At 40.2% G+C, this 115,343-nt stretch carries 119 protein-coding genes, 2 pseudogenes, 1 riboswitch and 1 other annotated feature (1 of these 123 running past the window's edge); of the genes and pseudogenes, 82 read left to right on the plus strand and 39 right to left on the minus strand.

Features of this window, described 5'->3' with window-relative positions; translation table 11 throughout:
- A pseudogene (locus tag IGI42_RS16525) lies at positions 1 to 204 on the plus strand (hypothetical protein); the annotation flags it as partial.
- Positions 205 to 351: 147 nt separating this feature from the next.
- Here the strand turns inward: IGI42_RS16525 and IGI42_RS16530 are convergent.
- From IGI42_RS16530 to IGI42_RS16540, 3 genes are all read right to left on the minus strand, one after another.
- Complete coding sequence (locus IGI42_RS16530) at positions 352 to 546, minus strand: nuclear transport factor 2 family protein (protein ID WP_438717071.1); 195 nt, start codon at positions 544 to 546, stop codon at positions 352 to 354.
- A gap of 82 nt (positions 547 to 628) precedes the next feature.
- Positions 629 to 1,429 carry a bifunctional hydroxymethylpyrimidine kinase/phosphomethylpyrimidine kinase gene (thiD, locus tag IGI42_RS16535; RefSeq protein WP_438717072.1) on the minus strand — a complete coding sequence of 267 codons (801 nt, stop codon included), beginning with the start codon at positions 1,427 to 1,429 and terminating at the stop codon, positions 629 to 631.
- A 66-nt stretch (positions 1,430 to 1,495) separates the two neighbouring features.
- Positions 1,496 to 1,593: riboswitch (TPP riboswitch) on the minus strand.
- Positions 1,594 to 1,668: 75 nt separating this feature from the next.
- The gene (locus tag IGI42_RS16540; protein ID WP_438717073.1) at positions 1,669 to 2,265 is read right to left on the minus strand and encodes an ATP-dependent Clp protease proteolytic subunit; all 597 of its coding nucleotides are present in this window, start codon (positions 2,263 to 2,265) and stop codon (positions 1,669 to 1,671) included.
- 165 nt (positions 2,266 to 2,430) lie between these two features.
- On the opposite strand from IGI42_RS16540, the gene IGI42_RS16545 reads away from it, so the two are divergent.
- The 4 genes from IGI42_RS16545 to IGI42_RS16560 all read left to right on the plus strand — a co-directional run bounded on the left by IGI42_RS16545 (position 2,431) and on the right by IGI42_RS16560 (position 5,719).
- Positions 2,431 to 2,901, plus strand: coding sequence for a TspO/MBR family protein (locus tag IGI42_RS16545; RefSeq protein ID WP_438718316.1), 471 nt, complete (start codon positions 2,431 to 2,433; stop codon positions 2,899 to 2,901).
- A gap of 71 nt (positions 2,902 to 2,972) precedes the next feature.
- On the plus strand, positions 2,973 to 3,887 hold the full coding sequence (locus tag IGI42_RS16550) for a helix-turn-helix transcriptional regulator (RefSeq protein ID WP_438717074.1): 915 nt from the start codon (positions 2,973 to 2,975) through the stop codon (positions 3,885 to 3,887).
- A 1-nt stretch (position 3,888) separates the two neighbouring features.
- Positions 3,889 to 4,500, plus strand: a complete 612-nt coding sequence (locus IGI42_RS16555; protein ID WP_438717075.1) for a uracil-DNA glycosylase — start codon at positions 3,889 to 3,891, stop codon at positions 4,498 to 4,500.
- A 409-nt stretch (positions 4,501 to 4,909) separates the two neighbouring features.
- The gene (locus IGI42_RS16560; RefSeq protein ID WP_438717076.1) at positions 4,910 to 5,719 is read left to right on the plus strand and encodes a sortase domain-containing protein; all 810 of its coding nucleotides are present in this window, start codon (positions 4,910 to 4,912) and stop codon (positions 5,717 to 5,719) included.
- Between the two features lie 39 nt (positions 5,720 to 5,758).
- Here the strand turns inward: IGI42_RS16560 and IGI42_RS16565 are convergent, their stop codons facing one another.
- Both IGI42_RS16565 and IGI42_RS16570 read right to left on the minus strand, forming a co-directional pair.
- Positions 5,759 to 7,324: a helix-turn-helix domain-containing protein gene (locus IGI42_RS16565; protein WP_438717077.1), complete on the minus strand. Its 1,566-nt coding sequence runs from the start codon at positions 7,322 to 7,324 to the stop codon at positions 5,759 to 5,761.
- Positions 7,325 to 7,824: 500 nt separating this feature from the next.
- Complete coding sequence (locus tag IGI42_RS16570; RefSeq protein ID WP_438717078.1) at positions 7,825 to 9,162, minus strand: AAA family ATPase; 1,338 nt, start codon at positions 9,160 to 9,162, stop codon at positions 7,825 to 7,827.
- A 217-nt stretch (positions 9,163 to 9,379) separates the two neighbouring features.
- On the opposite strand from IGI42_RS16570, the gene IGI42_RS16575 reads away from it, so the two are divergent.
- From IGI42_RS16575 to IGI42_RS16650, 16 genes are all read left to right on the plus strand, one after another.
- On the plus strand, positions 9,380 to 11,584 hold the full coding sequence (locus IGI42_RS16575) for an alpha-galactosidase (protein ID WP_438717079.1): 2,205 nt from the start codon (positions 9,380 to 9,382) through the stop codon (positions 11,582 to 11,584).
- 16 nt (positions 11,585 to 11,600) lie between these two features.
- Positions 11,601 to 12,806 (plus strand): MFS transporter, encoded by a 1,206-nt coding sequence (locus tag IGI42_RS16580; RefSeq protein WP_438717080.1) that lies wholly within the window; start codon positions 11,601 to 11,603, stop codon positions 12,804 to 12,806.
- Positions 12,807 to 12,939: 133 nt separating this feature from the next.
- Positions 12,940 to 13,965 carry a LacI family DNA-binding transcriptional regulator gene (locus IGI42_RS16585; protein ID WP_438717081.1) on the plus strand — a complete coding sequence of 342 codons (1,026 nt, stop codon included), beginning with the start codon at positions 12,940 to 12,942 and terminating at the stop codon, positions 13,963 to 13,965.
- Positions 13,966 to 14,082: 117 nt separating this feature from the next.
- Complete coding sequence (locus IGI42_RS16590) at positions 14,083 to 14,769, plus strand: hydrolase (protein WP_438717082.1); 687 nt, start codon at positions 14,083 to 14,085, stop codon at positions 14,767 to 14,769.
- Positions 14,770 to 15,598: 829 nt separating this feature from the next.
- Positions 15,599 to 17,095 carry a ribosomal protection-like ABC-F family protein gene (gene abc-f, locus IGI42_RS16595; RefSeq protein ID WP_438717083.1) on the plus strand — a complete coding sequence of 499 codons (1,497 nt, stop codon included), beginning with the start codon at positions 15,599 to 15,601 and terminating at the stop codon, positions 17,093 to 17,095.
- 318 nt (positions 17,096 to 17,413) lie between these two features.
- On the plus strand, positions 17,414 to 17,716 hold the full coding sequence (locus tag IGI42_RS16600) for an urease subunit gamma (protein WP_438717084.1): 303 nt from the start codon (positions 17,414 to 17,416) through the stop codon (positions 17,714 to 17,716).
- A gap of 54 nt (positions 17,717 to 17,770) precedes the next feature.
- Positions 17,771 to 18,091: an urease subunit beta gene (locus tag IGI42_RS16605; protein WP_438717085.1), complete on the plus strand. Its 321-nt coding sequence runs from the start codon at positions 17,771 to 17,773 to the stop codon at positions 18,089 to 18,091.
- Positions 18,092 to 19,801, plus strand: a complete 1,710-nt coding sequence (ureC, locus tag IGI42_RS16610; RefSeq protein ID WP_438717086.1) for an urease subunit alpha — start codon at positions 18,092 to 18,094, stop codon at positions 19,799 to 19,801.
- Between the two features lie 29 nt (positions 19,802 to 19,830).
- Entirely contained in the window at positions 19,831 to 20,280 is a 450-nt protein-coding gene (locus IGI42_RS16615; protein WP_438717087.1) for an urease accessory protein UreE, read from the plus strand.
- Positions 20,270 to 20,953: an urease accessory protein UreF gene (locus IGI42_RS16620; RefSeq protein ID WP_438717088.1), complete on the plus strand. Its 684-nt coding sequence runs from the start codon at positions 20,270 to 20,272 to the stop codon at positions 20,951 to 20,953. Before IGI42_RS16615 ends, IGI42_RS16620 begins: the two co-directional genes overlap by 11 nt.
- Before the next feature lie 20 nt (positions 20,954 to 20,973).
- Positions 20,974 to 21,579 (plus strand): urease accessory protein UreG, encoded by a 606-nt coding sequence (gene ureG / locus IGI42_RS16625; RefSeq protein ID WP_438717089.1) that lies wholly within the window; start codon positions 20,974 to 20,976, stop codon positions 21,577 to 21,579.
- Between the two features lie 2 nt (positions 21,580 to 21,581).
- Positions 21,582 to 22,406, plus strand: a complete 825-nt coding sequence (locus IGI42_RS16630; protein ID WP_438717090.1) for an urease accessory protein UreD — start codon at positions 21,582 to 21,584, stop codon at positions 22,404 to 22,406.
- A 13-nt stretch (positions 22,407 to 22,419) separates the two neighbouring features.
- On the plus strand, positions 22,420 to 23,334 hold the full coding sequence (locus IGI42_RS16635; RefSeq protein WP_438717091.1) for an urea transporter: 915 nt from the start codon (positions 22,420 to 22,422) through the stop codon (positions 23,332 to 23,334).
- 6 nt (positions 23,335 to 23,340) lie between these two features.
- On the plus strand, positions 23,341 to 24,423 hold the full coding sequence (locus IGI42_RS16640) for a FecCD family ABC transporter permease (protein ID WP_438717092.1): 1,083 nt from the start codon (positions 23,341 to 23,343) through the stop codon (positions 24,421 to 24,423).
- A 10-nt stretch (positions 24,424 to 24,433) separates the two neighbouring features.
- Entirely contained in the window at positions 24,434 to 25,222 is a 789-nt protein-coding gene (locus IGI42_RS16645; protein ID WP_438717093.1) for an ABC transporter ATP-binding protein, read from the plus strand.
- A gap of 16 nt (positions 25,223 to 25,238) precedes the next feature.
- Positions 25,239 to 26,171 (plus strand): ABC transporter substrate-binding protein, encoded by a 933-nt coding sequence (locus IGI42_RS16650; RefSeq protein ID WP_438717094.1) that lies wholly within the window; start codon positions 25,239 to 25,241, stop codon positions 26,169 to 26,171.
- Positions 26,172 to 26,247: 76 nt separating this feature from the next.
- Here the strand turns inward: IGI42_RS16650 and IGI42_RS16655 are convergent, their stop codons facing one another.
- Positions 26,248 to 27,114, minus strand: coding sequence for a MurR/RpiR family transcriptional regulator (locus IGI42_RS16655; RefSeq protein WP_438717095.1), 867 nt, complete (start codon positions 27,112 to 27,114; stop codon positions 26,248 to 26,250).
- A gap of 165 nt (positions 27,115 to 27,279) precedes the next feature.
- Between IGI42_RS16655 and IGI42_RS16660 the strand changes: the two genes are divergently transcribed.
- Complete coding sequence (locus IGI42_RS16660) at positions 27,280 to 28,305, plus strand: Gfo/Idh/MocA family oxidoreductase (RefSeq protein WP_438717096.1); 1,026 nt, start codon at positions 27,280 to 27,282, stop codon at positions 28,303 to 28,305.
- Positions 28,306 to 28,316: 11 nt separating this feature from the next.
- Positions 28,317 to 29,273: a Gfo/Idh/MocA family protein gene (locus tag IGI42_RS16665; RefSeq protein ID WP_438717097.1), complete on the plus strand. Its 957-nt coding sequence runs from the start codon at positions 28,317 to 28,319 to the stop codon at positions 29,271 to 29,273.
- Between the two features lie 160 nt (positions 29,274 to 29,433).
- On the opposite strand, the gene IGI42_RS16670 is transcribed toward IGI42_RS16665, so the two are convergent.
- From IGI42_RS16670 to IGI42_RS16700, 7 genes are all read right to left on the minus strand, one after another.
- Positions 29,434 to 30,732, minus strand: coding sequence for a hypothetical protein (locus tag IGI42_RS16670; protein ID WP_438717098.1), 1,299 nt, complete (start codon positions 30,730 to 30,732; stop codon positions 29,434 to 29,436).
- A 155-nt stretch (positions 30,733 to 30,887) separates the two neighbouring features.
- Positions 30,888 to 31,046: a hypothetical protein gene (locus IGI42_RS16675; RefSeq protein WP_438717099.1), complete on the minus strand. Its 159-nt coding sequence runs from the start codon at positions 31,044 to 31,046 to the stop codon at positions 30,888 to 30,890.
- Positions 31,043 to 31,627 carry a DUF1700 domain-containing protein gene (locus IGI42_RS16680; RefSeq protein WP_438717100.1) on the minus strand — a complete coding sequence of 195 codons (585 nt, stop codon included), beginning with the start codon at positions 31,625 to 31,627 and terminating at the stop codon, positions 31,043 to 31,045. Before IGI42_RS16680 ends, IGI42_RS16675 begins: the two co-directional genes overlap by 4 nt.
- On the minus strand, positions 31,614 to 31,937 hold the full coding sequence (locus IGI42_RS16685; protein ID WP_438717101.1) for a PadR family transcriptional regulator: 324 nt from the start codon (positions 31,935 to 31,937) through the stop codon (positions 31,614 to 31,616). Before IGI42_RS16685 ends, IGI42_RS16680 begins: the two co-directional genes overlap by 14 nt.
- Before the next feature lie 356 nt (positions 31,938 to 32,293).
- A complete protein-coding gene (locus IGI42_RS16690) occupies positions 32,294 to 32,782 on the minus strand; it encodes a prolyl-tRNA synthetase associated domain-containing protein (protein WP_438717102.1) in 489 nt (162 codons plus the stop codon).
- A 288-nt stretch (positions 32,783 to 33,070) separates the two neighbouring features.
- Positions 33,071 to 34,390: a glycosyltransferase family 2 protein gene (locus IGI42_RS16695; RefSeq protein ID WP_438717103.1), complete on the minus strand. Its 1,320-nt coding sequence runs from the start codon at positions 34,388 to 34,390 to the stop codon at positions 33,071 to 33,073.
- Positions 34,387 to 34,896 carry a cell division protein gene (locus IGI42_RS16700; protein ID WP_438717104.1) on the minus strand — a complete coding sequence of 170 codons (510 nt, stop codon included), beginning with the start codon at positions 34,894 to 34,896 and terminating at the stop codon, positions 34,387 to 34,389. Before IGI42_RS16700 ends, IGI42_RS16695 begins: the two co-directional genes overlap by 4 nt.
- Before the next feature lie 298 nt (positions 34,897 to 35,194).
- On the opposite strand from IGI42_RS16700, the gene IGI42_RS16705 reads away from it, so the two are divergent.
- Together IGI42_RS16705 and IGI42_RS16710 are read left to right on the plus strand one after the other, a co-directional pair.
- The gene (locus IGI42_RS16705) at positions 35,195 to 35,776 is read left to right on the plus strand and encodes a DUF6434 domain-containing protein (protein WP_438717105.1); all 582 of its coding nucleotides are present in this window, start codon (positions 35,195 to 35,197) and stop codon (positions 35,774 to 35,776) included.
- Between the two features lie 4 nt (positions 35,777 to 35,780).
- The gene (locus tag IGI42_RS16710) at positions 35,781 to 36,491 is read left to right on the plus strand and encodes a DUF5131 family protein (protein WP_438717106.1); all 711 of its coding nucleotides are present in this window, start codon (positions 35,781 to 35,783) and stop codon (positions 36,489 to 36,491) included.
- Between the two features lie 94 nt (positions 36,492 to 36,585).
- Here IGI42_RS16710 and IGI42_RS16715 read toward each other — a convergent pair whose 3' ends face one another.
- From IGI42_RS16715 to IGI42_RS16740, 6 genes are all read right to left on the minus strand, one after another.
- The gene (locus IGI42_RS16715; RefSeq protein ID WP_438717107.1) at positions 36,586 to 37,359 is read right to left on the minus strand and encodes a DeoR/GlpR family DNA-binding transcription regulator; all 774 of its coding nucleotides are present in this window, start codon (positions 37,357 to 37,359) and stop codon (positions 36,586 to 36,588) included.
- Positions 37,360 to 37,444: 85 nt separating this feature from the next.
- The gene (locus IGI42_RS16720; RefSeq protein WP_438717108.1) at positions 37,445 to 38,113 is read right to left on the minus strand and encodes an HAD family hydrolase; all 669 of its coding nucleotides are present in this window, start codon (positions 38,111 to 38,113) and stop codon (positions 37,445 to 37,447) included.
- Positions 38,114 to 38,292: 179 nt separating this feature from the next.
- Positions 38,293 to 38,856 (minus strand): ECF transporter S component, encoded by a 564-nt coding sequence (locus IGI42_RS16725; protein ID WP_438717109.1) that lies wholly within the window; start codon positions 38,854 to 38,856, stop codon positions 38,293 to 38,295.
- Complete coding sequence (gene thiD, locus IGI42_RS16730; RefSeq protein ID WP_438717110.1) at positions 38,846 to 39,670, minus strand: bifunctional hydroxymethylpyrimidine kinase/phosphomethylpyrimidine kinase; 825 nt, start codon at positions 39,668 to 39,670, stop codon at positions 38,846 to 38,848. The genes IGI42_RS16725 and thiD (IGI42_RS16730) overlap by 11 nt, the downstream gene beginning before the upstream one ends.
- A gap of 274 nt (positions 39,671 to 39,944) precedes the next feature.
- Positions 39,945 to 41,543: an aspartate 4-decarboxylase gene (gene aspD, locus IGI42_RS16735; protein WP_438717111.1), complete on the minus strand. Its 1,599-nt coding sequence runs from the start codon at positions 41,541 to 41,543 to the stop codon at positions 39,945 to 39,947.
- 128 nt (positions 41,544 to 41,671) lie between these two features.
- A complete protein-coding gene (locus tag IGI42_RS16740; RefSeq protein WP_438717112.1) occupies positions 41,672 to 42,103 on the minus strand; it encodes a GNAT family N-acetyltransferase in 432 nt (143 codons plus the stop codon).
- A 205-nt stretch (positions 42,104 to 42,308) separates the two neighbouring features.
- Here IGI42_RS16740 and IGI42_RS16745 point away from each other — a divergent pair, with 205 nt between their 5' ends.
- The 4 genes from IGI42_RS16745 to IGI42_RS16760 all read left to right on the plus strand — a co-directional run bounded on the left by IGI42_RS16745 (position 42,309) and on the right by IGI42_RS16760 (position 45,228).
- Entirely contained in the window at positions 42,309 to 42,554 is a 246-nt protein-coding gene (locus IGI42_RS16745; protein ID WP_438717113.1) for a hypothetical protein, read from the plus strand.
- Between the two features lie 456 nt (positions 42,555 to 43,010).
- Positions 43,011 to 43,733, plus strand: coding sequence for an ATP-binding cassette domain-containing protein (locus tag IGI42_RS16750; protein ID WP_438717114.1), 723 nt, complete (start codon positions 43,011 to 43,013; stop codon positions 43,731 to 43,733).
- Entirely contained in the window at positions 43,730 to 44,401 is a 672-nt protein-coding gene (locus IGI42_RS16755) for a methionine ABC transporter permease (protein ID WP_438717115.1), read from the plus strand. Before IGI42_RS16750 ends, IGI42_RS16755 begins: the two co-directional genes overlap by 4 nt.
- Before the next feature lie 8 nt (positions 44,402 to 44,409).
- Positions 44,410 to 45,228: a MetQ/NlpA family ABC transporter substrate-binding protein gene (locus tag IGI42_RS16760; RefSeq protein ID WP_438717116.1), complete on the plus strand. Its 819-nt coding sequence runs from the start codon at positions 44,410 to 44,412 to the stop codon at positions 45,226 to 45,228.
- 121 nt (positions 45,229 to 45,349) lie between these two features.
- On the opposite strand, the gene IGI42_RS16765 is transcribed toward IGI42_RS16760, so the two are convergent.
- The gene (locus IGI42_RS16765) at positions 45,350 to 46,096 is read right to left on the minus strand and encodes a YdcF family protein (protein WP_438717117.1); all 747 of its coding nucleotides are present in this window, start codon (positions 46,094 to 46,096) and stop codon (positions 45,350 to 45,352) included.
- 74 nt (positions 46,097 to 46,170) lie between these two features.
- Between IGI42_RS16765 and IGI42_RS16770 the strand changes: the two genes are divergently transcribed.
- Together IGI42_RS16770 and IGI42_RS16775 are read left to right on the plus strand one after the other, a co-directional pair.
- Positions 46,171 to 46,464: a rhodanese-like domain-containing protein gene (locus IGI42_RS16770; protein ID WP_438717118.1), complete on the plus strand. Its 294-nt coding sequence runs from the start codon at positions 46,171 to 46,173 to the stop codon at positions 46,462 to 46,464.
- A 178-nt stretch (positions 46,465 to 46,642) separates the two neighbouring features.
- Positions 46,643 to 47,056: a YybH family protein gene (locus tag IGI42_RS16775; protein ID WP_438717119.1), complete on the plus strand. Its 414-nt coding sequence runs from the start codon at positions 46,643 to 46,645 to the stop codon at positions 47,054 to 47,056.
- A 43-nt stretch (positions 47,057 to 47,099) separates the two neighbouring features.
- On the opposite strand, the gene IGI42_RS16780 is transcribed toward IGI42_RS16775, so the two are convergent.
- From IGI42_RS16780 to IGI42_RS16795, 4 genes are all read right to left on the minus strand, one after another.
- Entirely contained in the window at positions 47,100 to 47,363 is a 264-nt protein-coding gene (locus tag IGI42_RS16780; RefSeq protein ID WP_438717120.1) for a DUF6442 family protein, read from the minus strand.
- 330 nt (positions 47,364 to 47,693) lie between these two features.
- A complete protein-coding gene (locus IGI42_RS16785) occupies positions 47,694 to 48,245 on the minus strand; it encodes a DUF5067 domain-containing protein (protein ID WP_438717121.1) in 552 nt (183 codons plus the stop codon).
- Positions 48,246 to 49,088: 843 nt separating this feature from the next.
- Entirely contained in the window at positions 49,089 to 49,778 is a 690-nt protein-coding gene (locus IGI42_RS16790; protein WP_438717122.1) for a YoaK family protein, read from the minus strand.
- A gap of 147 nt (positions 49,779 to 49,925) precedes the next feature.
- The gene (locus tag IGI42_RS16795; RefSeq protein ID WP_438717123.1) at positions 49,926 to 51,185 is read right to left on the minus strand and encodes a cytochrome P450; all 1,260 of its coding nucleotides are present in this window, start codon (positions 51,183 to 51,185) and stop codon (positions 49,926 to 49,928) included.
- A gap of 174 nt (positions 51,186 to 51,359) precedes the next feature.
- Here IGI42_RS16795 and pnuC point away from each other — a divergent pair, with 174 nt between their 5' ends.
- From pnuC to mgsA, 3 genes are all read left to right on the plus strand, one after another.
- Positions 51,360 to 52,103, plus strand: a complete 744-nt coding sequence (gene pnuC / locus IGI42_RS16800) for a nicotinamide riboside transporter PnuC (protein WP_438717124.1) — start codon at positions 51,360 to 51,362, stop codon at positions 52,101 to 52,103.
- A gap of 187 nt (positions 52,104 to 52,290) precedes the next feature.
- Positions 52,291 to 52,905 carry a histidine phosphatase family protein gene (locus tag IGI42_RS16805; protein ID WP_438717125.1) on the plus strand — a complete coding sequence of 205 codons (615 nt, stop codon included), beginning with the start codon at positions 52,291 to 52,293 and terminating at the stop codon, positions 52,903 to 52,905.
- Between the two features lie 18 nt (positions 52,906 to 52,923).
- Positions 52,924 to 53,346, plus strand: a complete 423-nt coding sequence (gene mgsA, locus IGI42_RS16810) for a methylglyoxal synthase (RefSeq protein ID WP_438717126.1) — start codon at positions 52,924 to 52,926, stop codon at positions 53,344 to 53,346.
- 96 nt (positions 53,347 to 53,442) lie between these two features.
- Here mgsA and IGI42_RS16815 read toward each other — a convergent pair whose 3' ends face one another.
- Entirely contained in the window at positions 53,443 to 53,934 is a 492-nt protein-coding gene (locus IGI42_RS16815) for a GyrI-like domain-containing protein (RefSeq protein WP_438717127.1), read from the minus strand.
- A 280-nt stretch (positions 53,935 to 54,214) separates the two neighbouring features.
- Complete coding sequence (locus IGI42_RS16820) at positions 54,215 to 55,183, minus strand: GIY-YIG nuclease family protein (protein WP_438717128.1); 969 nt, start codon at positions 55,181 to 55,183, stop codon at positions 54,215 to 54,217.
- 269 nt (positions 55,184 to 55,452) lie between these two features.
- On the opposite strand from IGI42_RS16820, the gene IGI42_RS16825 reads away from it, so the two are divergent.
- Positions 55,453 to 57,051, plus strand: coding sequence for an NlpC/P60 family protein (locus tag IGI42_RS16825; protein WP_438717129.1), 1,599 nt, complete (start codon positions 55,453 to 55,455; stop codon positions 57,049 to 57,051).
- 177 nt (positions 57,052 to 57,228) lie between these two features.
- On the opposite strand, the gene IGI42_RS16830 is transcribed toward IGI42_RS16825, so the two are convergent.
- Positions 57,229 to 58,782 carry a PucR family transcriptional regulator gene (locus IGI42_RS16830; protein WP_438717130.1) on the minus strand — a complete coding sequence of 518 codons (1,554 nt, stop codon included), beginning with the start codon at positions 58,780 to 58,782 and terminating at the stop codon, positions 57,229 to 57,231.
- A 402-nt stretch (positions 58,783 to 59,184) separates the two neighbouring features.
- Between IGI42_RS16830 and IGI42_RS16835 the strand changes: the two genes are divergently transcribed.
- The 18 genes from IGI42_RS16835 to IGI42_RS16920 all read left to right on the plus strand — a co-directional run bounded on the left by IGI42_RS16835 (position 59,185) and on the right by IGI42_RS16920 (position 75,180).
- On the plus strand, positions 59,185 to 61,128 hold the full coding sequence (locus tag IGI42_RS16835; protein ID WP_438717131.1) for an FAD-dependent oxidoreductase: 1,944 nt from the start codon (positions 59,185 to 59,187) through the stop codon (positions 61,126 to 61,128).
- A 48-nt stretch (positions 61,129 to 61,176) separates the two neighbouring features.
- A complete protein-coding gene (locus IGI42_RS16840) occupies positions 61,177 to 62,019 on the plus strand; it encodes an acetoacetate decarboxylase family protein (protein ID WP_438717132.1) in 843 nt (280 codons plus the stop codon).
- A gap of 24 nt (positions 62,020 to 62,043) precedes the next feature.
- Positions 62,044 to 62,895 carry an SDR family NAD(P)-dependent oxidoreductase gene (locus tag IGI42_RS16845; protein ID WP_438717133.1) on the plus strand — a complete coding sequence of 284 codons (852 nt, stop codon included), beginning with the start codon at positions 62,044 to 62,046 and terminating at the stop codon, positions 62,893 to 62,895.
- Positions 62,896 to 62,904: 9 nt separating this feature from the next.
- The gene (locus IGI42_RS16850; protein ID WP_438717134.1) at positions 62,905 to 63,675 is read left to right on the plus strand and encodes an SDR family NAD(P)-dependent oxidoreductase; all 771 of its coding nucleotides are present in this window, start codon (positions 62,905 to 62,907) and stop codon (positions 63,673 to 63,675) included.
- 159 nt (positions 63,676 to 63,834) lie between these two features.
- Positions 63,835 to 64,245, plus strand: a complete 411-nt coding sequence (locus tag IGI42_RS16855) for a VOC family protein (protein WP_438717135.1) — start codon at positions 63,835 to 63,837, stop codon at positions 64,243 to 64,245.
- A 382-nt stretch (positions 64,246 to 64,627) separates the two neighbouring features.
- Positions 64,628 to 65,050, plus strand: coding sequence for a PTS sugar transporter subunit IIA (locus tag IGI42_RS16860; protein WP_438717136.1), 423 nt, complete (start codon positions 64,628 to 64,630; stop codon positions 65,048 to 65,050).
- Between the two features lie 2 nt (positions 65,051 to 65,052).
- Positions 65,053 to 65,529, plus strand: coding sequence for a PTS sugar transporter subunit IIB (locus tag IGI42_RS16865; protein ID WP_438717137.1), 477 nt, complete (start codon positions 65,053 to 65,055; stop codon positions 65,527 to 65,529).
- Positions 65,530 to 65,540: 11 nt separating this feature from the next.
- Positions 65,541 to 66,308, plus strand: coding sequence for a PTS mannose/fructose/sorbose/N-acetylgalactosamine transporter subunit IIC (locus IGI42_RS16870; RefSeq protein WP_438717138.1), 768 nt, complete (start codon positions 65,541 to 65,543; stop codon positions 66,306 to 66,308).
- A gap of 11 nt (positions 66,309 to 66,319) precedes the next feature.
- Positions 66,320 to 67,168 carry a PTS system mannose/fructose/sorbose family transporter subunit IID gene (locus IGI42_RS16875; RefSeq protein WP_438717139.1) on the plus strand — a complete coding sequence of 283 codons (849 nt, stop codon included), beginning with the start codon at positions 66,320 to 66,322 and terminating at the stop codon, positions 67,166 to 67,168.
- An 11-nt stretch (positions 67,169 to 67,179) separates the two neighbouring features.
- Positions 67,180 to 68,214 carry a zinc-dependent alcohol dehydrogenase gene (locus IGI42_RS16880; RefSeq protein WP_438717140.1) on the plus strand — a complete coding sequence of 345 codons (1,035 nt, stop codon included), beginning with the start codon at positions 67,180 to 67,182 and terminating at the stop codon, positions 68,212 to 68,214.
- Positions 68,215 to 68,372: 158 nt separating this feature from the next.
- Positions 68,373 to 69,083 carry a GntR family transcriptional regulator gene (locus IGI42_RS16885; RefSeq protein ID WP_438717141.1) on the plus strand — a complete coding sequence of 237 codons (711 nt, stop codon included), beginning with the start codon at positions 68,373 to 68,375 and terminating at the stop codon, positions 69,081 to 69,083.
- Positions 69,084 to 69,151: 68 nt separating this feature from the next.
- Positions 69,152 to 70,030 (plus strand): class II fructose-bisphosphate aldolase, encoded by an 879-nt coding sequence (locus IGI42_RS16890; RefSeq protein WP_438717142.1) that lies wholly within the window; start codon positions 69,152 to 69,154, stop codon positions 70,028 to 70,030.
- 15 nt (positions 70,031 to 70,045) lie between these two features.
- Complete coding sequence (locus IGI42_RS16895) at positions 70,046 to 70,708, plus strand: ribulose-phosphate 3-epimerase (RefSeq protein ID WP_438717143.1); 663 nt, start codon at positions 70,046 to 70,048, stop codon at positions 70,706 to 70,708.
- A gap of 694 nt (positions 70,709 to 71,402) precedes the next feature.
- A complete protein-coding gene (locus IGI42_RS16900; protein ID WP_438717144.1) occupies positions 71,403 to 72,359 on the plus strand; it encodes a DUF4097 family beta strand repeat-containing protein in 957 nt (318 codons plus the stop codon).
- Between the two features lie 16 nt (positions 72,360 to 72,375).
- On the plus strand, positions 72,376 to 73,071 hold the full coding sequence (locus IGI42_RS16905; RefSeq protein ID WP_438717145.1) for a TetR/AcrR family transcriptional regulator: 696 nt from the start codon (positions 72,376 to 72,378) through the stop codon (positions 73,069 to 73,071).
- A gap of 120 nt (positions 73,072 to 73,191) precedes the next feature.
- The gene (locus tag IGI42_RS16910; protein ID WP_438717146.1) at positions 73,192 to 73,827 is read left to right on the plus strand and encodes a putative ABC transporter permease; all 636 of its coding nucleotides are present in this window, start codon (positions 73,192 to 73,194) and stop codon (positions 73,825 to 73,827) included.
- Positions 73,824 to 74,468 (plus strand): PAQR family membrane homeostasis protein TrhA, encoded by a 645-nt coding sequence (trhA, locus tag IGI42_RS16915; RefSeq protein WP_438717147.1) that lies wholly within the window; start codon positions 73,824 to 73,826, stop codon positions 74,466 to 74,468. Before IGI42_RS16910 ends, trhA begins: the two co-directional genes overlap by 4 nt.
- A 232-nt stretch (positions 74,469 to 74,700) precedes the next feature.
- Positions 74,701 to 75,180 carry a hypothetical protein gene (locus IGI42_RS16920; RefSeq protein ID WP_438717148.1) on the plus strand — a complete coding sequence of 160 codons (480 nt, stop codon included), beginning with the start codon at positions 74,701 to 74,703 and terminating at the stop codon, positions 75,178 to 75,180.
- 63 nt (positions 75,181 to 75,243) lie between these two features.
- Here the strand turns inward: IGI42_RS16920 and IGI42_RS16925 are convergent, their stop codons facing one another.
- Positions 75,244 to 76,350: a hypothetical protein gene (locus IGI42_RS16925; RefSeq protein WP_438717149.1), complete on the minus strand. Its 1,107-nt coding sequence runs from the start codon at positions 76,348 to 76,350 to the stop codon at positions 75,244 to 75,246.
- 649 nt (positions 76,351 to 76,999) lie between these two features.
- Between IGI42_RS16925 and IGI42_RS16930 the strand changes: the two are divergent.
- The 11 genes and pseudogenes from IGI42_RS16930 to IGI42_RS16980 form a co-directional block, all read left to right on the plus strand.
- Positions 77,000 to 77,236, plus strand: a pseudogene (locus tag IGI42_RS16930) (PTS transporter subunit EIIC); the annotation flags it as partial.
- A 162-nt stretch (positions 77,237 to 77,398) separates the two neighbouring features.
- Entirely contained in the window at positions 77,399 to 78,118 is a 720-nt protein-coding gene (locus tag IGI42_RS16935; protein ID WP_438717150.1) for a dihydrofolate reductase family protein, read from the plus strand.
- 123 nt (positions 78,119 to 78,241) lie between these two features.
- Positions 78,242 to 79,087, plus strand: coding sequence for an SDR family oxidoreductase (locus tag IGI42_RS16940; protein WP_438717151.1), 846 nt, complete (start codon positions 78,242 to 78,244; stop codon positions 79,085 to 79,087).
- A gap of 144 nt (positions 79,088 to 79,231) precedes the next feature.
- Entirely contained in the window at positions 79,232 to 79,534 is a 303-nt protein-coding gene (locus IGI42_RS16945; protein WP_438717152.1) for a hypothetical protein, read from the plus strand.
- A gap of 229 nt (positions 79,535 to 79,763) precedes the next feature.
- Positions 79,764 to 80,657, plus strand: a complete 894-nt coding sequence (locus IGI42_RS16950; protein ID WP_438717153.1) for a LysR family transcriptional regulator — start codon at positions 79,764 to 79,766, stop codon at positions 80,655 to 80,657.
- 17 nt (positions 80,658 to 80,674) lie between these two features.
- Entirely contained in the window at positions 80,675 to 80,827 is a 153-nt protein-coding gene (locus IGI42_RS16955) for a hypothetical protein (protein ID WP_438717154.1), read from the plus strand.
- A 205-nt stretch (positions 80,828 to 81,032) separates the two neighbouring features.
- Positions 81,033 to 81,761: a carboxymuconolactone decarboxylase family protein gene (locus IGI42_RS16960; protein ID WP_438718317.1), complete on the plus strand. Its 729-nt coding sequence runs from the start codon at positions 81,033 to 81,035 to the stop codon at positions 81,759 to 81,761.
- Positions 81,762 to 81,776: 15 nt separating this feature from the next.
- Entirely contained in the window at positions 81,777 to 82,160 is a 384-nt protein-coding gene (locus IGI42_RS16965; protein ID WP_438717155.1) for a MerR family transcriptional regulator, read from the plus strand.
- A gap of 255 nt (positions 82,161 to 82,415) precedes the next feature.
- Complete coding sequence (locus IGI42_RS16970) at positions 82,416 to 82,577, plus strand: cyclophilin-like fold protein (protein WP_438718318.1); 162 nt, start codon at positions 82,416 to 82,418, stop codon at positions 82,575 to 82,577.
- A gap of 388 nt (positions 82,578 to 82,965) precedes the next feature.
- Positions 82,966 to 83,391: a transcriptional regulator Spx gene (gene spx, locus IGI42_RS16975; RefSeq protein WP_438717156.1), complete on the plus strand. Its 426-nt coding sequence runs from the start codon at positions 82,966 to 82,968 to the stop codon at positions 83,389 to 83,391.
- 200 nt (positions 83,392 to 83,591) lie between these two features.
- Positions 83,592 to 85,412, plus strand: coding sequence for a glycerophosphodiester phosphodiesterase family protein (locus IGI42_RS16980; protein ID WP_438717157.1), 1,821 nt, complete (start codon positions 83,592 to 83,594; stop codon positions 85,410 to 85,412).
- A 143-nt stretch (positions 85,413 to 85,555) separates the two neighbouring features.
- On the opposite strand, the gene IGI42_RS16985 is transcribed toward IGI42_RS16980, so the two are convergent.
- Positions 85,556 to 86,476 carry a sugar-binding transcriptional regulator gene (locus IGI42_RS16985; RefSeq protein ID WP_438717158.1) on the minus strand — a complete coding sequence of 307 codons (921 nt, stop codon included), beginning with the start codon at positions 86,474 to 86,476 and terminating at the stop codon, positions 85,556 to 85,558.
- 162 nt (positions 86,477 to 86,638) lie between these two features.
- Between IGI42_RS16985 and IGI42_RS16990 the strand changes: the two genes are divergently transcribed.
- The 5 genes from IGI42_RS16990 (at position 86,639) to IGI42_RS17010 (ending at position 90,721) form a co-directional block, all read left to right on the plus strand.
- Positions 86,639 to 87,472 carry a class II fructose-bisphosphate aldolase gene (locus tag IGI42_RS16990; RefSeq protein WP_438717159.1) on the plus strand — a complete coding sequence of 278 codons (834 nt, stop codon included), beginning with the start codon at positions 86,639 to 86,641 and terminating at the stop codon, positions 87,470 to 87,472.
- 15 nt (positions 87,473 to 87,487) lie between these two features.
- Complete coding sequence (locus IGI42_RS16995) at positions 87,488 to 88,189, plus strand: triose-phosphate isomerase (protein ID WP_438717160.1); 702 nt, start codon at positions 87,488 to 87,490, stop codon at positions 88,187 to 88,189.
- On the plus strand, positions 88,189 to 88,707 hold the full coding sequence (locus IGI42_RS17000) for a YjbQ family protein (protein ID WP_438717161.1): 519 nt from the start codon (positions 88,189 to 88,191) through the stop codon (positions 88,705 to 88,707). The genes IGI42_RS16995 and IGI42_RS17000 overlap by 1 nt, the downstream gene beginning before the upstream one ends.
- 83 nt (positions 88,708 to 88,790) lie before the next feature.
- Positions 88,791 to 89,231 carry a PTS sugar transporter subunit IIA gene (locus tag IGI42_RS17005; RefSeq protein ID WP_438717162.1) on the plus strand — a complete coding sequence of 147 codons (441 nt, stop codon included), beginning with the start codon at positions 88,791 to 88,793 and terminating at the stop codon, positions 89,229 to 89,231.
- A 239-nt stretch (positions 89,232 to 89,470) separates the two neighbouring features.
- The gene (locus IGI42_RS17010; RefSeq protein ID WP_438717163.1) at positions 89,471 to 90,721 is read left to right on the plus strand and encodes an NAD(P)H-dependent oxidoreductase; all 1,251 of its coding nucleotides are present in this window, start codon (positions 89,471 to 89,473) and stop codon (positions 90,719 to 90,721) included.
- Positions 90,722 to 90,912: 191 nt separating this feature from the next.
- Here the strand turns inward: IGI42_RS17010 and IGI42_RS17015 are convergent, their stop codons facing one another.
- Positions 90,913 to 92,004 carry a GHKL domain-containing protein gene (locus IGI42_RS17015; RefSeq protein ID WP_438717164.1) on the minus strand — a complete coding sequence of 364 codons (1,092 nt, stop codon included), beginning with the start codon at positions 92,002 to 92,004 and terminating at the stop codon, positions 90,913 to 90,915.
- Between the two features lie 410 nt (positions 92,005 to 92,414).
- Here IGI42_RS17015 and IGI42_RS17020 point away from each other — a divergent pair, with 410 nt between their 5' ends.
- From IGI42_RS17020 to IGI42_RS17060, 9 genes are all read left to right on the plus strand, one after another.
- Entirely contained in the window at positions 92,415 to 93,173 is a 759-nt protein-coding gene (locus tag IGI42_RS17020) for an ABC transporter ATP-binding protein (protein WP_438717165.1), read from the plus strand.
- Entirely contained in the window at positions 93,160 to 95,247 is a 2,088-nt protein-coding gene (locus IGI42_RS17025) for an FtsX-like permease family protein (protein WP_438717166.1), read from the plus strand. The genes IGI42_RS17020 and IGI42_RS17025 overlap by 14 nt, the downstream gene beginning before the upstream one ends.
- 191 nt (positions 95,248 to 95,438) lie before the next feature.
- Positions 95,439 to 96,140, plus strand: coding sequence for a Crp/Fnr family transcriptional regulator (locus IGI42_RS17030; protein WP_438717167.1), 702 nt, complete (start codon positions 95,439 to 95,441; stop codon positions 96,138 to 96,140).
- 194 nt (positions 96,141 to 96,334) lie between these two features.
- On the plus strand, positions 96,335 to 96,943 hold the full coding sequence (locus IGI42_RS17035; RefSeq protein WP_438717168.1) for an ECF transporter S component: 609 nt from the start codon (positions 96,335 to 96,337) through the stop codon (positions 96,941 to 96,943).
- Positions 96,936 to 97,673, plus strand: coding sequence for an energy-coupling factor transporter transmembrane component T family protein (locus IGI42_RS17040; protein ID WP_438717169.1), 738 nt, complete (start codon positions 96,936 to 96,938; stop codon positions 97,671 to 97,673). Before IGI42_RS17035 ends, IGI42_RS17040 begins: the two co-directional genes overlap by 8 nt.
- Positions 97,673 to 98,506 (plus strand): energy-coupling factor ABC transporter ATP-binding protein, encoded by an 834-nt coding sequence (locus tag IGI42_RS17045; protein ID WP_438717170.1) that lies wholly within the window; start codon positions 97,673 to 97,675, stop codon positions 98,504 to 98,506. The genes IGI42_RS17040 and IGI42_RS17045 overlap by 1 nt, the downstream gene beginning before the upstream one ends.
- A gap of 2 nt (positions 98,507 to 98,508) precedes the next feature.
- The gene (locus IGI42_RS17050; protein WP_438717171.1) at positions 98,509 to 99,321 is read left to right on the plus strand and encodes an energy-coupling factor ABC transporter ATP-binding protein; all 813 of its coding nucleotides are present in this window, start codon (positions 98,509 to 98,511) and stop codon (positions 99,319 to 99,321) included.
- Complete coding sequence (locus IGI42_RS17055; protein WP_438717172.1) at positions 99,302 to 100,231, plus strand: nucleoside hydrolase; 930 nt, start codon at positions 99,302 to 99,304, stop codon at positions 100,229 to 100,231. The genes IGI42_RS17050 and IGI42_RS17055 overlap by 20 nt, the downstream gene beginning before the upstream one ends.
- Positions 100,232 to 100,954: 723 nt before the next feature.
- Positions 100,955 to 101,215: a hypothetical protein gene (locus IGI42_RS17060; RefSeq protein ID WP_438717173.1), complete on the plus strand. Its 261-nt coding sequence runs from the start codon at positions 100,955 to 100,957 to the stop codon at positions 101,213 to 101,215.
- A gap of 163 nt (positions 101,216 to 101,378) precedes the next feature.
- Here the strand turns inward: IGI42_RS17060 and IGI42_RS17065 are convergent, their stop codons facing one another.
- Positions 101,379 to 102,473: a DUF3810 domain-containing protein gene (locus IGI42_RS17065; protein WP_438717174.1), complete on the minus strand. Its 1,095-nt coding sequence runs from the start codon at positions 102,471 to 102,473 to the stop codon at positions 101,379 to 101,381.
- 438 nt (positions 102,474 to 102,911) lie between these two features.
- On the opposite strand from IGI42_RS17065, the gene IGI42_RS17070 reads away from it, so the two are divergent.
- Complete coding sequence (locus IGI42_RS17070; protein WP_438717175.1) at positions 102,912 to 104,033, plus strand: zinc ribbon domain-containing protein; 1,122 nt, start codon at positions 102,912 to 102,914, stop codon at positions 104,031 to 104,033.
- 459 nt (positions 104,034 to 104,492) lie between these two features.
- Positions 104,493 to 105,497, plus strand: coding sequence for a hypothetical protein (locus IGI42_RS17075; RefSeq protein ID WP_438717176.1), 1,005 nt, complete (start codon positions 104,493 to 104,495; stop codon positions 105,495 to 105,497).
- Positions 105,498 to 106,052: 555 nt separating this feature from the next.
- Here the strand turns inward: IGI42_RS17075 and xerS are convergent.
- Both xerS and metF read right to left on the minus strand, forming a co-directional pair.
- Positions 106,053 to 107,150, minus strand: coding sequence for a tyrosine recombinase XerS (gene xerS, locus IGI42_RS17080; protein ID WP_438717177.1), 1,098 nt, complete (start codon positions 107,148 to 107,150; stop codon positions 106,053 to 106,055).
- A gap of 825 nt (positions 107,151 to 107,975) precedes the next feature.
- Positions 107,976 to 108,854 (minus strand): methylenetetrahydrofolate reductase [NAD(P)H], encoded by an 879-nt coding sequence (gene metF, locus IGI42_RS17085; protein WP_438717178.1) that lies wholly within the window; start codon positions 108,852 to 108,854, stop codon positions 107,976 to 107,978.
- A gap of 223 nt (positions 108,855 to 109,077) precedes the next feature.
- Positions 109,078 to 109,325, plus strand: a binding site (T-box leader).
- A 70-nt stretch (positions 109,326 to 109,395) separates the two neighbouring features.
- Here metF and IGI42_RS17090 point away from each other — a divergent pair.
- Entirely contained in the window at positions 109,396 to 110,334 is a 939-nt protein-coding gene (locus IGI42_RS17090; protein ID WP_438717179.1) for a LysR family transcriptional regulator, read from the plus strand.
- Positions 110,327 to 111,430, plus strand: a complete 1,104-nt coding sequence (locus tag IGI42_RS17095; protein WP_438717180.1) for a PLP-dependent transferase — start codon at positions 110,327 to 110,329, stop codon at positions 111,428 to 111,430. Before IGI42_RS17090 ends, IGI42_RS17095 begins: the two co-directional genes overlap by 8 nt.
- Positions 111,431 to 111,502: 72 nt before the next feature.
- On the opposite strand, the gene IGI42_RS17100 is transcribed toward IGI42_RS17095, so the two are convergent.
- The 6 genes from IGI42_RS17100 to IGI42_RS17125 form a co-directional block, all read right to left on the minus strand.
- A complete protein-coding gene (locus tag IGI42_RS17100) occupies positions 111,503 to 111,745 on the minus strand; it encodes a hypothetical protein (RefSeq protein ID WP_438717181.1) in 243 nt (80 codons plus the stop codon).
- 302 nt (positions 111,746 to 112,047) lie between these two features.
- Positions 112,048 to 112,488: a type II 3-dehydroquinate dehydratase gene (gene aroQ, locus IGI42_RS17105; protein ID WP_438717182.1), complete on the minus strand. Its 441-nt coding sequence runs from the start codon at positions 112,486 to 112,488 to the stop codon at positions 112,048 to 112,050.
- 15 nt (positions 112,489 to 112,503) lie between these two features.
- Positions 112,504 to 112,875 (minus strand): VOC family protein, encoded by a 372-nt coding sequence (locus IGI42_RS17110; RefSeq protein WP_438717183.1) that lies wholly within the window; start codon positions 112,873 to 112,875, stop codon positions 112,504 to 112,506.
- Positions 112,868 to 113,809 (minus strand): ketopantoate reductase family protein, encoded by a 942-nt coding sequence (locus tag IGI42_RS17115; protein ID WP_438717184.1) that lies wholly within the window; start codon positions 113,807 to 113,809, stop codon positions 112,868 to 112,870. The genes IGI42_RS17110 and IGI42_RS17115 overlap by 8 nt, the downstream gene beginning before the upstream one ends.
- Positions 113,806 to 114,249, minus strand: a complete 444-nt coding sequence (locus IGI42_RS17120; RefSeq protein WP_438717185.1) for a MaoC family dehydratase — start codon at positions 114,247 to 114,249, stop codon at positions 113,806 to 113,808. The genes IGI42_RS17115 and IGI42_RS17120 overlap by 4 nt, the downstream gene beginning before the upstream one ends.
- A protein-coding gene (locus IGI42_RS17125) for an acyl CoA:acetate/3-ketoacid CoA transferase (protein ID WP_438717186.1) crosses the window boundary here: on the minus strand, positions 114,249 to 115,343 show its 3' portion. It continues 513 nt past the right edge of the window; 1,095 of the gene's 1,608 nt are visible here — the last part of the coding sequence; the start codon falls outside the window, past its right edge; the stop codon is at positions 114,249 to 114,251. The genes IGI42_RS17120 and IGI42_RS17125 overlap by 1 nt, the downstream gene beginning before the upstream one ends.

A 115,343-nucleotide genomic window follows, 5' to 3' on the forward strand; every position in this document is an offset into this window, starting at 1 on the left:
AGAATCCTGACGCCAAATGGAACACTATTACTGGCTTGTGAAGCGAGTAAGTTGAACATTTATTTGCCCGATTTAATCGAAGAGACCTGTTTCAATCACTTTTTGTCTGAGTCAAATCTGGTCATTGAAACTATTTCTTCTTCAGCTGGTTTCATCCGCTATGAAATTCGCAAATCTACATCATCGTATCCAACTGTTTTTTAGAACCACAAAATACTTGCCAGCGGGAGATTTGTTCACCGGCAACGATAACTTTCCAAGCCGCCGGAAATTCCCAATATCTGTCAGGATTACCAAGATAGGAACCACTAGCTTTACCTAAAATGACAGTAAAATGATCGCCTTTTCCGCTTATTCACTAATCTCAATCTGATAATCTGGAAACCAAGCAAAGTAACCCGGCCAACCAGTGATCATCGCTTCTTTGGTTTCAATTCCACCATAGGTATCAATAAATTGAAAATCTTCGGCCATCAGTTCAATAATTTGGGGAATATTTTGTTGGTTGGTCGCTTCAACAAAGGCCCAAATAACTTCACGGTGCATGTACCGTTCCTCCCACAACTTTTTCTTCTATCATGATACACGCCGAAACAGCACGAAAGTTTCCTCTCGTGCTGTAGGCTGATTATTCTTTTAATCCAGATTGATACAACTCGTAAAAATGATTTGTAGGTCCATGACCATTACCCAATGGCAATGAATGGCGAATGGCAGTCGTCACATAGTCTTTAGCTTTGGCAACCGCTTGATCTATATCGTTTCCTAAAGCTAGCTGTGAGGCGATGGCCGAAGAGAAGGTGCAGCCAGTACCGTGAGTATTTTTGGTATCGATTCGTTCGCTAGTGTATTCAGAAAAATCTTTGCCATCATACAACACATCAGTCGCTTTTCCAACTTTATGCCCACCTTTAACTAAAGTTGCAGCTCCGCATAGTTCGTAAATTTTTACCGCAGCAGCTTTCATATCCTCTAATGACTGAATCACCAGCCCACTAATTTTTTCTGCTTCCGGTACATTTGGGGTAATTAAGCTTGCCAGCGGCAAAACTTCTTCAATCAGGATATCGATCGAAGTGGGATCCATCAAAGCGCAGCCGTTTTTAGCATACATCACCGGATCTAACACGATTTTTTCCGGTTGCCATTTTTTCAAGCTTTCGGCAACGGCCCGCATCGTTTCCACCGTAGAAAGCATCCCAATCTTCACCGCATCGGGTTTAATGTCTTCAAACACGGCGTCGACTTGTTCCTGAATAATTTTCGGTGTCATATCCTGATAAGAAATCACTCGCACAGTATTTTCAGCCACCACTGAAGTAACCACCGACATACCAAAAAGGCCATGAGCCGAAAAGGTTTTCAAATCGGCTTGAATTCCTGCACCGCCACTGCAATCAGAGCCGGCAATCGTTAATGCTTTTTTCATCAAGTAAACTCCTCCTCTTTTATACGAAAAAAGGACATCCTCAAAAGTTTAGAGGACGCCCATCCATTTTATGCTAGACTTGCTTCCCTCCGACGGTGTTAACCAACAGGTTCTAAGGGTCAGGTTTTACCTTCTCAACGCTAAGCGTCCCCCCGCAAAAAATATTCAATTAATCGTCAAAGCGACACAAAGTGCAGCCTATTTAAAGAATATACCAAAAAGACTAGTGGAACAAGTCTTTATTTGCCGATTTCATCAGAAGTGGAAATGATTTTGCCGACAATGCCATAGTCTTTTGCCTCATCTACCGACATCCAGAAGTTACGATCAGTATCTTGTTCGACTTTTTCCACAGTTTGACCAGTTGCTTCAGCAATCAATTGGTTGATGCGTTTTCTCATACGGATAATTTCTTTTGCTTCAATTTGAATTTCCGTAGTTTGACCACTCACACCACCAGCTGGTTGGTGAATCATGTAACGGGTGTTCGGCAGGCTATAACGGTTCTCTTTTTCGGCTGCTAAGAAAATCGTGATCCCCGCACTTGCAACCCAACCGGTTCCGATCATATTTACAGTAGGTTTGATGAATTTGATGACATCATGAATGGTATCACCCGATTCCACATGGCCGCCAGGGCTATTCACGTAAATAGTTATAGGATCGTCATTCAAAGCTGATAACAGTAATAATTGTGAAGTAACATCTTTGGCTAGTTCTTGCGTAATTTCTCCATAAATTAAAACCGTCCGTTGCTCCAACATTTTTTTTCGGTAAATATCAGGAATTTCATTGGTTTTCTTTTCGTTTTCTTCGGTTTCGTCTAAGTAAAACATACAGACACCCGCTTTCTTTGATTTATCTACAATTATAACACAAGTTATAAAAAAGGCTTCTCCAAATCGCTTGAAACCTAGGAAAATCAGCCTTTGAGCGTATTTATCGCCTGATAAAATAAATCGTGGTAGAGTGGATTTATGCAAAGGAGGGAAGAAATTATGATGAACATTTTGAAAGACTTTCGTTTTTGGTTGTGTACAGTCGGTATTACACTATTAGGTATGCTTTCGGGGCTTTCTGCAGGAAATGCCCAAAGCTATTACCAACAATTAGAATTGCCATCATTTGCTCCTCCAGGTTGGTTGTTTGGCCCGGTCTGGACGATTTTATACATCTTGATGGGGATTACTTTTTATCTGATTTGGACACATCCAGTAAGAGAAGAACGCCGTACCATGATTCCGTTGTTCGTAGTGCAATTCATTTTGAACTTTATTTGGTCGCCGCTATTTTTCGGCCTACAAAGCAACTTACTTTCAGTGATTGATATAACCGCTCTTTGGATCTTATTAATCATCCAGCAATTGTACTACCTGCGTCACAAACCTTTAGCCATGTGGCTTATGGGCCCTTACTTTTTATGGGTAACCTTCGCCATGGCGTTAAACTATGGAATCATCATTTTGAATTAAGCGTCTAAAAAGCAAAAACCCTGACAGATTCTGTCAGGGTTTTTTGGTACAATAAATGTAGGTGATCGCTCATGACAACAAATAGAACCATCCAATTACTTTTTTATCTATTAAGACATCGCAAAACCACGGCTGTTCACTTAGCCGATGAGTTTGGAGTGTCTTTGCGAACGATTTATCGTGACCTAGATCAACTAAGTCAAGCGGGAATTCCCATCTATACCACCACTGGACGAAATGGCGGCATTTCTTTAATGGAAGATTTCCTGCTGGACCGTACATTTTTTACTCAACAAGAACAAACAGAATTGATGATGGCGCTAAGCAGTCTGGCAGCGACTGGATTTGCGGAAACTCAGGCTGTTCAGGAAAAGCTGGCTAGTTTGCGCAAAGAAGACTCGGCTGATCCTCTATGGGTGAATTTCACTCGTTGGGGAGCGGATCAAACGCAAGCCAGTACCGCCTTTAAGCAGCTCAAACAAACAATTTTGAATCAACAAGCGTTGAAAATCTACTATATTAATGGTAAGGGAAAAGAAAGCTGGCGCACCATTGAGCCCTTGAAATTGGTTTTTCAGCAAAATCAGTGGTATTTGTTTGGTTATTGTCGAAATAAGTCCGATCTGCGGCTGTTTCGTCTGTCCCGCATTTTAAGTTTCCATGTACTTAACGAAACATTTGAACGGGTTGCTTCTATAGAAGAGTACTTTTCTCAGGTGAATCACAGCTTTGGTGAGAAGGCATCAGTAGAATTGTTGACTGATCAAACCTGCAAACATCGATTAGTTGATATTTTTGGAGCCGAAGTTGTCAAACAAATAGGAGATCAGGTTCAAGTAAGTGTGCAATTACCAATCGATGACTGGCTAGTTTCCTTTTGTCTTTCCCTAGGTTCTGCTTTAAAAGAAATAAAACCAAGAAAATTGCAGGACCAAGTAGCCACAGCTCACCTGCAAGCTTACCAACAAATAAGTAGGAGGAATTAAAATGGATCGACTAAAAAACTTTGTTGAGAAATATTACCGTGAGGAAGCATCCCAGATACTTGGTTATTTTCCTACACAGACTATTGACCCTCGAATGATCAGGGCAGTTATGATCAATGAAGTAGCTGCCAAAAAACCGATAGAAGATTTTTACAGTCTAGAAGAAAAGTCAGAGTATGTGCAGTCAGCAGTCGCAATCTTTCAACAGGCGGAGGTAAAGGTCCAAACGATTGATGACATTTTAAATTTAGGAATTTACATTACTAATGCAATAAAGCTCCCAAAAACTGCTAGTACGATTTCGAATGAACGCATTGAGTATTTTCTCCCGATATTGAAAACCGAATTAGAGTTGTTTCCTAATGTTAAAGTGATCATGCTAATGGGGGATGTGGCACGAAAATCTTTTAATATGATTGCGAAAGCTAATACTAAGAAGAATGCTTTACCCAGCGGTTCAACTTACAAGCTCCGACATAAAGAATGGTATTATCAAGGAATTCGTATTTTACCAGCCTACATCTTGACTGGAAAAAATTTGAAGATTGAAAGATCGAAAAGCATCATGTCTGCTGAAGAAGTTAGAAAGATGCTTGAAATTATTCATTCTTGATAAAAAAGGTTGTGGCCGAAGTACTTTTTTCCGAAAGAACTGCTTCAGTTCTCCCGATTATGTACTTTATTTTGCCGTTAATACTCGTTATTTTGATAAAGCTAATCGTTAAAAATTGATAAAAGCATCCGGAATTAAAACACAAGAGTTAAGTCTTGATTTTCCGGAAAGTTTATAAAAAAACAATATATTGAAAAAAACAGAATTATGATAAATGCTCAATCAATCTTTTCTATTAGCTTATAATTTATGCGAGTAGCTTAATAAAACCCTTCGTAGCAAGGTTAAATAATAAAATAATGATATATTCATTGTTTTTTTAAAACAGCAATTTTCCATAAAAAGACCGGACCCCTTATGATTAAAGTACAAGGAAGGAAACCTTGGAAATTAATAGGAGGGGTTTAAAATGACCATCCCAAAACTAATAACCGTTATTGCAGCTGTGACTTCTTTAACGTTATTCGGAAATCTGATTATGTTACCAAAAGCTTTTACGCAAGAGGCACAAACGAACATCGCGACTACGATTACGGACAATGAAGAATATGAAAATAAAGCAGCACTTTCATCTGAAATCAATGAGACGAGCTCGTCATCTGAAGAAAACCAACAAGCCGAGGAAGTTTCGCCAACGAATGAGGTCACCAATGAAAGTACAAGTGAAAGTACAGACCCTGACAGCACTTCACCTGTAGAAGAAGCAACTATTGCAGAAGCTGCGGTGGTTGAAGAACCGGAACCAGTGATAGAATCAACAATCGTTGAGCCTATAGTAGAGCAGGCGCCAGTAGCTGAACCGGTACCTCAATGGCAGCCAAACATGCTTCAAATAGCTGGATCATACATTCCATACAGCAATGCTGGACAAGGTTCAGGTCAGGCAGTGATCGATGCAAATCACGGTGCTGCAGCAACTTGGGGCGGATCGCCTGTTCAGTCTGGAGCAGATGGAATGAACACACACATTATCGGTCACAATCCTGGTGCCTTCAACGCACTCTTCTCGTTAGGAATAGGATCGGTAATTGAGGTGTCTGATGCATCTGGACAAATTACAGCTTATACGGTTCAAAACATCGTAACAGTCGATGATAGTGCCTATGGATTAGATGGTGCTGACTACTGGGATCAAATTACTGGTACTGGTGGTGGAGAACGGATTACGTTACAAACATGTATCAATGACTTTCAAAACTTAATTGTCTTTGCGGCATAAATGAATGAGCGCCTAACCTTCGTGGTTAGGCGCTCATTTTTAATTTAAAACTTTTAGCGAGGGTATATACGGATAAGAATAGATTTGTTTGGCACGTTTTAGGTAAGAGTAACCAATATCTCGAATAAAATCTAAGGAAGATTTTTGCTGGATTTGAGCAATATAATTTTCTAACGTGTCACAATCAGATGCCGAAATAAAATTATTAACGATTAAGCAATTATCTTTTTGATAGTTTTCGATGGGATTGTTGCTAATGACTAGATCGTAATCCTCCAGTATTTCAAAATCCTCCGGGCTTGAAAATAGTACGGTAGACTCATAGACATCAAGCTTCAATTTTTCGCCATATTGGGCATATAAGAAATCACGCATCATTTCAGCATGCTTTGTTCCAAGATTACTAACAAGAATTATAGAAACCTGTTTTCGCATTTTCTCTAGCTGGATTGGCAAGCGACTCCATTCCTTCATTAAAAGAGCAACAATATCGTACAGACGAACGTTGATCCATAAAGTAGGATTTCTTTTATCAATATCTTCTAAGTATAAAGTGACTAGTGTGGAGAAAACGGGATACATATGATGTACCTCATGGGCAAACTTCCGTTGTTTATCATATAGAATAATTCGTTTAAATGGATAGAAGTTGTATTGGACATACCAAGACATCATTTGCTGGATAATCTTGTTTCGGTCCTCCTCTAATAAAGAAAATTCAACGGCTTTAGTCAGCTTATCTAAAAAATTATTTACCTTTTTATGAATGCGAATAACTTGCTGCTCGTTATCCCAGCTATAAAATTCATGGAAAACAGTTCGAGCAACTTCTTTATACCATTTGTCTGATAAGGAGTGAGGAGTGTCTTCCAACAAACTCTCAACAATCTCTTCACTGTATTCGATCACTTTATCAATCGTATCATCATTCTCGTTATAAACGGTTTCAGGCAAAGTAAAGCCTTGGCTCATGCGAATCAAGGTCACCATTAATAAAAATGAGGCATCTTGAATTTCTCGGTCATCCAAGGAAACATCAAAATCAGTAGATGCTCGCATGATATAGCAAAAAGTTTTCTGTTGATCAATGTCAAATGGCCAGTCATTGACACCATAAGCCTCGGTATAATACTGCTGGTAAAAAAAACGAACCCAGCGTTCATCTGGTGCGGTAATTCGAAACGGTCCGCGTTCTAACGTCAGTCCTCGCTTTTCAAGAAAGTCTTCGACCGCATTCACCATTCTATAAAACGAGGCTTCACTCATAAACAACTCATTAATCCAATAATCTGCATCCTCATTAGGCGTGTGCAGCAACTTTTCAATAAATTGGAATTCATCACATTCCTGAAAAATGGTACTGTAAACATTAGCCATTTTGTTAGAGGCTAAATTATTCAAGCGGACGCCTTGAAATTTTGAATACTCAACGTAGACAAATTCACCCCAAAAGTCATTTATGTAATCAATATCGCTCAGCAACGTTTTGGTAGAACAGTCCAAAAATTTCGTCACGTCTTTAGTCGGATACCAAGTGGAAAAATTGTCCAAAAATTCCAATAGGGTAATCTTTCGATAGATAGCAGTACTTAGCAATGCTTTCATAGGCTTTTCCTTTCTTGAAGAGAAAGTTCTTCATTTACATTTTACCTTTTTTTAATCTTGATTTCATCAAAACGCATCATAAAAAATGAGAAAAACCATAGTTTCTGAATGATTGTTTAGTAAAGTAAGATTTATAAAAAATAGACATAAAATCCAAACTGATCGATGCTTAGTTTCTACTTGTTACATAATTTTATCTACAAAATATATATATGACAAGTTTTTTGGAAAACAGTGTTCTAAAGTTGAAGATTCAACGTTTTTTAAGTTACTTCCTGCTATATTTGTCATAGTATTATATGAATAAGAATTCACATAAAATATAGAGGTCATTTGAATGAATTTGGTGGAATGACTTATTAGGTAGATAATGGATAAGAATATTGAAGACACTCGGATATTTGGATATATAGTGGGACTAAAATAAAAAGAACAAACGAGGGGCTGCTCATATGCGCCTCGTTTGTTCTTTTTAACAAATTAAAATAGCAAAGTCTCCATTAAGTGGATTTCTTTTTTGTTCTTAGCTTTTCTAATGTACATAAAGGTTGATAAAGCTCTGCGTAAATGGGCTCCAAGTCTTCGGTAACGTCCCTCAATACGCTTGCCCTGGGTTCATCAATATCTGGTTCAACACAATAAAATTTGGTGCGCAGTTTTGTTGAAAAGAGATCTAAAGCTTCCACGAAGTAAGGACTGTGGGAGGTAATGAGAATCTTTAGGGAATAGGATTTATTAAGTTCGACTAACAATTCAGCAAGTTTTAGCTGCCACAGTGGATGTAAATGAGTTTCTGGTTCATCAAGAATTAAAATTTCGCTGTTTGCGAGTAGGCCATTTTGGATCAAAATTTGTAAGATGGCAAAAGTTTTCATTCCCGATGACAAGGCACTAAAAGGAATTCCGCTAGGGAAATCTTTACTGAAGTAATAATAGCCAGAGCGTTTGCGAATCACTTCGCCGTCTAATATATCAGCTAAAAGATTTGTGATCCGTTTGTTATGAACGGATCGTGAAGCTTCTCTTTGTTTAATTTGTTCGATCAGTCGTTGGCGATAAGTGGACTCATGATCACGTTTCATTTTTGACGAAGGGGGACCACCATAGACTTGACTACTGCCAGTCATAGGCAAATTATCTAATAAAAAAGGGTCATCCAAATAGATTGCCTTTTTATACTCTTTGTTTAAGTCAATGGTGTAGTTTGCTTTGTCTAGTTGGTTATGTGCAAAGTTTAGTTGAACAAAATCTTTTTCGTCTTCTTTAAAAGTAATACTAGCTGACTCAGTTAATGAAAACTTGGAAATGAAAGAGGCAGGAAATTCTAAGTATAATAGACGTTCAAACAACTCCACAAAAGCCGAGTGATTTGTGGTAGTTTGTTTCTGCAACTGAGCAATATTTTCGATAATTGCGGAAATTGTTCTACGGTTAGGATAGTTTGGGTCTAATGACATCTCTTGTTGAATATTCGCTAAAAGCCTGTTTATATTTTCACCCAAATGTGCGTTCTGAATGAGCGTATTTTTCTGAGAAGATTGATCAGCACGCTTATGCTGGAAAAGTGCAGATTGCAACTCTTTATATAATATTCTTACTTCAGATGCACGTATCCCGTCAACCCACCGTTTTAAATTTTCTAACTCCTCAAGAATTGTCGTATATTTTAAAGCAATTAAGTAATTATTTTGGTAAAGGTTGATGGTAGCATAAATCGCATGCACCAATTTAGCTATGGCACTCTTTCCCGAGTTATTTTGACCAGTTATAACAGTGATGTCATTTATTTCAATGGAAGCTTTCTTCATTTTGGCAATATCGTTAATTTCAAGCAACATAGTCATTCACCCCACATTTATAATCGTTGCTTTAAGTATACACTAAAAAGCAACTTGAGTAGATGTGAAATGTTCACTTGTGAGAAACGAGGGCGTAGTGAAAAAAATAGTTGAAATCTTAAAAAAAGCTTGACTTTTGCGTTTAGTAAACACTATAAAGTAAACAAGTTAAAGAAAACGGTTTAGTGTTTACTAAACGATACAGGAGGAAATTAAAATGAGTGAACAATTAATTACGGTCGAAAAAGAAACGGGTGTCTTCCATTTACACAACAATGAAATCTCTTACATTCTGCAAGTAGAAGATGAGAAGGTTTTGAGTCATATCTATTTTGGGAAAAAAATTAGTCAATATAGCAACCATAAACAATACCTTCGTCGTGATCGAGGTTTTTCTGGAAATGTTCCAGGGCAAGATTTAAGGGAGTACTCGAAAGACACGTTACCGCAAGAATTTTCGAGTCACGGTTCAATGGACTATCGTATTCCTGCCTCAATGATTAAAAGAGAAAATGGTTCGAACCTCCATGACTTCCGTTATGATTCATATGAAGTGGTAGAGGGCAAGCCAGTATTGAAGGGGCTTCCAGCAGCATATATTGAAGATGAGGGAGAAGCTAGTACGTTAGTAGTAACGTTAAAAGACCGTGATCAAGACATCTACCTTGATTTATTTTATACCGTTTATCGTGATCGGGCAGTAATTGCTCGTTCAACTAAAATACGCAACCAAACAGGTGAAACAATCTTGGTAGAAAAAATTGCTTCAATGCAGTTGGATTTAACCAATTCAAATCGCTTTACAGATGTTCTTTCACTTCCAGGAGCACATGTAAGAGAAAGACAAGTAGCGCGAGAAACCTTAACCAATGGAACAAAAGTTTTCGAAAGTCGTCGAGGGGCTTCCAGTCACCACATGAATAGCTTTATCGCTTTAATGGGCGCAGATGCTAATGAATTCACGGGTGAAGTAGTAGGTATGCAATTTGTTTATTCTGGTAACCATCGCTTTGAAATCGAAAAAGATCAGATTGACCAATTGCGTGTTCTCGTTGGGATTAATCCTTACAATTTTTCTTGGGAATTGACTGATGGCGAAGATTTCCAAACACCAGAAGTTTTGATGGTTTACTCAAATCAAGGATTGAATCAAATGAGCGATACCTATCATCGCCTGTTAAGAGAACGAGTAGCACGGGGGGAACATCGCGATCGTGAACGGCCAATATTAGTTAACAACTGGGAAGCAACTTATTTTGATTTTACGAGCAAAAAAATTGAGCGTATTGTCGACGAAGCAGCTGATCTTGGAATTGAAATGTTTGTACTAGATGATGGCTGGTTCGGTGCTCGGACTTCTGATGATTCATCTCTGGGCGATTGGTTTGAATTTGAAGGAAAATTAGCAAATGGGTTAAAAGGAATCGCTGATTATGTTCACAGTAAAGGACTGAAATTCGGCTTGTGGTTTGAGCCTGAGATGATTTCGGTTGATTCTAAATTATATCGGGAACACCCTGATTATTTGATGCAAGAACCAGGACGGACACCGTCTTCTTCACGTGACCAGCATCTATTGGATATGGGCCGCAAAGAAGTACGTGAGAATATTCAGCAACAAATCGAAAGCATTTTAGATGAAGTACCGATTGACTACATTAAATGGGATATGAACCGTAGTATGTCTGACGCTTACTCCATTGCTTTGACACCAGAAAATCAAGGAGAAACAGCGCACCGTTATATGCTAGGTGTTTACGAATTATTAGAAAATCTAACGACTAAATATAGCAATATTTTGTGGGAAGGTTGCTCAGGCGGCGGTGGACGCTTTGATGCAGGCTACTTGTATTACATGCCTCAATCTTGGGCAAGCGACAACACAGATGCAGTGGAACGATTGAAAATTCAATATGGTACAAGTATCGCTTATCCAACTTCTAGTATTACAGCGCATGTATCAGCCGTACCGAATCACCAAACAGGTCGAGTAACATCGTTAAAAACGCGTGGAGACGTAGCGATGTGTGGCGTATTTGGTTACGAACTAGATTTAACTTTATTAAGGGAAGAGGAAAAAGCTGAAATCAAAGAACAAATTACTTTTTATCAGGAAGTTCGCTCTCTCGTACAATTTGGTACCTTTATCCGACTGCAAAGTCCTTTTGAAGGCAACACGGCCGCTTGGATGTTTGTTAATGAAGAAAAATCTGAAGCGATGGTCTTCATTACACGTGTATTAGGCGAAGCACAACCATTGTTCCATGAGGTACGATTAGCTGGATTAACGCCAGATACTATTTACAAAAACATGGAAACCGACGAAACTTATGCTGGAGACGAATTGATGAACTTAGGTGTGTACTTCCCTGATTTCTATGGCGACTTTCAAACGAAACTGATTCATTTGAAGAAACAATAAAAGGAGACGAAATAAAATGAAAAAAAATTCGATACTTACCCCGTTAGCGATTTTATCTATTTCGCTACTGTTGACAAGTGCTACAGCGATTAATGGGGCACTGCCACAAATGCGTCAAAGCCTTGGGATGACTACTACCCAAGGTGAGTTGGTGGCGACGGTTCCTGCCTTGGCGGTTGTCTTGTTTGTGGTTCTGTCTAGCTTTATTGCACAAAAAATCGGCGTGAAAAAGACGATCCAGCTAGGCTTGATTCTAGTTGGTATTGGTGGAGCCGCACCATTAGTGTTAACTAACTATCCGATCATTTTAGTCAGTCGCTTTTTGTTAGGAGCAGGCTTTGGGTTGTTTAATTCACTTGCGGTTTCAGTCATTAATTTGTTGTATCGAGAGGTTCCCAATAAACGTGCGACCTTACTAGGCTACCGAGGTGCTGCTGAAAATATAGGTAGTGCAGCGATGACTTTATTGGCAGGTGCTTTACTAGCGTTCGGCTGGAAATTTTCATTTGGCGTGTATCTGTTGGCTTTTCCGATTTTAGTTTTGTTTACAATCGCAGTGCCAGAAATTAAGCAAGCGCAAGAAGAGAATACGAATCAATCTAATGATACGAAAGCACAGGTTCGTCCTCAAGTTTATTTATTAGCAATCTTCGCTTCTTTTTTAGTGATGACTTTCATGGCAATCGGGGTTCGTTTCCCTGCAATGGTAGTAACGATGCGGGGAGCTGGTTACAATGCCTCTAATTTCTTAGCAGTAATGCCGATTATTGGGATCGTAACTGGGGCAGCTTTTGGCTATGTTAATCGTTTGTTAGGCAGAAAATGCTTGTATCTTGGTTTAGCACTATTAGCGTTTGCGACCCTATTAATTGGTCGTTCAGAAAATAATTTCAGCCTATTATTGATCGGTTACTTTATCAGTGGCATACCTGGCAGCTTGATTTTCCCATTTATTTACAATTCGTTAAACAACTATGCTTCTGCTAGCAAGATGAATTTTGCGACATCAGTTATTTTGATTGGTTGTAACTTAGGGAACTTTATCGCACCGTTTGGCCTCAGCCTATTACAAAAAATTGCTGGTTCGGATAACTTGTTTATCCCGTTTCAGCTGCTGTTTGGTGTCATAGTTATTATGTTAGCGGCAATCGTGGTGAAACAAACCAACTTTTTTCGAAAAAAAACGTTAAAAACTACACAAAGTACGTCAAATAATAACTGACCTTTGACAACTTGCGATGCCTGTATTATTGTTAATGAAAGAGAATGCATTGTAATCTGAAAGAAACATACTAATATACGGCTAGAAAAACAGAGGATGTTTGAAAAATCGACATTAATGAAGAAGGAGAATTATGGTAGGAATTCGTGATGTTGCACGGCGGGCGAATGTTAGTCCAGGCACCGTATCCCGCTTATTGAATAATGATAAAACTTTGTCTGTTTCTGAAGCGACAAGAGAGCGTATTTTGCAAGCCGTGGAAGCGCTTGATTATGACATTCATAAACGCAAATACCAAAAAAAGAAATTACCTTCAATTGGTGTGATTGCTACCATTAGTCGTCAAAGCGAACTGGACGATCCTTACTTTAACCAATTGCGTACGGGGATTGAAGAAGAAGCGCGCAAACTACACCTTGGTTTAAATCGAGTATATAATTTATCTGAGAATGCTCGAGAGTGGAAAGATTTTGATCATTTAGGAGCGGTGATTATTGTTGGTACAGTCAAAGAAAAGTCTGTACAGGCGTTGATGAAGCAGAACAAAAACGTTGTAGTGGTCGATAACCCTGATATCACTGAAGAGGTTGATTTGGTTTATGCAGATTTCGAGCGAATGACACAAAGGATTTTGTCACTGTTTTTTGAGGCAGGACATCGTAGAATTGCCTATATCGGCGGCTATAACATTGATGTCGATGAACAGGGAAATAAAGAGTTTAATGAGAACGAGAAACGACTGCGTACGTACAAACAGTTTATGCAGGAGCATGGATTGGAAGCTGAGCTTTGCTACAAGGTAGGGGAGTGGGAACCGTTGGAAGGCAAACGAATGACTGATGAGTTGCTTGCTGAAAAGGAACCTTTCCCTACAGCTATTTTAGTCGGTAGTGATCCTTTGTCTGTGGGTGTTTATCGAGCACTGCAATCTGCCGGTAAAGAAATTGGTAAAGACGTAGTGATAGCTAGCTTTGATGATATCGAAATATCTGAGTTTCTAACCCCTAATTTAACAACGGTAAAGATCAATGCAGAAGCAATTGGTCGGGCTGCTGTTCGATTAGCTAATGAGCGTATTGAAGGGATTCGTGAGGAGCATATTGTCATGACCTTCCCATCGAAACTGGTGGTACGTGAAAGCTTTATTCCTGAAAATTAATTTAAGGAAAACAGGGGAAGAAACCAACTCCTTCGTTAGTTGCTGTGACCAGTCCAAAATGACTGGTCATTTTTGCCCTTTTGTACCACTATTACAAGTAGAATGGGGGAACCACCTATGGAAAAAGAAGAAATGAAACATGATGTTTTTGTTCCTGAACTATACTCTGAACTAAGACAGAGTATCATCAAAATGCCAAGTGTTATTCAAAAAGCTACTGGCATTCAAATTTACGGCAAGCTGATTAAAACCATCATTTATTCGATGGATGTGGCAGTTATTGCCAATAACGATGCTGATGCGATTTTAGCAGTGTATCCCTGGACACCTAACACCCGCATTTTATCAGCGATTTCTACGGTAGCTCAAGTACCGATCTTAGCTGGAATTGGCGGAGGACTTACTTCTGGAGTACGATCCTCCCGGTTGGGGACATTCGCAGAAGAACATGGTGCTTTTGGCGTAGTTCTAAACGGTCCCTGTGATTTAGACACGATTCGAACTGTGAATGAAAATGTTGATATTCCGATTATTTACACTGTGGTTAATGATAAACGTAACTTGCAGGAACTGATTGACAACGGCGTAGACATCTTTAATGTAGCCGGCGGAAAAGAAACCACGGATCTTGTTCGCTGGATTCGCAAAGACTTTCCAGAATTTCCAATTATGGCCTCCGGCGGGCGAACAGATGAACAAATTTTAGCAACAATTGATGCAGGAGCAAACGCAATTACCTATACCACTTATGGCAAAACAGAAGAATACTTCCAAGAAAAAATGGAAGAGTACCGCAAAATGTAAAATTAATAATTGGTAAAGAGCAGCTGGTTATAAGGTCCAGAGGCTCTTTCTTTCATCTTAAAATAAAAAAGGATTGGTTCGGATATACCCAGACATTATTAACTGTTATCGTTATTGTATAATGTTTTAACGCTTTTTTTGCCAAAAGACTTTTAAAAGACATATATTGTTCTAACAACTATATTTCTGATAAAAAAATTATTTATTGGTATCTATTGAATTATGTAGCAAGTAAGGAAGTAATAAGTATGCTATTTAAAACATCATTTGTTTAGGATTTAGGATAAGGCGAAAGTACGAAAGCAGATGAAGATTATTAAAAGCACCTTTAAAAAACGAAATGAATCGAAGTATTTCGAGTGCCCTTTTTATTTGATGATTTTGCCATCATAAATATTTTGGCCGGTAACCGTTTTCTTGTTATAGTGAAAGTACAGAAAGTGAGGGGAACCACATGCAAACATTCGCCAACTAAGTAGAAGCTGCATTTAGACTGTACCGTGGATTTACCAAGGGAGCAGTGTGCAGATTTTCCAACAATTGGTGAAGTGCTGTGGAAATCCTTAAGAAAGACCCAACGATCATTTTTTTGACCTTAAAGAAAGTATAAGTTTTTCGCAATTTAAATGCTTGTAACAACATTGTTAACGGTGTCCGGCATCACAAACTAACTTTGTCGGCACTAAGCTGAGCAAGTTTGCGAAGCCTTTCTTATTGTGGGGAAATTCTTACTAATAGATGGATCGATCAGCCTAACCGCCAGTTGTTGAAAATAACTGACGGTTTTTTTCGGCTTCTGGGAAGGAGCCACTGCGAGGTGTTATCCATTATGACAAATATTTCGATTAACCATCTATCTTTTGGCTACGATCAGTTAGGAACAAATCTATTTGAGGATGTTCAATTAATTATTGATGATCAGTGGAAGCTAGGACTAGTCGGCCGCAACGGTCGAGGGAAGACAACATTATTAAAGCTGCTACAAAACCAATTGCCTTTTCAAGGAGTCATTCAGCATGAGATGGATTTTGTCTATTTTCCATTTGAAGTCAGTGATCCGACACAATTAACCTATTATGCTATACAGGAGTACGGCGACCAAGAAGCTTGGCAGCTGGAGCGAGAATTGAATTTGATGAGCTGTGATCCTGAAGTTTTGTGGCGCCCTTTCGACACTCTTTCTGGCGGAGAACAAACCAAGGTGTTATTGGCGTGTCTGTTTACTGACGAGGGGCGTTTTCCGCTAATAGATGAACCAACGAATCACTTAGATCTTTTGGGTCGTCAACAGGTTGCTAAGTATTTACGGAAAAAGAAAAAAGGATATATGGTAGTTAGCCATGATCGTGACTTCCTAGATGCGACTGTGGATCATATTCTGGCGATTGAAAAAAGTCAGCTGGTTTTGTACCAAGGAAACTTTTCTACCTATGAAGAGCAGAAGGCACGGCAGGACGCCTTTGAGGAAGCTCAGAATATCAAGTTAAAAAAGGAAATTCAGCGACTGCAGAAGACTGCTCGTGAAAAGGCGGCATGGTCAGCATCACGTGAAACTGACAAACTAAATAAATCTAAGGGGTTTATTGATACAGAATATCGCCGAGTCAGCCCTGGAGCAATTGGTGCTGACGCAGCGAGAATGATGAAACGCTCAAAGGCTATTTTACAGCGGGTGGAAGGCCAAATTAGTGAAAAGGAACAATTGTTGAAAAATGTCGAAACGATCGACGGATTAACTATGTGTTGGGAACAAAGCCACCATTGCCGTGTCCTCCAAGTGGATAATTTGAGCTTATCTTATGGGGAGCGCCGACTCTTTGAGGACGTGACGTTTGAATTGAACAAGGGAGAGTGCTTAACCATTACGGGGAAAAATGGCAGTGGGAAAAGTGCTTTAATTCAATCTTTACTTGGAACGTTCACAGGTGAGAGTAGCGGTACGATTTTTTTGCCTAAAGGACTAAAAATAAGTTGTGTACGCCAACGATATGAAGATAATCAAGGAATGCTAAAAGAGTTTGCTTTACAAGAAGGGTTAAATTATCCAGTTTTCCTCAGTAATTTGCATAAATTAGGGATGGAGCGCAACGTCTTTAATAATCGGATTGAAAACATGAGTATGGGGCAGCGGAAAAAGGTGGAGCTGGCAAAGTCGCTATCACAACCAGCCAATTTATATTTTTGGGATGAACCTTTGAATTATTTAGACGTTTTCAATCAGCAGCAAATCATTCGATTAGTGCAGCAAGTTTGCCCAACCATGCTAGTGATTGAACATGACCAACATTTTGTAAAAGAAATTGGTAGTAAGAAGTTATCCCTGTGATTTACCTTTAATGAGAAATAGCAAAAAAGAAGTCAGTTTAGAGCTGGCTTCTTTTTTTGTTTCTTTAGACAGTCTAACTATCAAATCCAACTCTTCTGTGTGATAAAAAGTTACTCGCAATGTTCGGAAAAAGGGTTTTTCTAACAATTTGTGGAAGGTAATTTTTTGTTGTATTAGAGGAGAAATCCCATTATCGCAACTGATGTCAAGAAATCTAACATTACATCTCTGCGGATACTAGAATTTATGAGAGTTCAATGATAAACTCATTCTAAATTTACAGAATATTTCAAAAAAAGATTTCCAAGGAGGAACCAGATGAATTTAGTAGCACGTGAACAGGAAAAATTGATGATCGTCGTCGCCGCTGATGTTGCCCGGCGCAGAAAAGACCGAGGATTGAAGCTGAATCATCCCGAAGCAGTTGCGCTCATTACCTATGAAGTAATGGAAGGAGCCCGTGACGGTAAAAGTGTCGCTGAATTAATGTCTTATGGTGCCACAATCTTGTCTGTTGACGATGTGATGGAAGGAATTCCTGATATGATTCACGACATCCAGGTGGAAGCCACTTTCCCAGATGGCACTAAGCTAGTAACCGTTCATAATCCAATTCGTTAAAGAATCTTTAGTCGTTTAAAAATCACCCTAATAGGATGAACTAGGAGGAAATTCATGAAACCAGGAGAAATTATCGTAGGTATCGAGCCGATTCAATGCAATGTTGGTCGAGAAACCAAGGAAGTAACTGTGACTAATACAGGAGATCGTCCGGTACAAATCGGTTCCCATTATCATTTTTATGAAGTAAACAGTGCGTTGCGCTTTGATCGGGATGAAGCATATGGCTTTCGTTTGAATATTCCAGCTGGAGTTGCGGTTCGTTTTGAACCTCAAGATGAAAAGACGGTGGAGCTGGTCGCTTTGGCAGGGAAACGTGAAGTCTACGGCTTAAACGAAAAAACCAATGGCCCATTAGACAAGGAGGCAAACTAAATGAGCTTAGAAATCTCTCGCAAACAATATGCAGAACTATACGGACCAACAGTTGGCGACAAAATTCGTTTAGCTGATACTGAATTATTCGTGGAAATCGAAAAAGACTACACTACTTATGGCGATGAAGTTGTCTTCGGCGGCGGGAAAGTTATCCGTGAAGGCATGGGGATGGACCCGCTAGTAACTCGCGATGGCGGAGCGCCAGATTTGGTGATCACCAATGCCACGATTGTCGATTACAGCGGCGTAATTAAGGCTGATATAGCCATTAAGGATGGCAAAATCTTGGCAATCGGCAAAGCTGGAAATCCATTAATTATGGACAATATCGATGTTCCAATTGGTGCAGCGACTGAAATCATTGCCGGAGAAAATAAAATTATTACCGCTGGCGGAATTGATACCCATATTCACTTTATCTCCCCGCAGCAAGTAGATTCGGCTTTGCACAACGGAATTACTACTATGATCGGCGGAGGAACAGGACCTGCTGAAGGAACCAATGCTACGACAGTCACTCCTGGTGCTTGGAATTTAGAGCGGATGCTGCAGGCAGCGGATGGTTTGCCAGTCAACTTAGGTTTCCTAGGAAAAGGGCAATCGGCGATTGAAGCACCCTTGGCTGAACAAATCGAAGCAGGAGCAATTGGTCTGAAAATCCACGAAGATTGGGGTACCACTTTTTCAGCGATTCAGCATTCCTTAGAAGTTGCAGACAAATACGATGTCCAAGTAGCGATCCATACCGATACCTTGAATGAGACCGGCTTTGTGGAACGGACAATTGAAGCCTTTGGTGATCGGGTTATTCATACTTACCATACCGAAGGGGCAGGCGGCGGACACGCACCAGATATTATCAAAATTGCCGGACAACCGAATGTATTGCCTTCTTCTACCAATCCGACGATGCCATATACCGTTAACACGGTGGACGAACATTTGGATATGTTAATGGTCTGTCACCACCTAAATCCGGATATTCCAGAAGATTTAGCCTTCGCTGATTCTCGGATTCGGAAAGAAACCATAGCCGCCGAAGACGTGCTCCATGATATGGGGATTTTCAGTATGATGAGCTCGGATTCTCAAGCGATGGGTCGAGTAGGTGAAGTGGTAACCCGTACTTGGCAAACGGCCGACAAAATGAAGAAACAACGGGGACCGTTGGCAGAAGACGAGAACAACGACAATTTCCGAGTGAAACGCTATATCGCAAAATACACCATCAATCCGGCGATTACCCACGGGATTGCGGACTATGTTGGTTCAGTGGAAGTTGGGAAAATTGCCGATTTAGTCATGTGGGATCCAGCCTTTTTCGGCGTAAAACCTACTAAAATCATTAAAAACGGCATGATTGCGATTGCTCAAATGGGAGATCCTAATGCCTCCATCCCAACACCGCAACCAGTCTTTTATCGGGAAATGTTTGGCAGCATCGGGACAGCTTTAGAAAAAAGCTCATTTACCTTTGTTTCTCAGGCAGCTCAAAACAACAATGTTAAAGCAAAATACCAGCTAAAAAAAGAAACGCTGCCAGTTAAGGGAGTGCGCAAGTTGACCAAAAAAGACATGAAGTTCAATGATGCGACACCAGAAATCACTGTTGATCCGCAAACCTATGAAGTTAAAGTGGATGGTGAAATAGTTACTAGTGAAGCAGCAGAAGTTCTGCCAATGGCCCAAAAATACTTTTTATTCTAGCTCAATTATAAAAAATAGGAGAGATTTCCATGATCGTAAAAGAAATTATCGGCAACATTAACAGCTATCCAGCTGCCGAAAGTAAAACTAAAGATTGGATAGCCTTGGAAAACGAAGCCTTAGCCAAGCGTGTTCATCACTTGAACACGTCTGGCGGCGAGGTCAGCGTCCGCTTAGCTCCCGGCAAACACTTGCATGTAGGAGATATTTTGGCAGAAACTGAAGATTCGCTAGTGGTAGTGGATGTTTTACCAGAAGATGTATTGGTGATTTCGCCAGATTCCATCAATCAAATGGGGGTAATCGCTCATGAACTGGGGAATCGTCATCTGCCGGCGCAATTTATTGACGACACCATGGTGGTGCAATTCGATTATTTAATCGAAAAGTTGCTGGGAGACAAGGGAATCGCCTTTGAACGGCAACAGATCAAAATGCTCCATCCATTTCGTCATATAGGGCATAGCCATGACCACTAACCTGTTTTTATTTCAAATAAACGATTCCAATTTCCCGATTGGGTCCTTCAGTCATTCCTACGGCTTTGAAACCTATTTGCATCAGCAGCGGATTCAAACTGCTGATGCCTTTGAAGAATGGCTGCTGCAATTTCTCAATAACCAGGTTTTGACAACAGATGCGATGGCGATTTGTCGAGTCTTTGAAGCACTTGAGCGGGAAAGCTTAGCAGATGTTTTGGAAGTCAATGCTGAATTGAATGCCTTGCTCTTGCCTAGCGAAATACGCCAGGCAAACCAAAAGATGGGGCAGCAATTTTTGAATATTGGCAAAAGTCTGCTAGATCATCCGTTATTGTTAAATTACCAGGCGCAATTAAAGGAGCAGCAGTTAGCGCCTCATCCGGCCATTGTTTTTGGTTTGCTGGCTTATTGTTCAAAAGCGGAATTAGAAGAAACCTTATCCGTGTATTTATTAAACACTACCATTGCAATGGTGCAAAATGCGGTGCGGGGTGTGCCGATCGGGCAAGTAGCAGGGCAAAAAATCATTTATGCCTTGTCCCAGCAAATTCCCGAAATGACAGAAAAAGTTTGTCAGCTGCCCATTGATCACTTTGGCGCAACGGCTCCGGGAATCGAAATTGCCCAGATGCAGCATGAATTTCTGTTTGCCCGCAATTTTATGTCTTAGACAACTTTAGGAGGAGCATAATGGATACAATCAAAATCGGAGTAGGTGGCCCAGTTGGTGCTGGGAAAACCTTTCTTATCGAACAAATCGTGCGTCAGATTCAAGACGAGGTGGAGATCGCCGTTGTAACCAACGATATCTATACTAAAGAAGATGCGAAATACCTGATTAATACCGGGATTCTTGATCCGGAGCGCATCATTGGCGTGGAAACCGGGGGCTGTCCCCATACGGCCATCCGCGAGGACACTTCCATGAACACTGCAGCGATTGAAGAGTTGGAGGAAAAATTTCCAGACTTGGAAGTAATTTTCGTAGAAAGCGGCGGAGATAATTTAGCCGCAACCTTCAGTCCGGAATTGGTGGATCTCTCAATTTATATCATTGACGTGGCGCAAGGGGAAAAAATTCCTCGCAAAGGCGGTCAAGGGATGATCAAATCAGATTTGTTTGTGATTAACAAAATCGATTTAGCCCCTTTTGTTCATGCCGACTTGAGTATTATGGCTAGTGACGCCAAGCAATACCGCTTAGAAAAACCAACAGTCTTTACCAATTTGCAAGATGGTACCGGCTTGGATGAAGTAGTCGCTTGGATCAAAAAGCACGCCTTCATTGGGGTATAGCTATGGAGATGATGACAGGAACACTGGAATTATCCGTCAAACAGCGGAAAAACCGCACGGTACCAGGACATATTTTTTATCAAGGGGCATTGAAAGTGATGCGCCCGCAGTACTTAGACGACAGCGGCCAGGTGACCTACTTCATTTTAAATCCTGGCGGCGGTTATTTAGATGGAGACCGCTACGCACTGACGGTGGAGGTTGCCCCGGAAGCCAGTCTGTATTTGACTACTCAATCAGCGACGAAAATTTATCAGACACCTAAGGATTATGTTCGGCAGATCAACCGGATAACCGTTGGCAGCCAAGGGGAGTGCATCAATCTGCCTGATCCAATTATTCCTTACGAAAACAGCATTTATTGTCAGGAACAATGGGTCTATTTAGCTGAAGATGCTCGTTATTTCTCTTCAGAAATTGTGACTCCTGGCTGGGATTCGTCAGAGCGAGGCTTTACGTATCGAGAAGTGAACTTGCTGACGAAGCTTTTTGTGGATCAACGGTTGGCGGTAATGGATCGGGTGCTGTTGCAGCCGGCTAGCCAAGATCTTTCTGGGATTGGCATGCTGGAAGCTTTTAAAAAGGTGGCCTCTTTACTAGTGGTTCATCCGGAAATTGATCAAGAATACGTTGTCGAACTACATCATATATTGCAGGAAAAATTTCCGGACTTACGGTTCGGGTTATCGATGCTGCCGATTAATGGCTACAGTCTGCGGGCTTTAGGGGATAACACCCAAGCGTTGGAACAAGTCATCCAGCAATGCTACCAGCATTACAACCAAGCTTTTTACCAAGAACGGCTGCTGCATACACGAAAATATTAGGAGGGATCAGAAAATGGAAATGACGAAAGAAACGAAAAGTACATGGCTCAAGGGGATCCTTCCCAGTTTTTCTCAAGTTGTGCTGATTGAGCATCCCATTAGTGGTGCCTTGATTTTTCTGGCCCTAGTAGTGGCGGATTTACAAATTGCAGCGCTGGCTTTGAGCAGCTGCCTTGCAGCGAACTTTCTCGCTCACCTATTACAGGTGGAAACTGCTCAAATTGAAGGGGGATTAATGGGATTCAGTCCTGTTTTGGTAGGGATTGCGGCCGGCACATTTGTAGAAGGTATAGCTGCATGGCCGATTGCATTAGTTGGTAGTGGGATTTGTGTTTTAGCTAATTTAGTCATCAATCATTTGTTTAGCCAACAAGGACTGCCCGGCTTAACTTTTCCTTTTATCCTAACGACTTGGTTCTTTCTGCTTCTTAGTTTTAGTAGTCGGTGGATTGCTACTAGTCGTCTCGCTCAATTACCGCAAGCCGTAGTAGATGAAGGTACTTTGCTTTTCCCAGATGTGCTGATTAAGGGTGTGGGAGAAATATTTCTGTTGGATAATACAATCAGTTCTTTGCTAATCTTAGCAGCAATATTTGTCGCTAGCATACGGTGGGGCTGCTTAACGATTGGAGCGATTGCCTTCAGTCTAATAGGTGCTTTCTTATTAGGAGGGAATTTGGACACTTTGTCACTTGGTTTGTACACTTACAATTGTATTTTAACTTTGTTAGCCTTGGACTTATTTTTAACCAAAAAAACGCCTCAATCGACAGGACTGCTGTTGGGGATAGGTGGTGCATTGACCCTATGCTTAGATTTTGCTTTACCGACGATATTAGGGATTGCTGGTTTGCCCGTACTGACATTCTCCTTCGTAATAGCAACTTGGTTTACGCTTTATTTAGAAAAGCTATTGGTGAGGACGTGATGATAAATGCTTCATCGATTTGATATTCCTCGTTCGGTTGCTTGGTTCAAAGCCGGAGTTCGTCGCCGACCAAACTTAAAATCGTTACTATTGATATTAAGTTTAGTTGCGACTTTCTCTCTGGTGTTTGCAACTGGACTAGGGGCGGTCAATGTACCTGCTAATATCACTCTTGACGTAGTGCTGAATCGGATCACACAAGGATTTTATCCCACAAGCGGTACTTTGCTCCAGCAGAATATTGTCTGGAATTTGCGATTGCCTCGAGTGTTGTTAGGATTTGTAGTGGGGGCTTCTTTAGCAATTGCTGGCGTAGCGATGCAGGCACTAGTACGTAACCAGTTAGCCGACCCCTTTTTGTTGGGTGTATCTTCAGGTGCTGAGATGTTTGGTACATTTGGTATGTTGTTTGGAGTCTTCGGTTTTTTGGGCACCTATTCATTATCATTATCAGCATTTTTAGGTGCGACTTTTTCTTTACTGTTGGTATACATGCTCAGTCGTGTTCACAATAAAATCGTGGTGACACAACTGCTGCTTTCTGGTGTGGTAGTAGCCATGATCTTTCAAGGAATTACGCGGGTGATCGTTTTAAGTGCCCCAAATGCTTTAGGTCTACATAATGCTGAATTTTGGATGTCTGGCAGTCTGGCAAATACGAAGTGGAACTTTTTAGGTTTGCCGACGATCATGATGCTCATTTGCGGGGTTTTTCTAAGTGTAAATTATCGTAAACTAAACCTTTTAGTGATGGGGGAGGAAACCGCCGCAACCTTAGGAATTTCCGTCCGTACATTTCAAAAGATCCTATTAATCGTTACGTCACTACTTGCTGGAACCACGATTGCAGTCAGCGGAACAATCGGCTTTATTGGCTTGATTTGTCCTCATTTTGCTCGCTTATTAGTAGGAGGCGATCACCGGAAAGTATTGCCAATAGCAAGTTTAATTGGAGGGATTCTGGTGGTTTGGACCGATGTGGTTGCTCGTACGGTATTGGCACCAGAAGAGCTGCCTCTTGGAATTTTGACTTCTATTTTGGGCGGGCCCTTTTTCATTCTGCTTCTAAAGAAAAATCGCAAACATTAGGAGGATATCCATGAAATTACGTGTTAAAGATCTTTGCTGCAGCTATGAAAATCAATCCGTTATAACTGATTTGTCACTACTTGCTCAAGACCAGCAATTTGTTGGTATTATTGGGCCAAATGGCAGTGGGAAATCCACGTTATTGAAGGCAATTTATCGTGCCTTAAAACCTAAAAGTGGTGAAATCCGAATCGATGATACGCCACTGAAGATTATGTCCTATAAAGAAAGTGCTCAAAAAATGGCAGCAGTGGGCCAAGAAAATGATCTGCCTTTTGATTTTCGAGTAGAAGAAATTGTACAGATGGGGCGCTATCCAACTAAGCGTTTTTTTGACAATGATACAGTTGAAGATAGTCAACTGGTTGCCAAAGCGTTAGAGCATTTGGGAGTTGCTCATTTAGCTCAGCGAAATTTCCAGCATTTATCTGGCGGTGAAAAACAACGAGTGTTAATTGCTCGTGCTTTAGCACAAAATACCGATTTGTTGATCTTAGACGAGCCAACGAACCACTTAGATATTCATTACCAACTAGAAATTTTCGAACTGTTACATCGTCTCCCTTTAACAGTAGTTTCAGCAATTCACGACTTGAACATTGCAGCCATGTATTGCGATTATTTGTATGTGATGGAAGAAGGAGAGATCTTAACCAGTGGAAATCCAGTAGAAGTATTAACACCAGAAAATCTGCAACGGGTTTTCCAAGTGACTGCTGAGATTCGGATTCATCCAGTGTTGAAACGGCCCGCAATTACTTACTTACCTAAAAACTATTTTGTAAAAGGATCAAAATAAATTGAGGAGTGTATACGTGAAAAAAATCGTTTTAGCTTCATTAATTTTGCTGGCACTAGGCGGCTGTAGTGATTCCAATGCGAATCAAACTAGTACCAGCGAGGAAAATCAACAAACAATCAGTAATTACGACCGTACCATTTCGTTGTCTGGTGTACCTGAGAAAGTAGTCACGATGGGCCCAAACACCACGGAGCTTTTTTGTGAACTAGGCTTAGCTGACAAAATTGTTGGTAATACCTTAAACAACCATAGTCGTGGTCCATTACCAGAATATAAGGATGAATATGAGAAAATCCCAGAACTAAATCATGGTTCGGCGACTCGCGAAGCTGTTTTGTCTAGTGGCGCTGATTTTATTTACGGCATTGACTGGGAGTTCGGCTCAGAAGGCCTTGATTTAGCTGAGCTTGAAGAAAATGGTATCACTGTTTATCAAAACAGTGCCAAAACAATTGATGAGGTCTATCAAGAAATCAGCGATATTGGAACTATCTTTGAAGTAGAAAAGCAAGCAGCTGACTTTATCCAAGAACAAGAAAATCGATTGCAGGAGGTGGCAGATTCAGCGTCATTGGATCCAATCAAGGTGTTAGTTTATGACAGTGGCGATAGCGGTATCTTTACTGCAAGCGGGAGCAACTTCGAATCGCGACTAATTGAAGCAGCTGGTGGAGTAAATCTTTTTGATGACCAAAGGGATAAGGATTGGATTACCGTTAGTAGTGAAGAAGTTTTAGAGCGACAACCCGAGGTCATCTTAGTACATGATTATGACCAGCCAGCTCTAGAAGAAAAAATTGCTGCAATTAAAGCAGATCCTGCCTTATCGCAATTAGAGGCTGTAAAAAATGATCGAATTGTTGCAATGAGTTTAGAGAATGCTTTACCTGGACCACGTTTAGCTGAAACAGTGGAGTTATTAGCAGAAGGATTTCAATCTAAATAGACTAAAGAGGTGCTTTAGTTACACTGATAATTTAGTTTTCAGTGGCTGTGACGTTTTATGTCGCAGCCACTTTCGCTTACTCCATATCAGCTAAGAGACCGGCTTTCATCAATTCTTGGTTTTCTTTCAGATTTCGCAAATTGGTTTCATAATTTTTCGTATACATAACTGAGTAAATAGTATTTAAAATGTATTCAAAGGCTGTTTGCGATGAAAAGGTGGCTATCTTAGCAAAGTCGTATTCTTCTTGTACCGTTAACAATAAATGGGTAGCAAAAGGTACCATATCTGAATCAGGATTGCCAGTCAAAAAAATAATCGGTACCCCTTTTTCGTTCAAATAGTGCATAATTTTGGTGTACGGATGTAAAATACCGCTGTAAGACATAAAAAAGGCGCAGTCCTTTTCAGTGATGGCAACAGCGTTCCACTCAGTGTCCACGTATTCTTCGGCTTGAATAGCAAACTTATTAATTTTAATCAACTTGTTTTGAAAACTACGAGCTCGCAGCTGTGTATCCCCGCGAGCAAAAAGAAAAATTCGCTCAGCATCCATCAAGGTATTCACTGTAGCTGTCAGTTGGTCATCGTCTAGCTGAATAAGTGACCGCTGAATGGTACTGATAGTTAAGTCCCCCATTTTTTTTGCAATCTCTGACGGAGTATTCAAGGGATGAAAAGGGAAATTCGCATTTACTTCCTCGGCAGAATGCAGTTGGGCATAAACTATCTCAGCGATCGCATCCTTAAAATCACGGAAGCCAGAATAGCCTAGTTTTTGACACAGGCGGACGATCGTAGAATGAGAGGAAAAAGTCTTTTCCGCAAGCTCTTGGATAAAAATAGTCGGAATTTCTGCTAAATGATTTAAGATGTAATCGGCAATTCGCGTTTCTGCCATACTAAATTTCGCTTGCTGTTTTAAGCGTTCGATAACTAACATAGAATCATTTCCTTTCTTAGTGTGTTTTAACTAAACATGATGTTCACAAATAAGGTAACTGGTTGAACAAAGTTGGACATGAGTTGCGAAACAATCGTTTTTTATGTACTAGGGAATAAAATCGGCTATACTCAAGATATCAATAAGAAAGCGAGCTGATTGTTCATGTTAACCATCGCATATTTAGGCAACGGAAAAAGTACCAATCGTTATCACCTGCCATTTTCTACCAAATTAGGAGATAAGATTAACGTAAAAACCATCTATTCACCCTCGGGTCGTCAAACTTGGACGCCTCTTGATGGGACTTATTATACCACTGATTTAAATGATATTTTGACAGACACAGAAATTCAACTAGTGGTAATCACCACACCAGTTAAATTTCATTATGAATATGCCAAGAAAGCTCTAAAAGCTGGTAAAAATGTGTTGTTAGAAAAGCCGTTCACTGAAACTTCTGATGAAGCCAAAGAATTGTTTGCTTTAGCAAAAGAAAAAAATCTCTTTTTGCAATGTTATCAAAATCGCCGGTTTGATTCAGATTTCTTAACGGTCCAAAAAGTAATTGAAAGTGGTAAGTTAGGAGACTTGTTGGAAGTAGAAATGCATTATGATTATTTTCGACCAGAAGTTCCTGAAAGTACTGATCACTTTTCCCGTGATGATAGCTATCTATACGGTCATGGCTGTCATACGATTGATCAGGTTTTAAGTTATTTTGGTGAACCTGATACTATCCATTACGATGTTCGTCAATTGTTAGGACAAGACCGCATGAACGATTACTTTGATCTGGACTTTTATTATGGCAAGCTGAAAGTCTCTGTAAAATCCAGCTACTTCCGTCTGAAGGAACGACCAAGCTTTGTCGTTTATGGTAAGAAGGGTTCTTTCGTTAAGCAGACTAAAGATCGCCAAGAGGAACATTTGAAATTATTATACATGCCAGAAAATCCCGATTTCGGAATTGATCTGCCGGAGCATTACGGGGTGTTGACTTACTTAGATGAAGCCAATGTTTATCACGAAGAAAAGGTTGTTTCTGAAGTAGGGGATTATAGTCGGATCTACGAAGGTGTTTATCAGGCCATCATCAATGACAAAGAAAAGATCGTTAAAGATGAAGAGACGATTCTGCAAATGGAAATTCTAGAAGCCGGAATTGAAGCAATGGAAGCTAATCAATAGGAGGAAGTTTCGTGAAATTAGGAATTATTGGTGCGGGCATGATTGCCAAAGAGTTTATGAATTTGGCTTCCGAACTGCCACAAATTGAACTAGCAGCTATTTTATCCTCCAAACGCAGCTTGGCAAAAACAACTGAGTTGCAAGCTGTTCATCATATTGGTGCTGTCTTTACTGACTATAATGAGCTGCTTCAAGCTGCCGAAATAGACACAGTGTACATCGCCTTGCCGAATCACTTGCATTTTCACTACGCCAAAGAAGCATTATTGGCAGGTAAGCACGTGATTTGTGAGAAACCGTTCACCTTAGAACTTCAGGAAGCCTATGAGCTACAGGCACTAGCACAGAAAAAGGATTTACTGCTGTTTGAAGCTATTACTAACCAATATTTAGGAAATTACCAAAAGATGAAAGAATACTTGGCAATTATCGGACCTGTTCATATGATTTCTTGTAACTATTCTCAGTATTCCTCTCGTTACGATGCCTTTAAAAAAGGCGAGACTCCCCCAGCTTTTGATCCAAATGCCGGTGGGGGAGCATTGATGGATATTAACATTTACAATCTACACGTGGTGGTTGGGCTGTTCGGTGCGCCTCAAAAGGTCAATTACCATGCAAACTATCAGCGAGAAATAGACACATCTGGAGTAGTTGTAATGGATTATGGTCAAGCAAAAGCAATCTGTATTGGTTCTAAGGATACTGGGGCCGAAAGTTATGTCCGTATTCAAGGTGAGCTAGGAGAAATTCTAGTAAATGGACCGACTAATTCTTTGGTTTCAGGGATAGTTTCTATGAGAAGCGGCGAACAATATGAGCTGAATCACAATTGCCATTCACATCGAATGTATGAAGAATTCCAGCGGATTTCTAAAGCAATTACCGAGCATGATACTGCGTTTGCCAATGAAAAAATGCACCATAGCTTAGAAGTAATGAGGGTATTAGAAAAAGCTAGAGGATAAAGAGCGTGACGAAGTTCGTGGTATGTCCACTGCGGCTTCGTCGCGCTTTTTAGATGGGAAATTACATAAATTATCGCTACTATTACTGCAAGGTCCACGATCTCTAGATTTAAAAAAAGCAAAAGGAGTTTGCCAGTCCTTTCAGAAACTTAGGACCAAATTATTTTTTAGTCATTCGGTGTGCTTTTTTTATGGTTGATAATTGATGAGTCAAGGCGGGATGTTTCGGTAATAGTTCTAACCCTAAAGTCAAAAATTCGATTGCATCCAGATAACGAGCTTGCTTTTGATACATTCTTGACAAACATAGATACAGCTTAATAGAAGCCTTTTTGTTCTTTACTAGTGGAAGTAGGCGATTTTCAGCTTGCTCAAAGCGTTCTCTTATGTAAAGATCAATTCCTTTAGATTCTTCAAGTTCGACATTGATTACTGCAAAATCCTCCATTTTATCCAATCGCTGATGCAAAGTTAACCCATCCGTTGGGATATAAATATTCTCTGGAATGGTTTTCAATATTTTTTTTAGCTTTTTCCGGCGCTGTTCATCCTCGTATGCTTCGTCAGCAAAAAATGAGGATGTATTTGCTTGTTCTAATAGAGAATAAATAGTGGAACGAATTTTAGGATCAGAAATTAAATTTTGAAAGCGATATTCTTTGATCGGCAGGGAAGGATTTTGCAAGGAGATCGTGATCCATTCATCTGTTTTCACTGAATAATTCAATGAGAAGTTTAAAGGTGGATGGTTCAATAAAATCTTTGTAAGATTCCGTTCAAAACGATCAGGATAGGAATACATAAATTCTGTATCAGTAAAACCCACAGATTTTGCTAAAAACATTAAGTCAATAGCCGTAAATTCATGTTCAAAAGCTACCATTATCAGAAACAAAAGTTCTGGGTGAATCTGATACAAAGATAGCACGCTAAAAATTTCTGGATCTTTGGTTTTTAAGGCGACAACAGCCATCAGCTCATTACTTTTTTTGCTAATGAGTGTTTTTTTGTACGAACGGTGAACCTTTGCCAATACTCTGACCGTTTGACTGATATTTCTGTTTAGAAAAATATTTCTTTCCAAGCTGAAAAAAAGATAAGAAAAATAGCTGGTATCTCCATTTTTAATATCACTTAAAAAAGTTAGATACGATCGTCGTTGATTTTTTGACATATCGGAATAAGAAGTGAGCTTCTCTGGGGCCTTCTCCTGTCCTTTTCCGATGGGTAGTGACGTTATAATTTCTGATGGGTCAAAGGAACTCTTGCAAGTCTGGGACAAGGAGATACCATAGTCTTCATAGCATTCTTTGTTCCATAATGTAGGTTCATTCGAGATAAATAACGCCTTACGAAAGTAGGCGGGGATACGCTGAATATGTAGTTCAACTTGTGATTTTCTAGGTGCTGCAACGCCAGTAGATTTATATTTTTTATCGATATATTCATTAAAATCCATTATTTCTCCTCGTTTGATTGTTATTGAACTCATTATACCTAAAAAAAATACAATCTCTAACAAAAAAACGAAACAAATAACCCGAAAAATGATTTTAAAATTAATAAAATGAATATAAAAAACTAGAACCAGTTTGCTGATTCTAGCTTTTAAGGCTATTCGCTATAAATAGTCACAACATTAAACCAGTGGCGCTCGTGCTGATCGTAGTTTTCCAGCGAAAAACCAGAAAGAGCAAAGCCGATCAACGAGAAAATGATTCCAAAAAGAACTAACCAGCTGCCAAGTTTGGGGATTACGTATTTTGATCTCATACTTTGACCACCTTTCGCTGAAATACGGATTGACGAACTTTACGAGTCATCCAACGGTGGCAATTAATGAATAGTGCGCTGCAACGGTAAGTTCCCCACAAAATGAGCATCCCAATGCCGAATAATAACATCCCAACACCTAATTGAGTGACACCTATAAAGAAGGAATCCAATATAGCTAATGGACTAGTCAAAGTCGCTATGATACCTCCAAGTAAAAGCCCGCCGCCTAAACAGCCAAAGGAAAATGGGATACACCAAACGACGATATAAAAACTAAGTATTAATAGAATGGCCGTAAGAGCTAGACTGCCCCAAAGTGGAAACCCTAAAATCAGCAACAATAAAATGAGGGGACTAAAGCGTCTAGGAACTTTAATTTCTTGTGGAATACCCGCTGCTTCATAAGCTAACGCTTGCGGATCGCCCATTTTAGCTACTGCTTCTTCTTCGGAGTAACCATCCTCCATCAAATCCATAATCATTTCATCGTAATACTCAATCAAGCGTTGTACTTCACTAGGTCGTACTTCATAGGCTAAATAATTGCTTAATTCCTTAATAAACTCAACTCGCTGCATTTTCGACACTTCCTTTAATGTATTGTTGGATGGCTTCTACCTGGGCCCAATCCTCTAAGAATTGTTGGATACTTTCGAATCCGACATCGGTAAGATGGTAGTACTTTCGTAACCGGCCATTGTGAATTTTCGAGTAGGTAGTCACTCGTTGGCTGGTTTCCAAGCGCTTTAAGATTGGATAAAGCGTGGATTCGGTAATGTCAATTTGATGGCTGATTTGTTTAACAATTTCATAGCCGTAGGAGTCTTGATGGGACAGTGCGGCTAGGACGCAATACTCAATCAGCCCTTTTTTTAATTGGCTATTCATACGCATCACCCTTCTACACCTTATACTATACATGACATAGTATAGAGCGGCTATAGGACTTAAGTCCGATTATTAGAATATCCTGAAAATAGCAATTTATGTAAAAAAGGCAGGCCTCGCTGCAGGAGTTGAGTATATAAAAATGGCTATGACATCAAACGTCACAGCCACTGAAAACCGCATAATCGGTGTAACAAAAGCAGTTCATTTGAAAATAAGCCGAATAATTGAAGTGAGCCCCCAAAGTTAGACCAAAAATCTAACTTTGGGGGCTCACTTCATAATCACAAAAAATATGAGCAGCTATTTTCGGCGTATTCTCGGAGCTAAACACTTCTGTTATAACTTCTTAAATATTAAAATGAGGTAACATGAACCTGATTTCCGTGTTCCTTAATAATCCCAATCAAATCCTCAGTTTTTACCCAGACGGTTGCTGTATTATCATTTGGGTGGACGCCAATCAGACCAGGATCTGTCAGAAATTCCTCATCAATATAAAACTGAACAATGCAGTCAGTATCATTTAACATACCAAAAGGCGATACAGCCCCCGGGATTAATCCCATGACATTCATTAAGTCATCTGCTGAAGCAAATGATAAGCGACGCGTTTCATGCTTTGTCCGAAACTCTTTTAGATCCACGCGTTTGTCACCTTTGACACTAATTAGATAAAAATTGCGTTTTTTGTCATCCCGGACAAAAAGATTTTTGGCATCGGCTTCCGGATATGGAAGATCCACCGCATCCAGTTCTTCCATGTTATAAACTGCCTCATGCTCGGTAATCTCGTGCCAAAAATTTCCTTCAGTTAAAAAATTGAAAATCTCATCCTTATTCATAAAAATTCCCCCTCGCAACCTTCATATTTTGCTAAATTATATCATAGCGATGATGATAGACAAAATAATATTGGAAAAATAATTTATATATAGATAGTTAAGCTTCAAAAATCGCAAAGTGGCTATGACATCAAACGTCACAGCCACTGAAAACTGCATAATCGGAGTAACTGAAGTAACTCTTTCGGACATAAGCCGGATAATCGCAAAAATATAAGTAGCTATTTTCGGATTATCTGGCTTATTTATCAGAGCTGAACACCTCATTTATAACCTCTAGTTAGTAGGTCAGGATTCTTTCACAGGTTTTTTCTGACGTTCTGGACTTTTCCAAGTGCCAGTACCAAAGCCTAAAATGGATTTCACTGCTGGAATGAAGGTAGTAATAATGGTTAGAGCATTCATCATCCAAAAGAAAAGCATATAAAGGGGGGCAAAAAAGAGATACTTCAATTTTCGTCCTCGGTCGTCCGCAATCAAGGAGGCACCTAGCTGGAAGACGCCAGCAATCATTTCAAAAATGACAAAGATAAAAGCCATCGTAAACATGTGATAAATCCGTTCGTAATTGCCAGTTTCCAGAAAGTGGACTAGCAACAACAGGAAAAGGGCTGAAGAAATCCAGAAAAAGAAGGACCAAATGATGCTTAAGGATTGATCAATAAACATGATGGTTCGACCGATGTTGTCAAAAGGATGTCGCAACACTTTCTTGAGGTTGGTAAGCCATACTTCAGTGCCTCCCTTAGCCCAACGTTGCCGTTGTCGATACAGCATCCGTAAATTTTCCGGAACTTGCATAAAGAACATAATTTGTGCACCAAACAGTGACAGCCAGCCATCCATTTGATGATCCCAAGCCACGCTGATATCCTCAGTGGCTCGATCCTGCCGAAACAGCCCTACATCAATTAAGGCATCCTTGCGATACATGGTATTAGCCCCGCTATAGGCATAAATACCTCCCAGTACCCCGATTTGTGTGCGCTTAATAATACCCACAATACTGGAGAATTCCACCGTCTGGGATTTGGCGATTAACCGACTGCGATTTTGCACATCCATATTGGCGGTTACTGCTGCAATGTTAGTGGCATCAGGTCGATTAAAATAATTAACATAACGATTTAAAGCTTCTGGTTCAGGTACGGTGTCGGCATCATTGCTTAAAATCAGTTGACCTTTAGCAAAGCCTAAGCCGATATTGAAAGCGTGGGCCTTCCCTTTATTTTTTTCTATCCGTAATATCCTCAGCTTGGGGTAATGTTCCTGTAATTCAGCTAAAATTTCCGGCGTCCGGTCGGTTGAGCCATCATCTGTGACAAGGACTTCATAATTTTCGTAGTTGATTTGATTCATTAGGTAATCAATCGTTTGTTCAATCACGATTTCTTCATTGTGGGCTGGGACCATGATAGTAATCATTGGCTCAGATTCAGCGGAAACGTCAGTCCACTTTTTTTGCCGAAACTTGAAGAGAAAAGTGTAACAAATGACCCCGATAAACCATGAGAAGCCACCCAAAATCGGATAGGTAATCAAAATCAGAAAAAGTAGTGTAAGTAGAATATCAATTACTGGATGTCCAGTGTGCACTAAATGAATCATAGATCCACGCCGCCTTCCTTGTATAAATCCCGAGCATAGTGAGTAGCGAGATTTTGTTCTTCTTTCACGACATAATAACAAATAAGTTCCCGTTCTTCCTGCTTACCGAATCGTTGAGCGAAATCCGTTTCCAATAGTTTTTTGCGTTTTTCCAGACGTTCGACATTGTGCATCTCTTGATTTTGCAGCAAATCACCAAAGCGGTAATTATTCCGCATGGTTAACAGGATATACAAAATCAGGATCGCCACAAAGGAAATTGCAAGGAAAATAACCAAGAATATCAAGGTTTGAACCTCCTCAGCATAAGGAAATAAATGATGCTTAAATGCAATTTCTTTAAAATCAAAGGGAGCGAGTACCCAAACAAAAGGCAGAATCACTAATAACCAGCCGATGATCCCTACAACTGTTTGAACAAGTTTCAACAGAAGGTTTCCCTTCTCATAATAACGATCGGATACTAATATTTTGGTAACCTCGTCTCGACCAATAGTCTTTTTCATCATACAAATCTTCTTTCTTAAAGCTAAAGTAGGATTAGTATACGGCAAGACCAATTTTATAGCTCGTAAAAGAGCTCAGGAATTGTCAAAATAACAAAAAAAGATTAGGTTAGTCAATCTCGTCAACTTTGAATTTAAAAAGCTATTAAATTAATAGCGATTGGAAACCTTTTATTAGGGGGAGCTGTACTTTTAGAAAATGAATAAAAAACGAGAAATTCGCTCAAGTAAAATGATTGAATAAGAGACGAACAGGCGTTCTCTTTGTGGTATAATTGAAAAAAAGAGGAGGCGTACGATGAAACGACCAGAGTTAACTAGGCATTTAAGTGAAGATGTCTTCAGAAAATTTTACTATCTAAAAGAAGAGCTGGTGGCTTTTTGTAGACAAGAACAGTTGCAAGCTACTGGGAGCAAGCAGGAACTGAGTCAGCGAATCGCTCATTATTTACAGACAGGTGAAAAGTTGACCACTCAAAAAATTAGGAAAAAGAATAGCAACAAAACGATCATTACACCAGACACCCCGATTGAAGCTGGAATTATCTGTTCAGAGGTTCACCGAGCTTTTTTCAAAGAACATTTAGGTCAGAGATTTTCTTTCAATGTGGCTTTTCAAAACTGGCTAAAGGAAAATACCGGCAAAATGTATCAAGAGGCACTCTTAGCCTATCAATCAATTTTGGAAGAAAAACAGAAACAACCCAAAACGATTGGTCAGCAGTTTGAGTACAATACGTATATTCGGGATTTTTTTGCTGACAATCAGGGGTGCAGGCTGTCAGAGGCCATTGCCTGCTGGAAATACAAGAAGGCACAAGCTGGACCGAATGCTTATGAACATGCGGATTTGATGATTTTGAGCAGGGAAGGGGAGTAACAATGTGGCAATTTGGAATCCTTGGCGAGGCTGTCACCGGATCAGTGATGGCTGCCGTTATTGCTTTATTCACGAAGGGGACAAAAAGCGTAAACAAGACACTCGAATCATTGAGAAAACCTTGCAATTTGGTGCGCCTATCCAACAAACTAAGCAAGGGTATAAGATGAAGTCCAATCAGCAGGTATTCGTTTGTTTCTCCAGTGATTTTTTGATAGAAGAGGCAGATGTATGGCGCCAAGACTGTTGGAAGATGATTAAGGAACGTTCAGATCTGAATTTTTTCTTCTTGACTAAACGAATTCAGCGGTTTGAAAAGGTAATACCACCAGACTGGGGAGATGGCTATAATAATGTCAGTATTGGTGTTTCAGTTGAGAACCAACAAATGGCAGATGAACGACTTACTTATTTTCAAACCTTGCCCATCAAGCACAAGACGATTGCCTGTCAACCTTTATTAGGACCAATTAGCTTAAGCGATTATTTAACGGATATTCAGCTAGTAGTAGCTGGCGGAGAATATCATAAAAATGCACGATTGTTAAATTATGATTGGATTTTGTCGTTGCGCAAGGAATGTATGAGTCATCAAGTTGCGTTTGAATTTCGTCAGTGTGGCACTCATTTTATCAAAGAGGGAAAAGAGTATCAATTAACCTATCAACAATTATTTAGTCAAGCGAAAAAAGCAGGTATTAATTGGTATCCGTAGCTACTGAAAAACTATTGAATTATAAATATCGCAAACAAAATAAATAAAAACTAGAACTCGCAAATAGGAACATTCCATAGCGAATTCTAGTTTTTTATACTTTTACAATTTCTCTTAAACCATTCGCTCGTAATTGCTCTTCGATTGCCGGTTCCAGTCCTTGGTCAGTAACTAAAATATCCATGTTCTTGATAGGTAAAAAGGTGTAAAGAGCACGATGACCAATCTTAGTATGATCAGTGACAACAATCCGAGTTTTTGCTGCTTTAATCATATTTACTTTGGCCGGAACTAATAATTCATTGAAGTGAGTTAAGCCTTTTTCAATATTTAGAGCTGGTGTCGCTACGAATACTTTATCAACATCTAGTTTTTCCAAAGTCTCATTGGTAATCTGTCCATTTAGCATAAAGCTGTCGTGGAAAAGCGTACCGCCTGTTACGATCGTTGTAATCTGCCGATTTTGCCGAAGTACAGAAGCAATATTCACATCGTTGGTCACAACAGTTAATGCTTGGTAATAATTGCTCTCGTTCAATGCTTTGGCGATCTGAAGTGTAGTAGTTCCCGAATCAAGAATAATACATTCGCCATCTTTTACTAATGTGGCAGCGAAAGCACCAATTCGAATCTTCTCATTTAGGCATTCTGTCTCACGATCTTCAAAATCTGGTTCATCTCTTTTAATACTGACTGGAACAACGCCGCCGTGAATACGAGAAACTAGCCCTTGCTCCTCTAAATCGTCTAAATCTCGTCGAATTGTCGTCTCGTGTACTGTAAAAGTTTTTGCTAGTTCATTAACAGAAATAAACTGACTTTCTTCTATTTTATTAAGTATTTTCGTTCTTCTTTCTTCCGTAAGCACGATTTTAACCTCACTTTAGCACTTTTTCTCTTCACTTCTATTGTAGCCTAAAACGATTGAAAATGGAAAGCTTAGTCTAATTAGTTTATTTGGACGCAAGTGCTTGTGGCTTAAAATGGCAGGATTGTAGTATTTGATCAAAATCTTGGTAACTTCCAAGTGGTATGTGCATGACATCTTCATCAAGTGGAATGAAGTCATTTAAGTGAATCACAGCGAGGTCGGCGCCTTTTGCGGCTAGTAAACCATTTTTTGAGTCTTCGAATACGACGATATTGTTTTTAGAATGGCCGGATCGCTTAGCGGCCAAGTTGAAAATTTCTGGATGTGGTTTACCTTCGATTACTTCATTACCGAAAGCAGTGAAAGAAAAGTACGCCCATACACCTAAAGCTTCTAATACAGGTCGTGCTTCCGTATAAGGTGAGGAGGTGGCCAAGCCACATGTGATTTTTTCCTGTTCACACGCTTGAAGAAACGTGAGCGCTCCTTGATTCAATTCAAAGTGAGCATTTGTTATATAGCATTTTCTACGGTGAGCGATTTGCTCAAATAAATAATCAAATGGGAAATCGCTTCCATATTCTTCTAAGAATAAGGGCTTAATTGCGTTAATAGGACTTCCTAAGACATTACGATAGAAATCAGTAGTAAGGGCATAACCCTGACATTGCATCAAGCTTTGCCAACAAGCAAAATATTTCTTTTCAGAGTTAATCAGGGTCCCATCCATATCAAAAATCGCACATTTCATCGTTCAACCCCCGTTTTATTTTAATCTTACCATAAAAAAAGTGGCTGTGACATAAAATGTCATAGCCACTGAAAACCGCCTAATCGGTGTAAAAAAAGCATCTCTTTCGGAAATAAGCCGCCTAATCGTAAAAATATGAGCAGCTATTTTCGGTTATTTATCGAAGTTGAGCGCTTCTATCACAACCTCTTAGAGCTCATTGGTTGATTATGAAAAATTGTCTGCATGGCTTTACGCAGAGGGAAGTATACCAGACTAACAATTATAATAGTAGAAAAGATGTTGATTACAGTCGCAGGCATCGTTGCTAGAGCTGCAAAGAATGCAGGCCGTAATTGGGCTCCAGCAATCATACTCATTACAGTCGCTTTAATCACAGACATTATAAACTTAGCAATGCCCGCCATAATACCGATAACGACAATTTGCCAAACTGCTTTTGGTTGTTTTTTGAATAACATAAAGCCAAGATAAGCAGCTGCGCCTACAACAAAACTTTCTAGCAAGAAATAAGGCGCTTCGTTTGCATACCCATTCAGCATGTCGAAGATGAAGAAACCTAATCCACCAGCCAATGAGCCTTGCCAATAACCAGTTAACAAGACCGCTAACAAAACCACGGCATTGCCGAAATGGATGAACGCCCCTGTTGGTAAAGGAATTTTGATCATTGTTCCGGTAATAGTGAGCGCCGTAAAAAGGGCAATTAAGACAATTGTTCGAATTTTTTTATCATTGTTCATCAGTTTTCAGCTCCAATCGTTTTTCTGCCTGGTTAAAGGCACCATGCCAGACATGTCCTGTAAAAGAGTTTATCAGTGTTCCGGCTCGGATAGCGGCTTCGACAAAACGGATCGCTAACTCAATCGCTTGCTTGGGGCTATAATTTTTAGCTAACGCTGCGGTAATAGCGGCAGCAAAAGTACAGCCGGCTCCATGATTGTAGGGTGTATCAATTAGCGGATGCGGATAGAAGGTAAAATTTCTTCCGTCGTAATGCAGATCATAAGCTTGATCCAAGCCTAGCCGCGCACCACCTTTAATCACCACATGTTTTGCACCAAAGGAATGAATAATGTTCGCTGCTTTTTTCATATCTTCTTGGCTGGACAGTTCTCCTAACTCTGATAAAATACCAGCCTCTCGCAGATTAGGTGTAGTAATGAATGCAAGAGGTAATAAGTGCTTGCGCATCGCCTGTACTGGTTCTGCTTGGATGAAATCAACGGTGCTTTTTCCGCCAATTACTGGATCAACCACGATTTTTTCAGTTCGTTGGCTCAAAACGCGGCTAACTAATTCAATTACTTCCTTGCTAGGGAGCAGACCGGTTTTAATCGTGTCAATGGGTCCAGCGAAAACTGAATCAATTTGACGTTGAATCAGTTCGGGATCTAAAGGACTCATTGCATGTTGGCCTGTTTTTGGGTTCATGGTAACAATTGAAGTGATTGCCGCAAGGCCAAAGACACCGAATTCTTGGAAGGTTTTTAAATCGGCTTCCAATCCGGCACCACCAGTCGTATCTGAACCAGCGATTGTGACTACTTTTTCCATGAAATGACTCCTTTCATGTTTTTTTCAAGAATACAGGAAAGAAAGACAACTGAAAACAGCCAATTGGATTTGTTTTTACTCATCCAATTGGCTGTTGAATTTTAAAATGTAAAAGTGGCTATGACATAAAACGTCACAGCCACACTGAAAACCGCATAATCGGTGTAACTGAAGTAGCTCTTTCGCAAATAAGCCGAATAATTACAAAAAATGTGAGCAGCTATTTTCGGCTTATCTCTCGAAGCTGAACACTTTTGTCATAACCTCTTACAAATTATTTTGTTTCGTTCAACCATTCATTGCGAATACTCTCGGTAAGGTGGATGATGCGTCTACCCACTTCAGCATACTGTTTAGTAGAAAGGTTGGCTAACGATACCCGTACCGCCCATTCACCGCTACCAAAAGCGTTGGCTTTTAGCAACATGAGCTGTTCCTTTTCAGCTAGGATAGTCAAAATTTTAGTAACTGTCCAAGATTTTTTCAAATAATCAGCAAATTCTTTACCGTAGCGTTTTTGGACCCAATCTTCAAAATTAATTTCGCAATAATAGGCGGTATCTAAAGAAGCCAAGGGCTCATCTAAACCTAGCGTGTGAAACAGTAATTTTTCTCGCTCGTGGCAAATTGCCATAACCTCTTCTTTGTACGCTTGACCTTCATCTAGTAAAGAATACAAACTAAATAAAACCATCATGACTTGCTGAGGAGAAGAAAGTCCAGCAGCATGGTTCAAGGCAACATCACGACTGTCTGCTACGATCCGATCGATGAAAGAAATCGAGCTTGGATCGCTAGAAACGGAAGCATATCTTGCAATAAGCTTAGTCTTATCACTAGCCGGAAGCTCTGTAATAAGTCGATCAAAAATAGAACTCTTTGCTACGGCAATGGTACCAATTCGCCAGCCAGTTGCACCAAAATACTTAGAATAAGAATAAATACAGGCTGTATTATAAGGTAATTCTGCAAACAAAGAAGTAAAGTCTGGGACAAATGTGCCATACACATCATCGGTTAAAATCATCAAATCCTTGTGGTCGGTTGTTACTATCTCTTTAATCAAATCAATAGTGGACTGACAGATTGCATTGGCAGTCGGGTTGCTGGGATTTACTACGAATACTGCTTTGATCGTTTTATCGCGCAATTTATTAATTTCACCATCAGGGAATTGATAACTGGATTTTCCGTCAAGTACTGTCTGTTGTGCTAGGATTTTAACCACATCAAATTCATATTGAGGTAATTCTGGAATTTCTAAATAAGGAGCAAAAGTCGGCAACATTAAGGCGATTTTGTCCCCACGATGTAACAAGAAATTATTCATCAATGTATCAAATATGTAACATATTCCTGCTGTTCCCCCTTCGACTGCAAAGATATCAAAAGGAATATCAGAATCAGCAAACAGTTCTTGATTTAAGTAAGCTTTAATCGGTCCTTCACAGGCTATCAAACAACGCACGGGGTTCGGATAATTATCGCCAATAATATGATCCAGCATTTCCGTTAACCAGTCATCCTTGGCTAGTCCCAAATAATTGTTGTCAGAAAACCAAATTTGTTTCAAAAAATCAGCGCCTTTACCTGGATGCTGCTGTAAAAACTCTTCAAAACGATGACTGCGATCAACTGTTGCAGTAATCATGCCAGCAGTCAACTCACCACTATCATGAAGCGTTTCTTGGGTGGCAAATTGACCTAACAAAAAGAAAGCTTCTCGTGGGGTGGGGGCAGTCCAATTAGGATTCCCGCGACCAGCATTTAATAGGTTTTTACCGTTATTGTTGTCATGGATCTTTTTCTCTAAAAATAAGCTCAATTCAAAGGGACTTAGTTCTTCTAAATTTTTATCGGTAGCGATAGGCATAATTTCTCCTCACTTTATAAATGGTAACTCTATGGTAACGCCACAGTGTTTAAAATTACCGATAATCCGCTGAGAGCTTCCAAAGAATATAGGTGAGGAGTTATTAATAAATCAACTTGTCATTCTTTCTATTTTCTTAGAGATAAATGGGTCAAAGGGTATGAACGGTGTTGATTATCTAGGGGACTTTCCCCTGTGATCTCAAAGCCTTGCTTTAGATAAAAATTTAAAGCCGCTACATTTTGCGTGTTCACATCAACGGTTCGAATGCCATCTTCTTGAACCAAATTTTCAATGATTTGACTGCCAAGACCCTTTTGCCGATGTTGCGGCTCCAAAAACAGCATTTCAAGTTTTCCTGCAGCCGTACCACTAAAACCGACAATCTGATCATAGTCATACCAAAGCTTCATATCCAAATCAGCAAAGTAACTAGGGAGAGCTTTCATTAATTCCTGTACATCTGGTTCAGTCAAAAAGTCATGCGTCGCTCGCACCGAACGTTCCCATAACTGTACCATGACGGGGTAGTCTGATGCTTCAGCAGTCCGATTATACATATTGATCACCCTTTCTTTTGAATCATTCTCTCATAGGTGGAAAATTTACACCAGACTTTACACCTTTTCAAGAAAGGCTTCGCAAAACCTTCATCTACTTTACTTACAATACAATTATTCCAAAAGTCTGGTAAACATATCGGACCCAAGACCCATGTAAAAAATTCTCAAATGATGGATAATGAACTTTATAGGAGGGATCGTCATGGATCAGATTATCGCTTTAGTATTTATTGGCTTATTAGTATATTTCGTTGTAAAGGTTGGCTCATTCTTATGGCGCATAGCCGGGGTTCTATTCTTGCTCTTTATCCTTTATACTTATAAGGATCAAATGATTTCGAATATCCAATCATTTATGACTTCCCCTAATTTAGGTGGTTTATGGCAGCAAGCTACGGATTTTGTTAGTAATATATGGCAGACAATCGTTGGATTTGTTTCTCTCTAACTTATCTTCAACAAGATGTAACAGTATGTCAGTAAAAATAGAAATAGTGAAGATGATGGTGCGACTGGAGTGTTCAGTTCCAAGAATTAAGCCGAAAGAGCTGATTCAGTTACACCGATTATGCACTTTTCGGTGGCTGTGACGTTAATGTCACAGCCACTATTTGTGTGCCTTCAATAAAATTAATGAGCTATCGGAAATAGTATCTGCTATTGAATGAAAACAGATCATACATTAAAAAACGTTAGTTATATTAATGCGGTATATGTCTGATGATAATAGTACAGTATAAAAACAGATTATAATCCATCATAAACAAAAAGATAGAAACTTTATGATTAGTAAGATATCATAATTGTTGGGTGATGTTAAAATCGGTAAATCGTAAAAAAATACTTGAATATGTAACAGAATATTGTATTGTTATAGTATGTTACTTTAATTTAGGAGGATGCTATGCTAGACTTGATAAATGTGTCAAAATCCTATGGAGAAATACAGGCTTTATCGAATATTCAATTGTCTATCAAGACCGGAGAAATTGTAGGAATTGTTGGTAAAAGTGGCTCGGGGAAGACAACCTTACTGCGCCTGCTGAATTTAATGGAGCAACCAAGTGATGGAAAAATCCTAATTGATGGAATAAATCTTCAAACCTTACCCAAAAAAGCAGTTCGTCAACAGCAACAGAAAATGGGGATGGTTTTTCAGAACTACAATTTGCTGGAGAACTTAAATGTTCAGGATAATATTGCTTTACCATTAAAGCTGGTAAAAGAAAAAAAGCCAACGAAAGTTCGAGAGTTATTGAACTTTGTAGGAATGAGTCACAAAGCAGAGGTGTATCCTGCCCAACTTTCTGGTGGCGAAAAACAACGGGTATCGATTGCAAGAGCGTTGATTCGAGATCCTAAATGGTTGCTATGTGATGAAGCTACTAGTTCATTGGATGAGGAAAATACCGAAAGCATCGTTCGTCTCTTGTATAAAATTCATCAAGAGTTTAGACCTACTATTTTCTTCGTTAGTCATGAACTAGAAACGGTAAAAAGTCTTTGTCATCGAATTTTGGTGATGGAAAATGGACAATTAGTTGGCGAATTTCCCAATAACCCTAACCAATTTCTTGATGAAAAACTTTCTTACTTAGAAAAAGTGAAAAGGAGTTTACAGTCATGACCTTTTCGCAGAGCTTGCTTGAATATTGGCCATCGCTTTTAGTTGGGCTAAAAGAAACTGGGATTATGATGTCAATCTCTATGTTTATTTGTTTGTTTGCAGGTTTACCACTAGGCTTGAGCCTATTTTTAGCAAATCCGAAAATGAAAGGGCATCAACCTGCGTTATATTGGTTGTTGAACTTTATAGTAACAATTGTAAGATCTTTCCCTTATTTATTATTTGTTATCGCTTTGATTCCTGTGACGCGTTCGGTTTTAGGAAAAGCATTCGGACCGATTCCTTCATCGATTCCTCTTAGTATTGTGGCAACCGCTATTTTTGCTCGCTTAGTAGAACAGGTGTTACTGGATGTACCAGAGGAAGTTTACATCTTAGCAAATTCGTTAGGGACATCTAGGCTGCAATATATTTGGAATTTTTTATTAGTAGAAGCTCGCAGCGGATTAGTACTAGCATATACGACCACCATTGTCAGTATGGTGTCTTATTCAACCGTGATGGGTGTAGTTGGTGGTGGCGGTATTGGTGATTTCGCAGTCCGAGTTGGTTACCAACGCTACGAATATGGAATCATGTATGTTGCTATTGTAATTATGATTGGCTTAGTTTTTATATTACAAATGCTAGGAAATTTCGTTGCCCAAAAATTAGATAAACGAAAGTAGGAGAAAAAATGAAAAAAATTATTTTAAGCGGTTTAGCTGTTGCAGCAACTTTAGTGCTTGCTGCATGTGGTGGAAGTAAAGCTGCTACAACTGAGGAAGATAAAGAAATTACCGTTGCGGTTCAATTAGAATCCTCCAAAGATATTTTGGAGATTGCTCAAAAGGAAGCGGAAAAGGAAGGTTACACCATTAATATTATGGAGGTCAGTGACAATGTGGCCTATAATGATGCAGTCCAGCATGAGGAAGCGGACGCAAACTTTGCTCAACACGAACCCTTTATGAACATGTTCAACCAAGAAAAGGATGCCGAACTAGTGGCAGTCCAACCGATTTATTATTTTGCCGGCGGGTTCTATTCAAAAAACTATAACCATGTTGAAGATTTACCAGAAAGAGCAAAAGTGGGAATCCCTAGTGATCCTACTAATGAAGGACGAGCGTTAGCCATTTTAAATGCGAAAGGTGTCATTCACTTAAAAGAAGGTGTAGGCTTTGATGGTACAGTCGCTGACATTGTCGAAAATCCTAAAAATCTGGCCTTTGAGAGTGTCGATCTGTTAAATTTAGCAAAAGCCTACGAAGAAAAAGATATTGCGATGGTGTTTTGTTATCCTGCTTATTTAAAACCGATTGACTTGACTACCAAAGATGCAATTTTATTGGAGAACGAAGAGTCAAGTAAACATTATGCTTTGCAATTAGTAACTCGGAAAACCGAAAAAGACAGCGAAAAAATTAACGTGTTGAAAAAAGCAATGACAACAGAAAAAGTGGCAGAATATATCAAAAAAAGTTCAGAAGGCGCCAATGTTCCAGCCTTTTAAACAAAAATGATAGGAAACCCCTGAGATTTTTCAGGGGTTTCCTTGTAGGGAAGTGTAACTTCCTCCAACTATAAATCTTATTTCTGCGATCGAAACGGTATCTAGTTTTATCAATCAATGCTTAGGATTTCCGGATATCTTGTTTTAGCATTTGTTGACACCGTTGATAGCTAATCACTACTTCTTCAGGAACGTCTATGTGAGGGATGAATCCCGTACCTTTAGGACCGTATCCTTCTTGATTATCCTGTAGTCGTCGAATTTCTCCAATTACTAAAGAAAGGAAGTAGTCATTACGCCACCATTGATTCATCACCGGATTAGCAAAGCGTGGTGCTTGATCATAGTCAATTAAAACCGGTTGTTCTAAAGGTAATGGTTGGATGGCCTTTCTTGGTAGCCCCCATTCTTTAACCAAAGTCACGTGTGTTCTCAATTGCAATAGTGGGTCCTGCAACAGCCAGAAATTCTTTGGGCGCGCCTTTTGTAAAAATAAATCTCGAGAAAAGCGTGCATTCTCACCAGTATTTGTCGACTCTTTATCTAGATAAAAGGTAAGGTTGTGTTCGGGATAGTATACCTCAAATAAAGCTGATGTAATTTCAGCTTCAGATTTGTATTCCCAATCTGGTAATTGTAATTTGGGACCGTGAGCACGAATACTATCAATCAGTGGCAATGTACCGTGACCGATGCCGCCAGCAAAGATAATTTGTGTAATCGTCGAATGTTGCCGGCAGAATTCTGCGGCCTCCTTCGTTAATTCAGGAATGCTATTGCCAGCAATTAATAAGGTATTTGATTCAAAGGAATGATTTTCTGGAAAGCTCGTTAGATACTCTACCAATGTCATTAAGTCAAATAGCATCGAAATTCCTCCTTGACGTGTCGAATAAAAGCGTTATTATGTATTGTATCACTTTTTATGAAGGAGCGAAAAAAATGGAGCAGATTACTACCGACCAACTACAAGAAAAATTGACTTTGGATACAATAAATTTGTTAGATGTACGAGACCACAGCGCATTTGAGTCAGGACATATTGCCCAAGCGAAAAGCTTACCTTTATCACAGATTGATACATACAAAGGTGAGAAAGACGAGCCAGTATATATTATTTGTACTTCGGGTAATCGCAGCCAACAAGCAGCGGCGATTTTAGATGCTCAAGGTTATCAAACAGTAAATATTTTAGGCGGAATGAAGGCATGGAATGGTGAGACAGTCGCTGAATAAATTTGGGTTAGAGCAGAGAAGTTCCGCTCTTTTTTCGTTTAAATAGTTGTGCCAAAGCTGTCGGATATTATGAGAACCTTTATAAAAAATAGACAAAACTTGAAGGATATTATGGAAAAAATGATTTGGTTGGGATTTTCCGTGGTATAATCGTTGAAAATCAAATGGTGGCGATAGTATGCAGGAACAAAAACAAACTGAAAGAGAGATTAAACAGATTATTGACACCTGTGACCGTCTCATTCAAGCAGAAAAATTCGATGAGCTAGTAGGTTACTATAGTGAAGACGCAGTGCTGGTGGTTAAACCAGGGATGCAAGCAAAAGGGCGAGAACAAATTAAACAAGCCTTTATCAAAATTGCGGCGTATTTTGTCAATTCGATCAAACCATTAGAAGGAAAGATGGTGTACCTAGTTGCAGGGAGTACAGTTTTAGTTTTGGCTCAAACTTTCTTGGAAGCAAATGACACGGCGGTAAAAAACTCAGAATTCTCAGTGGAACGAAGAGCTACTTATGTTTTTTCCAAGATTGAGGACCGCTGGTTATGTACCATTGATAATTCCTATGGAACGACACTGCTGGAGCAATAAAAAAAGGAGCGGCTAAAATGCCGTTCCTTTTTGAATTATTCAGTTATAAAATGTACTTCATAAAGAAAAATATACAGCCTGCAAAGAAGACAGCTGAGATGATTAGCCAGAATTTTTGTTTCTTCATAATAAATTTCCCGTAACAAAAAGCCCCAATTGCTCCAGTAATTAAGCTTAAAATATCCATCACATCATGATCAGTCACGATACGAGCGATCATCAAAATACTCATTAAAATCATGCTGAAGGCCGCGGCCGTGCCCATAGCGAATTCATTACTGTTTATTTTTGATTGCCTTTTTTCCATCTTTTTCGCTCCTCACCAAACCCCGTGCTACTATTATACGTGATTCCGCTTTCAATGTCACTGCTTTTTAATATAAGAAAAGTAGTGACATTATGTAATTATGTACTAATAGTTTCATCATTAAAAAGCATAGTCCACCATAAGATATAAGTACGTGATGAAAAACTAGCTCGGATTAACTAGGTTTATCCTAAACTATTAGTGCTATTTTAACCTTATGTTAAAATAGCACTAATAAACACCGAGGAAGGATTTGGTTCTTCTTTCGATGTTTGTTAGTGCTATCAATCAGTTCCCTTTGAAAATGTGCCACTTTTCTTTGTTATCGATTTATTGGATTGTGATATCTTCAGTTGCGATTGGATCGTTCATAGAGAAGAGTCCATCGGTGAAAGTGAAAGTGACAGGTTTGGATTCGTCAGCGAAATTATAAGCGTAAGCACCTTGTACAGTCCCTCCAGGATTGATGTCTTTTTGCAACATATCTAACTTATCTTGAACGGGTGAATCCATTGTAATAGAAAATTCCAAATTCTCAGTAGTATCACCAGTGTTTTGGCTGACTTGAACCAGTCCCATGTACATAGTTTGAACATTCTGAGCTTCTTCTGAATGATTGGTTAAGTCAAATAGAACATAAAACATAGGCTTACCTTCATAATCGGTACCTTTCTGAAAACCAGTTATTGTTAGAACACCATCTGGTACAGTCAGAGTTCGATTCTCATACGTACCATTTTCTTCGCCAGGCTGCGAACTAGCGCTAGTAGCCGTTTCAGTACTTTTGATATTTTCTGTAGAATCATTTGATCCGTCAGAACCACATGCTCCAAACCCAATTAATGAAATCAGCAACAAACACGATAAAATAGACTTCTTCATTTTTCAATTCCTCATTTCTAATTTAATGTATTTTTTATAAAATATTCCTGTCACAGCAAGTAGCAATAGACAAGTTTTTTACTTAACAACTTTTCAAATATCCTAGCTAATCAGGACGCAACTTTCTGTCTTTATGAACACCATCCAGCGAAGTTAATGAAATTGATGATCATACTAGTTATAATGTTCTTTCGTCTCCGGTTTCTTATGCACTAATATAATATTAATTTTCATAGAGTTATTCTCTATTACTAAAGTACACACTTGAACTTATTTTTAATTATGAATTTTAGACAATGCCCTTTGGTCAAAATTAGTAGCATCATTTTTTCTAATCATCCATCGAGTAACTACCTATAAGTTACCATATTATTTTACCAAAGTAAATAAAGTATATAGATTCTTACGTGGCCAAATATATTAAAAAACGTGTATTTTTTATTTATAAATTTATTGTTATATTGTTTAATGTAAATACATAGATGCATGCATGTAAAAAAAGTAGTAAATAATTATGCTGTTTTAATGCTTTCTTAGTCGTATCTCAAAATTTATGGCTTCGTAATTAAACAGCGTAGCATAAATAGAGATACAATTGTTCTCGAAACTAGAATGATCGTCCTAACAAAAATATGATCTTGTAGAGAGTATTTCAATTTAATTGAGTTAGAATTCTGTTCAGCAACGAACAATATAAAGCATGTAAATCATCGTTCACTTACAGAAAAAGAACTGATGTCTCAAGGATATATCAATATATCCTTGAGACATCAGCTCTTATACTCAAACTATTGAACCACTCAGTAGAGGCCTCTATGCTGAGGAGTGTTAGAGGTCGGAAAGTTAATCAACTTTTCCCTCTACTCGATTGTAGATAACTAACACGATCATTGCCAGCACCAGCCAGCCGCCTGATATTAGAATGGTTAGATCTTGCAAGTAGGGAGTCAAGATCCCTGTCAAGGCTGCACCAATGAAAAAGCTTAATAAAATCACACCGATATCTATAGCTTTTCCCCAAGCCTGTCGATCCTTTAGAAACAGACCGTCCGCCACATTGGCTGCCAGTGTCCGGAAATTTCCGGTCATCATTAAAGAAGTAAAAGGGTCTCCTTTTAGCTTGCGAAATTCCTGTAGTTGAGCTGCGGCTACCATTGACAAAACTGCACTGGACCAATGATCAGCTAGTCGAGAAGAAAAAATTGACACCAAAATGATAAAAAATAATTCCCAGCTTAGAATAAACAACTGCTGCCTCGGTGTGTGCTGATTGGGATGATGTTGCTGGAATAGTCGCACCAGGATGGTTCCCAGCATAAATGCACTAATCGATATAATGTAGCGACTGATACTGGGTCCATCAGCAGAAAATGAATGAATCCCCAGCAAAATCAGGTTTCCAGTTTGCAGCCCGGCAAAGACCTTTCCATGAATTAAATACGAATACGCATCCAATCCACCAGCAGAAACGGCCAATAAGGCACCCACCAGCAGCGTTTCGTGTATTGGAACTTTGTTTTCTGTCGTTGACATATCTATTCGTCCTTTTTCTATGTTGCTGGTAAATCACCAGCGTTTTTTTCTTTTCACTTGAAAAGATTAATTTCACAAGTATATAGCTTATCACAACAGGGTTATTGCTGTCCAGCTTCACAAAGAAAAGGGCACTGAAAACACAATTTATTCTTTAAACAACAGCGCTTTACTGTTAGGGAAAGTAGGAAAGCTGTTCATTGGAATTTCCCAATCCTGTTCGGGTACTGAGAAAGTATACTTATTAACCAATTGGTCAGAAAATACCCGCATCGTATGCAAAGTAATCCACTCACCAGCACAGCGATGCATTTCGTTGAATTTCCCACCACCTTGAGCAATCATTTCATATTCTTCATTGTAGGAAATGTGTTTTTCTTTGCCCACATATCGTTTCAAACGGAAAACATCCGGTGTTTCAATCGTACGTTCGTCGTGATTGGTGCCATAAATATCTAACACCACCCAGCTGTCTTTAGGAATCAAATAGTCATCAACTTCCACATCTTGTACCGTAAATGCTGGCAACATGGGGAAGAAAGGGTAGTAACGACGCATTTCTTGAATAAACGAATCCTGTAATTCACTGAATTCTGCCTTCAAGCGTTGGTAAATATCAGGTCGACTGAACAAGGCGTGTCCCATTAAAGCAATCCATACGGTCAAAGCAACGGTTGGACGAACAATGTTTAACAATTCGACTGCTGCCGTATCAATCGACAGCAATTCTCCTTTACTGTCAGTTGCATTGGCAAAAGCGTAAAGAGCGACATCCTCTTTCCCAGCCACTGGATGATTGCGGGCATCTTCGATCAACCCTTGCGCCCATTTCTCGGATTTTTTACGATTTTCAACACCTTTGACGTGAGCAGTAGGGCTAGTGATCGCTGAGCTGATCATGGAAATTTGATAGTCGGTTAGTTGTTCGATCTCTTCGTCGCTATAATTTGCCAGATTAATACCGGACCATTCACAGATCGAACGGAACAAAACATCCTTCGCGACATCAAATAAAGTAAATTCACCATGTTGTTGATCTAATTTTTCGGTTAGACGACGATCAAGAATTTGATGATATTTCTCCATCCGTGTGGGGCTCATTAGATCCATAAAAATGGTTTTGCGCTGGGTATGGTCTTGACCATCCAACGTTTGAACGCCATCTTCACCAAACAATGTTTTCAAAACCAGTTTTGGCATAGCGCCTTCTCGCTTAAAATTGCGAGGGTCATAGAAAATTTTGGCCGCTTCTTGGCCATAAATCGCAGTGATTTCTTGATTTAGCAGACGTGCCTTTATCACCGGTGCGTTGGCTTCCTTGCGTAGCTCAGTTAAAAGCAGATACCCTTCATCTAAACGCTCAGTAACGTCGGTGACTTTGATTTTAATTTCTGGAACTTGTTTCATTTTGTCATCCTTCTTTCTGATTTTTGCTCTAAAATAATCGTAACTTTTTTCGTCAAAATTAACAAAAAAAACACCTCGAAAATACTAAGTAAGGGGAACCAAACGTATCAGTTAACCGATCGAAAAAAATAAGATAGGATAGCACAAGCACAATAATATTTAGGAGGTTTTTTTATGGGTTCTTACTTGCATTTTTTAGGTCATCAGTTGAAAGGATGGCCGCAGCAAAATTACTATTTGTTTTATTTCAGCTTGGGTTGCCAGATTATGACCTTGGTGAACAGCCCGATTACTTGGCTGTCTGTGGTTGCTTTTATTGGAACTAATTTAGGTGTTTTATGTATTTTATCGATTAGTGCAGCAAAGTCGGTAAATGGTGTGTTAGGTATTTTGTCAGCAATTTGTTTTATTATTGTCGGTTTCTCTGCCAAAAATTATTTGAGTATAGGTGAACAGATTGCTTACATGGTGACTTTGGATATCCCTGTACTTTTAAGTAAAGAATGGAATAGCAACATGGCCAGCAAAATTCGTCAATTTACTGGTAAAAGCTGGATTGTTGCGATTGTAGGAACGATGATAGTATATTTTATCTCCGGTAATTTGATTCAACAGTTCACGGATGATCCTCGTCCTTGGATTGATGCTATTGCTTTTGCGATTAGTTTATCTGCAGGAATTATCAGTTTTTTACGTTACAACAACCAATATTTCTGGTGGCTGGCTTCTGGTTTAGCGCAGATGGTTCTTTGGTTCATATCATTTAAACATGGTTCAGCTAGTTTAGCGATGTTTATTAATAGTTCGGTCTATTTAATAAATGATGTATTGGCTTTCACCATTTCACCTTGGTACAATAAAAAAGAACGGCAGCGGATGCAAGAACAAGAACAGGAATATGCACATCAACATAGCTGATAATTAGCTAAATGATGTAAATTTTTTGCGAATTTAGCGTAAAATTACTCAAGAAACATGTCATTGGACTAAAAGTTCGGTATACTGAAAGTAATTAATCAATCAGTATGGATATAAGATAGAACCGACTAGGAGCCTAAACTGTCTTTAAGTAAGACGACACTAATTTTGAAGAAGGAGCAATTTGATGACTATATTTTATTTTGTGCGGCACGGGGAAACGGAAATTAATCGTCAGCGTCGGTTTAATGGTGCGACGGTGGATTCACCGCTAACCAAAGAAGGGGCCGAAGCAACCGAGCGTTTGGCTGAACAGCTGAAGGATGTGACTTTTGATTTAGTGGTCTCATCCACACAAAAACGAGCGCAAACCACAGCGGAGATTCTTCTAGCGCATCATCATTTGTTGAACGCTAGTGTGCTAACTACCGACAGCCGACTAATGGAGTTGAATCTTGGTGAGTGGGAAGGTGTGGAAATTGATAGTGTGTCCGAGCATCCTGAGTTTGAGCACTATATGCAACGTCCGGATTTGTTTGATGCAAAATCAATTGGAGCGGAAACGTATGAAAGTTTATTGGCTCGCACGAATGAAGTCTTACAGGATTTGCGTAAGCAATACCCTGATGGCACTGTACTCGTTGTCAGTCATGGCATTGTATTGCGAACATTATTGAAGACGTTGCAAGGAATTCCTTTGGCAAAAACCCGTGAAGGCGCACCCTTCGCCAATGCCAGTGTAACAGTTGCGCATACTGAAGGTGATGATTTAGTGTTTGATACCTGGGGAGAAACATTTTAATTTGAGAGGAGAAATTACGTGAATATCGCTTTAATTGCCCATGATCGTAAGAAGGACCTAATGGTGAAATTAGTTACGGCTTATGAGTTGATTTTACAGAATCATCAGCTATATGCCACTGGTACGACGGGAACTCGGATTATGGAGGCGACTCAACTAAAAGTCCATCGATTCAAGTCCGGCCCTCTTGGCGGTGATCAGCAAATTGGTGCCTTGATTTCCGAAGACCAAATGGACATGGTCATTTTTTTGCGTGATCCACTAGCCGCTCAACCTCATGAACCAGATGTAAATGCCTTGATTCGTCTCAGTGATGTCTATGAAATTCCACTAGCTACCAATATAGGTACTGCTGAAATTTTAATTCGCGGTCTCCAGATCGGTTTGGCAGATTTTCGTGAGATTGTGCACGTTGGGGACAATCGACCAATTTCCTTATAAATAAAAAATCAGCTTTCCCTCTTTGTGAAGGATAGCTGATTTTTCTTTGTGGCATCATAGATTTAGTATTGTAAAAATGAGCGAGTTTTAGATGTTCTATTCAGCATGCTCCCGATCTTTCGGAAGATAAGCTAATTCAATCATCGTTTCTTGTTGGTCTAATGGAACACTAGTATCGGTCAAGAAATACTCATAACTACGCTGAGCAAAAATACCGTTAATTTCTTTGATCGCTTTTAATAATTCTTGGTACGAATCGGTCAATACATCATAGTCACCAATATAAACAGTTCGTACTGCATGGTACGCCTCCTGTTGATAAGCTTGGAACTTATGGGTGGATGGCAATAAACGTTCAACTGGAAAACCGATTTCAACATGCTGCAATTCATCTTTGGATTGGCCATTTTCATCTAAATTCAAGTAAGAAATAAACGGTGTACCGACAAGCTGAGCGTCATTTTTTTGGAGATAAGCAGACAGCTCGGCAAAGGCATTGCCGATATATTTTGGTAAATATTCATAGGATATGTGAGTGGACATTGTAACGACCCATTGTTCAGGTTTGAGGACTTTTTCGATCTGCATATAAGGGCTCCAATCTGAGGTATTGTGTGTTTATTGTAGCAATCTTCGAAAGCGAATACAAATTCTTTTTACTTGTTATAGAAGTATTCTTTTAGTTTAATGAGCTAATTAGAAAAAGCTAATATTTACCAAGTTCATCCATTGGTATGATCAATATTTATCCTAAACCCTAAGAAAATTATGTTTCAAATTGGTCAAGTGACTTATATTTACCAGAAAATGGCTGTGACGCTTTATGTCACAGCCATTTTCAAAAGAGCTGAACACTTCTATCATAATCTCATTCTGGCCATTGAAAGCGACTAACTTGACCATGACGCTGCAAATAGTTAAAAAAGATTGGAAAGAGATCTACATCCTGTTTGTCCAAATACTTTTTTTCTCGCAAACTTTGCCATTGTGTAGCAGTAACTTGTCTAATAAGGCGTCGATAAGCCTGTTGATCTTGAGGTTTTCTTTGGTAAACGGTTTTACCTATCAGTTGTCCTTTGGCATATAAATAACAATAGTATTTTTTATCATCAGGTAGTATTCCTACAAAAACTGATTCATTCGTGGCTTGCAGCAATTGACGGTTCCGTCGCAAAAATCGTTGGACCAACAAGTAGTTTCCCCACCAACGTTGGGCTGTTTCAAAATCTTTGCGTTCACTGGCTGCTTCTACACGATCCTCAATTCGAGTTAATACTTTCGTAGATCGACCCAGCAATGTTTGTTTGATTTCTTCTAAACGTTGTTGAAATTCATTCTCCGGTGAAAGATCTCGATAATCCCCAACAATCCCTCTGGCATACCGCAAAGGACCATCTAAATGATACACACTGTTTATGGTGTCCTTGAAATCGATCATTTTGCTTTTTCGATAAAAGGGACCGATTACAAAGCCATCATCTGACCAATTATCAAGTACTCTGAAATAAGGTGGAGAATCTATAAACTGAAAATAGCCATATTCTTCATAATGATTCATCAAGCGATTATAAGGAGGACGAAAAGCATGGATCATCTCACATTCTAGAACCAAAGCATCGAATTCGGTGTCAACCAATTGAAAGTCAAAGTCGGTGATCAAGCGGATCATTTGCTTTGTCTTGTTGGCATGTGCTTTACTATTTACGAAGTAGGAACTAACACGTTGCTTTAATTTTTTTGCCTTTCCTACATAAATCACTTGGTTTTGATGATTCTTCATAAGGTAAACGCCTGGTGTTTCAGGAAGTTGTTTTACTTTTTCTTTAAGTGTTGTCATGATAACCTCCTATCCTATGTCTATTGTAATTGTTTAGCCAAAAATATTCGATAGAAAGGTTCTAGGAGAAAATAGGTTTACGAAATATTATTTTAAAGGAAAAAAACTGATGCGTCCCAGTAATTAATAGGAAGTAATCGCAAGAAACATCAAGAAACATCAAATAATTTGTGAAAATGCGAAAAAAACTTAGCTTTTGGACCTCAATTTTACCGCGATATGCTATAATTAAATTCGTGGGAATAATTTTATCGAATGGAGATGTATGAATGGAAAAAAAGGTACTTACTCGTAGAGAACTGCGCCAGCAGAAAAGACGATTTACTAATAATTATCAATACTTGAAAAAAGGTTCAGCTGTAGTCGGAACCGCATTAGTAACTTGTTCGGTAGCTGTACCATTGTTTGGTGTCAATCAAGTAGAAGCTGTAGAAAACGACAATACAGTTTCAGCATCCAATGTTGACAAGGCAGCATTCATCAACGAGATTGCCAAAGTGGTAGAACCTTTAGCAGACAAAAATGATTTATTCGCTTCTGTAATGATGGCTCAGGCAATTGTAGAAAGTAACTGGGGACAAAATAGTTTTGCTCAGGCACCGTATAATAATTTATTTGGTTTTGAAGGCCAATATCAGGGTCAATCAGCTATGTTGGATAAAGAGGACTTTTCAAATGGCGCTTCAGTAACTTCTAAAAAAGAGCTGAAAACATACAATTCTTATAAAGAAGCTGCACAAGATTATGTTGAAATTATGAAGACTACTGAAAAAGATGGTCAAGATTTGTATTTCTCTAATAGCTGGAAGAGTAATGCGAAGGACTATCAAACAGCTGCCCAAGCATTGGAAGGTCGCTTCAATCAACAGCCAGAATATGCAAAAGCCTTAATCACAACGATCGAAGAAAACGATCTGACAAAATATGATCAAACAACTGTCGTAGAAACAGCACCAGCAGCGACATCAATGGTCAATACAGCTGATCCGGTTTCTCAATATGTAGTCCAATCAGGTGACACAGTGGCTTCAATTACTGAGAATTTTGCTATCACACCACAGCAATTTACTGAATGGAATAATTTGCAGGATAATGTTATCTATTCGGGACAGACTGTAATTGTCGGTAAAGGAACAGGTGCAACGACTCCAGCACCTACACCAGTTGTTGACCCTACACCCGCACCACCTGCTGTAGATGAAGTAATAACACCGGATAAGCCGGTTATTGATGAAACACCGGATCCGACGCCAGAGCCTGTTCCAACACCGGAACCTGTTCCGACGCCAGAACCTGAACCGACGCCAGAACCTGTTCCAACACCGGAACCTGTTCCGACGCCAGAACCTGAACCGACGCCAGAACCTGTTCCAACACCGGAACCTGAACCGACGCCAGAGCCTGTTCCAACACCAGAACCTGAACCGACGCCAGAACCTGTTCCAACACCGGAACCTGTTCCGACGCCAGAACCTGAACAACCAGCACCTGACCAAAACCAAGCAACAACAACGGGTGAAGCAATTGTTCAAGAAGCAGAAAAATATTTAGGAACACCTTACGAGTGGGGCGGTAGAACACCAGACGGCTTTGACTGCTCAGGTTTCACACAATACGTGTACAAGCAAGTAACTGGTCAAGATATTGGTGCTTGGACAGTCCCACAAGAATCATCTGGAACACAAATTTCAATTGACCAAGCACAGCAAGGGGATTTGCTATTCTGGGGAGATCAAGGAGCAACTTACCACGTAGCAATTTCTACTGGTGGCGATGGGTATATCCATGCTTCTCAACCTGGGGAAGACGTAAAATATGGTTCAACTCAATACTTTACACCAGACTTTGGTGTACAAGTGAATTACTAATTGTAGAGATACAGCCAAGAAACGCAAATCTGCGCTCTTGGCTGTTTTTTATCCTCTATTTTTCCATTCAAAATATCGTAATCTCCATATCCTTGTTGATTTATATTTTATATTCGGAAACTTGATTCATGCAGACGACTTTTTGCATGGTTAATCACTTCTAGTTTCATCTTTTTCTTAACCTAACAAATCAACTGCCAATAAATCCGCTAAGTGAAATGAGTAAACCAGATCAAAGCGCTGTTTAGGATCATCGAAATTAATGGCGAACAGTTCTTTGATTTTTTTGGTGCGGTAAACAATTGTATTTTTGTGGACGTGCAGCATTTTTGCTGTGGTTTCTAAATGACGATCACATTCTAAGTAAGCCCGAATAGTTTCTAGGTATTGGGTATCATACTTTTGGTCGTAGGCCTTGATCTGCTGGTAAGACTGGCTAAAATATTGCTGCGCTTGAGCGCTGCGGACTAATGACCGCAGTAAGTCCTGAAATTTATATGAGTCATATTCAGCAATCGGCTCCTCTGGCCGTAACTTCATCCCGATCTCTAAAGCATTCACCGCTTGCTGGTAATAAGCCGGTGCTTGCAATAGATCATCGAAGGCATCACTTAATCCACCGTGTAAACCATTGTTGACAAAATACGGACGATCTTGCAATAAGATATCCTTTACTGTCAGTTGATTCAGGTGCTTGGCGTCAATCAAAACCACAACATATTCCTGATAAAATACCGACCAAGCATTGTTGAGCATCTTGTTCAAATGTTCACGTAATTGCTCGTTTCCGATATCGAATATCTTGTAAAAGGTGACATCAATCGCTAGTAAATAATAACTGGAGATGGGCTCCAACTGGGTGTCTTTCAGCCGATCCTGCAGGTGTTTGCGGGAGCTGACCTTTCCAGCGAGACAATCCACTATAATTCGATCAATATCTCTATTAAAGGAAAGCTGCTGATTGGTATGAATGATTTGTGACAGCAGCTGGCTAACCAGTTTGTAAATTTGGCGATTGACCTTTTCTAGTGAATTATGAGATTCAATGGCAATGGCATAGCCGATATGCTTGTCGCCGTGATAAATTTTGGTGGTGCAGCGGCGGTAGGGACTAGTATAACAAATGGTAAAAAAAGGATCGTTGTTGTCAGGCGAATTGCGGACTTCAGCGATATTCAAAAAACCGGCGATATATTCGTAGGAACAGTAGCCGCGGGAAATGTTTTCCAGCCACTGGGCGTCCTCTGTCACGTAAGTTTGTGAATAGGCCAGTACGTTAAAGCTCGTATCCAACACGATCATGGGATTTTTAATTAAAATCGAAGCCGCATCCAGGGCAGCCATAATATCCGGTTGATCTAAATAAGCCTGAAACAGGGTATAAGCATCCCGCAGCTGAGCCAGGTGTTGGTCGATCACTTTTTGCGTGCGGGCGATTAATTTTCTACTATCTGTCTGGAATGGGAAAAAGACTAAAGTATGCTGCTGGACATGGTCAGCTGAAAGCTGGAAATCCTCGGAATCATCGATCAAAAAAAGCGTCAAACCGTTGGCAAAGGGCAATTTGTTGGTAATTTGTGAAGCATAGCCGATGTATACGCTGTTGGAAGAGAACTTGGTATCCATTTGAATCGGATATACGTGATTTAGCGCATGATTAAAGGGTGTTTCTGTAATCACACGTGGACTAAATTCTTCTAAATTTGTCAGAATTTGGGTAAATAGATTCATCGATATCTCCTTTCCAAATGATAGAAGAAATACATTTGTGTTATCGAGCTAAAATGGCTGGATACAACTAGTCCAGCATCACAAGGGCTTATCGAGTCGTAGACCGATAGCACAGATGCCGACCAAAAGATTGAAAACTCATTACATAGCAATCGCTTACAAAGCTTGTTAAAATAGTAACAAAGGGAATCTATTCCCTTCCCTTCAACTCATTAAGCATAACAGCAAAGAACTTTCGTCGTCTCCGTCGCCAGTTTTCCTGTTGTTTCTCTTATCATACGCTATTTTCTCTCGAAAATTCCAGTCATTCCATTAAAAATTTCATTTCAGTTTCATTTTTTAAAATTTTTGGGTATTAAGGTTGTTTAAATAGAAGGTTTAAAAAGGAAAGGAGTCGATTAGATGAAGTATCCGCATTTATTTTCACCGCTAAAAATTGGCAGCATGGAGGTTAAAAACCGCGTCGTGATGACGGCAATGGGCTGTAGTATGGCCAACATTGATGGCAGTCCTTCTGAACAAATGATCAGCTATTATGAAGAACGGGCGCGCGGAGGCGTGGGTCTAATTACCACCGAAATCACTCGGGTCAATGATGACACCGGGGTAGGGGAATCCGCACAGCTGTCGGTGTCTCACAACGAAGTTATTCCTGGCTTAACGAAGCTGGCGGACGCGATTCACAAGCATGACTCTAAGGTTTTTGTTCAGCTGCATCATCCGGGGCGGCAAACGCCACGGGCATTAATCAATAACCAGCAGGCAGTTTCGGCATCGGATGTGACTTGTCAGATTATTGGTGAAGAACCGCGGGCGTTGACAACAGAAGAAGTCTACGACATTATTAACGATTTTGTTGATGGGGCTTGGCGGGCAAAATATGCCGGCATCGATGGCGTGGAGCTGCACGCGGCTCACGGGTATTTATTGAATCAATTTATTAGTCCTCATACTAACAAACGGACCGACGAATTTGGCGGCAGTACGGAAGCCCGCTGCAAGATTATTTTAGACATTGTTAAGGGCATTCGCCGGGTCTGCGGCTCCGACTATCCAATCGCGGTTCGGATTACGGTGGATGAATTCCTAGGTGAAGCAGGCCTAGAGCTGCCAGAAGGAATCGAGCTATGCAAAATGATCGAAGCGGCTGGTGTGGATATGTTGAATATCACCAGCGGAATTTACGAAACCATGAACACGGTAGTTGAGCCGATTTCTTATAGTGAAGGCTGGCGGACCCATTTGGCTAAAGCGGTGAAGGACGTTGTGTCGATTCCAGTTTGCGGCAATGCGGTGATTCGTCATCCGGAATTTGCGGAAAAATTACTGGCTGACGGCAATCAAGACTTAATTGGGATGGGCCGGCCGCATTTGGCAGATCCAGAGTGGACCAACAAAGCCTTCAACAATCAAGATGATGAAATCAATCAATGTATCAGCTGTCTGCGCTGTTTTGAAACCGTCTTTACGGTATCGGCCTTCTGTGTGCCGATCCAGTGTTCAGTGAACCCGCGCTTAGGTCGCGAGGCTCGTTATCCGTATCCGAAAAAAGATGGCAATGGACGCAAGGTTGTCATCATCGGTGGGGGACCAGCTGGTTTAGAAGCAGCTCGGGTCTTGGCGATGCGTCGTTTCAAACCGGTGATATTTGAAGCAACCGATGCGTTAGGCGGACAACTTTTACAAGGCAGCAAGCCACCGAAGAAAGAAAAATTGCATTGGTTAGCCGATTACTATACCACCCAAATGGACAAATTAGGGGTGGAAGTTCATTTGAATACCAAAGCTACGGTTGAAGATGTGAAAGAATTAGATCCGTATGCGGTGATTGTGGCAACTGGGTCAACACCGATTGTGCCCGCCAACATTCCAGGAGTGGACCGAGACAATGTCTACACTGTGCCGGATATTTTAGAAGAAAAAGTGACCTTAAAGGATAAAAAAGTCGCAGTGATCGGATCAGGTATGACTGGGATCGAAGTGGCGGAATTAATCGCCGAAGCTGGCAACAAGGTATCAGTCGTGGAAATGCAGGAAACCTTAACTCCAGACGGCTACTGGCAAAATGTGGTGGACGTAATGGGCCGCCTGCAAGAATACAAAGCCAACTTCCTGCCAAGTCATACGTTGAAGGCTATTACTGACACGGGTATTGAGTTAGATGGTGAAACCACTAGCCTTGATTGCGATGCAGTGGTCTTGGCGCTGGGTGTTCGCAGTGAAAATGCCCTGTACGATCAGTTTGCGGAAGCCTTTGAACGGGTATACAAAGTTGGCGATGCCAATCAAGTTGGTCGGATTTATACCGCAACTACGGAAGGATTTGTGTTAGGAAATAAGCTGTAGATTTCTCGTTTGCCGCATAGTATCAAGAATAAGAAAAGGGGGATATGAATGAGTAGTTTTGTTGTTTCAAAAGAAGATGTGAAGAACTTTGTCGATGCACCGTGTGTCAGTGATCAAGAGGGGATTATGTTCGTTTATGCTGCGCCGGAGGAAGTGTTGAAAAGTATTTTGCCGCCGCATTTGACACTGGTTGCGCCGGTGATTTGTGGCTATGTGATCCAGATTAAGAGTCCAAACTTTGGAGCGCCCTACATGGAATCGGTGATTTATACTGTCGCTCAGCATGGCGATATTGTGGGCGGCTACAGCATTAACTTGATGCTGCATGGCCCAGGAGCTGAGCAAGGGGTCATTGTAGGTCGGGATTGCTGCGGGATTCCTAAGAAATATGCCGATGAGATGGAACTGCGTCGGATGGGGGATCAGTGTACAGCGAAAATTGTCCGTCATGGGGTTACTTTGATGGAAATAGATTTGAAGCTAACCGGTGAGTACAATGCGCCAGTGGCAGCAGGGATGATTGGTGATCCTGCGCCAGGCGATGTAGGCACTACCTGCAGTTTCTTCCATAAATACAATCTAACTCAAACGGAAAAAGGAAATTGCGAATTTTCTGATTTGAAGATGGTGACCTTGGATATGGCCAATACTACTCAAAGCTGGGATAAAGGAGAGCTAAGTATTAAAGTGGCTTCTTCACCAGATGATCCTTATGGCGAGTTGGAAGTGGTTCAACCTTTAGGGGCAGCCTGGTTCAAGAACAGTGATTGCTTAATGCAGAAAACTACCGAAATCTGTGAGTTGGATGTAGAAGCAACGATGCCATACTTGATGACGGGTCGTTATGATCGTTCGATGATGGGACATAAAGGAACGTACTTGAACATCTAACTAATAGAAAGGGGAAGTTATTGCGTGAAGGAATTTGAAAATAGAACTGCCCTGATTACTGGAGCGGCTCACGGCTTTGGTGCTGAGATGGCTAAAGAAGCAGCCAACCGTAAAATGAAGCTGTTTTTAGTAGATATTGACCAGCCGGCGCTGGAGAAAAACAGTGAAGAATTGAACGCTATCAGTTCTGAGGTAGCGACACTCGTAACTGACTTAACGAAATTGGAAAATGTTCAAAAGATGGTGGAAGAGGTCAATCGTCGTTTTGGCGGAGTCGATTTGTTGATTAACAATGCGGGAGTTTATTTCGAAGAGACAATTTGGGACATGCCCCTTAGAGATTATGACTGGATGCGGAGTATTAATCTAGATGCACCAATTTATGCGATGCACGAGGTGATGCCGGATATGATTAAGCGCCAGACACCTTGTCATATCGTAAATATTTCTTCGATTTCAGGGATTATCACTCACTTAGGGAAATATGCCTACCATGCGACTAAACATGGTCTTTTAGCAGCTAGTGAAGCGATTCTGTATGACATGAACGTTGCGGGAATTACCAATATCGGTATGACAGTAGTGTGTCCAGGTTATTATCAAACAGATTTACATCATCACGAGGAGCATCGTCCAGAAGCCTTTACGAATGTGATGGATACTTATTATGCAAGTGAAAAATTTGCGGCTCGTCAAAAATTTGTGGAGGAAGTAATCACAGCGGGTAAACCGCTGGAGGGCTTTGGTCCGTTGGTATTTGAAGCGATTAAAAATGATCAATTTTATTTGTTGCCTGATGGGGATCTAAATGACGTAATCAGTCGCAGGACGTTACGGATTTTAGGTAATGTCAGTCCTCACATTACTATTTTATAGGAGGGAAAAATGAAAAATCCATTTGATTTAACTGGTCGTGTTGCCTTAGTAACCGGTGCTTCTTCAGGCTTAGGGGTACAATTTGCCAAAGCTTTAGCGAATCAAGGTGCCAAAGTAGCCTTAATGGCTCGCCGTGAGGATCGTTTGAAAGCTGTGGCGGAAGAAATTACCGCTCTAGGATCAGAAGCACTGGTGGTCCCTTGTGATGTATCAGATTTTGCCAGCATCCCAGCAGCTGTGCAAAAAGTAGAAGACCATTTCGGCAAGCTGGACATTTTAGTCAACAATGCCGGTGTCGGCATCAGCTCACCAGCGGAAGAACAAACCGACGAAGAATGGCTGGGCGTGATCGATGTGAATCTGAATGCGGTCTACATGGTAGCGCGGGAAGCAGCTAAGCTGATGAAGAAAAATAATTATGGACGGATTATTAATACTGCCTCCATTAATAGTAAAGCTGCCAGCTTCGACATGTTTGATTTGTCGGCTTACTGTACCTCAAAAGGCGGCGTGGTGATGATGACCAAAGCGTTGGCAAACGAGTGGGCGGAGTACAAAATTACTGTCAATTGTATCGGACCAGGCTATTTTAATTCAGAAATGACCAATGATTATATCGATACGGATTGGTTTACTGATTACCTGAAACGCTCTTGCCCAATGAAACGCAAAGGCAACGAAGGGGAGTTGGATACGGCGATTCTTTACTTTGCCTCTGATATGACCAGCTATACGACGGGGCAATACTTAGCTGTAGATGGCGGTTGGTTGACGATTTAACAGGTGATTTTTAGAAGAGACTGTCGGCAAGGCCCTAATGGTAGGGTTGGTGTCGGCAGTCTTTTTTTGTGGACTGGAAAAAGATATTGAGAGCCGGAAATATTAATGGTAACAATGCTATATAAGAGTATCAGATAAAGAATAAAGGAGTGGGTGACAGTGTTAGGAGGAAAAGCGAGAATCGGCGTCGGTTTGTTGGTAGGTGATATGGAACGTATGGTTCTTTTCTACCGAGATATTTTAGGTTTTAAAACGGATTGGGAAGGTGGAGATTTCGCGGCATTTGAGACAATTAGCGGACCGTTATCGTTATTTATGTACAACAGAGAACGATTTGCGGAGGCGTTTGAAGAGGTTTATATTTTGCCAAATGACATCAACTTGACTTTTGAAATCGCTATTTGGTTGCCTAATTATGCTGACGTGGATGCAGAATATGAGCGCTTGTCCAAGTTGAACGTGCAATTTCCGCAGGGCGAACCGATCACCTATCCTTTTGGTATTCGTAATCTTTATGTGGCTGATCCGGAGGAGAATTTGTTGGAGATTGGTAGTATGAACGAAGAGTAGCGGAGACTGCTTGTGCGAAGAAGCGTAATCTGCAGCAGGACATATTAATCGAAGTAAAAGGATCAGCACTTCCAAATTGGAGGTGCTTTTTTTGGCTTTAAAATTTCGTAAAAAAAGATCTACCTACGCTATTTTTGGTTCTAAACCGACCGGATTTCCACTGAAGTATGTGAAAATATTATTGAAGAATGATTCAGTGGACCAGACATTTCTTAGTGCTGGAAAAATATATGTAGGTTGAAACCGCTATTTTAAAAGGTTTGAGAAAATAAAAATATTTTTCTTATTGACAAACTGTATTATAACAGCTATGCTTAGTTTGTGAATAAAGCCAATGGTTCTTTTTTAGAACCAAAGGATTTAAAGGAAGGGGATAGAAAATTTGATCGGTGTATTAGTCGTTGCACATGGTGATTTGGGGAAGACGTTGCTAGAGTCAATTGCGATTATTGCAGGAGAAGTCCAACAGGCAGATGCGATTGGGTTACATCATGGTGATAGCCCAGAAACTTTCCGAGCAGGTATTAAGGAAGCGGTAGAAAGTTTGGACACAGGGGAAGGCGTTATGGTCTTAGTGGACTTCTTTGGTGGAACACCTGGAAATGAAGCGTTGAAATGCTTACCGCGAGAAAATATGAAAGTGCTCTCAGGCGTAAATATGGCGATGCTTTTGGAGGTTGTTGTCAATCGAGCGTTTATGTCAGATTTAGAAGCACTGAGTCAATTGGCATTAAACAGTGGAAAAAGCAGTATACAAGATTTGAATGAGGTATATAAGAAAATGATGGAAAAGGCGGGGAATTAAAAATGGGAACAATCGTACTAGCAAGAATTGATGATCGTTTGATTCATGGTCAGGTGATGACTTCCTGGTTGAACTATACTAGTGCCAACCGGATTATCATTGTGGATGACGAAACAGCTAATGATACCTTTATGAGTATGATCGTAACGTCGGTGGCACCAGCCAATATTAAAACCGAGGTCTTTGATGTAGCTGGTGGCGTGGAAGCAGTCAAGCAATTATCCGATAATGATAAAGTGATTATTTTAGTAAAAACACCAGCGGTTTACGTAGAAATGATGCGGCAAGGAATTCAATTAGAGAAAGTGAATATCGGCGGTATGGGTGCCAAAGCTGGTAGAACAAAATTCTACAAAAATATTTCGGCATCTGAAGAAGAAAAAGCTTGCCTTAAAGAACTGGTAAGTAATGGGGCAACGGTTACCATCCAAATCATTGCTGAAGACAAAGCCATTGACGTTGCTAAGCTATTGAGTTAGGGGGAAGGATAATGGAAATTACATTCATTAAAGCGATTCTAATTGGGATTGTTTACTACCTTGGCGTAACGGGTACGCCTTGGTTGTCATTATTAGGCAGTATTTCATTCATGCAAAAGCCATTAGTTGCCGGAACAGTTGTTGGATTCATTATGGGGGATCCGATTCAAGGGGTAATCATTGGAGCCGCAATCCAGCTTCCATATATCGCCTTTATCTCAGCAGGGGGAACTGCACCAGTTGACCCAGGCTTAGCAGGAACACTTGGAACTGCTTTGGCTTTGGCTTCAGGAGCTGATCCGCAAACTGCGGTAACCTTGGCGATGCCGATTGGATTATTGGGAACGGTTATCTGGGTCGCTCACATGACGATTGACGTATTTTTTGTTCACATGGCGGATAAAGCGGCAGAAGAAGGCAACCTAGACCGTATCAATTTCCTTCATGTAGTCCCACCACAAATTGTACTGTTTCTGATGAGTGTTATTTCAGTTTCAATTGCCGCTTATTATGGTGCCGGTGCTGTGACAACGATCCTATCTTATCTTGATGGTACACCATTACACGTTTTACAAGTAATCGGTGGATTGTTGCCAGCCTTAGGAATCGCTATGAACTTGCGCTCGATTAATCGACCAAACACGATGCTCTTCTTTATTCTAGGCTTTGTCTTAGCCATTTACATGGGATTGGATGTTATCGTAATCGCTGTTTTGGGTGCGATTATTGCGTACTTGTATACGATCACGCCAAGAAACCAAATCGGTGGACTTAGTTAGGGGGAAAAGAAATGGAACAACCAATGGAAAACGAAGTAAAAGTACCACGTAAAGAACTGTCGAAAAAAGATGTTACGCGTTCTTTCTGGCGCTGGACTTTTTTCAGTCATGCCAACTACAACTATGAGCGACTAGAAGCAACTGGTTTGGTTCATGCGCTAAGTCCGATTATTAAAAAGCTCTATGCCGATGATCCAGAAGAATACAAAAATGCGTTGAAACGCCACATGGCTTTCTTTAATACAGAACCTCACTTCGGTGGTGTTATTTGTGGAATGGTTATCGCAATGGAAGAAGATCGTGCCAACGGTGCACCGATCACAGATGATGCGATTAATGGGATTAAAACTGGGTTAATGGGTCCTTTTGCCGGAATTGGCGATACACTATGGCAAGGTACATTAACACCGATTTTGCTGGCATTTGGGGTAAGTTTAGGCTCTGAAGGAAACTTGATGGGGCCGATTGTTTATGGCGTGCTGATGTTTGGCATCATGTTTTCACTGGCATATGGTGTCTGGATGCAGGGTTACAAAATGGGTAAAGCCGGGATTGAAAAAATCCTTGGCAGCAACATCTTACAATATATCATCACTGGAGCTTCAGCAATGGGGGCAATTGTATTAGGGGCTCTGACCGCTAATTTCGTTTCCGTCTCTTCGCCGTTTGTGATTAAAGTAGGTGCGGTGGAATTGGGATTGCAAGAAGACATTTTGGACAAATTGTTTAAAGGCATTTTACCTTTAGGGATAACGCTCCTAACGCTGTATTTGCTTAAAAATAAAAAGATGAAATCAACTACAGTTATGGCTATTTTGGTCGTAATTGGTGTCGTGTTCGGTGCGTTAAATATATTTTAGAGGATGATTAGATGAGAACAGCAGTTTTTTATGGAGTAGAAGATTTGCGAATTGAAGAATGTGCCACGCCGGAAGCATCCGCCAATAAGATTTTGATCAGAATTGATGCCTGTGCGATTTGTACTTGGGAGCAGCGGGTTTATACTGGTGTCAAAAAAGTCGAGTATCCTTTTATCGGCGGCCACGAGATCGCGGCAGAAATTGTTGACTTAGGCAGTGAGATCGATCAGAAAAACTGGAAAATTGGGGACAAGGTTGTTTTTGGCACGAATTTAGCCTGCGGTAATTGTGAGTTTTGTAAAAGTGGTGAGGAACAAAATTGTTTGGATTTTAATCACAGTAAGCACCTTGAAGGACTACCTCACAAAGGTATGGGTGGTTTGTCAGAGTATATGTTAGTGGAGCCAAAGCACTTGTTCCACTATTACAACGTCACTCCAGAGGAGGCAGCCTTTACTGAACCTCTTTCTTGCGTAGTGCACAGCTGTGAAACAGCGAATATCCAATATGGTGACTTAGTAGTAGTTATCGGCTGTGGCATTATGGGGCAATTGCATGTTGCACTATCCGTGAAAAGTGGGGCGACCGTTGTGGCGTGTGATTTGAATGAAGAACGTTTGAAACTAGCGAAGGAAAATGGCGCTCGCTATGTGATTAATTCTGGTACGCAAGATTTGAAAGAAGAAGTGGCGAAGATTTCTCATGGCTTAGGGGCGAATGTCGTTTTCGATACAACGCCAATTGCAGCACTCGTGCAAGACTCGGTTTCAATCGTAGGCAATACGGGGCGAGTGATTTTGTATTCCTCGTTCTATCCCGATGAGCCGGTGGGATTTAGTCCCGATCAACTTCACAAGGGCGGTTATAGCATCAGAGGGACTGCTAATTCCAATAGCCGTGATTTCATCCGAGCGTCTAAAATGATCAGTGAGCGTACGCTTGATATGCGACCGTTTATTAGTGAGGTTGTTTCGTTCGATGAGATAGAAAAAGGCTTCAAATCGGCGATTAAGGGTGATAAATATCGCGTTGTTGTCAAATTTTAAGTAAGCAGTCAGCCTGGTTTTTCCATAAATACATGAGGATTTTTGGGAAATAAGCTATAATCAAGAGTGATAATGCATCAGGTCAGGCTGTCTGCTTTGAAAGAACTACTTCTTTGGAAGACTTTCTTATCAGTACAGATCAAGAAGGAGGTTTTTCAATGGAAGACTTTATTCCAAAATACAAAAAAATCAGTGACGATATTCAAAATTTAGCCAAGGTATTAGGTGGACAGGGCAAGCCGTTGCCTAGTGAACGTAAGCTGTCGGAAATGTTTAAAGTCAGCCGAACCACTACCAAACGCGCCCTCGAATCATTAGAAAGACAAGGAATTGTGACTTATATTGAAGGAAAAGGCTATATTATTCCTGATCGTGACGTGAAAATCAATTCCAGTATGCATATTTCGGGCTTCTATGAAGATATTGTTTCCCGAAAGAAGAAGATCAGTTCAAAGGTGTTGAAAAAATCGGTGCTGGAAGCGGACAAAGAATTAAGTGAACAGCTCCAAATAAAGGAAAACGATTACGTATTTCATTTGTTACGCTTGCGAAGTGTCGATGGAATGGTTTATTCGTTAACCGAGAGTTTTATTCCCTTAAATCGCTGTCCGCAAATTGGCACCTATGATTTAACCGATAAATCTTTATGGAAAACGCTGAATGAATTTGGTATTTATCCTGAGATTATCAGTCAGAAAATTAGTGCCCGAATGGCAAACTACACGGAAATTCAATACTTGAATATCACTAATCCGGCAGTTGTCATGGTGGTTAATAATTTAGCTTACTTTGATGACAAACCAATCGAGCTGTCCTATGTCTATACCGATGTCTTCTCCACTAACCTTGAATATCGATTTAACCGATAATGAAACCAGCGAGCTAGTAACTAGCTTTTTAACGAGATAATAGCCGTGGTAAAAATAGGAGGAGAATCATGTTAGTTACTTTAAAAGAACTATTAAATGATGCAAAAGAAAAGCAATACGCTGTTGGGGCCTTTAACGTACCCAACCTTGAAGCTGTCCGAGCTGTAGTGGAAGCTGCTGAAGAATTGAATTCACCCGTAATCCTGCAGCACGCCGAGGTGCATGAAGGATTAGTTTCCATTGAAGAAATTGGACCGGTCATGTTGGAGTTTGCCCGCAGAGCAACTGTGCCGGTGGCGGTACACTTGGATCACGGTGCATCTTATGAAATGTGTGTGAAGGCTATTCGCATGGGATTTACTTCAGTTATGTACGATGCTTCCAACAAAGAATACGAAGTCAACCGTGATGAAACCAAAGAAATCGTCAAGATCGCTCATGCTGTGGGGGTGTCCGTGGAAGCTGAACTGGGGCATATTTTCACTTCAGCTGTTGGTGGTGGTGAAGGTCGTGGATCAGATTCCAGCGAGGATTATGAAGATTTGGAAGATGTGTACACTGATCCTGATTTAGCTAAAAGCTTTGTGGACGCGACGGGCGTGGATTGCTTAGCGATCGGCTTTGGTACGGTTCATGGGGTTTATTTGAAGGAACCAAAGCTGGATCTGGACCGCATTACCATGATTAAGGAAAAGATCGATGTGCCATTTGTGATGCACGGCGGATCTGGCGTTTCAGAAGAAAATTACAAGATCGCCATCAAAAACGGTATTTGTAAAATCAACTACTATACTTATATGAATAAAGCTGCTGGCAAAGCAGTGAAGGATTACTTAGCAGAGCAAGCGGATCAAGATTCTGTCTTCTTTGATGAGATATCCTTGGCAGCAACAGCTGCAATGAAGGAAAATGCCAAAGCAGCGATGGCCATTTTTATGAATCCCTAAGTAAGGAGACAGAATATGAGTAAAGTTGTCGCTTCCATTATGTGTGCTGATCAATTGAATTTGGCGCAAGAATTGACGGATCTAACTGATGCGGGTATTGACTGGCTCCATTGCGATGTGATGGATGGGGTGTTTGTCAACAATCTAGCGATGGGCCCTTATGTGCTGGGACCGATTATTCAGACTAAGCGCTTTACCACCGATGTCCATCTAGCCTGCGTTAATCCGGAGAAATATGTTGAGATGTTCGCAGCTGTAAAACCAGACTATATTACTTTTCATATAGAAACGACGAATGATCCGCAAGGCGTGATTGATCAGATTCACCAAGCTGGGATTAAGGCTGGAATAGCGGTGAGTCCAGAGACGCCAGTGGAAAGCATTTTTCCTTACTTGGCTCAGCTGGAGCTGGTGTTGATGATGACGGTGAATCCTGGGTTTGCCGGTCAGGTTTTTCAAACGGCGGTGTTGGATAAAATTAAGCGTTTGAATCAGGAGTTGGCTGGGAACTCGAAACGGCCGCTGATTGAAGTGGACGGCAATATTAATTGTGAAACTTCTGGTGCCATCAGTCAGCTGGGTGCTGACTTGTATGTGGTGGGTACTTCGGCATTGTTTAATAATCAACTGGGGACTTATCGGGACAAGGTGTTGGCGTTGGAGGAAGTAATTCAATAGAAGTGGGAGAGGGTGTGATACAAGTGTTCTGCTCCAAGAAATAAGCAAATAATCCAAAAATAGCTTCTCATATTTTTGCGATGATTCGGCTTGTTTTTCGAAAGAGCTACTTCAGTTACACCGATTATGTGGTTTTCAGTGGCTGTGACGTTTTGTGTCACAGTCATTTTTTTATGATCTTAAAACAGACATGAACTCACCCAAAACGATGGTTTGAGAATTTCTGCCGACAAAATAAAAGGAATAATTGCTATCTTCAGAAACGATAATCTCCTACTCAATTTCTAGGCTGAAGCTGCCATCATAAACCGGAATTTTGGTTTCGCTAAAAAGATTGTTTTGATTGGTTGTTGAAGTTTAGCGTGATTTCACCTTGTTACTGGCGACTATTCGAAAATTTTTCGTATAGTAAAAATAAAGATTAATTGATAAAAGGGCGCCTACGAGGATTAAGAAGAGCAAAAAGGTCGCCAAAACAGATATTTTAATTGAAATGCAACTTAATATCCATCGTTATCTTACTGATAGTATATGGAAATTGTCATATTAAGTAGAAAAATCAATGTTTTAGTCGTGAAAACCTTGTTTGTGAAATAAATGATAGCGTTCTAAGCAATTTTGACAGAACTTGTGATAGGGCTTACAATGGAATTGAACGAATGGTTCAATTAATTTTCCTGAAGGGTTGAGTAAGATGAAAAAGTTGCGGGCCATGTCAGGATGCTGCCTGTTGTTTTTGCTTAGTGGATGCGGGAATGATTCTAAGCCGAAATTAGTCAACACTCAAGAATTGGATCAAAAGTTTAGTCAAATTGCGGTAGATTATGATGCGGACGATATGAGTGTCGGCTTTCACGATGAAGCTACGATTATCCTGAAGGAATACATGAATGAAGATAAGGAAAAATATTATGCTTCGATTGAGGAAGACGGGCAGAACCTGTCTATCACAGAAGGGAAACGACTGCGACGGGCTAGTTTTCAGTCTTATGTAGAATTTATTTTACCAACAACCTATGATCAAAGTTTGTCAATTCATACTACCAGTGGTGAAATCGATATGCTGGAAACAAAGGAAATTTTGCAGGAGCTGGTCTTGGATACCACAAGCGGAAAAATCACGGTGGGAGAGAGCCGGGCAGAGTTCTTTAGGCTGACTAGCACGAGCGGTGAGATTGATGGAAATCAACTAGCTGCTAAAAATCTTACGGTTAAAAGCACAAGTGGATCGGTTGCGATTGCTGCTAGTGATGCCGATGATTTTCAGATTGAAACTACCAGCAGTTCAACCGAATTAATGGAACTCAAGGGACCAATTACCTATCTTACAAAAAGCGGAAAATTAGCGGCTTCAAATCTGACTGGTGGCGGCACTTTCAACGCAACTGGTGAAGGTGAGATGGAACTGGCGTATACTAAGGTTAACCAAGATGTAACGCTGATCGCAAAAAACGGCGACTTGGAGTTAAGCTTGCCAGCGAATACCTCCTGTGAAATCAATGCCCGGACAAAAGATGGCAAGATTCAAACAGACAATTTCTCGGAATTGTCAGGAGGAAAAAAAGAAATTAGCGGTAAGTTGGAAGTAAATCCAGCCCATAAGGTCACGTTAGAAACACGAAATGGCGACATCCGGCTGGCCACCGATTAGCAGAGGAGAGACGAAGATGAAGAATCGTTTGGATTTATTTTATGCAGCCGGAAGTCATTTGTTTATTAATAAAGGGTATGCCCGTACTCAAATGAAGGATATCGCTCAGCGCATCGGCTTATCCACGGGGATGATCTATCAATATTTCAAAGGAAAAAACGAGTTGTTAAGCTTCATTTTGAAGTGCACGATTGAGCCGTCTTACTTGGAGCAGGAACAGGAGTATCCGATTCAGGTGGATCAATTTGAATTTTTAGATGAAGAAATCGCTGCGGCGTTGCAAGAAAATGCCAAAACCTTAAGAGCCGGAATCGATGATCCGGAGTATACACCGGAAAAAATGTTCTCGGATGCTTTTGATGTGATTGCTAAATATGGTGTCGGTTGCTTGATTATCGAGCATAATCCCGATGATTTGCCTGAGCTGACTGAGACTTATCAAACCTTTCGTCAATTGTTTTTCAAGCAGGTGTATCAATATGTGGAGCGGTTCGTCAAGGAGGGCCGTCTTCGGTCGGTACAAGATATCCATTATGCAACCCGAGCAATGGTGGAAGTGATGGCTTTTTGGGGGATGCACATTATGAACGATGCCTACGAAATAGATCAGGAGATTACTCATGAAAATGCCAAGGCAATTTGTTTAGACAATCTAATCCACGCATATGTTATAAGAAAGGCTTCGCAAACTCCCTCAGTTTTAGAGTATTGAGCGAAAAATCTAGTTTGTGAATCAGTGGTACTTTCTTTAATTTTGAATGAATCTGAAAACTTTTTCGGATTTTCTAACTCGAAAAATTGAATGAACGATTCAATTAAAGGGGTGAGTCAGATGAAACGCAGAAAAGTGGTGCGGCACAGCTTCGTTTGGTTATTTGTAATTGGTGCTCTAGTAGGATTTTGGGTTGAAAATATCTATTGCTGGGTGAAAGTAGGGGAATGGACTTCTCGTCAAGGACTGGTACTAGGACCGTTTGTGCCAATTTATGGTGTTGGAGCGGTATTGTTTGCTTGGTTTTTGGGACCGTGGCATCGAAAACATTCAATGCTCTTATTCGTTTTATCGAGTTTGTTAGGGGGCTGTATTGAATTCTTCGGCAGTCTGCTGGGAATCAGGTTGTGGGATTTTAGTCAACAAACTTATCATTTAGCCGGTAGAACCAGTTTGGTGTTCATGTTTTTCTGGGGAGTGATCGGCACAGTTTATTTGAAGGTGATATACCCAATTCTTCTGAAAGATATCCGCCGTTATCTGGTGAAGCACAGCGCCTCGCTGCGACTTGTGATGGTTTTCTTCCTATTTAATTTCACCCTTTCTGGCTTGGCTTTGAATCGCTGGACGGAAAGATGTCAGGGGCATATTTGTGACAGTGTACTGGATCAAAAGTTAGACCAGTATTTTCACGATGAATCGTTAGCAGAAATTTATCCCGCGTTGGAATTAGCGGACAGGAGTGGAGAAAAATGAAACAACTTTATTGTGAAGCGGACAGTATTACTAGCGGTTTGTTGCATCTGTGGGGATTCTTACTGGCGATTGGTGGGACGGTGCTGTTGATTCTCAGCGCGGAAAGCTCCTTGGCGATTGTAGCAGCTTGTATCTACGGTGCCTCTCTCATCTGCCTTTTTTTAGCCTCTACCGTTTTTCACATTTTTTTCATCTCACCTAAGATTCACGGTATTCTTCAGAAGATTGATCATTCCTTGGTGTTTTGCTTGATTGCTGGGACGTATACACCGATTTGTTTGTTGGTGCTGGATAAGGTGCCTGGTTTGATTTTACTAGTGAGTATTTGGTCGTTGGCGTTAGTGGGGATTTTAGGAAAAGTGCTGTGGTTTCGTTATGCCAAATGGTTTTCGACAGTAGTGTACCTAGCGATGGGTTGGGGAATTGTCTTCTTTTCCGGTGAGCTGATGCAGGTTCTGCCACTAAAGGCGATTTTCTGGTTAGCCGCTGGGGGAATTTACTACTCGGTTGGTGCGGTGATTTATGCTGCTAAGTCGCTACAATTTCATTTTTCGGCGTTTGGTAGTCATGAGCTGTTCCACTTGTTTGTGTTGGCCGGGGCAGCTTGTCACTTTTATCTGATGTATCAGTTTATAATCTAAAGTATTTTTTTAAGTTTTGAACACGTAGTAATTTAAGTCAAACAACATAAAATAGCCATAAATTCAAGATTGTATTCTCTATCCACCTGTGCTATTTAGTTTGTGAAAGGGTGGAGAAGCGCTATGTCAAATTGTGATATTATGTTATTTAATGAAGAAGATAAACTACAACTGGTCCAAAAGATTAATATTGTTTAGTATGCCGTGCATCCCAGATAGTAGTCAAACTCAAATGCGCAGATGTGTCTGTAAAGTCTGTTACGAAAAAGACAGCTTGAATTTTACTCAAACCATTAAAACGAACACCAAAGAAGAATTGTTAGCTCGCTTAGAAAATGGGTCCATTGATTCCTTTGAAATTTCCCGCAAAGTCAATCAGCTGATTCTATTTGACGACAAGCAGCAGCAGCTTTGCCTGCCTAACCACAAGAAATACACCAAAGAAAACTTGAAACCTGAGTTCTATGCCTTTTCTTCGATTGCCGACTGCCAAGTAGTAGAAGAACAAGTGGAAAAATTCGTTAAGAAAAAGAAACAAACGCTAGGCACCATCAAAGTGGTGGTCGAATTTGCTGGTGAACAGCCAGTAACCCGTGATATTTGGCTGATTCCCAATTTGATTGACAAAAATAGTATGGCCTACAAAACAATGCGTTCGCTTGCCGAAAGTATTGTTAAAGAAATTGATCAATCACGAAATGCGGCAGCCTAACTAAATAAAGCAAGGAGGGGCTGGAAAAGGTTCCTCCTATTTTTGTTCAAATGGGGCGGGCTATTACCGCTTTTTCCGTTTCCTATTTTTCCCTTTTTTGCCTTTTTTTCGTAGAGCTTTATCTATTTTCTGTTGTTCCTGTTTTTGCTGACGTCGGCGTTCTTTCTGGCGGGCTTTTTCTGGGTCAACCTCAGACTGATCGGGAGTTGATTTAGTTTCCAGCTGCAGTGATTCTTCTTCGTTGTTAAAAATCCACTCGTCGACAAGTTCGTCAATTCCTTCTGAATGCTCATCCACCTCAAATTTGGGCAGAGCATCCTTAACCTGGATCCCTTCATAGATAGCAGTTGCCGTTCGGCTGATCAACTCCTCCTCCGAAATAGTGTCTAGATCGATGCCTTCTAGCAAGAATTTTTTCCAATCCCCATAGGTTTTCCCCTTGAAGTTAGCAAAACGAGTAAAGTCTTTCGGTAAAGAACGAGGATCGTCTAAGTGAATGGAGAGTTTTGGTTCTTCGGCTGGCTGTGTCGTTTTATGTTTTACCCATAAGTCTGGTTGTTCCTCTTTGTTGGCACAATCGTACTCCTCCTCTAGCGTGACAAAACGGGATTTGGCTAATTCAGTAAAACGGCGCACGCCATCCTTGTGGAAGATAGTTAGCGTGCCTAAAATGGATAGGGCATCACAGTTTTCTTGAGCGGAGTAGCTACGGTGAACATTTTTCATGGTGCAACGGTGCTTCTTACCGGTTTCGTCAAAAAAGGTGAGGGCTAAGTTTTTTTGAGTTTCTTCTTTGCAGCTGCCTGCCTGTAACATTGGACGAATGTGTTCTGTATGCAAACGAGTAGTTTCGGTAACTTGCAAATATTCCTTACGACTAATAAAAAGAGAATCGATCACAGTCTTCCATTCATTGTCAGAAAAGTAATCACGAAAATAAATGCAAAGGTGACGGACGGAAGCCAACTCATCCGCATGATTTAAGAATAGCTCACGCATCGTATCTTTGGCGACAAAAGAAAAATCAGCAACGGAAAAAAAGTTGCGTACCATCAAAAAAACAGCTGCTTGGATCGCATACGCAGCATCCTTGTGTTTGGCAAGGCGTTTTTCTAAAGAAGTGCGGGTTAAATTTAGTAGTTGATGTTGTTCCAATAACTGATCCTTCATTTTCATTTCTCCTTGTCAACAAGTCTTTTATTTTCGTAAAAGGTGAATACAAACGTACAATTATTTCATCAGAAGCTTGTTCTGTTGATTTCGATTCTATTGTACGTGATATCTAAAGCGTTTGCAAACATATTTTTAATATTTTTCAATAATTATCTAATAATTTTTGTATTAACCTCAGTTAAAAGAAAGATGGAAATTTTTGTATATTGTCTGGGACTACTTTTTTATAAATAACAGAAATTATTAGGCAATTGATTTTTCATAAAGCTCAATAATTTCTTTCGTTTTGAAATACTGTTTCAAAATTTCTTTTTAACAAAAAAAATCATATCAGCTTAGCGAAGATGTTGATAGGTTCGATTTTAATTCAAACTAGATAGAAGATCTGGGCTCACTGCAACCAAAATACAGCTTAAGGGTGGTAGTGGTGGATGAGTCTATTCAAGCATGTCTAAGAACTTAAATCGATTTTTTCCCAGCATTAGTCTGCAAATAATAGCTGATAAGGGAGAGGAGTTTTAGTCGCTTATAAATAGAATATGTAAACTAATTAGAGAATAAGTTCGTTTACGTTCACTCTGATTCAACTTAATTTTTCGAATGACGAATAAAGAAATCTCCGCTAAAATTTTAGAACTGATAGGTGGCAGCGGAGCCGTTAGTATTCTTCGGCTTCATCAATGCACTAGAGTATCAAGGCTCAGTGTTGCCAGCTTTTGTGACTGGGATTTTAGGTTCCCAAATTGAAATTTTCTTGAGGAAACGGATTCTGGATTCATTAGATTTAATTTTAACCCCGTTTCTGACCTTATTAATTGGACTTATTTTGGCATTATTCATTATTGGACCGGTTTTCCACGAAGTTGAGATCGGGGTATTGCATAAGGATCAGGAATTGTAAAATTTTATTCGTTTAACTGTATACTTTCGATTGAAAAATCTGAAGTGTACAGGTTTTTTACTTGACCTAAAGTTAACTTCAGCAGTTACACTAGCTATAATGAGTAAGTTTATTAAACAAAAACAGAAAAGCGAGGAAAAAATCATGACACAACCATTTATCTTTTGTCACATGCTGATTTCAATTGACGGAAAAATTACCGGAAAGTACATGAATACACCGGAAGGGGAGGCAGCAGGGGACTTCTTTTATCAGCTAGCCTTTGGCAAAAAGCCTTTTTACAAAAATCAAGGCTGGCTTTCCGGACGCAAAACTACCGATGATAACTTTACGATGTACAAGGAACCCATACTGCCAAAGAATTTCGAGGCGGTTCCAGCCGGAGACTACATCATCGAAACCGGCAAACCGATTTATTATATCTCAATTGATCCTTCCGGAAAATTAGGCTGGGAGAAGAACACGATTACTTACCAGAATACAACGGCGACAGTCATCGAAGTCTTGACCGAAAAAGTATCCGACAGCTACAAGACCTTTTTACGCAGCTTGGATATTCCATATATCATTGCTGGCAAAGAAAGCATTGATCCTAAGCAAACCGTCGACAAGCTGCAGCAGCACTTCAATCTGGAATCGATTATGCTAGGTGGCGGTGGATTATTGAACTGGTCGTTTATTGAAGCTGGTGTTTGTGATGAGATCAGTTTAGTAGTGGCACCGGTGGCGGATGGCTCATCTGACAGCCCGTCTGTTTTTGAAAATGGCAGCTTGAGTAGCGATAAAGCTGTGGCTTTTTCATTAGAGCAAGCCCAAACGCAGGAAGACGGTACCTTATGGCTGCGATATAAAGTGAAAAAATAGTAAACGAATCACCTCCAATTTTTGCATTAGTCTAACTTATCCAACCGATTAGCAATCGAAATTGTTCCAGCGGCTAAAAAGCTTAGAATAGGTGACAGATAGAAATTATTGGAGGAATTCAAAATGAGTAAAAATAAAGATGTTGTTGTATTAACTGGTGCCGGACTAATTGGTGTTGCGCTCGCCCGCCGAGTTGGTGCAGGCAAGTATTTAGTCGTTGCCGATTTATCAATGGAAAATGCTGAACGGGTGGCGGAGGATTTATACAACGCAGGCTTTGAAACAACTGCTGCGACGGTCGATATTTCTTCTCGTGAATCTATTCAAGCCTTAATTAAAGAAGCGCAAAGCTTTGGCGAAATTACTGGAGTTATCAATGGCGCTGGCGTTTCACCATCTCAAGCACCCATCGAAGCGATCTTAAAAGTAGACTTATACGGTACGGCCGTTTTATTAGAAGAATTTGGTCAAGTCATCGCTGAAGGCGGATCAGCTGTAACAATTTCTTCTCAATCCGGCCACCGGTTAGGCTCTTTGTCTGAAGAAGAAAGCGAACTGCTGGCAACCACGCCAACAGAAGAATTACTGAATCTTGAAATGCTGCAAGCCGAAAACGTCAAAGACACCCTGCATGCTTACCAATTATCTAAACGCTGCAACGTCCTGCGAGTAATGTCAGAAGCAACTAAATGGGGCAAACGAGGCGCGCGAATCAATTCCATCAGCCCTGGTATCATCATCACACCATTAGCCAATGATGAACTAAACGGACCTCGTGGTGAAGGCTATCGTCGTATGATCGACGGCTCACCCGTTGGCCGGGCAGGAACCGCCGATGAGGTAGCTAACGTAGCAGAATTGTTAATGAGTGACCGTGGTTCATTTATCTCCGGCAGTGATTTCTTGATGGATGCTGGAGTTACGGCATCTTACTGGTATGGTGATTTGTCGCCCAAGTTGTCTAAATAATGGAAATAGCCTCGCTTCAGTTAATGCTGGAGCGGGGCTTTCTTCAAAGAACTTTGATTGAAAGTCCGTTGAAAAACGTTTACAATCAAAAACATAATAATCACTGGTAATTAGTTTTCAAATTTTATTAGAGGAGGATAGACCATGAGTAAAGAGTTGAAAAAAATTCTTATTGTAAAGATTATTCAATTTTCAATTTTCGGGATCTCACTAACTACAGTTATAGTAAGGGAGCGCAGTCTGTCAAATTGGCCGCTCTATCTTATGATCATAGGAATACTTTTAGCAAATTTTGTCCCTATCAAATATCGCTCTAATTTCTCTTCTGCTGATCCTGGTTTGTTTTTGAAAAATCACACAAGGCATTTTGAAAACATCATCGATATGACAATTAATTGTTTAGTTATCTTTTTTGTTACTGTCATACACATACTTAAAAATATATGAATCCTGTTAAACAATTGTTTGTCCGCACAATTGACAATGACTGTTTGCCGTTGTTAGCTGACCCAAGCTAAAACGTTGGAACAGACAAAGCGATATGGAGGGGTATTGAAAAAAGGATGGCGGGAGCTGGAGTATAGTCAGTTCCCTTTTCTTGTCTGTAAAAACCCACGATTGCTTTTTCCAATGAAGTTTGTTTTACTTGAGGTAATAAGTTGTGGTGGTGAAGAAGATGCTTTTTAAGCAGATGAATTATTTTGTGACCGTGGTAGAAAAAAACAGCTTTACCGAAGCCGCAGCGGAATCGTTTGTGTCCCAGTCGGCTATTTCCCAACAGATTCAGGCCTTGGAAGAGGAGCTGGGGGTGGAATTGCTGCATCGGCAACACCGTAAATTTACTTTGACTCCGGCAGGTGAATATTTTTATCGTGAAGCCAAGCAAATGCTGGCGCAAATCGATGAGCTGGTGACAGAAACCAAACGGATCGGTGTAGATGAAGAAACCCAGCTGAACCTAGGGTATCTGCGTGTCTACAGTGGGCAGGAATTGCACCAGGCGATTGCGGAATTTTCCATGACTTATCCCGAAGTTTCCATTAATATCGTTAACGGCACCCATGAAGAGCTGTATCAAGAGCTGCGGCAAAATACGGTGGATGTGGTTTTGAGCGATCAGCGGCGGGCCTTTTCCGATGAATATGTAAACTTTGAACTGGTTCAGCCGGAAGTTCAGATTGAACTTTCTGCCCGAAATCCTTTGAGTCAGCAGGATGCGATTGATATTCAAGCGCTGAAGGGGATTCCCTGTATTTTGATTGCTAGTCCCGAGCAGCAGGCCTTTGAAGAAGATTTTTACCGCAACACGTTGGGCTTTGACGGTACGTTTCTTTTTGCAGAAAGCCTAGAAGAGGGGCGAATGATGGTGATTGGCAATCGTGGCTTTTTGCCGATTGAAGTTGCCGGAACATTGCCCGCACCAGCAATTTCCGTGAAGCGGCTGCCCCTGACCAAAAACGGCAAAGCCTTGATCCGCAATTATTGTGCGTTTTGGCGCAAGGAGCGAACCAACTATTATATAGAAGAGTTTGCCAATGTGTTGAAGAAATTGTTTGATGGAGAAGAATAGGTGAGGAGGTATTATGGATGGAAACCAAAGACTTTCTAAACTACTTAGAACTAGCATTGAAAAATCTACACGCCACTGAAGCTATGCACTTCAACATTCGCGGTGAAGTGTCCCGCTTACTGAAACTATACAGCGTGGAAGAAGTAAACGAAAAGCTAAACAAGAAATAGGTCATAGTGCTCTCAATAACATCATACGAACTGTGAAAACCCTCGGTTGAAGCCAAAACTTCAGCCGAGTTTTTTTACATTAGCAAAACTTATCCATGAGATTAGCAACCCAAATTGTTCTGTAAGTCCAATCTGCGTAGAATGAATCATGTAGAGAAGAACAACAGAAATGGGGATAAATAGAATGACGCTAACGCAACAGGCGATGGATTTCCACGAAAAAATGTTTCCCGGGTACGTTTCAGATTTCCTAAGAACCGATCCTGAATTTATTGAACGCTTTGATAATTTCGCCTTTGATGAGGTGATCCAGCAGGTCAACCTAGACGACCAAACTAGAATGATCGCCATTCTATCCGCTCTTTTAGGCCAGCAGGGGATTGATGAATTTAGAGCAATGGTGCCAGCTGCGATGAATTTGGGTGTTACCCCGATTGAAATTAAAGAAGTCGTTTATCAAAGTGTCGCTTATCTTGGCATCGGTCGGGTATTCCCGTTCCTAAAGGCAGTGAACGAAATTTTTGAAGCCAAAGGTATTCCGTTGCCCTTAGAAGGGCAGGCCACTACCACAACTGAGAATCGCTTAGAAAAAGGTGAAGAAGTTCAAGTAGCGATCATCGGTGAACAGATGAAAGATTTTGCCACCTCTGGTCCCAAAGAATCCCAGCATATTAACAAATGGCTGGTAGACAATTGCTTTGGCGACTATTATACCCGTACCGGTTTGGATCACAAACAGCGGGAAATAATTACCTTTTGTTTCTTAGCCGCTCAAGGCGGGTGCGAACCCCAGCTGACTTCTCATGCCGGCATCAACATGCGTATCGGCAATGATAAGCAATATTTGATCGATATTATCTCTCAGATCTTGCCCTTTATCGGCTATCCGAGAAGCCTAAATGCCTTAAACTGTGTCAACACTGCCAGCAAGTAACGAAAGGAAGATTCGATGAATATCAAAGAAGCTAGTCAAAAACTGGGCCTGTCAGCCGATACCATTCGCTATTACGAAAAAGTGGGAATGATCCCGCCAGTCAATCGCCGCAACAACGGCATTCGCGATTTTACTGAAGCAGACCTCTGCTGGTTAACCTTCGCCAAAGAAATGCGCAGCAGTGGCTTATCGATTGAGGCCAGCATCAAGTATATTCAACTTTTTAACACCGGCGGGGACGATACGATTACCCAACGAAAAGAAATCCTGTTAGAACAACGTCAGCTGATGCAGGAAAAAATGCAGGAGCTGGAAGCATCGATTCATGCTTTGGATTTGCGAGTAACCAATATTGAAGCCTTAGAAAGTACGTCGACGGATGATCTATTAGCCGGCTAAAGAAAGAAGCGATAACAATATGTCTAAAACTTATTTAATTACCGGCGTCAGCAGTGGCTTCGGTTACGAATTAACCAAACAATTACTAGCCAAAGACGAAACCGTCATTGGTAACGTCCGCAACGACTCAAACGTCTAACATTTAATAGAAGAATATCCTGATACCTTTTTCCGCAAATTTCTAGATGTGACGGACGTTTCAGCGATTCAAGCGTTAGTGAAAAAAATCTTTGACCACTTAGACGCAACGGAGATATTTGCTACTACCCGTCAGGTCAGTCCTTTGCCGTTTTTTATAACGGCGAACAGCACTCCAGTCTAGGAGGCTTAATCAAACTAGGAGAGATTACTTCCAACTTGTCTGGTTTTGAGAATATAGATGACTCAATAGAAATGACCATTGATTTAGTAAATTAGTGTTTCACTTTTTCCATAAAGTACTTCCAAAAAAGCACTTGTTCATTGTAGAATGAGGGCTTTTTTCTGTGAATAAAATAACAATCAACTTTTTCTGCAAAACAGAAAAAAATGATCCTTCTAGTTGACCATTATTCGAGTGTTATTAATTGGAATAGACCAATGATCAATGAATCGAAATTTCCCTTGTTAACACTATGTTTTTGACCGTCTTTTCACTAGACAACTATTATTATTGAGTTATAAAAAAAGAATTAGCTAGAAAAAAATGCGAAAATAAATGGATTTTCGAATCAAATTATTTAACAAACATAAAAAAATGGAGTAAATTGATTTCAGCAAATAGCAACTGCTATCACACATGATAAAACAGAAAGGTTGATATCAAATGATTAAATTATATACTTCTCCAAGCTGTACTTCCTGCAGAAAGGCTAAAGCGTGGTTGAAAGAATCTGGACTAAGCTTTGAGGAACGAAATATTTTTTCTGAACCACTAACCAAAAATGAAATCAAAGAAATTATTTCATTAACTGAAACTGGAACCGAAGAAATTATTTCTACTCGCTCAAAAGTATATGAAAAAATAGATGTTGATCTCGACGAATTGTCCTTTAATGAACTTGTTGCATTGATCGAAGAAAATCCAGGGTTGTTGCGACGACCAATCATTTTAGACGATAAACGATTGCAAGTTGGTTACAACGAAGAGGATATCCATCAGTTCATCCCAAGGAAGCTTCGCCGTTTTGACGCTAAGGAAAAAGCGCAGCAATTAATGTATTACGAACTGAGACAGCAAGAATTAGTTTAACTTATTGTAAACAAGCAAAAGTCTTACTCTTATAAAAATAAGGAGTAGGACTTTTGCTTGTTTACCACCATATATCTTGTGCATCCGATAGAGGTTTCAGTTCAAAAAAGCATGTATTTATTCGCTTTTCATCGTATTAGTAAACGAACATAACTATTTACGCTGTACTTCTTTTGTTTGTCGTAGATTTTCTTAGAAAAATGGACAAAACACAAAATTATCCTTATACTTTTAACATGAGTAAATTAAAAATTTTAAAAATCATGAGAATCGGCGGCCTTGTACTTTTTTTAGTGATGCTATTAACATTGAAAAGTACTCGAGCACATGCGCCGGTGACTAATTCTGAAATCATTCAAAATTCTTTGTATTCAAGAGAAAACTTTCCTGCTTATCTATCTACAGATAATCTAAAGAAAAACAAACAGGATGACAGTTGGGTAAACAGTCAGTATGTTGAAAGTTTCACCAATCAATTTTATCAAAAGAACTTAACTGTCACAAAACAACTAAATAACCGACCCATTTTCCGGCTGATTAACATCGATAAGAAGCAAACAACTTATCACATGATGACCGATCTGACTTATACGGGTGCTGCTGAAGAAGTAGAATTTGTTGTATGGGGCGCCAAAGATCAAGCAGATCTTAAAGTATATGCTGCTAGTTTTGACCCAGAACTTCGGACTTGGCAGGCAGACGTGCCCATAAACGAACATAAGATTGCTGGACGTTATCAGGTTCGTATCTTAATTACTGAAGCGGATGGAAGCTATGACGAACTAGACTTTGGAGAGTTTGAGGTTACCCAACCAACAATTTCAGCCAACCTAGATGCTTCAAGAACCGATAAAGGCCAATTCGACGTAACCGTTCAGGTTGATAGTGTCGCTGAGGTTGATAAGCTGGAGGTTCCTGTCTGGTCAAAAGAAGATAAAAGTGACCTTAAAACATACAAAGCGAAGCAGCAGGATGCCACAACATACACCATTCGCATGGATTATGAAGATTTCGACTTTCAAAATGGTGTTTATACATCTGAGGCACTTTTGACCGCTAAGAACGGCTTGTCTGCTAAAAGTGAGCTGAACAAAGCTGAAATTAATTTGACTTCACCTAAACGTGTGCGTGTTTTGGAAGAGGCTACCAGTTATCAAAATCGAAGTTTGACAGAAGGTGCGAGTCATCTTGAACGGAATTCTACGTTTAGAGTTGAAGGCATTGTCTACAACGATGAGCAGAAAATATTCAAAACAACGGAAGGGTATATTCCGGCAGATAATCTAGAAGTTAGCGAAAAAAGCGAAGATATCTTATATGTCAGCCATCGAGGGAATAGCCAAGTGGCGCCTGAAAATTCTATTCCCGCTTTCCAACAGGCAACTACTTGGGGAATCGAAGCCGATGCTAGGATGACTAAGGATCGCCAATGGGTGATTATGCACGATGAAACGGTAGATCGAATGACTAATGGCAGTGGCATGGTGAAGGATTTGACCTTAGGCGAAATCCAAACGATGCGAATTGATCATGGTAAGAACGTAGAGGCTTACGATCAGGCACAGTTAGTCATCCCTACATTTGAGGATTATTTAGCAGCTGTACAATCTCTGCAAAAAACACCAGTAATCGATTTGAAACCGACTGATATGACCGCAGCTGATTATGATAGCTTAGCCTACTTGATTGATTATTATGGCTTTTCAGAAAGCGGCATGGTGATTGCCTTTGATTACCCGCACCTTCAGGAAATCAAAAGACGACTACCTAATATCCATGTGCAGCTATTAAGTGAAGATTTAAATGAGCAATTGATAGCAGATGTTTACAATTTGGGAACTAACGCCGGCTTAGATATACGCTATGACAATATAGTTTCCAAAGTTGATCTTGTTACACAAGCACAAACTTATGGCTTAGAAGTAAACGCTTGGACAATTCCAAAAAAAGAATGGAAAAATGCCGAAAAATTAGGCGTCGATTTTATCACAGCAAAAACAGGTCCCAAAAAATATGGATAGAAACGAAAACAGCTTAGCACCTATTCTAAGCTGTTTTTTGTATTACTAAAGATTCAACAAACTCCCTACTTAACTGAACATTGTAAGTAGGGAATTCTTCTCTATTTATAAACTATCCAACAAAAGCCATAGACAAGTTCCACTTACAATACTTCCGCAATCTCTTCATCAACAACCAAATCAGTAATGAAGTTCATATCCAACAAAGTCTTCACACTTTCAGCTTTTTCTTTTCCAGTAGCTGTGATCAAGACTCGCGGGATGTTCTTAATATCTTCCAATTCAATGCCTAAAAGACGTTGCGAGAAGCCTTTAGTCAGCGGCTTACCTTGGCTATCGAAAATAGTGCTCCCGATATCGCCAATGGCTTGTTGGCTTTTCAATAATTCTGCTTCTTCCTGCGAAATATATTTCAATTTTTTGTAGGTGGAAGAGCGAACGGGATCACTCACCCCTAAAATAGCAAAATCGACTTGCTTTCCTTCATCGAGGATTTCTTTCACTAAGCTTGTTTCCATCAATGCACTTTTTACGGCTAACGTATCGGCAATTGCTGGTGCGTAGAAATACGAAACCTCCGCATGATATTTTTCAGATAAAACAAAAGCTAAATGATTGGAGTTGATCCGGACTTCAGAAAGACCAATTCCACCGATCAAAGGAATGATTTTCAACTGATGCAAGTCCAAGAGGTTCGCTTGCTGGACATACTCGAATAAGGTTGATCCCCAACCGATCCCCAGCTTTTCAATCGAACTTAAGAGTGGCTCGACCAGCTCGACACACAATTTTCCAGCTGCAACTTTCAAGTCTTTTTGTGTCCGAGAGGCGATCCGAACATTTTGCAAGTGATAATTTTCCTTCAATTTCTCCTGCAGCTTAAGCAAGCCCAGCTCATTGTGTTGGATGGTAATTTTGACAATTCCTTTTTCCTTGGCTTCATGGAGTAAAGAGGCGACGGTTGGTCTGGAAATATTCAGTAATTTGGCAATCTCACTTTGAGTGATTTCATCTTCATAATAAAGCAGCGCCGCCTGCAGCATTAAAGCTTCTCGATCTAACATTTTTACCTCTCCTTTGTTACATTCTGTGACATATGTTCCGCTTCTGTTAAAAGTTTCCCATATGGTATCACCAGATTAGATTGACTTCTTGCTATTATCCTACTACAATTTTTACAAAAGTAAATACTAATTTACAAATGTAAAAAACAGGAGATGTACACTATGTTAGTGAATTCAAAAGAAATGTTATTAAAAGCCCGCGAGGAAAATTATGCCGTACCTGCTACAAATTTTATTGATCTGGATTCTGCCAGAACCTTTGTAACAGTAGCAGAAGAAGTGAAAAAACCGTTGATGCTGCCTTTTGCTCAAGCCCATAAAGACTTGATTTCTTTAGAAGAAGCCGCACTAATCGGAAAATACTTAGCAGACAAAGTATCAGTGCCAGTCGTTTTGCACTTGGATCACGGAGAAGATTTCGCGTTCATCAAACGAGCAATTGATCTAGGCTTTACCTCAGTTATGATCGATGCGTCTAAAGAAAGTTTAGAAAATAATATCAAAATCACTAAAGAAGTCGTGGCATATGCCCATGAAAAAGATGTGACCGTCGAAGCCGAGCTAGGGCATGTGGGCGCCGGGACGAATTATGAAAACCACGAAACTACCGACTCAATCTACACCGAAGTCAAAGATGTTCAAACTTTCCTAGACCAAACGAATGTAGATTCCTTAGCGATCTCCATCGGAACAGCTCACGGTGCTTACAAAGGAACACCTGTATTGAACTTTGAGCGATTACAAGAAATTCGTCAAATGACCGAAGTTCCCTTGGTATTGCACGGCGGCTCTTCCTCAGGGAATGAAAACTTAACTCGTTGCGCCATCAGTGGAATAGCTAAAATCAATATTTTTACTGACTTTTTGAATGCAGCTTACCAGAAAAATAAAGACGGAAACCCACAGGACTATCTTGAAATGAAACAATTATCAAACGAAGCAATGGCGGAAGTATTGAAGACTTGCTACGAAGTTTTCCAGACAAAAAGTGTTTAGAAGGAGTATGTACCCATGACTGTTGAGATAAAAAAACCATTTTTCGTATTCAATCCGAAATCTTATTTATATGGTGAAGAACTAGTAAAACTAGCTAAAGTAGCGGATCAGATGGCCGCAAAGTATCCAGAGTGCAGCGTACTGGTGACAGTTCCGTTTGCCGATATCGCCCCGGTAAAGAACGAGACAGAGAATATCATTGTCACTGCGCAGCATATCGATGGGATCAAACCAGGAAGAGGCATTGGGCATGTATTACCAGAATCAGTGTATCATGCTGGCGCACGGGCGGTATTTTTAAACCATGCAGAACGTCCCATGACTGTTGCGGATCTATCTAAGGCGATGAAACGAGGGAAGGAATTGGGCATCAAGACCATCGTTTGTGCCGATTCTATCGACGAAGCACGGGCTGTCGCAATTATGGGAGCCGACGCAATCTTATGCGAGCCGACCGAATTGATTGGTACCGGCCAAACGAGCGACAGCAGCTACATCCAGCAAACCAACCAAGCCATCAAGGAAATCGATGAGAACATCTTAGTGATGCAAGCCGCAGGAATCAGCACACCAGAGGATGTCTACCGCACCATCGAATTAGGCGCTGACGGCACGGGTTGTACCAGTGGGATCACCAACGCTGATTCTCCTGCCGACATGCTAATAGATATGATTGACGCATTAATGAAAGCTTATACGGAAAGAGGAAACCAATAATGAGTGTAAAACATGACCAATTATCACTAAAAACCCAAGCAGGAAAAGTGACTTACTTAGATATCACGTTGCAATTAAGAAAAGCCATCAAAAACTCAGGTGTGCAAGATGGTATGTGTGCAATTACCACCCCACATACCACTTGTTCTGTAATCTTTGAAGAATACGTCCACGATAAAGATTGGAAAGGGGACGAATTCCTGCAGGTGGACCAAAACCGTATCTTGGATAAATTGATACCCCGCCAGTATACGGAATCGGATTATTTATATCCGGGACCTGCTCATGTAGAATTTTTAAAAGACCTAGCAGCTAAAGATCCTAATTACTTGCCAGATCCAGTCTCCATTCTCAATGCCGATGCTCATATTAAAGGATCATTGTTTGGAGCCAGTGAAACGGTGATTATTAAAGACGGTGAACCATTGATCGGTTCAGTCGGCTACCTGTATTTTGTTGATTGGGATCAAAATCGTGAACGCACACGCACGTGCAATTTGATGATCATGGGAGAATAAGGCTATAGATTAAGGAAGCAAGTACGATTTGGAAACAGATTGGTTTGCTTCTTTAGTAGTTGATTAGACAGGGGTGAAAGTGTTTGCAGGCGGAAATATTCGTTTATTTAGACATAGATGTGAAGAACCAAGAAGAACTTTTTGACTACGTAAGTAAAAAAATGGTGAAGGATGGGTATGCTAAAGCAGACTATTTTGCTGGATTAATACAACGGGAGCAAGAATATCCCACCGGTTTAAAAACGGAGGCGCTTGCTACGGCTATTCCTCATACTGAGATGGCATTTATTCTAAAACCATTTATTGCCGTTGTACGACTTACCAATCCAATTGAGTTTACCCATATGATGAAAGGGGAATCTGTCCTTGCTGAAGTAATTTTCTTTTTGGGAATTAGTCAGGCAGCGCAACAGCTAACCACGATTCAAAAAGTTCTGAGTTTGATTACTGACAAGGAAGCGGTTCAACGAATTATGTCCGCTGACGATGCAGCTCAAATAAAAAGCTTGATGAGTGTTGGATAATTGACCACGGTAATTTGTTGAAACATCCTTGCAATTTTTGGGATGTTTTTTATTTTGGCTGACGTTATTTTTCCACAGCAGATTAACATATGATAATCAACTGCTGGAAAGTTTCACATTTGATCCCTAGAAAACCCTTTCTAGTGCGTTGACAATCATCTAGGCAGTGCTATACTAAAGGTGTATATAACATATGGTAAATTACGGAACATATGTTACGAAAAGAGGAGGAACTTAATATGACGTTATATGGAAAACTATTGGAAAGAGAAGCAAATAACCAACCAATCAAAGTAGGAGTTATTGGTGCCGGTCAAATGGGGTTTGGGATGATCGCCCAAATTTCTACCATACCAGGGATGGCGGTAACCGGAATTAGTGATATCAACAAAGAAGCTGCCCAGCGTGGAGCAGATGCTTATAATGCAAGCGCAGACAAACAGGTGGATATCTTAGTTAGCTCCGATTTTAAAGAAATTATTCATTCCGACAAAGTGGAAGTTGTCGTTGACGCAACGGGTGTCCCTGAAGTCGGTGCTCAAATTTCCCTTGAGACATTACTAGCTAAAAAACACATCGTCTTACTTAATGTCGAAGTAGATATCACCATTGGACCATTGATGAAGAAAATGTATGATTCAGCCAACTTGATCTACACGGGATCAGACGGTGATGAGCCAGCAGCAACTACCGAATTATTCGAATTCGCGAAAAGTATGGGAATGGAAGTCCTAGTTGCTGGTAAAGGCAAGAATAATAAATTACGAGTTGGTGCAAATCCTGATACTGCTCAAGCTGAAGCAGATGCAAAACAGATGTCCAGTCACATGTTGGCAGCTTTCCAAGATGGCACTAAAACGATGGCAGAAATGAACCTATTATCAAATGCTATCGGTTTTATTCCTGACAAAGTGGGGATGCACGGAATCAGTGGGGATGTTGATTCTGTCATTAAGGATTTAGATTTAAAAGAAAATGGCGGCGTGTTAGATAAATATGGCGTGGTTGAATATGTTGATGGTTTGGCTCCAGGCGTATTCGTTATCGTCAAAGGTCAAAACGAAGGTGTGCGCCACGAATTAAGCTACCTAATGAAGACCGGTGATCGCGATCATCACATTCTTTACCGTCCTTATCACTTAGCTAGCTTAGAAACACCTATCACCATCGCTAAAGCCGTGTTGAATCATGATCACGCGATTGTACCTTTAGGAGCGCCAATTTCCGAAACCGTTGCGGTTGCTAAAAAAGACATTAAACAAGGTGAAAAAATCGACGGAATCGGTGGTTTCTGTGTGCGAGGTGTCTTAGAAACCCATGCTGATTTAGATAAGAATAACCATGTGCCAATCGGTTTAGTTGGCGGATCATCCGTTGCCAAACGGGATATCAAAGACGGGACATTCTTGACTTATGACGACATCGAAATTGATGAATCGACAACCGTTTATCGCTTAAGAAAACTACAAGATTCAACCTTCGCAAAATAGAGCAGGTGATAACCAGCCTAGCAATTGGTGATTGAAAAAATGTTGTTACAATTCCTCTTGTATAATAGTAAAGAAAATTCCTCACTAGATGTTCGCTGCATCTAGTGAGGAATTTTTATTTAGCTGAGCAAATGGCTTTAATAGGAAGAGTATCATTGCTAATGCCGCTATTAATTTAGACGAGGGAACTTCTAAACATCTGCAATCACGATCAACAACACAAATTCATCATCGGATTGTTTGATTTTCATCGTGCCCTCATATTTTTCGACGATTTCCTGTACATTGGCTAAGCCAAAGCCGTGGTTCTTTTTATCAGGTTTAGTAGTTAAAACTTTTCCATCATTGGTTACCAGTTGTTCTTCGGTGGAATTGGCAATCTCATAGCTAAAATATTTTTTATAATAACGAGCCTTCACCGATAATTTCCGCTGATCGATTTCGGGAATTTTAGCAGCAGCTTCAATGGCATTATCTAAAGTATTCGCCAAAATCGTGCATAAACTGATGTCATCGATTCCCACCCAATCACTGACATCGATGTTGAATAAGCAATCGATATCATTTTGCTGAGCTAGTTCATATTTTGCGTTCAGCACATTGTTTACCAGCGGATTTTTGCTGAAGGTGCGGGTTTGATTGGCATAAACGTTAGTAAGGCCGGTGAAGTAGTTCTTGGCTTCGGCTACGTGATCGTCTTCCAAATAATTGCCTACAACACTCAAATGATTGTTCAGATCATGCTTCAGCTTGCGGACTTCCAACTGATTTTTCTCCAACTCTAAATAGTAATCTTCCTGCAGCTTGAGCTTCTGATTCTCTTGCTCTTTTTTGACCGATTCAGTCAAATAGCCGGCTAAAAACTGAATCCCAATGCTGGTTAGCGCAATCGCCAGCGTTGCTGGAAAGATCAAAAGATGGTTATCTGGTGAAAAAATGAGAATAAAAATCATCCCAATCAGCGGACCTAGTGAGACAAGGTTAATGATCGCCCACATTGTTGGCTGCATAAATTTCTTAGCACCGGGAATCCTTTTTTGGAACAGACGAAGAATATCATACCATAACGGGATTTTCAAAAGACAAAAAAAGGTATGGAGACCAATATCTATCAGTTCAGTCTTTTCGGTAAGACTAAACAGGTAATAACCAATCTCTTCAAATAAAAAATTAGTCGAGATGACTAATGGCAGCAGAATAAAAACGGCGGCCAGTTTACGTTGAAGAACTCCCTTGAACCCCAGCAACATGGTTAGAATAAAAAGGATCCAAACGATCAACACATTGTGCTGGTCTTAGGGATAGATCACCGTCGCTATAATGAAATAAATCATAATCCAACTGACCAGCTTAAGCACCCGGCTTTCTCTAACAGATGCAAAGCACAAAATTGTTTGATAAAGGAAATAGGCAGGTATGATTGAAATTAGGCAAATTACATATACAGAAATGATTCTTGCAGTACTCATAAAGTTACTCCCCTATTAGTTTGGCACAGGCGACTTTTCCGCAGGACAGACTACCAGTGTTCGACTAGAAATAGGCTACTCAGCCGTTTCTTTTTATTCTATCATAAAGCGTTAACAAAACTTTACAAAAAATGGGTCAAACTTTACATCTCGATGTCTGTTTTAAATATGCAAACTCTTCTATCATTAAGGAAAGGGAAATGAAAAATGAGGAGGAGTTAAGTATGTTACAGGTAAATCATTTGTACAAAAGTTACCAAAGCGGGAATGTCACTTATGATGTATTGAAAGATGTTTCATTTACCATTCGTAAAGGGGAATTTGTCGGAATTATGGGGTCATCTGGTAGTGGAAAAACCACACTGTTGAACTGTATCTCTTGCTTCATTCCTTATGAAAAAGGAGAAATTTTATTAAATGGTACGAAGATCGCAGCGCTGAAAGAAGAGCAGATGGCTGAAGTTCGTAATGAAAAACTGGGCTTCGTCTTTCAAGACTTTATGTTATTGGATGGCTTGACGATTTTTGAAAATATTTGTCTGCCGAAGATTATTAAAAATGCACCTTACAAGAAAATGGAAGCGCGTGCGAAGAAACTGTTAACCATGTTTGGGATTAGCGAAGTTGGTGACAAATACCCAGTAGAAATATCTGGTGGTCAAAAACAGCGTACGGCGGTTGCACGGGCGTTAATGAACAATCCATTGCTGATTTTGGCGGATGAACCGACAGGGAATTTGGACAGTAAGTCCGGTGCAGCAGTTATCAATGCTTTTTCCGAGGCGAAAGAGGAATTAGGAGCAACTATCTGTATGGTTACTCACGATAGTTTCTCAGCCAGTTATTGTGATCGAGTAATTGTTATGAAGGACGGGCATATTTTCAAAGAAATGGTTCGTTCTGGTCGTCCAACGGTATTTCACGATGAGCTTCTGCTGGTGTTGAAAGAGCTGAATGGGGGCGTCGGCCATGAACTTGGATAAAATCTTCAATAAGCTGCGACGTTACAATCGCGGCAACTATGTTCAGCTGATCTTTTGTATCGCCTTTGCGGTCTTTTTGATTACTTCATTTTCAGCAATGCTTTTTAGTCCGACGATCTTAACGGTCTTGCCGCCAGGCGGCGATTCTCGTAAACAAGTCAATATGATTTTCGCGATTGCCTTAATTGGCTGTCTGATGTTTGCCATTTATGCCACCGGCTTGTTTTTCAAATATAAAAGTCGCGAAACCGGCGTTTTCCTAGCGCTGGGAGCTTCTAAAAGAGTTTTGACCAAGACTTTCTATAAAGAGTTGGCAAAAATCTGGGCAGCCTGTACCTTGGTTGCGTTAGTTCTGGGAAATATTGCTTCCGTGATCATTTGGCAATTGTTCCGTGTGCTGGTGATTGATACCAGCCAGATGCCCTATCAATTTTCCATCACCGGTACGCTAGTGGGCTTGCTGTTTGCCGTAGTCCTAGGTCTTTGTATCTTTGTGATGGCGTATATCTTTATGAAACGCAGCAATCTGATGGACATCTTAAATGAACAGCGGAAAAACGAACCGATCCAAGAGGTGACGCGAGCTTACGGTTTAACCGGGTTGATTATGACCGTCTTGGGGATACTGCTGGGCTATGTTGTACCATTTATGGCCGCGAGTGCCTTCAAAATCAACATGCCTGGCCTATGGAATGTCACTTACCTGATCTCAATTGTGGGGATTTATCGTCTGGTGACGTATTTGATTTCCCACCATGAACGGGGGAAACGGCCACAAAAGTACTACAAAAACATTATTCCTTACAGCATGATGAAATCCCAAGGGAAACAAACGGTCCGCAATATGTGCGTCATGGCTTTATTAGTTTTAGCAAGCATGTTCGCTTTGTTCTATGTACCGATGTCTGCCACCAGCTACTGGCAGATTGATGACAGCTCAGTGGATTATTCATTAGTTTATCCGGCGACCATCGATGAATTGAACCAAGAGGATATTGAGAATCTCGCAGCTAAGCATGACGTGAAGACAACCGATTATATGGAAGTCGATTTTGCTGAGTTGCTGGGCAGCGGGATTGAACGGGATTGGACGGATAGTGGGAAATTGGTGGAAGAATACCAAGAAAAACATGAATACGCTGAGTTCATCAGTGCTTCTGAGTATCAACGAATTACCGGCAAACAGCTGACTGTACCACAAGGAAGCTATTACATCTTTGTAAATGGTCCTGAGGATACGTGGACCAAGTTCGATGATATGGATCAGGTCACTAATCCAGCCACAGATGAAACCTTCAAGTTAAGCTTTGCCGGAACACTGGATGATAAAGAGCTGTTCCATTTAGCCACTAATCGCTATGTGCTGAACGACGCGGATTTTGAGGCTTTTACAGCGGATATTTCAGAGGATCACCAAGTAAAACAACTAATGTTCAATGTGGAGGAATCCGAGGCTGAGCAGGTCTTTGCCCAAGAAGTTTTTAGCGAATTCATCGCTAAGGCACCGGCAGAAATGGCGCGAACGACTACCTATGATGCCTATCAATCGGAACAGGCGCAGCTTGCTGGTGAGCATTATGATGGGGATATCGTGATGGAGCTTGATACCAGTAATCCCGACCTACGGAATTATTGGAAATATTATCCGAGTATCAAAACCATCATGAAGCAAAACTTTTTACGGGATATGGCAGTGTTCTTCCTGCTGTTTATCTATGTTGCGATCATTTGTCTAGCAGCTGTCGGCATTATTGCTTACACCCGTAGTATTACGATTGCCATCAACAACAAACAACTCTTTGAAGATTTAACCAAGCTGGGGGCCAATAACAAATACATTCGCCGCACCGTGAACTCACAGCTGAGGAAGATCTTTGTTTACCCAACCGTGATCGGCGGAGTAGGGATGCTGTTTATGATGTTCTTGATTTTCGTAGTCAACGATGGTCTGTTCTCACCTGCAGAAATGATTGCCTATAGGTATGATTTGCTGATATTTGCAGCGGTATGTGTATACATCTTCATTCTGTATCGTGTATCCTTCAAGAAGATGCTGAGGATTCTAAAAATATAATAGAAGAAAAATCAAGCTGGCTGCAGTTGAGACGCTCTTGTCTTAACAGCGGTCAGCTTGTATTATTGTAGCAAACGATATTTGAAGGAGAAGCGATGTTTTTTTTCGAGATGCATTTTAAAAAGACGAACTTGTTTTATGATGGCTATCATTGGAGGGGTAAAGAACTTTGATGTTCGTAGGAGAAAATGATGAATAAACAAAACAACTTGAGAAAATATTGGGATATCTATTCAGAAGAGACCAGCTTCAATGCCTCAGTTATTACCGATTTTTTGCAACGGAACGGGCAAGAGTTGAACTACAAAGCAGGTTCCGTGATCGTTTTGGGTGGCGATTTTCCGTCAGATGTTTATTTTATTAAGGAAGGCATTGGTGTAGGGAAAAGAAACTACGAAGACGGGAACGAGTATATCTATTTTCAGGTGGATCATACCAATGGGAATCTGGGATTGCTGGAAGTACTGGCGCGAAAGGAAATGTATATTTCCACGGTTACATGCTTAACAGATGTCGTGATGATAAAAGTTCCTTCCTATTTGCTGTACAAGGAAATTATGGAGAACCAAGAATTGTTGCGGCGTTGTACGGTTTTATTAGCTGAAGATTTGTATCGGACTTCAGGCAATGAAGGGCTGCTGTATCGTTTCCAAGGTGTTGATCGGGTAAGGCATTACTTGATTAAGTATTATGAAGAGCATGCTTCCGATGAATTGGCGGTAGAAGTGCAGAAGCAATATCAAGATATCGCCTTCGAGTTAGGAATCAGTGTTCGGACAGTAGGAAGAAGTATCAAGAAACTGAAGGAATCAGGCGAAATTATCAGCTATAATCGCAGTGTGTTTATCGACGCAGTGCATTATCAAAAACTGGTGGACCAACTAAATCACTAAGAGACGAGGAAGCATCAATTTTTTATGATGCTTCTTTTTTAACGGACAGATGACCTTTCGTTTTCAGTGAAAGCCTTGTATTTTAAGAGTATAGAAAGTCTCCAGTCCTAAAAAGAATGATAGCGCTTTTTCTGATCAGCATTCTTGTTAGGACAACACACGAGCATCTTACAAATTTGCAGGAGGTACAGTAAATGAAGAGAGGTTTGAAATACGATTTTTCACTTTTGGCACTTTTACTCATTCCCGTCGGCGTTTCGCTAAATGTAGTTGGTTATCAGTTATCAACGATCTTGAAATTGCCGGTATTTATTGATCAAATCGGAACCATGCTAGTATCTATGATTGCCGGACCGTGGATCGGTTTATTAACCGGACTTTTAGGCAATGTGGTGAGCGGGATGCTTAATCCGATTGCGATTGCTTTTGGCTTTGTTTCCATGAGCATCGGATTTGTCTCGGGCTTTTTCTCTCGCTGGAAAATGTACACGAATATTATTGGGCTGCTGATTGCGGTGTTTATTTTAACGATTGTTTCAGCCTTTACCGCAGCGATAGTCACCGTCTTTTTGTTTGGTGGTGTCACGGGGGCGGGAACTGATCTGGTAACAGCGGTCTTTTTAGCAACAGGACGTGAATTGTGGAATTCAGTGCTGTCTACCAATCTTATATCGGGAACCGTTAATACCGTGTTGAACTTGGCAATCAGCTGGTTGATTGTTCGCCGCATTCCTAATCGCTTCTTAGTGAAACTAAATTATGGGGAACAGTACATCAAGAAGGGAGTGTTGAGCCATGGATAGCTTTATCGGCAGACTGTATCCATCAACCAAATTTTTGTTAGTTGTTGTGATGATTCTATTAAGTATGTTTACGCCTGACTATCGGTTCCAGTTAGGACTGTTTGCAGTAATCTTGATATTGAGCTTACTGTCAAACACTCTCGGTCAATTTTTGAAGGTGTTTTTAAAATCAATCGCCTTGATTGTGGTTTTCATCTTTGTGATTCAAGTGTTTATCATCAAGAATCCTGATTCGCAGCCGATTTGGGGCTTTATCAGTTTTTCTGAGATGGGATTGGCTACCAGTATTGACATGTCTTCACGGATTATAGCCATCAGTTCCAGCATTATCTGGTTTTTCCAAACAACCAGTGTGAAGGATATCATTCATGCCTTAGAGTTAGCTAAAGTTTCCAAGAAGGTGACCTTCGTCATTTCATCGACGATTCAATTGGTACCTCAGATGTCTAAATTGTCGCAAACTATTAGTGATGCACAAAAATCGCGGGGGATCGAAACAGAGGGCTCTCTGATGATTCGAGTGAAAGCCTTCATTCCCATGATGGGTCCGCTGGTTCTGTCTTCTATTCAACAAACAGAAGAACGGGTGTTGACGCTGGAGTCTCGCGGATTTTCTTCTACGATTAAAAAGACCTCGATCTATGCTATTAAAAAAAGTAAATGGGATTATTTGATTGCGGCTGGATGTATTGTGCTCTTTATTTCTTACTTAGTCTGGAGGAATCGCTAATGAGTATTCTGTCACTGAAAAATATTCAATATACCTATCCGTTAGAAACAGAACCTGTGATTAAAAACGTCAGCTTAGATTTAGAAGCTGGAAAGGTTTATGGTGTTATCGGCGGAAATGAATCCGGTAAGACAACGTTGTGCAACATCATGCGGGGGTTCATACCTGAGTTATATAAAGGAACGTTATCTGGTGATGTTCTATTTAATGGCAAGTCGATTTCGGAGTACAACATCGGCGAATTGGCAGCCCATATCGGCTACTCTTTCCAAAATCCTTTTACCCAGATTTCCGGGGTGAAGGAGACGGTTAGCGAAGAAATTGCTTATGGCATGGAGAACTTAGGTGTTCCACGGGAGAAAATGATCCAACGAGTTGATGAATTAATCCAGCTGTTTCAATTAGACGATCTGAAGGACAAAAATCCTTTTGAATTATCAGGCGGTCAAAAACAACGGGTAGCTTTGGCGTCAATTGTGGCACTTGATCCGGAGATCATTATTTTGGATGAACCAACTTCTCAGCTGGACCCGAAAAGCACTGAAGACATCTTCAAAATTGTGAAGCACTTAAAAAAAGCTGGCAAGACTATTTTCCTAGTCGAACATAAAGTGGATTTGTTAGCCGAATACTGTGATGAGATTTTAGTTATGAGTGCTGGCGAACTGGTGATGAAGGGTAAAACTACCGAAATATTAACCGATGAAAAAGTGGTGCAATACGGTGGGCAACTGCCGCAAGTTACCTTGTATTTCCTTCAGGCATTTGGGAATCAAGGAAAAGTTCCGCTAACTGTAGCTGAAGCTTTTTCATTATTGAAAGGAAGTGAGTAGCGATGGCTTATCTATCATTAAAAGATGTCAGCTTCACTTATCCAAATGGATTTGAAGCTGTTCAAAAAATTAATCTTGATTTTGAGTTGGGAGAAGCAGTCGCTATTATTGGTCAAAATGGTGCTGGGAAAACCACGACTGTTAAACTGATGAATGGGTTGCTAAGACCAACCAGTGGCGAAGTTTTATTAGACGGTGAGAAAACCGACAAGTTAACTACCGCTAAAATGTCCCGCTATGTGGGCTATGTCTTTCAAAATCCCGACGACCAAATCTTCCAAGACACGATCTACAACGAAATCGCTTTTGGTCCGAAAAGTCAGAAGTTGTCAAAAAATGAGATCGAGGAAAAGGTTCAAGCAGCCGCCAAGTTATGTGGGTTAGAAAAGGCTTTGCAGGAGCATCCCTATAATCTGCCTTATTCCAAGCGGAAATTTATCACGATAGCAGCGGTCATTGCTACTGATCCCAAGGTAGTCATTCTAGATGAACCTACTGCTGGTCAGGATCGTCAATCGACTGAATTGCTGGGAGGAATAATTAAGCAGTTAACGAATGAGAGAAAAACGGTGATTACTATTACCCACGATATGGAATTTGTCGTTTCCGAGTTTTCGCAAGTAATTGTATTTGCGGAAAAACAAAAACGGCGAGAAGGGACGCCCAAGGAAATCTTCTGGGATGAAGAACTATTAGCCTTTAGTCATTTGAAACAGCCTTATATTTGTCAGCTGGCTAAGCTGCTGGGACATCAAGGAGTCATGACTATTCGGGATTTAATGGAGGTAAAACAATATGAAACAATTATGGATTGACTGTGATCCGGGTCATGATGATGCGCTGGCGCTATTAACTTCGATTGCCCATCCAGAGCAACTTTCAATATTGGGAGTTTCGACAATTGGCGGTAATCAAACGTTAGAAAAGGTAACCAAAAATGCCCAAAATGTCTTAGCCTTCGTTAATGCTGAGATTCCTTTAGTAAAAGGCGAAGAAGGTCCTTTGGTCAAACCTTTGAGTACAGCAGCAGAAGCACACGGGGATTCTGGTATGGATGGACCGTACTTTGGGGAAAATACCTATCCATTAGTGAAGGAAAGTTTTCTTCATTATATGTACAAAACTATTTCGGCAGCTTCTGAAAAAGTGATTCTGGTTTGCTTAGGACCATTAACCAATATCGCCTTGATGCTGAAAACATTCCCAGATATACGCGAGAAGATTGAATATATTAGCTTGATGGGTGGAGGGATAACTCATGGAAATATCACTCCTTTAGCAGAGTTTAATATCTATGTCGATCCTGAAGCTGCTCAAATCGTTTTTCGTTCCGGTCTGCCAATTGTAATGTCTGGCTTAGATGTAACGGAAAAAGCGGAAATTACGGTTGAAGAAATTCAGCGCTTAAAAGGCAAAGGGAAGGTTTCAAATCTAGCTTATGAATTGCTGAGTTTTTATAATCATTCCGGACGTCAATTTGGTTTCGTAAATAGTCCGATTCATGACCTATGTGCTGTAGCTTATATCTTACAGCCAGATATGTTTGAAGGAGCGCCGCACACAGTCGAAGTCATTACTGATGATGGATTGGCTAGAGGCTTAACGTTTGCAGATAAAAGGACAAACGTAACGATGGTTAAAAATACTTTTGTTTTGGATGAGGTGAACAGAGAAGCTTTTGTCCAGCTGCTTATTCAATCGTTGGAAATATTGGATAATAAATAAAGATGTTACTTCATGCAGCCTCAGATAGATGGGTTGTGTGAAGTTTTTTTGTTTTGAGCTTGTACGATGGATATCTGTGGACACCTGATCAAAAGGATCGGTCCAATTTCCGATTTTCATCTGAACAGCATTCTGTCAACTAACTAAATAAGGGGTTCTCCGCTGAATTTAGGTAAATGGCTGCTTATATTCAGCTTTTTTGTTGTGTCGAGATTTTAGGAGTAGGCATATTTTTTTACAAGTTCTTTTTTTAGATGGTACTTTAGAAAAAGAATAAGAAAATGATTAAAAAAAGAACAGGAGGACTGCCAATGAAAAGAATACTGATTCTCAGTTCCGAGAAAACTTTTTTTTAGCAGATTGTACGCCAGATGACTTGACCCAGATACAGTAGGAACTTCAGAAAACTTGGATGTCCCATGAATAATTGAAAAGCAAGGCAATACTGTTTATCTGACCGGACGAGGTGGCAACAATAATCAGGACAACTCTATTATTCAATTTTTTTAATATTCCTAAATTAATTTAATGTATTTACCGATCGTTAAAATCTAAGTTTGTATACAGAGGAATTAGCAGTCTATAATTGTATATATACACAGGTACTTAATCGTAAAGATAGTGGTTTTTGGCTCGATAGTTGATAAATCGCCGAACTTTCTCAAGTGTAATCTAATTATTTTAGTCATGGCTAAAAAGAATTACTAGTAAGGAGAAATGATAATGATGAGTAAAGAGGTACAAATTGAGGATAAATTAGTAGAAATATTCAAGACTCGGACGTCATTTGACCTGAATGATTGCATTGATTATTGGGATGAGAACTTTTTTGGAACGGAGCTTTCTTTTTCTACCAGGGAGGTTGCGTTAGTCTTTTTGGATATTAAAGAGGAATTCGATATTGTGATTCCCAAATATTTTGTGAACGGATGTGGCTTTACTACTTTTCAAAGAGTTGTAAATAAGGTAAAAAATGAGTTGTAGCTGCCACATCAGATATGATTCTTATTTCAAGTAATATCAGAGTGTGTATAAGCTCATTTATGTAGTGTTACATGTACAAGATATCTCATATTAAAACAGGAGCCGGACCTAATGTCACAAATAGGTCTGGCTCCTTTTTCGGTTGGAAATTAGCTACGTTCGATCATTCAAAAACTCGCCTATTCTTTTGTTCAGCCAACAATAGCTCAACCATGCGCCCATAACTAGCAACGCCGTCACTTTGATTATTTGCTTTCAAATAAGTGTCGTTTACTCTTGTTGAAAAATGATAAAATGTGCCACGGTACTTACTAAAATACTCCGTATAATAGGTACGATCTTGCTGAACTTGTTGTGACAAGCTGCTTCTAATTTCGGTTGCTTTTTCCGGATTTACGCGATTTAAAGCTGAAATCGAATAATTGAAGGCTAACGATACGCCACTGTAATTCATTACAGGATCATTTACTTTTTTACAGGCTAGATAGGCGATAAAGTTCGCTTCGTCCTCTCGCATAAAGCCAACTTGATGGGCAAGTTCATGAACCATTGTTGAGGGAACCATGTAAAAGGGAACATCTCGGTTGACATTTGATTCAATGGTGAAAGGGAAAAATACACCAGTGATACCTGCTTGCGACATGACTTCTGATAATAGAACAGGCTTGGGTTTGGAATAAAATGAACGTTTCAACACCGGATACTCTTTGGCAAGTTCCTGCATCGCTGTTACAGATTGTTCAGAATATACCATAAATTCATTGGAATCATACATATCACCCGACAACTTGCCGCGAATTTCCATCAATTCACTCGCTAAATTGGCACAAAGCAGCTCCAAATCCGCTTGGTTTCCTTGATCAATAGCATAACCAGTATAATCAGTGAACGTATAGCGGTAATAATTTAAGCCACACAACATAGTAAAGAAAAAATAGATCATACTTGCAATTGCTAAAACACTTACCACTCCACGATAAACAATCATGCGCCGTTCATTTTTCGTGACAATGAATTTGTGCACAGAAAAAATACAAACGCTTAAACAAGCCGCAATAAATAGTAGAACCAGCCACTCAGTTACGGAAAAAGAAACCAACGAAGGTAAAAAGCCCACAATATTTGCTAAAACTGGATATATTTTTAAGCTAAAGACAGACTCGGTCCAGGCTGGGTGCAGTCGAGCGTATTGAGTTAGCAGAAAGGCGAAGATTCCTGGGATTAACCAAAACCAGCGCTTTAAGAAATAATTATTCATGATAGCTCCTTTGGCTTTTTTGATTGGTTAGGACAGAATTGATATTAATACTGTGTTTGTTACATTTCATAACTATACTTTTTGGAATGTCTTATTATTATAGCAAACAAGAATAGGGACATACAATCGATGTAGAGTTGCTAACATTCGCAAGATTTTTACCGATACTAAAGCTTGTGTCAAAACTACGAGAGAATTGGCTGATTCTATTCAATATTAAATTATCAAAAGCTTAGAGATCACGCATCTAGTAATAATTAAATCCTAGATGGTAATAATATAGGACATAGAAACAACTACAACAATTTTCTTCAAAAACTTTTTGGTATAATTAAATTGTCAAGTGTACTTTAAGAGAAGCAGTATGATTATTCTAAGGAAAAATCCTTCTTGCCCTTTCTAAGAGGATAAATTTGAAAAAATGAAGGAGGTTAACCAATGAAATTTTGTCCTGAATGTGGAGAACCGGTAATGAGAGAGGCAAATTTTTGTACTAATTGTGGTCACAAATTTGAGCAATCAACTGTCAACACATCTCAATCAGATAAAGAATTTCAGAATTCAGAAACGATAGATCAAGCGGTTATTCCGGAAGAAGTATCTTCTAATAGGTCGATGAATCGAAAAAAATTAGGAATAATTACTGGAATTATCATTATAACTTTGATAGGATTCTTTCTATTTGCTTACCTCAACCTAAATAACAGAAACGAGCAATTAACCAGCGCTACCTCATCAACGTCTATTGCTATTAACAGGAAAGAATCCACACAAGAAAATAGTTCAAACAGCATTACAGAAAAGAAGCTTGAGTCAACTGATCCAAACGACTATTTCATAACGGATACTTCTATTAAAGCACCTGAAACTATTCAAGGTACTTTTCGATTAATGAAGAACAAGGAAATTCCCAGCTTATTCACCAGCGTTTCTGCAACAACTTCGCAAGTAGAGACTACTGGTGTTCAAGTGCCTGATACTCACAGCATAACTATTGATGTATCAATACGGAATCTATCATCACAGTTCTTAGTGGTAGATCCTTCTAAATTTACACTAGTCTCTCCATTTACAACCGAAGTATCCTTAGTGTCATCCCCTTATAATCTAGCCATAATGCCCAATGATGCTGCATTTTTACGGGGCGTTTTTGCAAATGTTAATGACCAAAAATTAGTTGAAGGCTGGCAGCTTTATTACGAAAACAATCTATTAATAAGCGCACCCAGTGGAGAAGCAGGCTTTACGGAAACACTACAGATACCACAACTAATTCAAGACGCTGGTAATGATAACGGACAAGACAAAGTGGATCGATCGAATGTATTTGATTATATCGACAAGTATTTTCAAGAAGAGCACGGAACGACCATCGAAGAATTTATGAAATTAACCCAATTTAGTTCGGTTAATGAGGAACCAGACGGATTTTTCATTACAGCAAATAATCTATCTGGTGCTGGAGGTAATTGTTTTAAAGTCAATTTCGATGGTACTGTGGATGAGTATAATTCTGCTGGGAATATGCTGATAACTTCTCGTAAAATTATTTTAGACTAAAGAAGAGCGATCAGTAGAAGAATCAGAAGTATCTGAGGATATTTGAAAAGGAAATCAGCCATGCTTCCAAGTATTTCAGACTGTACGTAAAATACAAAGGATAGATATCATCATGAAAAGTGAATATAAAAACGAAGTTCAAAAAAAGCATAATCGGGGAACGAGATACTTCTACAAAGATAGTACTCAAAGATGTCAGAAAAAAAGGCTTCAGATATGGGGAGATACTCAAGGGAGATTCTTCTTAGTGAACACACGACTATCCCCAATTGTGCTCTGTACCTATTCTACTGCAAAGACTTAAATGACCCAGATTAATAAGGCTTGCCAGAAGAAACATCTAACAAGACAGTTATACTCTCGCTAACCTATTAATTTTTTAAACTTTATTGCTTGTATTACCTTGCCAAGGTATGATAATTTCAAGGGATTAAAAAAAGATTGAGACGGGGGATTAAAATGAAGAAAAGGTGTTTGTTGGTTTTTGTTAGTTGTCTGTTTTTGGTGCTACTTGGAGGTTGTGGAGCCAGAGAAAATGAAAGCTCTTCCGACAATGGTGGTGGAAGTAACAATGCTGAGAATAACAATGCTCATGATGAAATAATTTCTTTTATTGTTGATGATGTCCCTAATAAAGATGTAAGAGGAACATCTAGCACAGTTGTAACATTATTTAGTATTGACCCCGATACGGGTGCTAGAACGGAACTTAAGAAATTTCAAGGTAAAACTAGGACAGCAGGAGGAGGGGATAATGCTCCAGATACTATTCGGATTAGCGTTCATGAAAAATTTCCTAACGGAGAGAGAAAGCCCTTTTCTCCTGATTATAAGTTGCTTGCTTCACATGCGACCTACTTTTCCGATGACCAAATGAGTGACGCTAATACTGTAGGTTTCATAGATGAAGAGGGAAATTATACAAATGTATCTGGACTGGTATCAGATGAAACAACTCCGTTTCATTTATTTGCTCACTTTTACAAAAACAGTTTTTGGTTCTATGACAGAATACAAGAAAACTGGTTCAGTGTTCCGCTTGATAATATAAGTAAAGAAACCTTAAAAGATGAAGGTCACTCGGGAGAAGAAGAAAACAATGGGTTTGATTTTTATGCGCTTGACTCTGATGGATCAGATCCTTTCTTTATGGATTTAGTTAATGGGCTTTTTTACAAGGATAAGGTTCTAAAGCATGATTCCTATCAATCTAAAAAAGATTACTTAAATGGTGATTATAAATCTGAAGTGGAATTTGCCATAGACGGTTTTAGCAATAGAGATATTGAAATTTTGATAGGAAAAAAAGATAGCGGAGTCATTCTTTTCAAAACAAAAGATGACAACCCTGAGTATTATAAATACGATATAAAAAAAGATGAAGTAACTGAGCTTCCCGAATTAGATCTAATTAAAGACGACAATGGCTATCATCTTGATGATTACTTCGTTGAATGGAATTGACCATGTAAACACTGTAAGGGTTACCTCTATATGCGTTCTTAGCATGAGAAAAAATGAAAATACGAGACGAGCTGAACTGAATAAAAATGGTACGCCTTGAATTTGTTACTCGTGAAGGGAATTCTAGGTTAGTAGTGCTCTTTGACAAAGATAAAGTGCTCAATCTTGCTTCCTATCAGCCTAAGAAAAAGTTTCTTAATGACGAAGGTGGTATAACGTTTCCTGAAATAGATTTACCAGATATAGAATTTCTAACAGGAAAAAAAAGACAAGGGAGAAATACTGATTCAATTCAACCGCTCTGCTACAACTACAACCTATTACATTTATGATATAAAGTCGGAAAGAGTTAAGGAAGTTCCAAATTTTGCTCAATTGTATACCGAGGACGGATACGAGATAGGAGATTACTTTATTCAATTGAATTAGTATTCATATTCTCCAAGTAGCTTAATGTCTTTTCTTTATTGTATATAGAAGAGGGAATTTATAAATAGTGTGAACCTGAAAGTGGCTAAACAGATTTTCTGTCTAGCCACTTTCAATTCTTTTTAGCTACAACGAATTCAACGCATCCGTGGTCTTATCGTTTTCAATATGCGTGTACAAAGTCGTGGTCGTAGTCGAACTATGTCCCAGCTGCTGGGCAGTCAGTACCAGGTTGTTGGTTTGCTGATAGAGTCTGGTTGCCAGTGTGTGGCGCAGCTTATGGGGGGTGACGCGAACTTTGAAGCTGGCTGAATATTTTTCTACCATTTTTTCGATGGCGGAGCCGGTGATGCGTTTGGCTTTGCCTTTGCTGATGGAAAGGAAGAAGGCCGGTTCGTATTTATCTGGGTGGTAGCGTTCCTCGCGAATGGCTTGGTAGTTAGCCAGATATTCCATAGCAAAGGCGGCGATCCGCACCGAGTCAGTTTTGTTTCCTTTGCGGATTACCGTGACGCGATTTTGTTCAAAGCTGATCTCATCCAGATCAATACTGACAACTTCTGATAATCGCAGGCCAGAAGCCAGCATCAAGGCATTGATAGCTAGATCTCGTTCAGAGTCCCGGCGATAAAACTTCATCGCTTGCGGCGAAAGGGTCTCAGGATAAATATCGCGAATGTACTCCAAGTATTTTTCGGTTTCGTCCCCTAAGAACAGCTTGTCTTCAATCGTGTCGGCCCGCGACTGCAGGGTGCGGCGATCAGAGACGTTGGCAATTTCCCGCATGATGTCGTGGGTCAAGTAAGGCTTGTTTTGCGTATTGTTGGAGCTTTCCGCCAAATACTTGAAAAGGACCTTCAAGGCAGTGATGTTCCGCTGAATGGTGACCTTCGACAAGGTTTCACTGGATTGCTTTTTCGAGCCGTCTTGATTCAGTTGGCGAGTGTTTTGTTTTTTGCGTCTCAATAGATAGGACTTGTACTGGGTGGCGGTCCGCAGCTGCAATTTATCTAAAGAGGAGGGCGCAATCGCGTTCATTTCTTTTTCAGGCACATGCTCGTGCTGGATCAACCACTGAAAGAACTGCTGGTAATTTTTCAAATATTCCAAAATCGTGTTGGGGGAATATTCGTCAGCAATTTTTATTTCAACGAACTCATGGATGAATGAGGGCATGTGGGCAAGAAGTTGATCAATTTTTTCGTTGGCTTTTTCTTTGGACATAAAAATCACCTTCCTGTATGTACCAATTTTTGAATAATAGGGGGAGAACCCCTTAACATAATAATAGAGGGTATAGACCGATTTGTCAACTAGTTTTTATTTTATTTTTTAAAAACACCTAAACGGAGAGGAAAAGGAGAGGTAATTATGATTTTAGATGTTATTTTATGTTTCTGAAAAAACTTATCTTTTCAGAATGATGGAGACTTTGTTTACATAATACAATTATGGAAAGCTACAGCCAGATAAATCAGCCAAGCAGCCGAGCCAAAATCACTAAATTGATCAAAATAAACCGATCGAAACACCTCAAAAAATTTCCTAACGCTTTAAGTTTTGTCGATGATTCCTGCAGCAACTCGCAATTGAACAACGACTAACTGTACAAGTACGGCGCATGTAGCGCACAAAAAAGTGAAAAAATGCGCGGAAATTGGACAAAAAGTGCGGCTGTTGAACAACCAAATCTAAACCCAGGAAAAACCGCAAAATTGACCATTTTTAACCTATATCCGCTAATTACCGTTAATCTACACAATCCATTATATCCATCTTTCCGAAAAACGTACATTTTTTAGAAAGATGAAACCAAGTTGATGAGTCAAACTAGGTCTCCAGATGACCTCTTGCTCTTATAAAGAACGTCAAATAAAGGTTTCTAAGCCTTTAGATAATCTATTCGAGTTAACGAACGCTCACAAGAATCTTCACTGAAGTCGAAAAGTTTTGCGTCTTAAGTAAAGATTCCGCAAAACAGAAACGTATGTTCTTATCAAGTGCGCAATAAACTCAGGAAGCAAAAATTTGTCCTCCTGAGTTTTTCTCTTATGATATTTCGACGGTTTCCTGTATCTCAAACAATGAATTCGTCGCCGTATAAATTTTTCGAGCCGTTTCAGCCTTGTTCATCGTATACAAATGAATGCCATCAGCACCTTGTGTAACTAAATCGACAATCTGGTCGATCGCATACGCAGTGCCGGCATCTTTTAATGCTACCGGATTGTCGCTGTATTTGTCTAGAATTGCCAAGAATTTTTGCGGCAGCTGAATATTGGCGGTGCGAATGATTCGTTCGGCTTGTCGTTTGTTGATAACCGGCATGATCCCGGCTAAAATTGGTACATCGATCCCAGCTAACCAGCATTTTTCCTGAAATCGATAAAACGACTCATTGTCGAAAAACATTTGAGTCACCAGCTGATCCGCACCAGCCTGGACTTTCTCTCTCAAATGATGGATATCTGCCACCGTATTATCCGATTCGGGATGGCCTTCCGGATAACAAGCTGCTGAAATAGAAAAACGATCGTCCTGCCCTTTAATATAAGAAATCAGATCGCTAGCATATTGAAAGTTAGTCCCTCTTGGCTTATCTGGCAAAATATCTCCCCGCAAAGCTAGGATGTTTCGGATATTTTTCTGCTTCAGGACTTCAAGAATGTTATCCACCTCCCCTTTATTCAAATAAGCTGCTGTTAAATGAACAATACTGGGAACTTGGTGCTGTTGCTGAATGTGCTGAGCAATTTTCACGGTGCTTTCGGTGAGGGACAGCTGCTGATTACTACAGGTAACGCTGATAAATTCCGGTGCCAGGTCCTCCATTTGACTCAGTGAATGGTATAAACTGTCGATGGATGATTTTGACGTAGGCGGAAAAACTTCAAAGGACAAGGTTGCTCCGTTACTCTTGGGAATCATCTAGCTCCACCTCCCCTTTTTACCTTGTATCGTATCGTTGACAATTCTCTGCATGTTTTTTCCTCCTGGAGTGTTTATAAATTGAACTCTATCATTCATCTGAGTTATTGGCTAACAGTAAATATTTATAACTGGTTACAGCGAATTCCTATACCCTTGATGATAATATAATGAGAAAAATGGTTGACAGATGAGAAAAAGTTGGCTATAGTAAAAACCAATATAAGATGCGTCGATAAGAAGAGTACAAATAGCTACCCATTTGAAAGAGAGCTCCAGTTGGTGAAAAGGAGTAATGGCGAACGTTTGGAAAATGGTCTTTGAGCATTCAGCGGTGAGTGAATAATAAGCTGCTGACGGAGGTGCCCGATATCGCAACGCAGTATCAGTGTAACGCTCGTACTGGCTAAGGCTATAAACTGTGAAGTTGTAGCAAATTAAGGTGGTAACACGAATTCATTCGTCCTTTTTCTTGTAATGAGAAAAAGGACTTTTTTTGTGCTTAAAGGAACACATCTAATCAAGAAGGAGGCATATAGTGATGCGGATTCAACAACTGGAGTATTTAGAAAAAATTGCTGAGATTGGCTCCATCAATGAAGCAGCCAAGAGTTTATACTTGTCCCAACCTACCTTGTCTAGTGCCATCAAAGAGTTGGAAAATGAAATGGGTATCTGCATTCTCCACCGCAGCAAGCTGGGAGTATCCTTGACGGAAGAAGGCCGAGAATTTTTGACCTATGCCAAGCAAGTAACCGATCAGGTAGATTTGCTGGAGAAGCGCTATAAAAATTCTAATAAGCGTGACTCCCGCTTGTCGATCTCATCGCAGCATTACGCCTTTTCGGTACATGCATTTGTTGAATTTATCGAGAAGTATCAAGCAGATAGCTATCAATTTACTTTAAGAGAGACTGAGACGCAAAATATTTTAGATGATGTTGCCAGCTTTCGTAGCGAGATTGGCATTCTATTTTTAAATGATTTTAACCGCAAAGTGCTGGAAAAATTGTTTGAAGAAAAAAATTTAGTTTTTTCCACCCTTTTCTTTGCTGCCCCGCATATTTTTATCAGTAAAGAAAATCCGCTAGCCACTAAATCGATCGTAACCTTGGCAGATTTAACTGATCTGCCTTACTTGTCCTTTGAACAAGGTAATAGTAATTCCTTCTACTTTTCAGAAGAGATTTTAAGTACCAGAAGCTATAAAAAGCATATTAAAGTCAGTGATCGAGCAACTATTTTTAATCTGATGGTAGGCTTAAACGGTTATACCTTTAGCACGGGAATCATTAGTAGTGAATTAAATGATGACAGTATCGTAGCAATACCTTTGGATCTTCCCGACCGGATGGAAATCGGCTGGATTAAGAGCCAACGTACAAACTTATCATCACTAGGAACACACTATTTAGATACACTAAAAAAGCATATCCATGACTACGGATTTGCGACAATTGAGGAGGAAGTCTATGTCTAACAAAAATTATCAAGAAGCAACTTACTTAGCTCAAATCGGAAATCAATCTGATCAGCAAACCGGTTCGGTGAACCCACCCATTTATTTATCTACTACCTATGCACATCCAGAATTAGGTCAAAGTACTGGCTTTGATTACACACGAACAGCCAATCCGACAAGACAAATCGTGCAGGAAGCTTTGGCTCGCTTGGAGAATGGTCGATTTGGATTTGCAACCAGTTCAGGAATGAGCGCTATTCAATTAGTCTTCGAGTTGTTTCCTTGCGGCAGCCGCTTTTTAGTTTCTCGTGATCTTTATGGCGGCAGCTATCGCTATTTCAATGCTTTGTCTCAGCAAGGCAAATATCACTTTGATTATTTCGATACACTGGAGGATTTAACTGCACAGCTTACGCCCGAGATTGCAGCAATTTTCTTAGAAACACCAACCAATCCCTTGATGAACGAAGTTGATATTGCTCAAGTAGCTGCCTTGACTAAAACCATGGACACCTTGCTAATTGTCGACAACACGTTTTATACCCCTATTTTACAAAAGCCTTTAGACTTAGGCGCAGATATCGTGATTCATTCAGCAACTAAATTTTTGGGAGGACATAATGATTTGTTAGCTGGAGCGGTGATCACTAAATCAAGCAATTTAGGCGAAAAATTGGCTTATAGCCTAAATACCACTGGAGCAGTCTTAGCTCCTTTTGATTGTTGGCTATTAATTCGTGGCTTAAAAACCCTAAAGCTGCGAGTTCTGCAGCAACAAGAAAATGCGCAAAGGTTAGCCGCTTATTTGGAAAGCGAGCCGGCGATCAAAGAAGTTTTTTACCCTGGTCGTGGCAGTATGATCAGTATCAAGCTGCACTCATCTGAACAAGTGCCTGGCGTTCTATCGGCGCTGCAGTTGTTTACCTTTGCGGAAAGCCTTGGCAGTGTGGAAAGTCTAGTGACCTATCCGACTACGCAAACTCATGCGGAAATTCCTAAAGAGCTGCGGGAATCCTACGGGCTGACGGACAATTTATTGCGGCTTTCAGTTGGTATCGAGGATGCTGAGGACTTGATTGCCGATTTGCAGCAGGCCTTGAAAAACGCTGAGTAAAAGAAAAAACCTCCAGCAAGTTGAAAGATTCGCTGGAGGTTTTCAAAATAAAGTAAACGAATATAATGGCAATTACAATTTGCTGCTATGTTTTTTGGCTAAATAAATATTGGCACAGCCTGAGACAATACCACCGGCAATGACGACAGGACCAAGTGTGCTGTGGGCTAAAGCATCCACATTGTAACTTGCTAAGGCAACAGCCATGGAAGTGACCGCTGAAATTTTCGCTTGTTTGCAACGCACCTTAGTAGCCGCCTGCAGCAATTTGTCTTCAGTAGAAGTATAATCCATTCCGTTTTCGATGTGTTCCACTTCGTTTTCCTCCCTATCTCTTCCTATATAAAGAGTGTAGCATGTTCCCGTAAGGCTTGACCTCAGTCTAGAGACGCAATTTTTTCTAAACTTACTCCCCAAAAGTGAAAAAATGCTAATAAAATGATTTTACCACAAAATTTTCATAGAGAGTAATCATATTTTCAAGATATTTGTTTTCAAAAAAGTAAAACAACCTTTAGTTTACATAATTTATTTACAGGCTACAATCATTCATTGGCTACTCAACCAAAATAAAAAAGGACAGAGATCCCTCTCTGCCTCAACTAGCAAAAACACCACTAGTTTTCCACTAAAGAAACGGCTGCTCGCAGTGCCAGCTGGTACGTTTCAAATCCAAATCCACACATAACACCAGCTGCTTTTTCAGCAAGCACGGAATGATGCCGGAATTCTTCCCGCGCATGAACATTTGACATGTGCATCTCAATGAAAGGCACCTCCAAGATTTCCAGCGCATCGCGAATAGCATAGCTGTAATGAGTCCAGGCACCTGCATTGATGATGACGGTATCTACCTTATCTTGATAGCCTTGATGAATTCGTTCCACCATTTTGCCTTCGTCGTTAGTTTGAAAGTGTTCAACTTCCACCTTTAATTCAGAGGCCAGCTTCGCCATATTTTGATTAATTTCATCAAGCGTAACTGTTCCATAATGTTTAGGATTGCGATGGCCGAACATATTGTGGTTCACGCCATGGAGCATTAATATTTTTTTCATAATAATTCCTTTCTACTACCAAGGTTTCGCTGCTTGAATTTGTTCAATTGACCCTGGTGCTGCTTGTAAAATTTCTAAACATAAACCATCAGGAAGCTGCAGCCAGTTTTCCCCTTGCGGAAGCTGCTTTACCGGATAGGTGTTGATTTTTTTAAGGACAGCCTGCTGGTCATCCACCATAATTCCTAAATGACCTAGTTTGCCGCTGTGGTGCTTTTCCTGACTTTCGATTAACTGAATTCCTCCATACAGCCATACTTGTTTTGGCTGACCGGGTTCTTCTTTCCTTAAGCGTTCAGTGAAGCTTAAGGTTTGGTAGAAAAAGTCGACATACCATTCGACATCCGTCACGAAAACGGCGATATGTTCAATATACGCTTTAGTCATTGGCGTCACCTTGGCTGTTTTTAGCCTCAATTCCCTTCACACAGGCAGTGAGTGTCTGATTGACTGGCGCTGTTAGCTGAGCCTTTTTTGCCCAACGTACAACTGCGCCGTTGATAAAATCAATTTCTGAACGTTGCTGCTTTTCCAAGCTTTGCAAAATCGAGGTTTTAAATCCGTAAGGCAATCCGGCAGCTGCTTTTTGCCAAATGGCTTGGGGTGATTCTTCAGACAATACAATCTGATGTGCTTTAGCTACCGCAATCGCTTCTTCAATCGCCGCAAAAGCAGTGGCTTCCACCTCTGGTAATTGATAAAGCTCACCATAAGGAAGTCCAGTAATGCCAGCCAGGGCACCAGTGGCTACATTAATCATCAGCTTGTCCCAGATCATCCCTTTGATGTTGCTGCTAATGACGGTAGTGATACCTCCTTCATTCAGTTCCTCAGCAACCTTTTGAATTCGCTCAGTTTGCTGGCCATTCATTTCACCAACGCAAATTTCTTTTCCTTTAATACCAGGAATGACTTTTCCAGGTGCAATTAAAACACCGCCCACATAGGCTTTTCCACCGATAATTTGGCGGGGGTTAAGCTGCTGTTCCAGAATTTCTTCATTGCCTAAGCCGTTTTGTAAAGACAGAACTAGCGTGTTCTCCCCAATTAATGGAGCCGACTGCTTAATCGCTTCCTCAGTAGCAAAAGATTTAACTAATACAATCAGCAAATCCATTTTTTCTAAAGTAGATGGATCGGTAGTAGCTTGGATGGGAATCGCTGTTTCCTTGCCATCTTCCACAAAAATCAGTCCATTTTGATTCATCTGGTCCACATGCTCTTGCCACTGATCCACTAGATAAACTTCTTTACCATTTTGGGCTAAAGTTCCGCCAATAGAACTCCCTAAGGCACCAGCTCCTAAAAAGCAGATTTTCATCGTTCCATATCCTCCTCAGGAATAAATTTCAAAATGTGGATAGCAAAGACACAAATTTCTCCATGTTGATTGAAGATTTCTACATCGGCATAGGTTTTCATTTCAGCTAAATCAACTCTTTTTACTGTATATTTGGCGGTTACGGTATCACCAAAGAAAACTGGTTTTATGAAACGTAGCTTGTCATAGCCATAAGAAACACTAGGAATATCAGCGTTTGCCTGCTGCTGAATCATGGTAGAAGCAGTACAGCCAAAGGAAAAGGTCAGTACTCCGTGAACAATCCGTTCCTTGAAGGGGGTGGTTTTCATAAATTCAGCATTCATGTGCATTTGACTAAAATCACCAGTAATACCTGCGTATTGATAAACATCTGATTCACTGATGGTTTTAGTGTATAAGCAGGTATCATCGACTTTCAAAGGCAATTTTTTTATCATTATTTGTTCCTCCTTGTGGGATGGTTAGTGAGTGTTTGTTTCAGCCATTCTTCTTTAATGCCCATAACGTCTGGCTGAAACAGGCGAGTATCCATGGCCCGCAATTCACTGGAAATACTAGGTCTAAAGGCCATTTGCTGGAGAATGTCCTTCTCCAAATCAATGCCTGGAGCGATTTCAATCAGCTGGACACCTTCACTGGTTAATTGGAAGACCGCCCGTTCAGTGACATAAAGGACTTCTTGGCCTCTAGCGATAGCGTCGCGACCATTAAAGGTAATCTCTGGGACGTCTGCAATAAACTTCTTAAACTTGCCTTCCTCTTGAATCGATAGCTGCTGCTGATCAATGGTTGTTTTCAAGCCTCCAGCGGTTAACGTACCGCAAAAGACTACTTTTTGAGTGTTTTGGCAAATATCGATAAATCCGCCGGTTCCAACAATTTTTCCATTAAAGCGATGAACGTTCACGTTCCCCAGCTGGTCCACCTCTGCGAAACTCAAGAAACAGACATCCAAACCGCCACCATCGTAAAAATCAAATTGTGTTGGCATATCCATCAAAGCACGGCTGTTCAAGGTTGCCCCAAAGAAAATTCCTTGGGCAGATTCTCCTCCAACTGCACCTGTTTCGACAGTCAAAGTGAATTCCTCTTGAAGTCCTTCTTCGCGAGCAATAATTCCGATACCGTCAGCGATTCCTACACCGACATTGCCGACATCACCGGAGGAAACTTCAAAAAGTGCCCGGCGACCTACGACTTTTCGCTGATCTAGCTCAATTAGCTCGGTGGAATCCACGCAGGCCGTAAAATCGCCGGAAAGGAAGCGATTGACGCCGCCAACATAAAGCTGCGACTGCTGCTCATCCACCACCAGTGCATCGACATAAAATCCCGGTATCTTAACCTGTCTTGGATGAAGCGTTCCGGCTTTCACGACCTTTTGTACTTGAACAATGACTTTCCCACCATTATTATGGGCAGCCTGTGCGAGAATCAACGCATCCAGATAGACAATTTCGTCTTCCATTGTAATATAGCCATCCGTATCTGCTGTAGTTCCCCGAATAATTGCGACATCAAGCGGTGTTGC

Source organism: Enterococcus sp. AZ109, from assembly GCF_051714625.1.
In the GTDB taxonomy this organism is placed as follows: Bacteria; Bacillota; Bacilli; order Lactobacillales; family Enterococcaceae; genus Enterococcus_A.

Bases quoted from the DNA above. Each gene is read 5' to 3' on its own strand.
- IGI42_RS16530 (WP_438717071.1), bottom strand. From the start codon at position 546: ATGCACCGTGAAGTTATTTGGGCCTTTGTTGAAGCGACCAACCAACAA.
- thiD (WP_438717072.1), bottom strand. From the start codon at position 1,429: ATGAAAAAAGCATTAACGATTGCCGGCTCTGATTGCAGTGGCGGTGCA.
- IGI42_RS16540 (WP_438717073.1), bottom strand. From the start codon at position 2,265: ATGTTTTACTTAGACGAAACCGAAGAAAACGAAAAGAAAACCAATGAA.
- IGI42_RS16545 (WP_438718316.1), top strand. From the start codon at position 2,431: ATGAACATTTTGAAAGACTTTCGTTTTTGGTTGTGTACAGTCGGTATT.
- IGI42_RS16550 (WP_438717074.1), top strand. From the start codon at position 2,973: ATGACAACAAATAGAACCATCCAATTACTTTTTTATCTATTAAGACAT.
- IGI42_RS16555 (WP_438717075.1), top strand. From the start codon at position 3,889: ATGGATCGACTAAAAAACTTTGTTGAGAAATATTACCGTGAGGAAGCA.
- IGI42_RS16560 (WP_438717076.1), top strand. From the start codon at position 4,910: ATGACCATCCCAAAACTAATAACCGTTATTGCAGCTGTGACTTCTTTA.
- IGI42_RS16565 (WP_438717077.1), bottom strand. From the start codon at position 7,324: ATGAAAGCATTGCTAAGTACTGCTATCTATCGAAAGATTACCCTATTG.
- IGI42_RS16570 (WP_438717078.1), bottom strand. From the start codon at position 9,162: ATGTTGCTTGAAATTAACGATATTGCCAAAATGAAGAAAGCTTCCATT.
- IGI42_RS16575 (WP_438717079.1), top strand. From the start codon at position 9,380: ATGAGTGAACAATTAATTACGGTCGAAAAAGAAACGGGTGTCTTCCAT.
- IGI42_RS16580 (WP_438717080.1), top strand. From the start codon at position 11,601: ATGAAAAAAAATTCGATACTTACCCCGTTAGCGATTTTATCTATTTCG.
- IGI42_RS16585 (WP_438717081.1), top strand. From the start codon at position 12,940: ATGGTAGGAATTCGTGATGTTGCACGGCGGGCGAATGTTAGTCCAGGC.
- IGI42_RS16590 (WP_438717082.1), top strand. From the start codon at position 14,083: ATGGAAAAAGAAGAAATGAAACATGATGTTTTTGTTCCTGAACTATAC.
- abc-f (WP_438717083.1), top strand. From the start codon at position 15,599: ATGACAAATATTTCGATTAACCATCTATCTTTTGGCTACGATCAGTTA.
- IGI42_RS16600 (WP_438717084.1), top strand. From the start codon at position 17,414: ATGAATTTAGTAGCACGTGAACAGGAAAAATTGATGATCGTCGTCGCC.
- IGI42_RS16605 (WP_438717085.1), top strand. From the start codon at position 17,771: ATGAAACCAGGAGAAATTATCGTAGGTATCGAGCCGATTCAATGCAAT.
- ureC (WP_438717086.1), top strand. From the start codon at position 18,092: ATGAGCTTAGAAATCTCTCGCAAACAATATGCAGAACTATACGGACCA.
- IGI42_RS16615 (WP_438717087.1), top strand. From the start codon at position 19,831: ATGATCGTAAAAGAAATTATCGGCAACATTAACAGCTATCCAGCTGCC.
- IGI42_RS16620 (WP_438717088.1), top strand. From the start codon at position 20,270: ATGACCACTAACCTGTTTTTATTTCAAATAAACGATTCCAATTTCCCG.
- ureG (WP_438717089.1), top strand. From the start codon at position 20,974: ATGGATACAATCAAAATCGGAGTAGGTGGCCCAGTTGGTGCTGGGAAA.
- IGI42_RS16630 (WP_438717090.1), top strand. From the start codon at position 21,582: ATGGAGATGATGACAGGAACACTGGAATTATCCGTCAAACAGCGGAAA.
- IGI42_RS16635 (WP_438717091.1), top strand. From the start codon at position 22,420: ATGGAAATGACGAAAGAAACGAAAAGTACATGGCTCAAGGGGATCCTT.
- IGI42_RS16640 (WP_438717092.1), top strand. From the start codon at position 23,341: ATGCTTCATCGATTTGATATTCCTCGTTCGGTTGCTTGGTTCAAAGCC.
- IGI42_RS16645 (WP_438717093.1), top strand. From the start codon at position 24,434: ATGAAATTACGTGTTAAAGATCTTTGCTGCAGCTATGAAAATCAATCC.
- IGI42_RS16655 (WP_438717095.1), bottom strand. From the start codon at position 27,114: ATGTTAGTTATCGAACGCTTAAAACAGCAAGCGAAATTTAGTATGGCA.
- IGI42_RS16660 (WP_438717096.1), top strand. From the start codon at position 27,280: ATGTTAACCATCGCATATTTAGGCAACGGAAAAAGTACCAATCGTTAT.
- IGI42_RS16670 (WP_438717098.1), bottom strand. From the start codon at position 30,732: ATGGATTTTAATGAATATATCGATAAAAAATATAAATCTACTGGCGTT.
- IGI42_RS16675 (WP_438717099.1), bottom strand. From the start codon at position 31,046: ATGAGATCAAAATACGTAATCCCCAAACTTGGCAGCTGGTTAGTTCTT.
- IGI42_RS16680 (WP_438717100.1), bottom strand. From the start codon at position 31,627: ATGCAGCGAGTTGAGTTTATTAAGGAATTAAGCAATTATTTAGCCTAT.
- IGI42_RS16685 (WP_438717101.1), bottom strand. From the start codon at position 31,937: ATGAATAGCCAATTAAAAAAAGGGCTGATTGAGTATTGCGTCCTAGCC.
- IGI42_RS16690 (WP_438717102.1), bottom strand. From the start codon at position 32,782: ATGAATAAGGATGAGATTTTCAATTTTTTAACTGAAGGAAATTTTTGG.
- IGI42_RS16695 (WP_438717103.1), bottom strand. From the start codon at position 34,390: ATGATTCATTTAGTGCACACTGGACATCCAGTAATTGATATTCTACTT.
- IGI42_RS16700 (WP_438717104.1), bottom strand. From the start codon at position 34,896: ATGAAAAAGACTATTGGTCGAGACGAGGTTACCAAAATATTAGTATCC.
- IGI42_RS16705 (WP_438717105.1), top strand. From the start codon at position 35,195: ATGAAACGACCAGAGTTAACTAGGCATTTAAGTGAAGATGTCTTCAGA.
- IGI42_RS16720 (WP_438717108.1), bottom strand. From the start codon at position 38,113: ATGAAATGTGCGATTTTTGATATGGATGGGACCCTGATTAACTCTGAA.
- IGI42_RS16725 (WP_438717109.1), bottom strand. From the start codon at position 38,856: ATGAACAATGATAAAAAAATTCGAACAATTGTCTTAATTGCCCTTTTT.
- thiD (WP_438717110.1), bottom strand. From the start codon at position 39,670: ATGGAAAAAGTAGTCACAATCGCTGGTTCAGATACGACTGGTGGTGCC.
- aspD (WP_438717111.1), bottom strand. From the start codon at position 41,543: ATGCCTATCGCTACCGATAAAAATTTAGAAGAACTAAGTCCCTTTGAA.
- IGI42_RS16740 (WP_438717112.1), bottom strand. From the start codon at position 42,103: ATGTATAATCGGACTGCTGAAGCATCAGACTACCCCGTCATGGTACAG.
- IGI42_RS16745 (WP_438717113.1), top strand. From the start codon at position 42,309: ATGGATCAGATTATCGCTTTAGTATTTATTGGCTTATTAGTATATTTC.
- IGI42_RS16750 (WP_438717114.1), top strand. From the start codon at position 43,011: ATGCTAGACTTGATAAATGTGTCAAAATCCTATGGAGAAATACAGGCT.
- IGI42_RS16755 (WP_438717115.1), top strand. From the start codon at position 43,730: ATGACCTTTTCGCAGAGCTTGCTTGAATATTGGCCATCGCTTTTAGTT.
- IGI42_RS16760 (WP_438717116.1), top strand. From the start codon at position 44,410: ATGAAAAAAATTATTTTAAGCGGTTTAGCTGTTGCAGCAACTTTAGTG.
- IGI42_RS16765 (WP_438717117.1), bottom strand. From the start codon at position 46,096: ATGCTATTTGACTTAATGACATTGGTAGAGTATCTAACGAGCTTTCCA.
- IGI42_RS16770 (WP_438717118.1), top strand. From the start codon at position 46,171: ATGGAGCAGATTACTACCGACCAACTACAAGAAAAATTGACTTTGGAT.
- IGI42_RS16775 (WP_438717119.1), top strand. From the start codon at position 46,643: ATGCAGGAACAAAAACAAACTGAAAGAGAGATTAAACAGATTATTGAC.
- IGI42_RS16780 (WP_438717120.1), bottom strand. From the start codon at position 47,363: ATGGAAAAAAGGCAATCAAAAATAAACAGTAATGAATTCGCTATGGGC.
- IGI42_RS16785 (WP_438717121.1), bottom strand. From the start codon at position 48,245: ATGAAGAAGTCTATTTTATCGTGTTTGTTGCTGATTTCATTAATTGGG.
- IGI42_RS16790 (WP_438717122.1), bottom strand. From the start codon at position 49,778: ATGTCAACGACAGAAAACAAAGTTCCAATACACGAAACGCTGCTGGTG.
- IGI42_RS16795 (WP_438717123.1), bottom strand. From the start codon at position 51,185: ATGAAACAAGTTCCAGAAATTAAAATCAAAGTCACCGACGTTACTGAG.
- pnuC (WP_438717124.1), top strand. From the start codon at position 51,360: ATGGGTTCTTACTTGCATTTTTTAGGTCATCAGTTGAAAGGATGGCCG.
- IGI42_RS16805 (WP_438717125.1), top strand. From the start codon at position 52,291: ATGACTATATTTTATTTTGTGCGGCACGGGGAAACGGAAATTAATCGT.
- IGI42_RS16815 (WP_438717127.1), bottom strand. From the start codon at position 53,934: ATGCAGATCGAAAAAGTCCTCAAACCTGAACAATGGGTCGTTACAATG.
- IGI42_RS16820 (WP_438717128.1), bottom strand. From the start codon at position 55,183: ATGACAACACTTAAAGAAAAAGTAAAACAACTTCCTGAAACACCAGGC.
- IGI42_RS16825 (WP_438717129.1), top strand. From the start codon at position 55,453: ATGGAAAAAAAGGTACTTACTCGTAGAGAACTGCGCCAGCAGAAAAGA.
- IGI42_RS16830 (WP_438717130.1), bottom strand. From the start codon at position 58,782: ATGAATCTATTTACCCAAATTCTGACAAATTTAGAAGAATTTAGTCCA.
- IGI42_RS16835 (WP_438717131.1), top strand. From the start codon at position 59,185: ATGAAGTATCCGCATTTATTTTCACCGCTAAAAATTGGCAGCATGGAG.
- IGI42_RS16840 (WP_438717132.1), top strand. From the start codon at position 61,177: ATGAGTAGTTTTGTTGTTTCAAAAGAAGATGTGAAGAACTTTGTCGAT.
- IGI42_RS16850 (WP_438717134.1), top strand. From the start codon at position 62,905: ATGAAAAATCCATTTGATTTAACTGGTCGTGTTGCCTTAGTAACCGGT.
- IGI42_RS16865 (WP_438717137.1), top strand. From the start codon at position 65,053: ATGGGAACAATCGTACTAGCAAGAATTGATGATCGTTTGATTCATGGT.
- IGI42_RS16870 (WP_438717138.1), top strand. From the start codon at position 65,541: ATGGAAATTACATTCATTAAAGCGATTCTAATTGGGATTGTTTACTAC.
- IGI42_RS16875 (WP_438717139.1), top strand. From the start codon at position 66,320: ATGGAACAACCAATGGAAAACGAAGTAAAAGTACCACGTAAAGAACTG.
- IGI42_RS16880 (WP_438717140.1), top strand. From the start codon at position 67,180: ATGAGAACAGCAGTTTTTTATGGAGTAGAAGATTTGCGAATTGAAGAA.
- IGI42_RS16885 (WP_438717141.1), top strand. From the start codon at position 68,373: ATGGAAGACTTTATTCCAAAATACAAAAAAATCAGTGACGATATTCAA.
- IGI42_RS16890 (WP_438717142.1), top strand. From the start codon at position 69,152: ATGTTAGTTACTTTAAAAGAACTATTAAATGATGCAAAAGAAAAGCAA.
- IGI42_RS16895 (WP_438717143.1), top strand. From the start codon at position 70,046: ATGAGTAAAGTTGTCGCTTCCATTATGTGTGCTGATCAATTGAATTTG.
- IGI42_RS16900 (WP_438717144.1), top strand. From the start codon at position 71,403: ATGAAAAAGTTGCGGGCCATGTCAGGATGCTGCCTGTTGTTTTTGCTT.
- IGI42_RS16905 (WP_438717145.1), top strand. From the start codon at position 72,376: ATGAAGAATCGTTTGGATTTATTTTATGCAGCCGGAAGTCATTTGTTT.
- IGI42_RS16910 (WP_438717146.1), top strand. From the start codon at position 73,192: ATGAAACGCAGAAAAGTGGTGCGGCACAGCTTCGTTTGGTTATTTGTA.
- trhA (WP_438717147.1), top strand. From the start codon at position 73,824: ATGAAACAACTTTATTGTGAAGCGGACAGTATTACTAGCGGTTTGTTG.
- IGI42_RS16920 (WP_438717148.1), top strand. From the start codon at position 74,701: ATGCGCAGATGTGTCTGTAAAGTCTGTTACGAAAAAGACAGCTTGAAT.
- IGI42_RS16925 (WP_438717149.1), bottom strand. From the start codon at position 76,350: ATGAAGGATCAGTTATTGGAACAACATCAACTACTAAATTTAACCCGC.
- IGI42_RS16935 (WP_438717150.1), top strand. From the start codon at position 77,399: ATGACACAACCATTTATCTTTTGTCACATGCTGATTTCAATTGACGGA.
- IGI42_RS16940 (WP_438717151.1), top strand. From the start codon at position 78,242: ATGAGTAAAAATAAAGATGTTGTTGTATTAACTGGTGCCGGACTAATT.
- IGI42_RS16945 (WP_438717152.1), top strand. From the start codon at position 79,232: ATGAGTAAAGAGTTGAAAAAAATTCTTATTGTAAAGATTATTCAATTT.
- IGI42_RS16950 (WP_438717153.1), top strand. From the start codon at position 79,764: ATGCTTTTTAAGCAGATGAATTATTTTGTGACCGTGGTAGAAAAAAAC.
- IGI42_RS16955 (WP_438717154.1), top strand. From the start codon at position 80,675: ATGGAAACCAAAGACTTTCTAAACTACTTAGAACTAGCATTGAAAAAT.
- IGI42_RS16960 (WP_438718317.1), top strand. From the start codon at position 81,033: ATGGATTTCCACGAAAAAATGTTTCCCGGGTACGTTTCAGATTTCCTA.
- IGI42_RS16965 (WP_438717155.1), top strand. From the start codon at position 81,777: ATGAATATCAAAGAAGCTAGTCAAAAACTGGGCCTGTCAGCCGATACC.
- spx (WP_438717156.1), top strand. From the start codon at position 82,966: ATGATTAAATTATATACTTCTCCAAGCTGTACTTCCTGCAGAAAGGCT.
- IGI42_RS16980 (WP_438717157.1), top strand. From the start codon at position 83,592: ATGGACAAAACACAAAATTATCCTTATACTTTTAACATGAGTAAATTA.
- IGI42_RS16985 (WP_438717158.1), bottom strand. From the start codon at position 86,476: ATGTTAGATCGAGAAGCTTTAATGCTGCAGGCGGCGCTGCTTTATTAT.
- IGI42_RS16990 (WP_438717159.1), top strand. From the start codon at position 86,639: ATGTTAGTGAATTCAAAAGAAATGTTATTAAAAGCCCGCGAGGAAAAT.
- IGI42_RS16995 (WP_438717160.1), top strand. From the start codon at position 87,488: ATGACTGTTGAGATAAAAAAACCATTTTTCGTATTCAATCCGAAATCT.
- IGI42_RS17000 (WP_438717161.1), top strand. From the start codon at position 88,189: ATGAGTGTAAAACATGACCAATTATCACTAAAAACCCAAGCAGGAAAA.
- IGI42_RS17010 (WP_438717163.1), top strand. From the start codon at position 89,471: ATGACGTTATATGGAAAACTATTGGAAAGAGAAGCAAATAACCAACCA.
- IGI42_RS17020 (WP_438717165.1), top strand. From the start codon at position 92,415: ATGTTACAGGTAAATCATTTGTACAAAAGTTACCAAAGCGGGAATGTC.
- IGI42_RS17025 (WP_438717166.1), top strand. From the start codon at position 93,160: ATGAACTTGGATAAAATCTTCAATAAGCTGCGACGTTACAATCGCGGC.
- IGI42_RS17030 (WP_438717167.1), top strand. From the start codon at position 95,439: ATGAATAAACAAAACAACTTGAGAAAATATTGGGATATCTATTCAGAA.
- IGI42_RS17035 (WP_438717168.1), top strand. From the start codon at position 96,335: ATGAAGAGAGGTTTGAAATACGATTTTTCACTTTTGGCACTTTTACTC.
- IGI42_RS17040 (WP_438717169.1), top strand. From the start codon at position 96,936: ATGGATAGCTTTATCGGCAGACTGTATCCATCAACCAAATTTTTGTTA.
- IGI42_RS17045 (WP_438717170.1), top strand. From the start codon at position 97,673: ATGAGTATTCTGTCACTGAAAAATATTCAATATACCTATCCGTTAGAA.
- IGI42_RS17050 (WP_438717171.1), top strand. From the start codon at position 98,509: ATGGCTTATCTATCATTAAAAGATGTCAGCTTCACTTATCCAAATGGA.
- IGI42_RS17055 (WP_438717172.1), top strand. From the start codon at position 99,302: ATGAAACAATTATGGATTGACTGTGATCCGGGTCATGATGATGCGCTG.
- IGI42_RS17060 (WP_438717173.1), top strand. From the start codon at position 100,955: ATGATGAGTAAAGAGGTACAAATTGAGGATAAATTAGTAGAAATATTC.
- IGI42_RS17065 (WP_438717174.1), bottom strand. From the start codon at position 102,473: ATGAATAATTATTTCTTAAAGCGCTGGTTTTGGTTAATCCCAGGAATC.
- IGI42_RS17070 (WP_438717175.1), top strand. From the start codon at position 102,912: ATGAAATTTTGTCCTGAATGTGGAGAACCGGTAATGAGAGAGGCAAAT.
- IGI42_RS17075 (WP_438717176.1), top strand. From the start codon at position 104,493: ATGAAGAAAAGGTGTTTGTTGGTTTTTGTTAGTTGTCTGTTTTTGGTG.
- xerS (WP_438717177.1), bottom strand. From the start codon at position 107,150: ATGTCCAAAGAAAAAGCCAACGAAAAAATTGATCAACTTCTTGCCCAC.
- metF (WP_438717178.1), bottom strand. From the start codon at position 108,854: ATGATTCCCAAGAGTAACGGAGCAACCTTGTCCTTTGAAGTTTTTCCG.
- IGI42_RS17090 (WP_438717179.1), top strand. From the start codon at position 109,396: ATGCGGATTCAACAACTGGAGTATTTAGAAAAAATTGCTGAGATTGGC.
- IGI42_RS17095 (WP_438717180.1), top strand. From the start codon at position 110,327: ATGTCTAACAAAAATTATCAAGAAGCAACTTACTTAGCTCAAATCGGA.
- aroQ (WP_438717182.1), bottom strand. From the start codon at position 112,488: ATGAAAAAAATATTAATGCTCCATGGCGTGAACCACAATATGTTCGGC.
- IGI42_RS17110 (WP_438717183.1), bottom strand. From the start codon at position 112,875: ATGACTAAAGCGTATATTGAACATATCGCCGTTTTCGTGACGGATGTC.
- IGI42_RS17115 (WP_438717184.1), bottom strand. From the start codon at position 113,809: ATGAAAATCTGCTTTTTAGGAGCTGGTGCCTTAGGGAGTTCTATTGGC.
- IGI42_RS17120 (WP_438717185.1), bottom strand. From the start codon at position 114,249: ATGATAAAAAAATTGCCTTTGAAAGTCGATGATACCTGCTTATACACT.